The organism is Allobosea minatitlanensis (assembly GCF_964020775.1).
This window is the reverse complement of record NZ_OZ224509.1, coordinates 4619515-4729346: the sequence shown is the minus strand read 5'-3', so window position 1 is coordinate 4729346 and position 109832 is coordinate 4619515. Positions and strand designations below refer to the sequence as shown.

Sequence of the window (109832 nt, the reverse complement as noted above, 5' to 3'; positions counted from 1 at the left end):
CGCTGACGCCGCGCTCCCGCATCGCCGCCAGGCTCTCGGAGGAGCGGCTTTTCGCGAGCTTCCTGCCATCCGCGTCGATCAGCAGCCGATGGAAGTGGTAGAGCGGCGTCGGCAGGCCCAGCAGCCGCTGCAGCACGACATGGATGTCGGTGGCGGCCTCCAGATCCCGGCCGCGGACCACATGGGTCACGCCCTGCAGCGCATCGTCGACGACGACGGCGAGATGGTAGCTCGTCGGCACGTCCTTGCGCGCCAACACGATATCGCCCCAGCGGCCCGGCCGCGCCGCGACGAAGCGGCGGCCGCCCTCCTCGTCGAACAGCTCATAGCCCGCTCCGTCCCCGATCGCGGCCACGGCCTGCGCCATGTCGAGGCGCAGCACATGCGGCTCGCCCGCCGCGATCCGGCGCGCCGCCGCCGCCTCGTCCAGCATCTGGCAGGAGCCGGGATAGAGCGGAGCCCCGTCCGGATCCGCCGGCCAGGCGCCGCCGGCCGCGCTCTCGCGGCCCATCACGGCGGCCCTGATCTCCTGCCGCGAGCAGAAGCAGGGATAGACCAGCCGCCGCGCCCGCAGCGACGCCAGCGCCGAGGCGTAGTCGCCGAAATGCGCGGATTGCCGCCGGACCGGCTGCTCGAAGCGGATGCCGAGCCAGTCGAGATCGGCGAGGATGCCGTCGACGAATTCCGGCCGGCAGCGGCCGCGGTCGATATCCTCGATCCGCAGCAAGAGCCGGCCGCCGAAGCGCCGCGCCAGCGCCTCGTTGGTCAGGGCGGAGAGGGCATGGCCGAGATGCAGCCGCCCGTTCGGGCTCGGCGCGAAGCGGAAGACGGGCTTGCCGGGAGGCTTGCAGAAATCGGGTGGAGGTGCGGGCATCGGTTCGATCTTGAGTTCGATCGCTTCTAGAGTCTGCTTCCTTTTGACGGAACCACGCTGCTGACGCGATCGACCACCGTGCAAGAGCCATCCTGACGCCATGACCGACCGAATCACCTGCGATGCCGATCTGGAAGAAGGAATGGCCGCCCTCGCCGCACGCCATCCCGACTGGCGGGCGCTGATCGCCCGCACCGGCCTGCCCCCGCTCAGGCTGCGCGAAGGCGGCCTCGCCGGGCTCGCCGGCATCATCGTCTCGCAGCAATTATCGGTCGCCAGCGCAAGGGCGGTCTGGAATCGCGTCGCGAGCGTCTTCGTACCGCTGACGCCGGAGCGGCTGCTCGCCGCGACCGACGACGACATGCGCCTGTCCGGCCTGTCGCGGCCGAAGCAGCGCACCCTGCTGGCGCTGGCGGCGGCGCTGGCCGATGGGCGCTTCGCCTTCGAAGCGCTCGAGAGCATGGGCCCGGAGGAGGTCCATGCCGCGATGACCGCGCTTCCGGGGATCGGGCCCTGGACGGCCGATGTCTATCTGCTTTTCTGTCTCGGGCACCGGGACGGTTTCGCCGCCGGCGATCTCGCCATCCAGGAGGCGGCCCGCCATGCCTTCGGCCTGCCGGCGCGGCCGAAGCCCGCCGCTCTCACCGCGATGGCGGAGGCCTGGCGCCCCTGGCGCGGCGTCGCGGCGCGTCTGCTCTGGGCCGACTACGCCGTGCTGAAGCGCCGCGAGGGCATCAACGCCTGAGCCGGCGGCCAGCCGAAGGATGAGCCCTACGGAGATCCGGGACGAGGATGTCGTTCCCCGGAGCGGCTCAGCGCCGCAAGATCAGCGCCCCAGCTCAGCCGCGCACGACCTTGAGCGCCGTCTGCGCCGCCGCGCGCAGCATGCTGCTGTCGCTCATCACCGTCACCATGCGCGCGCCCAGAGCGAGGCCTTCCCGGGCGCGTTCGGCGGTCGCCGCATAGAGCGCGACCGGCTTGTTCACGGCGGAGGCCCGGGCGACGACATGCTTCAGCGCCTCGTCGACCTCGCGGGCGGTCGCATCGACCCTGGCCCCGCCCGACAGCGCGATCGACAGGTCTGAGGGACCGACGAAAAGGGCGTCGATGCCCTCAAGCGCCAGAATGTCGTCGACGATCGCCATCGCCTCGCGCGTCTCGATCATCGCGAAGGTCATCGAGAAACCGTTGGCCGCCTTGAGATAGCTGTTCTGGTCGAGCCCCGAGGCACCCAAGCCACCATAGCTGCCCCAGCTCCGTTCGCCGAGCGGCGGGTATTTGGCATAGGCCGCGAAGGTCCGCGCATCCTCCATCGTGTTGATCATCGGCGCGATCACCCCGGAGGCGCCGGAATCGAACAGCTTCGAGACGTTCTGGAATTCCCCGACGGGGACGCGGGCGATCGCGGGCTTGCCGGCGGCATTGATCAGCGGAATGGCGCGGATCACCTCGCCGAGGGTGATCGGCCCGTGCTGCATGTCGAGGGTGATCGCGTCGAAACCCTCCTGCGCCAGGATGGCGGAGGTCGAGGGGTCGGGCAGGCCGCACCAGGCCGAAACGACGGTCTCGCCCTTCGCGAAGCGATCGGCGAGGGAGGACAGGACGGTGGGCTTGGCCATGGGCGTTGATCCGTTGCAGGCCCGCTCCCGGTGATCGGCGGGCCGGTGCAAATTGGACCGGCCCGGCCCCAAAAAGCAAACGGGCGCCCATGCGCCCGTTTCAACATCGCCTTGCGCGGACCGGGATGCGGTCAGCGGCCCGCCTGGATCTCCTCGGCGGCCTGGATCAGCAATTCCGCCATCACCCGGCGGATCTCCGCCTCGGCGACCGTGACATTGGCCTGGGCGAAGTCGTTCTTGACCTTGCGCAGCACGTCCTCCTCGCCGGCTTCCTCGAAATCCGCCACGACGACCGCCTTGGCGTAGGCCTCGGCATCCGCGCCGCTCTTGCCCAGCTTCTCGGCCGCCCACAGCCCGAGCAGCTTGTTGCGCCGCGCCGTCGCCTTGAAACGCAGCTCCTCGTCATGGGCGAACTTGTTCTCGAAGGCGTCCTTGCGCTGGTCGAAGGTCGTCATGCGGCGTCTGGCTCCTGTACGGGGCGTGAAAGGGCGTCGTCCGCTCCATATAGGCGGTCGCGGCGGCGAGGGCCAGCTTCTCCCATGGCGGGAAGGACGGGTTTCAGGAGCTCTTAAGCTTCCCGGAGGGCCGTGCAGCCGATTTGTTGCGTTTGCGGGCGAGACACTCCATATAGCAGGCGCATGCGCCCTCCGGCGCAATGCGCGAAGCCGGCCAGGCGCTGGTCCGCGGTCCCACGGATCGCCGGGACCGGCCCCGACCGGCAGATCAGGGGCCAAGATCCCGCCGCGACCCCATCGCGTCCAGAGAAGGGCCGACCTTTGGATTTCCTCAAGCCACGGTACATCCCCATGAATCGCCGCCGTCGCATCTACGAAGGCAAGGCGAAGGTCCTCTATGAAGGACCCGAGCCCGGTACGCTGATCCAGCATTTCAAGGACGACGCCACCGCCTTCAACGCGAAGAAGCACGAGGTGATCGACGGCAAGGGCGTGCTCAACAACCGCATCTCCGAGCACATCTTCTCGAACCTGAACGACATCGGCGTGCCGACGCATTTCATCCGCCGGCTGAACATGCGCGAGCAGCTCATCCGCGAGGTCGAGATCATCCCGCTCGAGGTGCGCGTCCGCAACGTCGCCGCCGGTTCGCTGGCGACCCGGCTCGGCCTCGAGGAGGGCACCCAGCTCCCCCGCTCGATCATCGAGTTCTACTACAAGAACGAGGCGCTCAACGACCCGATGGTCTCGGAAGAGCACATCACCGCCTTCGGCTGGGCGACGCCGCAGGAGATCGACGACATCATGGCGCTCGCCATCCGCGTCAACGACTTCCTCTCCGGCCTGTTCCTCGGCGCCGGCATCCGCCTCGTCGACTTCAAGATGGAGACGGGCCGGCTCTGGGAGGGCGAGATGATGCGCATCGTCGTCGCCGACGAGATCAGCCCCGATTCCTGCCGGCTCTGGGACATCCGCTCCAAGGACAAGCTCGACAAGGACCGCTTCCGCCGCGACATGGGCGGCCTGATCGAGGCCTATACCGAGGTCGCCCGCCGCCTCGGCATCCTGGGCGAGAACGAGAATCCCGGCCAGAGCGGCCCGCGCCTCGTGAAGTGAGCGCCTTCGCCCGGCCCCGATCGCGATCGAAGCGGGAGCGCATGCGCTCCCGTTTTCATGTCGCGCCCCTGCTGCTCGCGGCCGGGCTCCTCCTCTGCGCCTGCGCCGAGCGCTATGGCGCGCCGATCGCCGATCTGCCGGCCTCGGCCGGCTGGCAGCCTCTGCCGATCGGCGCCTGGGTGCTGAATGACGGGCTCGAAGCCCGTTCCATGGCGTTCTGCCCGCGCGACGCCTGCGCGCGCCAGGGCTTTGCGGCCGTCGTCGCCTTCGAGGGCGCCGAGGCGCGGCGCATGGAGCAGGCGCTGTCGGAGAAGCCGGCGGAGCTCGCCCGCTCCTTCGCGCGGCTCGATCGGGAAAAGGCGGCGGCCAGGGCCGCGGAGCTGCGCCGCGCCGGCAGGAAGCCGCCGAAGCCGAAGCCCGAAGGCAGCGTCACCGATTACGCCCGCTTCGACTCGCAGGACGCCAGGGGCATTCTCGTCACCATCCGCGCCAAGGACGCGCCCGCCCGGCAGGGCGTCGCGGCCATCCTCTACGGACGCATGGGCGACCGCCTCGTCGTCGCCCTCGCCGTCAGCGACGACACCGAGGCGGCGAAGCGCGACGCCGAAGCCGCCTGGCGCAGCCGCTGATTCACGTGAAACCGCGGGAATCGGTTGAGCCCGCCCCGATTCATCGCTAAGGCACCCCATGACAATCCGCGCCCGGAGATCCCCATGAAAGCCCGCGTCACCGTCACCCTGAAGAACGGCGTGCTCGATCCGCAGGGCAAGGCGATCGAGGGCGCGCTGAAGTCGCTCGGCATCGACGGCGTCGAGGCGGTGCGCCAGGGCAAGGTCTTCGACATCGAGCTCTCGACCGCCGACAAGGCCGCCGCCGAGACCGCGCTCAAGGCGGCTTGCGACAAGCTGCTCGCCAACACCGTGATCGAGAACTACCGCGTCGAGATCGGAGGCTGAGCCGATGAAGGCCGCCGTCATCACCTTCCCCGGCTCCAACCGCGACGGCGACGTCGCCAAGGCGCTGAAGCAGGCCGGCGCCGCGGTCGTCCCTGTCTGGCACGCCGATACCGAGCTGCCGGCCGGGACCGATCTCGTCGTGCTGCCCGGCGGCTTCTCCTATGGCGACTATCTGCGCACCGGCGCCATCGCCGGCCGCGCCCACATCATGGACGCAACCCGGGCGCACGCCGCCCGCGGCGGCTATGTGCTCGGCATCTGCAACGGTTTCCAGATCGCCTGCGAGGCCGGGCTCCTGCCCGGCATCCTCGTCCGCAACGCCCATCTGAAATTCGTCTGCAAGCGCCAGCATCTCACCGTGGAGCGCAACGACACGCCCTTCACCCGCGCCTATGCCAAAGGCCAGGCGATCGACGTCTGCATCGCCCATGGCGAGGGCAACTACATCGCCGATGCGCAGACGCTGGCGCGCCTCGAAGGCGAGGGCCTCGTCGCCTTCCGCTATGCCGATGCCGGCGGCAAGGTCACGGCCGAGGCCAACCCGAACGGCTCGCTCAACAACATCGCCGGCATCTATTCGCCGGGCTTCAACGTGCTCGGCCTGATGCCGCACCCGGAGAACCTGATCGATTCGCTGGTCGGCGGCACCGACGGGCGCGGCCTGTTCGAAAGCCTGGTCGCGGCCAAGGCGGCCTGAACATCCGGTTCTTCCGGAACGCGACCGAGAGCACTCCTTTGGCGATGAAACGCGGGTCATCCCGGGCTTGAGCCGGGATCCATGCCGGAACGTTTCCGATAAAGATTCAGGCATGGATCCCGGATCGGCGCCGCTTCGCGGCTTGTCCGGGATGACCGCGCTTCATGGAAGGCGAAGCGCGCCCTAATTTCCCTTCAGCGCCCGCTGCAGCATTCGCCCGGCCGCCCGCTCGTCGAGCGGGCCGACATGCTTGTCGAGGATGCGCCCGTCCGGCCCGATCAGGAAGGTCTCGGGCACGCCGTAGACGCCCCATTCGATCGCGGCGCGCCCGCCCCTGTCGGCGCCGACGGCGGAGAACGGATTGCCGAGAGCGCCGAGGAAGCGGCGGGCGTTCTCGGCCTCGTCCTTGTAGTTCATCCCGACCAGCGCGACCTTGCCCTGCCGGACCGCGTCGGTCTGCGAGAGCCCGACCAGCACCGGATGCTCCACCCGGCAGGGCGCGCACCAGCTCGCGAAGACGTTGACCAGCGCCGCCCGCCCCCGGGCGAGATCGGCATTGCCGAAGGCCGGCACCGGCTCGCCGTCGCGCATCAGCCCCTCGACCGGAGCCAGCGCGATCGCCGGCGCGGCCTTGCCGATCAGCGCCGATGGCACGCGGCTGGCATCGCCCGAAAACAGGCCGATGCCGAAAACGATGGCGAGCGCCCCGAACAGGATCAGCGGCACCAGGAACAGCAGCGGAGACCGGCGCCGGGGCGCGGCTTCGTCCGTCCCGGGCGGCGTCTGCCGCTCGGCCTCGGCGGCGCTCACGGCGCCTCTCCGCCCGGGCGCCGCCGCCCGGCGCCGCGCTGCTCCAGCGCGGCGAGCGCCCGCTTCTGCGCCCAATGGTCCCGGACGATCGCCAGGGTCAGCCCGGCAAGGATGACCGCGACCGCTGCATAGGAGGCCAGGATGAAGCCGGCATGCGGGCCGAGGCTCTGGATCAGGGCGCTCATGCCGGGGCGCTCCCCGCCCGAGCCGCCAGCCGGTCGAGCCGCTCGGCCTCGAGGATCGTCAGCGTCCGCACGCGCCGGCGCATGATCTCGGCCCGCATCGCCGCCATGTGCAGCGTCAGCGCGAACAGGGTGAAGCCCAGCGCCAGCACCAGCAGCGGCCAGAGCATCGAGCCGTCGATGGTCGAGCCGCCCATGCGGAAGACCGAGGCCGGCTGGTGCAGCGTGTTCCACCAATCGACCGAGAACTTGATGATCGGCACGTTGACGAAGCCGACCAGCGTCAGGATCGCGACCGCCCGCCCGGCCCGCGACGGCTCGTCCAGCACGCGCCAGAGCGCGATGATGCCGAGATAGATCAGGAACAGCACCAGCACCGAGGTCAGCCTGGCGTCCCAGACCCAGTAGGTCCCCCACATCGGCTTGCCCCAGAGCGCCCCGGTGACCAGGCAGACCAGCGCGAAGCAGGCGCCGATCGGCGCCGCCGCCTTCTGTGCGACATCGGCGAGGGGATGGCGCCAGACCAGCGTGCCGAGCGCCGAGACCGCCATCATCGCGTAGAACATCATGGCGAGCCAGGCCGCCGGCACATGCACGAACATGATGCGGATGGTCTCGCCCTGCTGATAGTCGGGGGGCGCCACGAACCAGGCGAGATAAAAGCCGACGGCGAGCAGCAGCGCCGACACCCCCGCGAGCCACGGCAGCAGCGCGGCGGAGAAGCGCATGAAGCGCGTCGGGTTGGCGAGGTCGATCAGGTTGGCCATGTCATCCGCAAACTCGTCCCGCGCCTGCCTCCAGGCCGGATTGCCGCAGCAATAGCAATGCCGGCGCGTTTCAAGCAATGCGCCGTTTCCGGCTGCGACATCACGAAGCTGCTCGCGGCAGCGCCGCCTGCGCCGCGACAAGCTCTTGCAAAGCCTGGCCTTTCAGCCACGCCGGGGGAAAGGCTCCGTTACGTCATCCGAATCGCCGTATCGCATTGAATATATTACAGATTTAGAACTCTCCGCTTGCGGGGCGCAGGCATGATCTCTACGGTTCGCGATCAGATGCGGGGGGAAGCGCCATGGAAGTGCGATTGTCCGATGCGATCCAGCGCAAGGTCGAGCTGGCGATCCGCTCGAAGGCCGGCCTGTCGCTCGTCGTCGACGTCTACGCCACGGCGCAGGAGATCCAGCGCGAGCACGCCGTCGACGACGCCGACCTCGACGCCATCGCCGCGACCGTCGCCCGTCTCGCGGCGCAATGCGGCTGCGCCGTCGAGCTCGGGCATCAGGAGGACCACCCTCACTCCGGCTGACGCAGCGCCGCCGCGGCCGCCAGCGTCCCGACCGCGACCGCAGCCAGCGACAATGCCGTCAGGATCAGGAACGGCGTGCGGAACGGCACCGTTCCGCCCAGCGCGGCGTTGGAAGCCGAAACGCCGAAGATCAGCACCGGAATCGTCAGCGGCGCGACCAGCACCGGCACGATCAGCCCGCCGCGGCGCAGGCTCGCCGCCAGCGCCGCGCCGGCCGCGCCGATGAAGCTCAGCGCCGGCGTGCCGACCAGCAGCGTCGCGGCAAGGGGCAGCATGGCTTCCCCCGGCAGCGCGACCAGCAGGCCGAGCAGCGGCGAGACGAGCGCCAGCGGCAGGCCGGTCGTCAGCCAATGCGCCAGCCCCTTGGCCAGAACCGCCCCCTCGAGCGGCAGCGGCGACATCCGCATCAATTCGAGCGAGCCGTCCTCCTCGTCGTGCTGGAACAGCCGGTCGAGCCCGATCAGGACCGCGAGCAGCGCCCCGAGCCAGAGGATCGCCGGCCCCAGCCGCGATAGCAGGTTGAGATCCGGGCCGAGCGCGAAAGGCACCAGAACGACGAGCGTCAGGAAGAAGACGAGCGCGAGCTCGCCGCCGCCGCCGGCGCGCGCGGCAAGCACGAGGTCGCGCTTCAGGATGGCGAGGAAGGCGCCGGTCACGCACACCCCCCGTCATTCCGGGGCGCCCCACGGGGGCGAGCCCGGAACCCATGCGCACGGGGAAAGCCGGGACAGGCGAGACGAACGTCGCCGCCGGTGATCGCCGGACGGTGTTCGTCGGTGCCGGGCTCGTCGCGGAGCCTATCCGTGGGCCGACCACAGGCCGGGCCCGAGGGCGATGCCCCGCAATGACGGCCGAGGACCGCATGCACCGCCATCATGGCCCGATCCTCAATTCGCGCGCGTCCAGCCCGAGCGGCCCATGCGTCGCGGCGAGGATGGCCCCGCCCGCCCGCAGATGATCGCGCATCAGCCCGGCCAGCATCGCCTGCGAAGCGGCGTCGAGCGCCGACATCGGCTCGTCGAGCAGCCAGTAGGGGCGCCGCGAGACCAGCAGCCGCGCCAACGCCACCCGCCGCCGCTGCCCGGCCGAGAGATAGCCGACCGGCAGGGCGGACGCATGGGCGAGCCCGACGGCGGCGAGCGCCGCCTCGGGCGAGGCCGCCGGACTGCCCAGCAGGTCCTGCGCGAAGGCGAGGTTCTCGCGCGCCGTCAATGCGGTCTTGAGCCCGTCGCGATGGCCGACGAGGTGGCTGAGCTCGCCGAGCTCCGCCTCATCCGCCCCGTCGATGCGGATGCTGCCGCCATCGGGCCGGAGCCGCCCGCAGAGCATGGCGATCAGGCTCGACTTGCCGGCGCCGTTGCGGCCGGTCAGCGCCAGCGCCTCGCCACCGCCCAGCGACAGGCTCACCCCCTCGAAAATCAGCCTGCCGCCGCGGCGGCAGGACAGGTTCTCGACATGGAGCCGCAGATTCGGGACCGGAGTTTGCGTCAAGGCAGCATTGCCGCCGATGCATTCGACCACATTTCGTTCATGTAGCGCGCTTCTTGGAATTGCTCTATAGAACCCGCGGCTACGCCGCACGCCGATCCGGCGCGGGGCTCGGGCACTCCCGGGGCGGCGCGCGCGTCACGCGCATTAGGCCTTCGAACGGCAGCGTCCGCAAGGGAAGAAACCCTTGAGGACATGCCGGTCGCGACCGCAACCCCTTGATCAGGATATCGCCGACATGGCTTCGCTCGATTCATTCAAGGCCCGCAGGACACTCGATGTCGGCGGCAAGAGCTATACCTATTATTCGCTGCCCGACGCCGAGAAGAACGGGCTGCCCGGCATCTCGAAGCTGCCCTTCTCGATGAAGGTGCTGCTCGAGAACCTGCTGCGCTTCGAGGACGGCCGCTCCGTCACCAAGGACGACATCAAGGCCTTCGTCGCCTGGCTCGACGACAAGGGCAAGGCCGGCAAGGAGATCGGCTTCCGCCCGGCCCGCGTGCTGATGCAGGACTTCACCGGCGTCCCCGCCGTGGTCGACCTCGCCGCGATGCGCGACGGCGTCAAGGCGCTCGGCGGCGACGCCCAGAAGATCAACCCGCTCGTCCCGGTCGACCTCGTCATCGACCACTCGGTCATCGTCGATGAGTTCGGCTCGCCGAAGGCCTTCGCCAAGAACGTCGAGCTCGAATACGAGCGCAACGCCGAGCGCTACAAGTTCCTGAAATGGGGCCAGGGCGCCTTCGACAATTTCCGCGTCGTGCCCCCGGGCACCGGCATCTGTCACCAGGTCAATCTCGAATACCTCGCCCAGACCGTCTGGACCCGGCGTGAGACGATCGACGGCGCCGAGGTCGAGGTCGCCTATCCCGACACGCTGGTCGGCACCGATTCGCACACCACCATGGTCAACGGCCTGGCCGTGCTCGGCTGGGGCGTCGGCGGCATCGAGGCCGAGGCCGCCATGCTCGGCCAGCCGCAGTCGATGCTGCTGCCGGAGGTGATCGGCTTCAAGCTCACCGGCGCGCTCAAGGAAGGCATCACCGCCACCGACCTCGTGCTCACCGTCACCCAGATGCTGCGCAAGAAGGGCGTCGTCGGCAAGTTCGTCGAGTTCTTCGGCCCCGGCCTCTACAACCTGACGCTGGCCGACCGCGCCACCATCGCCAATATGGGCCCGGAATACGGCGCGACCTGCGGCTTCTTCCCGGTCGATGCCGAGACGCTGGACTACCTGACCACGACCGGCCGCAAGGCGGAGCGCATCGCGCTGGTCGAGGCTTATACCAAGGCGCAAGGCCTGTTCGCCACCCGCGAGACCGCCGATCCTGTCTTCACCGACACGCTCGAGCTCGACCTCTCGACGGTGCAGCCCTCGATGGCCGGTCCGAAGCGCCCCGAGGGCCGCGTCGATCTCGGTGCCGTCAAGGCCGGCTTCGCCGCCGCCATGGAGACCGACTACAAGAAGGGCGGCGAGCTCTCCCGCCGCGTGCCGGTTGAAGGCGAAGACTTCGACCTCGGGCACGGCGACGTCGTCATCGCGGCGATCACCTCCTGCACCAACACCTCGAACCCCTCCGTGCTGATGGCGGCGGGCCTGCTCGCCCGCAAGGCCGTCGAGAAGGGGCTCAAGGTCAAGCCCTGGGTCAAGACCTCGCTGGCGCCCGGCTCGCAGGTCGTGGCGGAATACCTGGCCAAGTCCGGCCTGCAGACCGATCTCGACAAGCTCGGCTTCAACCTGGTCGGCTTCGGCTGCACCACCTGCATCGGCAATTCCGGACCGCTGCCGGCGCCGATCTCGAAGACGATCAACGAGAAGGGGCTGATCGCCGGCGCCGTCATCTCCGGCAACCGCAACTTCGAAGGCCGCGTCTCGCCCGACGTGCAGGCGAACTACCTCGCCTCGCCGCCGCTGGTCGTCGCCTATGCGCTCGCGGGCTCCGTCCAGATGGACCTGACGACGCAGCCGCTCGGCCGGGGCTCCGACGGCAAGGATGTCTATCTGAAGGACATCTGGCCCTCCAACAAGGAGATCCAGAGCTTCATCCAGCAGAACGTCACCCGTGCGATGTTCGAGGAGAAATACGCCGACGTCTTCAAGGGCGACGCCCATTGGCAGGCGGTCGACGCGCCCAGGAGCGAGACCTATGCCTGGGACGATTCCTCGACCTATGTGCAGAACCCTCCCTATTTCCAGGGCATGCACCGGAATCCGGATCCGATCGGCGACATCAAGGGCGCCCGTATCCTCGGCCTGTTCGGCGACAAGATCACCACCGACCACATCTCCCCGGCCGGCTCGATCAAGGCCGCCTCGCCGGCGGGCCAGTACCTGACCGAGCACGGCGTCGCGGTCGCCGACTTCAACCAGTACGGCACGCGCCGCGGCAACCACGAGGTGATGATGCGGGGCACCTTCGCCAATATCCGCATCCGCAACCACATGCTCGGCCCGAACGGCCGCGAGGGCGGCTACACCATCCACTATCCCTCGAAGGAAGAGCTGCCGATCTACGACGCGGCGATGCGCTACAAGCAGGAGAAGGTGCCGCTGGTGATCTTCGCCGGCGTCGAATACGGCAACGGCTCCTCGCGCGACTGGGCGGCCAAGGGCACCAACCTGCTCGGCGTCAAGGCCGTGATCGCCCAGAGCTTCGAGCGCATCCACCGCTCGAACCTGGTCGGCATGGGCGTCGTGCCCTTCACCCTGCAGGAAGGCACGAGCTGGGCCTCGCTCGATCTCAAGGGCGACGAGATGGTCACCATCCACGGCCTGGCCAACGTCAAGCCGCGCCAGATGATGGAAGCCGAGATCACCTATGCCGACGGCACGGTGAAGAAGGTGCCGATCCTCTGCCGCATCGATACGCTGGATGAGATCGACTACTACAAGAACGCCGGCATCCTGCAATACGTGCTGCGCGGCCTGGCCGCGTAGGCACCCCATCCCGAAGGCCGCCCCGGGGGCGGCCTTCGCCGACCGGCGTTCCAACGGCATGGCCGGTGCAAACCGGCCATGTTCCTATTCAAGCCCGGTCCCGGTTGTCCTCGCGCCCGGCGCGGTGTAAGGGGGCCGACCAGTCATCCTCGGCGGAGACTTGGGGCAGGCGACGGGAACTCATCCCGCGCTCGGATGTCGTCCGCCATCACAGATAATAGACGGGAGTACCCGCATGTCCGCCACCTTCGAGACGGTCGCCGGCATCATTTCAGAAACCTCCGATATTCCGCGTGAGAAGATCACGCCGCAGAGCCATGCCATCGACGATCTCGGAATCGATTCGCTGGCCTTCCTCGACATCGCCTTCGCGATCGACAAGGCCTTCGGCATCAAGCTGCCGCTGGAACAGTGGACGCAGGAGGTCAACGAGGGCAAGGCGCCGGCCGAGCAGTATTTCGTGCTCGAGAACCTCTGCAAGCGCATCGACGACTTGGTCGCCGCCAAGAAGGCGTAAGCATCCCGTCGTCGCCGGCCCTTGAGCCGGCGGGCCGCTCCCGATAGAGCATTGACCCCGCGATGCGGATCAAGCGGTCCGTGTCGCGGCTTCGCGTCGTTCCGGCGCCCATCACAGTCAGGGATCGCATGCGGCTCGAATATTTCGACATGATCGACAAGGTGGTCGCCTTCGATCCGTCGCAGAAGCGCATCGTCACGCGCTCGACGGTCCCGAGCGCGAGCCCGGTCTTCGAAGGCCATTTCCCCGGACATCCGCTCGTCCCGGGCGTGCTGCTGACCGAGACCATGGCCCAGGCCTCGGGCTATCTCCTCCTCGGCCTCAACGGGCTCTCCCAGATGCCTTTCCTGATGACCGTCGACAGGGCGCGCTTCCGCACCTTCGTCGCGCCGGAGACCGAGCTCGAGGCCAGCGCCGAGCTGGTCGTCGAGGGCTCGGGCTACGCCGCCACCAAGGCGAAGCTGACCAGCAACGGCAAGCCGATCTGCGACGCCGAGCTGCGCTTCCGCCTGATGCCCTTCCCCGCCGACATGCGCGCCCTCATGCTGGGCCGCATCGAAGCCATCGGCCTGAAGCCGGAGCCTGCTCCATGAGCGATATGACGCTGAACCGCCGGGACGTGGTCATCACCGGCATCGGCATCGCCTCCAGCCTCGGCGAAGGCGTCGAGACCCATGCCGCGGCGCTCGCGGCCGGCGGCCCGCCGGTCGTCGATACCGAGAGCTTCAAGCCCTATCCGCTGCATCCGCTGGCCGCGCTGGAGCTCGACCGACAGATTCCGAAGAAATCCGACCAGCGCCAGATGGAACCCTGGCAGCGCCTCGGCGTCTACGCCGCCGGGCTCGCGCTCGATTCCGCCGGGATCAAGGACGACGCCGAGGCCAGGAGCACGCTGCAGGTCATCGTCGCCGCTGGCGGCGGCGAGCGCGACCATGCCGTCGATTCCGCCATTCTCACCGGGCTGCGCGACGCGAGCGCGCCCGGCGCCTATCTCAACGAGCGCCTGATGAGCGACCTCAGGCCCACGCTCTTCCTGGCCCAGCTCTCGAACCTGCTCGCCGGCAACATCGCCATCGTGCACGGCATCACCGGCCCCTCGCGCACCTTCATGGGCGAGGAGCAGGCCGGCGTCGACGCGATCCGCACCGCCCATGCCCGGATCGCCTCGGGCCAGTCCGATCTGATGCTGGTCGGCGGCGCCTACAATGCCGAGCGCCGCGACATGCTGCTGCTGCTCGAGCTCGGCGGCTATCTGCGCCGCGGCGGCTTTGCCCCGGTCTTCGCCCGCGAGGACGCGCCGGGCCTGATCACCGGCAGCGCCGGCGCTTTCCTCGTGCTGGAATCGGCCGAGCGCGCCGCCGCGCGCGGTGCGAAGGTCCACGCCAGGCTGAACCGGGTGGGCGCCGCCCGCAGCCGGCGGGCTCCGGGCACGGTCGAAGCGGCGCTGACGGAGCTCGTCGGCGGCTTCGGCTCCCTCGGGCCCGACACGCTCGCCGTCTCGGCGGCGACGGGCTGCGCCCGCATCACCGCCGAGGAAGCGCATGCGCTCGCCAAGGCGGCTCCGGCCGCGAAGCGGGTCGCCACCGGCGATCTCGTCGGCCACGGCGTCGAGGCCGCCTTCCCCGTTTCCGTCGCCCTCGCGGCGATCGCGCTCTCGACCGGGCAGGCGCAGCAGGCCGTCGTCACCGGCGCCGGCCACTGGCGCGGCGAAGGCGCCGCGCATCTGGTTCACGCGTGAGGGGTTGAAGCCATGACCACGCATCGAGACGCCAAGGGCCGCCCGATCGTCGCCGTCACCGGGCTGGGCGTCGTCACCTCGCTCGGCCAGGGCAAGGAGACGAACTGGCAGGCGCTGACGGCAGGCAAATCCGGCATCCACCGCATCGAGCGCTTCCCGACCGAGGGCTTGCGCACCACCATCGGCGGCACGGTCGACTTCCTGTTCGACGAGCCCTTCACCGCTCCGCAGCTCTCCGAGAAGCTGGCAACGCTGGCGGCCGAGGAAGCCGTCGCCCAGAGCGGCCTCGGCGGCTCCGGCGATTTCCCCGGCGAGCTCTTCATGGCGGTTCCGCCGGTCGAGATGGAATGGCCGCAGAAGCAGGAGATCGCCCGGAGCATCGCGGGCGCGGTCGATTATGACGGGCTGCTGCGCGCCGCCGAGACCGGCCGCTACCGGGCGATGCACGAATTGTTCGTCTTCGGCGGCGTCGCCGACCACATCGCCGACCGCTTCGGCACCAAGGGCTCGCCGATCTCGCTCTCGACCGCCTGCTCCTCGGGCGCGACCGCGATCCAGATGGGCGTCGAGGCGATCAGGAGAGGCGACACGCAGGCCGCGCTCTGCATCGGCACCGACGGCTCGATCCATGCCGAGGCGCTGATCCGCTTCTCGCTGCTCTCGGCCCTCTCGACCCAGAACGACCCGCCGGAAGGCGCCGCCAAGCCGTTCTCGAAGAACCGCGACGGCTTCGTCATGGGCGAGGGCGCCGGCGCGCTGGTGCTGGAGGATTACGACCACGCGCTGGCGCGCGGCGCCACCATCCTCGGCGTCGTCGCCGGCTGCGGCGAGCGCGGCGACGGCTTCCACCGCACCCGCTCCAGCCCGGACGGCAAGCCCGCCATCCTCGCCATGCAGGACGCCCTGGCCGATGCCGGGCTGACGCCGGACGATGTCGACTACATCAACGCCCACGGCACCTCGACGCCGGAGAACGACAAGATGGAGGCGATGAGCTGCGCCGCCGTCTTCGGCGAGCGCATGGCGAGCCTGCCGATCTCCTCGAACAAGTCGATGATCGGCCATACGCTGACGGCGGCCGGCGCGGTCGAGGCGGTGATCTCCTTCCTGACCATCGCCAACGGCACGCTCCCCCCGACGATCAATCACCAGAATCCGGACCCGGCCATCGCGCTCGACGTCGTGCCGAACCAGGCCCGCAAGGCCAGGGTCAGGACGGTTCTGTCGAACTCCTTCGGCTTCGGCGGCCAGAATACCTGCCTCGTGCTGACGGCCCCGCCGGAAGCCGCATGATCCGGACCCTGTCATGACCAAGATCCTGGTGACCGGCGGCGCCAAGGGCGTTGGCGCCGCGATCGTGCGCGCGCTCGCCGCAGCGGGGCATGATGTCGATTTCACCTTCCGCACCTCCGCCGACCAGGCGCAGGCGCTGGCCGCGGAGATCGCAGCCGCCCATCCCGGCCGCGCCGTCCGCGCCCTGCCCCTCGACCTCTCCGACAAGGCCGCGCTCGACGCCTTCTGCGAGGCACGCGAGGGCGAGAGCTATTTCGGCCTCGTCCACAATGCCGGCCAGCCCTATGATTCGCTCGCCGCGATGATCGACCAGGACCGGGCCGAAGCCGCGATGCAGGTCAATTTCTGGGCCTTCACCCGCCTCGCCAAGAGCCTAATGCGCGCCATGATCCGCGCCCGCGCCGGCCGGATCGTCGCCATCGGCTCGGTCGCGGCGTTGCGCGGCAATGCCGGCAACGCCGCCTATGCCGCCTCGAAAGGCGCGCTGATCTCCTATGCCAGGACGCTCGCCATTGAGACCGGCAAGCGCGGCGTCACCGTCAACGTGATCGCGCCGGGCTTCGTCGACACCGACATGATGGCGCCCTATGCCGCCTATCGCGACAAGATGCAGGCGCAGATCCCGGCCGGCCGCTTCGCGAAGCCGGAGGAGGTGGCCGGGCTCGCCGCCTTCCTGATGAGCGAGCCCGCCGCCTATGTCAGCGGCACCGTGCTGCCGATCGACGGCGGGTTGACGGCGCAGCTCGGCGTGCATCGCTGAATCGACCGAGAACGCCCTTTGTGGTACGGTTCACTCCGAACCGGAGTGAACCGACATGACGGCAGCCTTCACCATCCGCCTCGACGACGAGATGCTCGCCAAGCTCGACGCGCTCGCCGCCGATACCGACCGCTCGCGGAATTGGATCGCGGCGAAGGCGATCCAGGATTATGTCGAGCTGAACGCCTGGCAGATCCAGCGGATCAGGGAGGGCATCGCCGAAGCGGATCGCGGCGCGTTCGCGACGGACGAGGAGGTCGAGGCGGTATTCAATAAATACAGGGCCTTGACCGAGTGAAGCTGATCTGGACGAAGCGCGCGCTGCGTGAGCTCGATCAGGTATTCGCGTTCGTCGCGAGGGAAAGCCGGCCTGCAGCAGCGGCGCTCGTCGATCTGCTCGAGAAGCGATCCGCCATGCTCACAAGCCACCCGGACATCGGTCGACCGGGCAGGAATGACGGGACCCGCGAGTTCGTCCTGACTGGAACGCCCTACATCCTGCCCTACCGTGTCCGCGACGGCCGCGTCGAAATCCTCGCTGTTTTCCATACCTCCCGGCAATGGCCGGACAAGCTCTGAAAGAATGCGAATCCTCATGCGTTCCCTCCAGCTCCATGGCGACCGTGACCTCCGTCTCGAGGAGATCGAGCCGCCGCCGCCGCCCGCTCCGGGCGAGGTGCAGATCCGTATCAAGGCTGTCGGGCTCAACTATCTCGACCTCTGGGGCTTTCGCGGCATGGCCTTCGCCAAGCGAAAGATGCCGCAGGCGGCGGGCGTCGAGGCCGCGGGCGAGATCGTCTGCGTCGGCGAGGGTGTGACCGGCTTCGCTTCCGGCGACGTCGTCACCGCCTATGGCGCTGACACCTGCGGCCAGTGCAAGGCCTGCCGCGATGGCCGCGACAATCTCTGCGAGAACGTCGCCGGCATCATGGGCTTCCATATCGACGGCTTCGCCCGCGAATTGCTGAACCGCCCGGCCCGCCTGACCATCAAGGCGCCGAAAGGCGTCTCCTTCGAGGACGCCGCCTGCGCGCCGATCGGCTTCGGCACCGTCCAGCACATGCTGTTCGACAATGCGAAGCTGGAGCCCGGCGAATCCGTGCTCGTCCATGCCGGCGGCTCGGGCATCGGCACCGCCGCGATCCTGATGGCCAAGGCGATCGGCTGCACGGTCTACACGACCGTCGGCGACGACGAGAAGGGGGCGAAGGCCAGGGCGCTCGGCGCCGACCACGTCATCAACTATCGCGAGGACCGCTTCGAGGGCGTGGTGCGCAAGCTCACCGGCCGCAAGGGCGTCGATGTCGTGTTCGAGCATGTCGGGGCCGACACCTGGAACGGCTCGCTGCTCTGCCTGAAGCGGGGCGGCCGGCTCGTCACCTGCGGCGCGACCTCCGGCCCCTCGGCCACGATCAACCTGATGCAGCTCTTCCAGCAGCAATACCGCATCACCGGCTCCTTCGGCTGCCGCATCGAAAACATCGCCCAGTCGCTGGAGAAGATGGCCGGCGGCATGAAGCCGGTGATCGATTCGGTCTTCCCGCTCGCCGAATTCGAGAAGGGCCTGGCCCGCATCGAAGGCCGCCAGGTCTTCGGCAAGGTCGTCATCGCCTTCTGAGCAGGCGGTCCCGCGCCGGCGCAAGACTTGACGCGGGCGCATTCCTGCCCCAGATCGCCCGTTTCAGGCCCGGTCTTGCTCTCGGCACGGGCGATTGAGGCTGGACCGACCTTGAGACGATTGAAGGCAATCGCCGCGCGCGCGGGCGCGGCGGCGATGATCAGCGTGATCCGCATGCTGTTCGCGGGCTTGCGCCTGCTGGGTCCCGCGCGTTCCAGCGATCTCGGCGGCTGGCTGCTCAAAACCGCAAGCCCGCTGATCCCGGTCAACCGCGTCGCGCTCGCCAATATCCGCGCCGCCTTTCCCGAGAAGGGCGAGGCCGAAGTCAGGCGCATCGCCCGCGCCGCCTGGGAGAATCTCGGCCGCACCGCCGCCGAATACGCCCATCTCAAGACGCTGTTCGATTACGACTACCATAATCCAGGCGCCGATTCCCGCGTCGAGGTGACGGGCATCGAGCACTTCATCGCGCTCAAGGACGACGGCAGGCCCGGGCTGATCTTCTCGGCCCATCTCGCCAACTGGGAGCTGCCGGCGATCTGCGCCGCCGCCTACGACCTCGAGACCACCGCCGTCTTCCGGGCCCCCAACGACCCGGCGATCGCGGCGGTCGTCCACGAGATCCGCTCCGGCGCCATGGGCGGGCTGGCCGCAGCGAAGCAGGGCGCCGCCTTCGCCATGCAGGGGGTGCTGGAGAAGGGCGGCCATCTCGGCATGCTGATCGACCAGCATTTCACCCGCGGCGTCGTGGTCCCCTTCATGGGCCGCCCGGCCCTGACCAACCCGATCATGGGCAAGTTCGCCCGCCGTTTCGAATGCCCGGTGCACGGCGTGCGCGTCATCCGCCTGCCCGATCATCGCTTCCGGCTGGAGCTGACGCCGCCGCTCGACCTGCCGCGCGATGCGAACGGCGAGATCGACGTCCAGGGCGCCATGGCGATGATGACGGCGGTCGTCGAGGGCTGGGTGCGTGAATATCCCGAGCAATGGCTCTGGATGCACCGGCGCTGGCGGCCGAAGATGATATCGGCGGCCGCGCTGGCGAAATCCGATCACGGCCGCGCGACGGCGCCTGTTTTCAAGGCAACGTGATTTCCAAATGCCGGCAAGGGGGGGTTTGGTAACCTCGCTAAAAGGAGTTCTCCGCAGAGTTCGATGATGGTCCCCGGCAAGCGCCTCCTCGCTGTGACGATCGCGGCCCTGTCGTTCGGGGTCGCCGCCGGTCATGCCCAGACGCCCGGCAAGCAGCCGCGGGCGCTGCTCGAGCTCTTCACCAGCCAGGGCTGCTCGTCCTGCCCGCCGGCCGACGCGCTAGTGGTCGAGCTCGCCAAGGACCCCGACCTGATCGCGCTGACTCTGCCGGTGACCTACTGGGACTATCTCGGCTGGAAGGACACGCTCGGCAAGGATTCCTTCGCCAAGCGCCAGAAATTCTATGCCAAGGCCCGCGGCGACGGGCAGGTCTACACCCCGCAGCTCGTCGTCAACGGCGCCGGTCATCTGGTCGGTTCCGACAAGAGCGAGGTCGAGAAGACGATCCGCCACGTCGCGCCGGGCGGCTTCCCGGTGCGGGTCGGCCTGCGGGAGGAGAACGGCAATCTCGAGATCAGGCTTGCCCCTGCCGGCGAGGCGGCGCAGCACCCCGCCGGCGTCTGGGTGCTGCCGACGACGCATCTCGCCTCCGTGCCGGTCACGCGCGGCGAGAACCAGGGCAAGACCCTGTCCTATGCCAATGTGGTGCGCGGCATGGTCCGCGTCGGCGACTGGGACGGCAAGGAAACCACCATCACGGCCCCGCTCAGCGCCACCCGGGCGCCCGAGGCGGACGGCTATGTGGTCGTCGTCCAGGCCGAGCAGCCCGGGAAATACGGGATGATGCCGGGCCCCATCCTCGGCGCCGCGCGCGGCAGGGCGACGCCCTGAGCGGCGCGGGCGGGTCGCCTCAGAGCAGGATCACCTTGTTCGACAATTCGTCGACGTCGTCCGGCACCGGCGGGACATGCCGCGCCAGCACGGCACCGACCGCGTCGACCGCCGCGATCAGCCCCACCGTCAGCCTGTCCTCCCGCGCCGCCGCCAGCAGCGGCTCGATGATGTCGTTCCAGGTCTTCTGCTCGACCAGCCCGTCGATGCCGGTGTCGACCAGGATCTCCGCATAGCGCTCCTGCAGCGCGACATAGAGCAGCACGCCGGTGCGCCCTCGGGTCCGCGTCAGCCCGCGCGCCGTGAACTCGCGCAGGGCCGCGTCATGGGCCCGGCGCCGCTTGACGAAGCCCGGCACGAAACGGCCGCCGCGCCCGCGCCAGAGCAGGGCCCCGAGCAGGACGACGGCACAGAAGAGCTGGATCATGAAGATGCGCTGGGCGCTCAGCGCGCTGAGCGAGATGAACGGCCAGGGCACCAGCAGGGCCAGCGCCAGCGCCATCACCACCGGCACGTTGCGATAGCTCGATGCCGCCCGGTCGATGACGACGACGATCTCGCCGGCCGTGCCGGTCTCGGCGCGCCGCACCGCTTCGGCGATCGCCTCCCTGTCCGCGGCATCCATCACCAGTCTCCCGAAGCCCCGCCGCCGCCCGACGAGCCGCCGCCCCCCGAAAAGCCGCCGCCGGAAAAGCCGCCCCCGCCGGAGCCCCAGCCGCCTCCCCCCCAGCCGGAGCCGGAACCCCAGCCGGAACTGCTCGGCGGCAGCACGATCCAGCGGCCGTCGCGCGTCCGGTGCCGGCGCACGCCGCTGCCCTGCTGGTTGAGGCCGCGCAGGAAGGCGACGATGAAGAAGAAGATCAGCACCATCGCGATGAAGACCGCGATGTCCTCCGCCGGCGAGCTCTCGTCGGAGCGGACCTTGGCCCGGCGCTGCCATTCCTCGGCGTCGCCCGCCAGGATGGTCAGGATCGCATCGACCCCGGCCTCGATCCCGCCGGCGAAATCGCCCGCCTTGAACTTCGGCGCGATCGCCGTGGTGATGATGACCTTGGAGAGCGCGTCGGTGAGCGCGCCTTCGAGGCCGTAGCCGACCTCGATGCGCACCTTGCGCTCGTTCGGCGCCACCAGCAGCAGGACGCCGTTGTTCTTCGCCTTCTGCCCGATCTGCCAGTGCCGGAACAGGCCGTTGGCGAAATCCTCGACGGTCAGCCCCTGCAGCGAGGGCACCGTCGCGACCACGACCTGGTCCGAGGTCTTGTCCTCATGCGCCTTGAGCTTGTCGGCGATGCGCTGCCGCGCCTCCGGCGCGATGATGTTGGCGTCGTCGACGACGCGCCCGGTCAGGGCGGGAAAGGTCGGGTCGGCGGCGAAGGCCGGCGCGATGCAGAAGAGCAGGCCGAGGAGCAGGACAATGCTCCAGCCCCGCCTGGCGCCGCGCGCGACGGCCCCCTTCCGCACCGCTCCCGCCCGGTCCGTCACAACCTCAGAACTTCACGCTCGGCGCCTTGTCGGCGCCGGCCGTCGCGGTGAAGGTCTCCATCGGCTTGGCGCCCCAGAACAGCTTGGCCCAGATCACGCCCGGGAAGGTGCGGATCTCGGTGTTGTAGTCCTGCACCGCCTGGATATAGTCGCGCCGCGCCACGGCGACCCGGTTCTCCGTGCCCTCGAGCTGGGACTGCAGCGCCAGGAAGTTCTGGTTCGACTTCAGCTCGGGATAGCGCTCCACCGTGACCAGAAGCCGCCCGAGCGCCCCCGTGAGCTGGTTCTGCGCGTCCTGATATTCCTTGAACTTGGCCGGATCGCTGATGGTCGAGGCGTCGACCTTGACCTGCGTCGCCTTGGCGCGGGCCTCGATCACGGCCGTCAGCACGTCCTTCTCCTGCGCCGCATAGCCCTTCACCGTCTCGACGAGGTTGGGGATCAGGTCGGACCGCCGCTGATACTGGTTCTGGACCTCGGACCACGCCGCCTTCGCCTTCTCTTCGAGCGTCGGCACGTTGTTGTAGCCGCAGCCGGCGAGCGCGAGGCCGATGAGGCCGAGCATGAGCCAGGCCAGCGGGCGGCGTAGCTGGGCGGAGAACGTCATGCCGAAAACCCCTTTTGGCACGGTTGCGTGGCTGTTCGATTCGCGACTTTACCTGTCGCGCCGCACTGGACCAAGCTGTCAGGCCACAAGGAATGGCCTATTCTGTGGCGAATATCGTCGCGGAGGCCCTGCATGCGCTTTTTCCCGCTCGCCCTGCTGCCGGCGGCGCTCCTCGCCGCCCAGGCCGCGCTCGCCCAGCCGCTCGCCCCCGCTCCGGAGGCCGCGACCGGCAGGATCGCCAAGACCGAGGCGACGGCGCAGCGTTTCATGGCCGCGACCGCCAACCCGCTCGCCGCGGCGGCGGGCCGCGCGATTCTGCGCGCCGGCGGCAGCGCGACCGATGCCGCCATCGCCATCCAGCTCGTGCTCAATCTCGTCGAGCCGCAGAGCTCCGGCATCGGCGGCGGCGCCTTCCTCGTGCATTGGGACGAGACCGCCGGAAAGGTGACGACGCTCGACGGGCGCGAGACGGCGCCCGCCGCCGCCAGGCCGGACCGCTTCATCAGGGACGGCCGGCCGATGCCCTTCCACGAGGCCGTGATCGGCGGCCGCTCGGTCGGCGTGCCGGGAACGCTGAAGCTGCTCGAGGAGGCCCATCGCCGCTGGGGGAGATTGCCCTGGGCCGATCTGGTGGCGCCCGCGCTCGGCCTGGCCGAGGATGGCTTCGCCGTCTCGCCGCGCCTCAACGGCCTGCTGGCCGGCGACAGGGACCTGCCGAAGAACCCGCGCGCCGCCGCCCTCTTCTACGAGGCGGACGGGCGGGCCAAGGCCGTCGGCACCCTGCTGAAGAATCCGGCTTTCGCCGGGACCTTGCGCGCCATCGCCGCACAGGGCGCCGACGCGCTCTACAAAGGCCCGATCGCCGAGGACATCGTCGCCACCGTGGCGGAGCATCCGGGCAATCCCGGCGACATCACGCTCGACGACCTCGCCGCCTACAGGGTCGAGGAGCGCGCGCCGGTCTGCGGCGGCTACCGCGTCTGGCGGCTCTGCGGCATGGGTCCGCCGAGCTCGGGCGCCGTCGCCGTCCAGCAGATGCTCGGCATGCTCGAATCCGTCGATCTCAGGCGGATGGGGCCGGGGCCGGAAGCCGCCCACTGGTTCAGCGAGGCCGGCCGCCTCGCCTTCGCCGATCGCAACCTCTATCTCGCCGACCCGGCCTTCATCGCCGTGCCGGTGCGCGGCCTGCTCGACCGCGACTATATCCGCTCCCGCGCCGCGCTGATCGACCCCGGGCGCTCGATGGGCAAGGCGCAGGCCGGCGATCCGCCGCATCGGCGGGCCGGGCTGCTCGCCCCTTCGGACAGCGTCGAGCACGGCACCAGCCATATCTCGGTCGTCGACGCGCAAGGCAACGCCGTGGCGATGACGACGACGATCGAAGGCGGCTTCGGCTCGCATCTGATGACCAAGGCCGGCTTCCTGCTCAACAACGAGCTGACCGACTTCGACTTCGCGCCGGAGGCGGACGGCAAGCCGGTCGCCAATCGCGTCGAGCCCGGCAAGCGCCCGCGCTCCTCCATGGCGCCGACGCTCGTCTTCGACGCCTTCGGCCGGCTCCATGCCGTCGTCGGTTCGCCGGGCGGCAGCCAGATCATCGAATTCGTCGCCAAGACGCTGGTCGCCCTGCTCGACTGGCGCATGGACCCGCAGCAGGCCGCGGATTTCGGCAATTTCGGCAGCCGCAACGGCCCGACCGAGCTGGAGGCGGGCACGGAGGCGGAAGCCTGGAAGCCGGCGCTCGAGGCGAAGGGCCACAAGGTCCGGCTGATGGAGATGACCTCAGGCACGCAGGTCATCGTCAAGACCCCGGAAGGTTTCCTCGGCGGCGCCGACGGACGGCGCGAGGGCGTGGCGATCGGGGATTGAGGCCGACGGCCTCCCGACCCGCCCGTGTCAGGCCCGCGGCCGCTCGCCGCCGGCCTCGCGTCCGGCGATCAGCCAGTAGACGAAGCCCGTCGCCGCGCCGACCAGGAACAGCCCCGAGATGATCTGTAGTTCGGCCGGGCTCGGCGCCCGCGCCAGGCGCAGCATGGCCAGCGGCAACAGCGCCGCGAGCAGGCCGGTGAGCCCGCTTTGGACCAAGCCGCTGCGCAGCCGGAACAGCTCCGAGCCGATGGCGACCAGCAGGACCGGCGCCACGACGATGGCGAGGCCGAGCCGCGCGACCAGAGCGAGCGCGGCCTGCGCCGCCGGCGTCGGATCGATGCCGCTCTCGGCGAGGCCGAAGACGATGTCGAAAAGCCGCTCGATGCCGCCGCCGATCAGCAGCGCCACCGCCGGCGAGGCGACGCTCGCCGCGGTCAGGAAGAACAGCCCCGCCCCCATGGCGACGAGGCAGGCGAAGGGGATGAGCAGCAGCCAGCGCAACGCCAAATGGCTCACTCCGCCGCGACGGCCGGCACGGCCGCGGTCTCTTCCTGCTCCAGCATCAGCCGGGCGCGGGCGGAGAGCTTCTCCGTCTCGCTCTTGAGCTGCCCGCAGGCGGCGAGGATGTCGCGCCCGCGCGGCGTGCGCACCGGCGAGGCGTAGCCGGCGCGGAAGACGATCTCCGAGAAGCGCTCGATCCGCTCCCAGTCCGAGCATTCGTATTTCGTGCCGGGCCAGGGATTGAACGGGATCAGGTTGATCTTGGCCGGGATGCCCTTGAGCAGCCGCACCAGCTCGCGCGCCTCGGCGTCGGAATCGTTCACGCCCTTGAGCATGACGTATTCGAAGGTGATGCGCTTCGCGTTCGACAGGCCGGGATAGGTCCGGCAGGCCTCGAGCAGCTCCCCGATCGGGTATTTCTTGTTGAGCGGCACCAGCTCGTTGCGCAGCTCGTCGCGCACCGCGTGCAGCGAGATCGCCAGCATCGTGCCCATCTCCTCGCCGAGCGGGCCGATCTGCGGCACCACGCCCGAGGTCGAGACGGTGATCCGGCGCCGGCCGAGCGAGAGGCCCTGGTCGTCGGAGATCACCGCGATGGCGTCGCGCACCCCGTCGAAATTGTAGAGCGGCTCGCCCATGCCCATGAAGACGATGTTCGAGACGAAGCGGCCGCCGTCATTCGGGACGAAAGCCCCGTCCGGCGCCTTGCGGTTCGGGAAATCGCCGAGGCGGTCGCGCGCGACCATCATCTGCGCGACGATCTCCTCGGTCTTGAGGTTGCGCACCAGGCGCTGCGTGCCGGTGTGGCAGAAGGTGCAGTTGAGCGTGCAGCCGACCTGGCTGGAGACGCAGAGCGTGCCGCGGTCGACCTCGGGGATATAGACGCATTCGATCTCGGCGCCGCGATCATGCGGCCCGGTCGCGGGCATGCGCATCAGCCATTTGCGCGTGCCGTCGGTCGAGACCTGCTCGGCCGTGACCTCGGGCAGGTCGAGCGAGAAGCGCGCGGCGAGCGCGCCGCGCAGCCCCTTGCCGATCGTCGTCATCGCGTCGAAATCGCGCACGCCGTAATGGTAGATCCAGTTCCAGAGCTGGCCGACGCGCATGCGCCGCTCCTTCTCGGGCACGCCGGTCTCGGCCAGCGCCTCGGCCAGGCCGGCGCGGGTGCGCCCGACCAGCGAGGGGCGCCGCAAAGCGGGAGCGGCCGCGGGGACGGCAGTTTCGGAAACGGAGACGGTCATCGGGGCTCTGGCTTCGGCGGGCCGCTCTCGGCCCGGATTTGCCGGCCTCATAGCATGAAAACGCGGATGACGAAATCGCGGCGCGCCCCTCGCCGGAACAGCCTTGGCCGGCGGGGCGTGACGCGGCTCGCGATCCCGGCCCTACTTGCAGGCGTCCTCGGCCCGCTTCACCGCCTGGGTCATGCCCGAGAGCGAATATTTGTCGCTGGTCGGGTTGCCGCGCTTCGAGGTGGCCTTGATCTCCAGCTCGGCGCCGCGGCGCAGCGAATCGAGCATGCGCGGCTCCTCGGCCGGGTTCTTCAGCCACATGTTCTTGCCCTTGGCGACCAGGGCGAAGCGCTCATTGCCGATCACCGCCTGATGCTCGACGCCTTCCTTGACGTCGAAATTCATCACGAAGCTGATCTCGTTGCGGACGCCTTCGCCCGGCCGGTTGGAAACGAAGAGCAGGCCCTCGACATCCTTCAGATTGGCCGGCGAACGGCTCTCGGCCTTGGAGAGGGCATAGCAGACCTTGGAGCGGCCCTGCTGCGACGAGAAGGCCTGCCATTTGCCGGCGGTCTCCAGCAGCATCGCCTGGCCCTGGCCGGCGCCCGCCGCAGCGGCGGCCGCTGCCGGCTTCGGCTTGGCGGGCGCGGCCTGCGCCGACAGCGCCGCCAGGCCCAGGAGTCCGGCCGTCAGGCCGAGCGCGGCAACGCGGCGAAAGGGAGCGACGTCGCGGAAGGAAAGGAAGGAGCTGATCATGGACCGCCATCAGTCACTAAAAATCTTAATACCGCGTTTACCACCTGTTGACGGTCGACCGCGCGGGACGGCGGCATAGAGTGTCACGATCCTGGCGAAAATGCGAATGGGACTGCGGCGCCGCCGCGCCCCGCCGGGCATTCCCGGCGGAGCATGGGATTCCCGTCAGGGAGGCGCCCGCCGCCAGGCGACGGACGCCGGCCCGGGACTTCCGCGAGGGGCATTCCGCGCGCGAACGTCCGCGCGCGATCAGAGGCCGGCCAGCGCCGCCTTGGCGCGCTCGCGATGCTCGGGCTTGATCGAGCCGGCGACGGCTGCGATCGCCGCCGCGATCACCGCCGCATCGTCCGAGAAGCCGATCAGCGGCATGATGTCCGGGATCGCGTCGGTCGGCAGCACGAAATAGCCGAGCGCCGCGAGCAGCGTCAGCCGGACGCGCCGCGGCGTCCCGGGATCGCGCGCGCAGAACCATGCCGCCAGCAGATCCTCGGCAAAGGGGATATGCTTCGCGACGCGCTTGAGGCGGGCCATGAAATCGGCTCCGAACCTGGTCTCGTCGCGCAGGCTCTTGCGGATCGCCTCCATCTCCTCGCGGCTGAAGCGGGCGCTGAACCCCTGGCTCATTCCTGTCTTGCTCCTCTCGCGTCGAACGACGCGCATGATCGCGCGCCTCATCCGGGCGCGCCATGTCGAAAGATGGCCCCGCCGCAATCCTGCACAAGAGGGCAGGCCGAAAACCCGCTTGGAGCGGGGGCGCGCGCCCTCTAAACCGGATCCACGATCCAGACGTCAGGGAAACGCGCCATGAAACTCGATTCCTCCCTCGCAGCCGTGGTCACCGGCGGCGCCTCCGGCCTCGGCGAGGCGACGGCGCGCATGCTCGCGGGCCAGGGCGTCAAGGTCGCGCTGCTCGACCTCAACGCCGAGCGCGGCGAGGCCATCGCGCGGGAGATCGGCGGGGTCTTCTGCCCCTGCGACGTCACCAGCGAGGCCTCGGTCGACGAGGCGCTGGCCAAGGCCCGCGCCGCCCATGGCGTCGCCCGCATCGTCGTCAACTGCGCCGGCATCGCGCCGGGGCGCCGCGTCGTCTCGAAGAAGCGCGATACCGGCGAGCTGATCGCGCATGATCTGGCGACCTTCGAGAAGGCGGTCGCGATCAACCTCACCGGCACCTTCCGCGTCATCGCCAAATCGGCGGTGGCGCTGGCCGGGCTGGAGCCGGTCACCGCCGATGGCGGGCGCGGTGTCATCATCTGCACGGCTTCGGTCGCCGCCGAGGACGGGCAGATCGGCCAGGCCGCCTACTCCGCCTCCAAGGCCGGCGTCGCCGGCATGACGCTGCCGATCGCGCGCGATCTGGCCCAGCTCGGCATCCGCATCGTCACCATCCTGCCCGGCCTGTTCGAGACGCCGATGTTCGCCGGCCTGGCCGAGGAGGCCAAGGCCTCGCTCGCCGTCTCGGTGCCGCATCCCTCGCGCCTCGGCCGGCCGGACGAATATGCCGCGCTCGCCCGCAGCATCATCGAGAACGACATGCTCAACGGCGCCACGATCCGCCTGGACGGGGCGATCCGCCTGGCGCCCAAGTAAGACCGTCATCGCGGGCCCCGGGATCTTGCCTTCGGCAAGCCCGAGGACAGGCTCCAAGAAGCAATCCAGGGGGCCGGGTCGAACCGTCCAGCCCTGGCACCCCTGGATCGCATCGTGTCCGATGCGCCTCGCAACGACGGCTTCAGACGATTCGAAAAACCGCGCAGGCGCTGCGGTCCCGGTAGAGGTCCACCCGCTCGCCGTTCCAGTGGTAGTCGAGATGCCGGCCCTGCATCGGGCGGCTGGCGAGGTCGGGATAGAACAGCCCGGCGCAGTCCCCGCCGGCGCAGCGCACGCTCGGATAGGCCAGGCCCTGCGCGCCGGCGGCGCGAAGGCGCGCGCCGAGCTGCTGGCTGCCGGCATAGTCGACCGGATCGAGGACCTCCGCCGCCTCCTGCCCCAGCCCGCGCAGATCGTGCAGCGCGGCGTCGATATCGAGCAGGATCTCGCGGAACTGCGAGGTCCAGCCCGCCGGCTGGGCCGTCGCCCGCATGAAGCGTCCGTGATGATGCACCGTTTCCAGCAGCGCCACCTCGAAGCGGTCGCCGGCATAGAGCACCCCGAAGCGGCCGTCGCTGAAGCGGCTCGGCCGGTCGGGGCTGACATGGGTGAAGGGCGCCATCAGCCAGCTCGCGCCCGGCCCGGACACGCGCCTTTCGGGCGGGACGAGGTCGAGATTGCCGATCGTCTCCATCAGCCGCGGATTGGTCTTCTGCTCCGCCGCGATCAGCAGCGGCCAGTCGGCCGGATCGGCGATGTCCTCGAACAGGTCAATCGGCGGAAAGACGCTGCGGATGATCCGCACCGCCCCGCGCCATTCGATTTCCGCGACCGGCAGCGCGGTCGGATCGATCACCAGGCGCTCCGCTCGGCGTCGAGCAGGCGGCGCACCCGCATCAGATCGGTGAGTTCGCCGCCGAGCATGACGTCCAGCGCCGACCGGCCGCCGAGATCCGCATTGGGACGCCTGATCCAGTCATAGCCGCGCTGCGGCTCGGTGAAGATCAGCCGGAGCGCCTTGTGAATGCCCATCAGATTGGAGAGCCGGGCCTTGCCGTCGCGCGAGATGCGCCCGATGCCGCCGGCCTTCCAGCGCGCATAGGTCCGGGCCGGCAGGTCGATCAGCACCGCCGCCTCCTCGTCGGTGAGCCGCCAGAGTCGGAACAGGTTGACCGCGGCGCGAAACATCGCGGCCGCCTCGTCGTCGCCGATCGGGTCCGGGACGAAATCGCGCTGGGAAGTCTCGATGCGCAGCAGGGCGGTCATGGCGCTCTCCATTTGGCATAAGATGGAGATAGTCTTGCCAAATGGCAAGAGGAAGCGTCTTGCCGCTATTCTTCGATCTTCGCCGGCTTGATCTCGTGCTTCAGGATCAGGGGCGTCTGCGCCAGGGCGAAGACCATGGTCAGCGGCATCACGCCCCAGACCTTGAAGGCGACCCAGAAATCCTGGGTCTGCGTGCGCCAGACCACCTCGTTCAGCGCCGCCAGCACGAAGAAAAACACGCCCCAGCGGAAGGTGAGCTTGCGCCAGCCCTCCGCGTCGAGCTGCAGCACCGTCTCCAGCACCAGCGAGAGCAGCGAGCGCCCGAACACCAGCCCGCCGAGCAGCACGCAGCCGAACAGCGTGTTCACGATGGTCGGCTTGACCTTGATGAAGAAGGCGTCGTCCAGCGCCAGCGTCAGCCCGCCGAAGACGGTGACGACGATGGCGTTCACGATCGCCATGCGCGGCAGATAGCCCATCAGCGCGCGCGACAGCGCCAGCGCCACCAGCGAGGCGACGATGAAGATGCCGGTCGCGACGAAGATGCGCCGGTCTTCGGCGACATGGAACAGCCGGTCGCCATAGGAATTCGCGAAGAAGAAGATCGCGAGCGGCCCGAATTCCAAGGCGAGCTTGAGCAGCGGGCTGACCGGCCTGCGCTTGGCCGCCTCGGCCGGAATCCGTCGTGTCGTCTCGCTTGCGCCGTCGCTCACGCCGCTTCTCCCGAACCTGCGTCCAGACCGGCCACGGCGCGGGCGAAATCGCGCGCCGAGAACGGCTCCAGATCCTCGACGCCCTCGCCGACGCCGATGAAATGCACCGGCAGGCCGAACTGCGCCGCCAGCGCCACCAGAATGCCGCCGCGCGCCGTGCCGTCGAGCTTGGTCATGACGAGCCCGGTGACGCCCGCCGTCTCGCGGAAGGCCTCGACCTGGCTGATCGCGTTCTGGCCGACGGTGGCGTCGAGCACGAGCAGCGCCGCATGCGGCGCGTCGGCATCCTGCTTGCGGATGACGCGCACGACCTTGGCGAGCTCGTCCATCAGCCCCTGCTTGTTCTGCAGCCGCCCCGCGGTGTCGACCAGCAGCACGTTGGTACGGCTCGCTCTGGCCTTCTGCAGCGCCTCGAAGGCGAGGCCGGCCGCATCCGCCCCCTGCTGGCCGAAGACGACCTCGGCTCCGGTGCGCTCGCCCCAGACCCGCAATTGCTCGATCGCCGCGGCGCGGAAGGTGTCGCCCGCCGCCAGCATCACCGACTTGCCCTCGGCGCGGAATTTCGCGGCGAGCTTGCCGATCGTGGTGGTCTTGCCCGAGCCATTGACGCCGACCATCAGGATGACGAACGGCTTTTTCGTGGCGTCGATGGCGAGCGGATGGGCGACCGGCGTCAGGATCGCCGCGACCTCGCGCGCCAGGATCGCCTTCACCTCCGCGGGGTCGATCTGCTTGTCGTAGCGACCTTCGCCCACCGCCTTGGCGATGCGCGCCGCGGTGGCGAGGCCGAGATCGGCCTGGATCAGGATGTCCTCCAGATCCTCCAGCGTGCCGGCATCGAGCTTGCGCTTGGTGAAGAGGTCGGTGATGCCGGTCGTCAGCGCCGAGGAGGTGCGCGACAGCCCCTCCGTCAACCGCCGCCACCAGCTCCGCTTCGGCTGCGGGGCAGGCACGGTCGCGGCAGGTTGAACAACGACGGGCTCAGGCTGTGGAATCGGAACGGGTACAGGCGCCGGCTCGGGCCCGGCCGGCGGCGGCATGCTTTCGGCCGGGGCCGCAGGCGAGACCGGGGCAGGCGCCTCGACATGCGGCGTTTCCGCTTCGGCGACGTCCGCAGCCGCCGTTTCCGCGGCTTCGGGCTTGGTTTCTGCAAGCGGCGCCGGCGCCGGCTCGACCGCCGGGGCCGGCTCCGGCCTGGCCTGCTCGTCCTCGCGCCCGAACAGCCTCGAGAAGAAGCCGCGCTTTTTCGGTTCGGTCTCGCTCATCACATCCCGTCTTCGGTTCGGCAGGCATCTTCGGAGCCTGCCGGGCCGGTTTCCCCCGGAAGCCCCTCCGCGCAGGCGGCTGGCGCCTCTGCGGGGGAACGGGCCTCCGGCCTCTCATTCGCCTCTGCGCGAATTCTTCCCGTCCGACCGTTCCGGCCCGACGGAAAGCGCGCTATCGCAATGCCATGGCACAGCCGGACCGACCAGAGAATTCGCAAGCATCGGGGCAAATCGACGCCGCTCTGCCGGTGCCGCTGCTCTATCGCGACGCCATGATGCTCGTCATCGACAAGCCGGCCGGGCTGCCCGTCCATCACGGCCCCCCGGCGAGGCGGCGCGAGATGGCGGTGCTGACGGACCATCTCGACGCGCTGCGCTTCGGCCTGCCGCGCCGGCCGGAAGCCGCGCACCGCCTCGACAAGGACACCTCCGGCTGCCTGATCCTCGGCCGGCACCCGCGGGCGATGGCCGAGCTCAACCGGATGTTTCGCGACGGCCGCATCGGCAAGAGCTATTGGGCGATCGTGCAGGGCGGCCCCGCCGGGGATGAAGGGCTGATCGACCTGCCGCTGGCGCGCCGCTCGCCCGAGCGGGGCTGGTGGATGAAGGTCGATCCCGCCGGCCTGCCGTCGCAGACGCGCTACCGCGTGCTGGGGCGCGGCCGGACCGTGCACGGGCCGGTCGCCTGGCTCGCCCTGGAGCCGCTGACCGGGCGCACGCACCAGCTACGGGTGCATTGCCAGGCTTCCGGCTGGCCGATGCTGGGCGACGAGATCTATGGCGAGGCGCCCCGCGACGGCGGGCCCGGCCTCCAGCTCCATGCCCGCGCGGTCACCGTGCCGCTCTACCGCAAGCGCGAGCCGATCCATGTCGAGGCGCCGCCGCCGCCGCATATGCTCGCGGCGCTGAGGGCTTGCGGGTGGAGCGGCTAGGGCATCGGCCCGAAAAGTGGAACGCGGTTTTCGGGAAAAGCCGATGCAAAATCAGAGACCTAGAGCATAGGACCGAATACGATATTCAGCCCGATACTCTAGGTGTTCGATCCCGGATCTGCGCGACGGCGTCGCTTGTCCGGGATGACGGCTTCGTGAATCGGCGTCAGCTCCCCAGCGCGTCGATCGCCCGCGCCAGCTTGACGTCGAGCTCCGTCAATCCCCCGGCATCATGGGTCGCCAGCGTCACATCCACCGTCCGGTAGGCGTTCGACCATTCGGGATGGTGGTTCATCGCCTCGGCCAGCAGCGCCACCCGGCTCATCCAGCCGAAAGCCTCGCTGAAATCGCGGAAGACGAAGCGCTTGCCGATCGCCTCGCGGCCGGGGACGAGCTTCCAGCCGGTCAGGGTCGCCAGCGCTTCCGCCCGGGCCTCCGGGCTGAGCCGTTTCGGTCTCGTCATCGCCGCAGGACCTCCCTCGGCAGGCGATTGGGATAGGAGGGTCCCAGCGGATAGGCGGCCTCCAGCACATAGGGGCCGCCGCCGGTCGAATCGCGCGACGACATCAGCGCGACGCGGCGCGCCGTGAAGGAGATCGGCCGCACGATCGGATGCAAGCTGAGGAAATGGGCGAGCTCGACCGGCGTCGTGTCGCGCAAACGCGCCAGCGTGACATGCGGCACGAATTTGCGCCCTTCCGCCGGCATGCCGAGCCGGCGCATCTGCCGTTCGACATCGGCCTGCAACTCGGTCAGGGCCCGGCTCGGCGCCACCCGTGCGAACAGGGCGCGGGGCTTGTCGCCGCCGAAGGAGCCGAGCGCGTCGAGCGTCACCTCGAAGGGATAGGCGCCGAGATCGGACAGCATATGGTCGACATCGTTCGCCATGCGCCGGTCGACATCGCCGAGGAAGCGCAGCGTGACATGGTAGTCGGAAGGATCGATCCAGCGCGCGCCCGACAGGCCACCGCGGTGCAGCGTCAGCTCGGTCGCGACATCGGCGGGGATTTCCAGAGCGATGAACAGCCTCGGCATGATGCTGATTCCTGCCAAGCGATTGTGACTCTGGCGAGACGGTAGGCGCGAAGCCGGCTCAAGGGAACCGGTTTTGCACCCTTCATCGACCGCGCCGTCATCCCGGGCGAGCGGAGGGCGGCCCGGGATACACGCCGGAACGGCTCGGGCCTGGATCCCGGGTCGGCGCCGCTCACGCGGCTTACCCGGGACGGCCGAGCTGTCCGGCCCGGCTCAGGGGCAGGGATTGCCGACGAGCTGGTGGATCGCGTCGATCTGCGCCTCGATCTCCGGCGTCAGCCTGACGTCGATCGAGGCGATGTCGGTGCGAAGCTGCTCCATCGAGGTCGCGCCGATGATGTTGGCGGTAACGAAGGGGCGCGAATTGACGAAGGCGAGCGCCATCTGCGCCGGGTCGAGCCCGGCCTCGCGGGCGAGCGCGACATAGCGCCGGATCGCATCCTCGGCGCCGGCGCCTTCATAGCGCTGGCCGCGGTTGAACAGCGTCGTGCGCGCCCCGGCCGGCCGGGCCCCGTCGAGATATTTGCCGGTGAGATAGCCCTGCGCCAGCGGCGAATAGGCGAGCAGGCCGACATCCTCGCGGAGCGCGACCTCGGCCAGCGCCGTCTCGAAGGTGCGGTTCAGCAGGTTGTAGGCGTTCTGGATCGACTGCACCCGCGGCGTGCCGCGCGCTTCCGAATCGGTCACGAAACGCATCGTGCCCCAGGCGCTCTCGTTGGAGAGGCCGAGATGGCGGATCTTGCCGGCCTTCACCAGCGCGGCGAAGGCGTCGAGCTGCTCGGGAATCGCGGTCTCGTCGGCGGGCTTCTCATAGGCCGCATGGGAGAAGCGGGTCGGGTTTGAGCCCCAGGGCATCGGCCGCTCGGGGAAATGGATCTGGTAGAGGTCGATATAGTCGGTCTCGAGGCGCTGCAGGCTCTTGTCGACGGCCTCGAAGATCTGCTTGCGGGTCAGGCGCGTCGGGCTCTTGTCGTCGCGGAACCAGGTGTTGCCGCCGCGGCCGCAGACCTTGGAGGCGAGGATGATCCTGTCGCGGTTCTTCCGCGCCTTGAGCCAGGAACCGATGATCCGCTCGGTCGAGCCCTGCGTCTCCGGCCTCGGCGGGATCGAATAGAGCTCGGCGGTGTCGAAGAAATTGACGCCCTGCTCGACGGCGTAGTCCATCTGGGCATGGCCCTCGGCCTCGGTGTTCTGCTCGCCCCAGGTCATGGTTCCGAGGCAGATCACCGAGACCTTGAGATCGGTGCGGCCGAGGCGGCGATAGTCCATGGCGAAGCGACTCCGGAAACATGCCGGCGGGCGGCACGGGAAAGGGGGGAGGATTCGTCCCGCGGGAAGCCGGGGACGGATCAGGATCTGGCGGGCAGCGTCGCGATGAAGCGCTCGACCGTCGGCAGGATGGTGTGGACGATGACGTGGACGCCCTCGGCCGTGGGGTGGAGCCCATCCGCCTGGTTCAAGGCGCGGTCGCCCACGATTCCTTCCAGGAAGAAGGGGTAAAGCACCAGCCCGTATGTCTGCGCAAGCTCCGGATAGATCGCGTCGAAGCGCTTACCGTAATCCTCGCCGAGATTGCGCGGCGCCAGCATGCCGACGAGCATCACCGGGATCTTGCGCTCCTTCAGCCGGGCGATGATCGCGTCCAGCGCTTGGCGCGTCTGCGCCGGGTCGATCCCGCGCAGGGCGTCGTTGGCGCCCAACTCGAGGATGACGCCGTCGGTCCCGTCCGGCACCGACCAGTCGAGCCGCTCCAGCCCGCCTTGCGTGGTGTCGCCGGAGACGCCGGCATTCACGATTTCGACAGACAGGCCCTTTTTCCGCAGCGCCTGCTCCAGCACGGCCGGAAAGGCGGCGCTGCCCGGCAAATTATAGCCGGCGGAGAGCGAATCGCCGAGCGCGACGAGCTTCAGCGTCTTTCCGCCCGGAGCGGGCGCGGTCGCGCTCTGGGCCAGCACTGTCGGCGCGGCGGCCGTCAGGCAAAGCGCGATCAGCGCGAAAAACGCCCCGAGCGATTGGACAAGCGCCGAAGCGCGCCCATATCGGCGCAGGGGCCGCTGCGGGGTCCCGGCCGGGACGGTGATGGCGTGCGAAGTCAGGATCATGGCGTGATGAGCGAGAAGGCCGGCCCGGCGATCGAATTGCGGGATGTACATCTGAGTTTGGGGCGCGGGCCCGCCCGCGTCCATATCCTGAAGGGCGTCTCGGTGTCGCTGGCCGATGGCGAGGCCTCGGGCCTGGTCGGCCCCTCCGGCTCCGGCAAGTCGACCCTGCTGATGACCATGGCCGGTCTGGAGCGCCCCGATTCCGGCATCGTCAAGGTCGCGGGACAGGATCTCGGCCAGCTCGACGAGGACGGGCTCGCCGTCTTCCGCGGCCGGCATATCGGCATCGTCTTCCAGTCCTTCCATCTCGTCCCGACGATGACGGCGCGCGAGAACGTGGCGCTGCCGCTGGAGCTCGCCGGCAGTCCCGGCGCCTTCGACCGCGCCGAAGCGGAATTGCGCAATGTCGGGCTCGGCCACCGCATGGACCACTATCCGGCGCAGCTCTCCGGCGGCGAGCAGCAGCGGGTCGCCATCGCGCGCGCCGTCGCGCCCGATCCGGCGATCCTCGTCGCCGACGAGCCGACCGGCAATCTCGACGAGGCGACCGGCCGCTCGATCGTCGATCTGATCTTCGCGCTGAAGCGAGAACGCGGCGCCACCCTCGTCCTCGTCACCCACGATCTCGCGCTGGCAGCGCTCTGCGACCGCACCGTCCGGCTGCGCTCCGGGGTGATCGAGACGGAAGACGCGATGGCGGCGATCTGACGATGCACGCTCCCGTCAAGCCGCTGGACGGCCCGCCCGCCCGCTCCTCCCGCGGCTTCGGCCTCGCGCTCCGGCTGGCCCTGCGCGACCTGCGCGCCGGCCTGCGCGGCTTCGGCGTCTTCATCGCCTGCCTGGCGCTGGGCGTCATGACCATCGCCGCCGTCGCCTCGGCCTCGCGCGGCCTCACCGAGGGGCTGGCGCGCGAGGGCCGGCGCATCCTCGGCGGCGACGCCGCCTTCAGCCTGATCCAGCGCGAGGCGACGCCGCAGGAGCTTTCCTTCCTGACCGCGCGCGGCACGGTCTCGACCATCGCCACGATGCGCGCCATGGCCAGCGCCGGCGAGAAGGGCGCGGCGCTGGTCGAGATCAAGGCCGTCGATGCCGGCTATCCCGGCATCGGCGCGCTCGTGACCGATCCGCAGCAGCCGCTCGCCGGCCTGCTCGAACAGCGCGACGGCACCTACGGCGCCGTCGCCGATCCGATCCTGTTCGGCCGCCTCGACCTCAAGCCCGGCGACACGGTCACCGTCGGCAGCGCAAAAATCCAACTCCGCGCCACCCTCGTTTCCGAGCCCGACAAGATCGCCGCCGGCGTCGGCTTCGGCCCGCGCCTGCTGATCTCGCAGGAGGCGTTGCGCGCGACCGGCCTGATCCAGCCCGGCAGCCTGATCCGCTGGACCTACCGCCTCCAGCTTCCCCAAACCGCATCCAGCGATGCCGATCTCGACAGGCTGATCGCCGATGCCGGCACGCAGCAGCGCGACGCCGGCTGGGAGATCCGCTCCCGCGCCAATGCGGCGCCGAGCTTCCAGCGCAATCTCGAGCGCTTCACCCAGTTCCTGACCTTGGTCGGCCTCACCGCCTTGCTGGTCGGCGGCGTCGGCGTCGCCAATGCGGTCCGCCGCTTCGTCGAGGCCAAGAAGCTCGACTTCGCCACGCTGAAGGCCGTCGGCGCCACCGGCGGCCGCGTCGTCGCCATCCACCTGACCGAGGTCATGCTGGTCGCCGCCTTCGGCACCGCGATCGGCCTCGTGCTCGGCGCAGCCGCGCCCTTCGCGCTGGGCGCCGTGCTGCAGAGCGTCCTGCCCGTGCCTTTCGAGCCGACCCTGGCGCCGGGCGAGCTCGCCATCGCCGCGCTCTACGGCCTGCTGACGGCGCTGGTCTTCGCCATCGTCCCGCTCGGCCGCGCCCATGACGTGCCGGTCTCGGCGCTGTTCCGCGACCAGGTCGAGCCGGACCCGCGCCGCCCCCGCGCGATCTATCTCGCGCTCTGCCTGCTGGCGCTCGCCGGCCTCGTCGGCGTGGCGCTCGGCTTCGCCTATGACCGGCGCATCGCGCTGATCTATATCGGCGTGATGTTCGGCGTGTTCCTGCTGCTGCGCGCAGTCTCGTTCGGATTGATGGCGCTGGCCCGCCGGCTGCCGCGCCCGCGCAGCCCCGCGCTCAGGATGGCGCTCGCCAACAGCCACCGCCCCGGCGCGCTGACGCCCGCCCTGGTGCTCTCCCTCGGGCTCGGCGTCGCGCTGCTCACGGCGCTCTCCTTCATCGACGTCAGCCTGACGCGCCAGCTCACCGGGGCCTTGCCCGCCAAGGCGCCGAGCTTCTTCTTCCTCGACATCCCCAGCCGCGATGCCGCCCGCTTCGACGCCTTTCTCGCGCAGGAGCGCCCCGGCGCCAGCGTCGAGCGCGTCGCGATGATGCGCGGACGCATCCTCAAGCTGAACGACACCCGCGCCGAGGACATCAAGGCGAGCGAGCAATCCGCCTGGGTGCTCGACGGCGACCGCGGCATCACCTACGCCGCCACCGTTCCCGAAGGCTCGAAGGTCGCCGCGGGCGAATGGTGGCCGGCCGACTATCGCGGCGAGCCGCTCGTCTCCTTCGACGCCCGGAACGCCGCCGGCATCGGCCTCAAGATCGGCGACCGGCTCACCGTCAACGTGCTCGGCCGCAATATCACCGCCCGGGTGGCCAATCTGCGCACCATCGACTGGCGCTCCTTCGGTATCAATTTCGTCATGGTGTTCTCGCCCAACACCTTCGCCGGCGCGCCGCATACCGACCTCGCCACCATCACCGCCGGCCCGGACGGCGAGGGCGCCAGCGACCCCGCCCTGATGCGGCGGCTCGCGGCGGAGTTCCCGGCGGTCACCGCCGTACGGGTCAAGGATGCGCTGGAGGCGGTCAACACCATCGTCTCGCAGCTCGCCCTGGCGGTCCGCGGCGCCTCCGGCCTCGCCATCGCCGCGAGCCTGCTGGTCCTGGGCGGCGCGCTGGCGGCCGGGCAGAGGGCGCGGCTCTATGACGCGATGATCCTCAAGACCCTCGGCGCCACCCGCCGCTTCATACTTTCGTCGTACGTCCTTGAATACGCCGCCATCGGGTTCGTCGCCGCCCTCTTCGGGGTTGTCGCGGGTACAGCGGCCGGCTGGGGCGTCGTCACGCAAGTGATGCGCATCGATTTCGTCAGTGATCCGACCGGGGCATTATTGGCTGCGACTGCCGCCGTGGCGGTGACCGTTCTGTTCGGTCTGGCCGGTACGATAGCGATACTGTCGAAAGCGCCCGCTTCTCATCTCAGGAGTTTATGAGAACTATCTGATCCGCGGCCGGGATAGACATTGGAATCCCGCAGGTCTGCATGCCGCCGCGGCCGAACTTCTATCGTTCGACCGCTCTTAACCCTGTTCCGCCCTTGTAAGGAGCCGGAAAGCGCCTCATATTCCTCTCATCGCGCCGATCATGCGCGAGGATGGCTGGCGCCTGGCGCCTTCCTTCGTCCGAAACAACGTCAGGGGACATTCTCTTAATGAGCAACTTCGACCGCAATGCTCCAGTCTGGGGTGCCGGCCGCGCACAGCAGACCAGCGCCGTCGAGATGGATCAGGGCCTGCGCTCGTTCATGCTCGGCGTCTACAACAACATGGTGATCGGTCTGGCGATCTCGGCGCTGTTCGCGCTGGGCGTCAACAAGCTGGCCGTCACCGACCAGGCCAATGCCGTCGCGCGCATCGGCAACACCTATCTCACCTCCTTCGGCCAGCTCATGTACGGCACGCCGCTGATGTGGGTGTTCGCGCTGGCGCCGCTGGCCTTCATCTTCTTCTTCTCGTTCCGCATCGAGAAGATGTCGGCTTCGACCGCGCGCTCCATGTTCTTCGCCTTCGCGGCGGTCATGGGCGTCTCGATGTCGACGCTGCTGATCCGCTATACCGGCGCCTCGGTGGTGCAGGTGTTCCTGATCACGGCGGCGGCCTTCGGCGGCCTGAGCCTCTACGGCTACACCACGACGAAGTCGCTCTCGGCGATGGGCTCGTTCCTGATCATGGGCCTGATCGGTCTGATCCTGGCCTCGGTCGTGAACATCTTCCTGGCCTCGAGCGGGCTCGGCTTCGTGATCTCGCTGTTCGGCGTGCTGATCTTCGCCGGCCTGACCGCCTGGGACACCCAGAACCTGAAGCAGATGTACCTCTACTCGGACCTCAACCCCGAGGAGGCCGCGAAGCTCTCGGTCAACGGCGCGCTGTCGCTGTACCTGAACTTCGTCAACATGTTCCAGTTCCTGCTCTCGCTGCTCGGCAACCGCGAGTAAGACGAACCCGCTCCTTCGAGGGAGCCGTCATGCCCCGGCCGCAAGGCCGGGGCATTTGTTTTGGCACGGCCATTGCTCACTCTATGGGCATGACCACGCCCTCGATCCGCCCGGCCGAGCCCGCCGACATCGCCGCCATCGCCGCGATCTACGCCCATGCCGTGACGAACGGCACCGCCTCCTGGGAGCTCGAGCCGCCGGACGAGGCCGAGATGCGGCGCCGCTTCGAGGCGATCCTGGCCGGCGGCTATCCCTATCTCGCCGCCGCGCGGGAGGGCGTCCTGCTCGGCTACGCCTATGCCGGCCCCTACCGGCCGCGCCCGGCCTACCGCGCCACCGTCGAGAACTCGATCTATCTCGCGCCGGCGGCGCAGGGTCTCGGCCTCGGCGGCCTGCTGCTCGCCGCGCTGATCGCCGAATGCACGCAGCGCGGCTTCCGCCAGATGATCGCCGTCATCGGCGACGGCACCGGCGCCTCGGTCGCCTCGCGGCGCCTGCACGAGAAGGCCGGGTTCCGGCTGATCGGCATCGCCGAGAAGGTCGGCTTCAAGCACGGCCGCTGGCTCGACCAGATGCTGATGCAGAAGGAGCTGGGCGAAGGCGACCGCTCGCCGCCGGCGCTATGACCGCCCCCATCCCCGCCATGGCAAGCCCGCGGCAGGCCCCCCGCGCGATGACGGCGGGCGGGGCACCGGAGCATCGGACCGAAGATCGTCTTCAGCCGATGCGCCGGCTCTCCGATCCTGCATCGGCTTTTCCCGAAACCCTGCGCCGCTGTTCGGGCCGATGCCCTAACCGACCACGCTGAGCTTCTTGTCGAGCACCCGGAGCACGCGGGAGAGTTCCGAGCCGCGCTTCAGGATCAGCCCCGTCGCCGCCACCACCGAATAGGCTCCCTGCCGGCGCGCCAGCGCCGGGTCCTTGACGATGCGGTAGAGCGGCATTTCGGAGGAGCGGCGGAAGACCGAGAACTGCGCCTTGTCCTTCAGGAAGTCGATGGCGTAGTCGCGCCACTCGCCGGCGGCGACCATGCGTCCATAGAGGTTGAGCAGTTCCGACAATTCGCGGCGGTCGAAGGTGACGGTTGCGGGGCGGGCCGGCGCCGGGAAGGCCAGGACGGCGCCGGCGGCCTTCGATTGCGGCGTTTCGCTTTCGCTCATGGCGCCTCCCCGCTTCGGTCGGTGAAACCTGGATACGACATCGGGGGATGATGCGCCCGGGATGCTGCGCTGGCAAGGGACCGGGCCGGGAACGCTCTTCGCGGTTTCGTGGGAAATGCCGCAATTTCGCCGTCAACAGGTCAAGGACCCGCCAAGTTGCGCCGTTCAACTGCCTGCGTTGCCTCGATGGCCCGGTCCTTTCGGATCCCGGCTTGTCAGCCCCCCAGCCCCCCGGAATTCGGCGGGACCGGGCCATTCGGTCGAGGCCAACTAGCGGCTGGCGTCTCGCCGGCCGTTTTTTCTTTGCGCGGCCGGTCAGCGCGCCTGCCGATGATATTCGGCGTTCGGGCGCATATCGACCGCCGAGGCCATCCGGTTCGACATGTTGTAGAAGGCGGCGACGGCGCCGATGTCCCAGATGTCGCGCGCGCCGAAGCCGGCTTCCCGCAGCGCCGCCCGGTCCTCCTCGCCGATCAGATGCGGCGTCTCGGTCAGCTTCACCGAAAAATCCAGCATGGCGCGGTGCCGCCGCGACAGCTCCGCCGCCCGGTAGTTCATCACGAGCAATTCGCCCAGGACGGGATCGCCCGAGAGCTGCCGCACCGCCGCGCCATGCGCCGCGAGGCAGTAATAGCAGCGGTTCACGCTCGACACCGCGACCGCGATCATCTCGCGCTCCAGCTTCGAGAGCCCCGAGGGGGCCAGCATCAGGTCGTTGTAGAAAGCGGCGAAGGCGGTGAGCTTGGCGTCGTCATGGGCATAGGCGGCGAGCACGTTCGGGACGAAGCCGAGCTTCTCGTCGCATTTCGCGAAATAGGCCTGATTCTCCGGCGAAAGCGCCGCCGGCTTCAGGTCCAGCGCCATCACGGCGGGAGGGGCATCCTGCCGCGCCGGCTCTTCCCCCACCTTCGGTTTGTCATGCTTCGTCGCCATGGTGCGTCCCGTCCTGATTCTGCAACGGCAATTTTGCCGCTTTGTTGAGCAAGGCAAAGTTGAAAGGCCGGGCAGCCTATGTCATCGCTGCGGCAAAACAACGGGGGTCAGCATGGGCAAGCGGGTCACGAATGCCACAGCCGCGGCGGTCGCCGCCATCGAAACGGCCGCCGCCGGGCTGAAGACCGCGATGCCTGCCGCATTCCCCCGGCTGCTCTATGGCCGCTCCGTCGCCGAGGATCTCGAGGCCCTGCCGGCGGAGCTGCTCGCCCGCGCCGCCGCCGCCGCCTATGAGCACCTCGCCGCGCCGCGCCGGCCCGAGACGATCAACCTGCGCTTCCGCGACGACGAGGTCGAGACGGAAGGCCGCCGGCAGCAGGTCACGATCCTCGAGGTCGTCAACGACAACAAGCCGTTCCTGCTCGATTCGACCCTGGCCGAATTGCAGGACCAGGGCTACGAGCCGCGCCTCGTCGCCCATCCGATCCTGGCCGTCGCCCGCGACGCCGAGGGCCGCTTCGTCTCGCTCGCCGGGGAGGCCGCCGGCCGCGCGCCCGAGGGCACCCGCCGCGAGAGCCTGATCCACATCCATCTCGACCGGATCGATTCGGCCGAGGCGCGCGAGCGGCTGAAGCTCGCGCTGGAGCGCGTCTATGCCGATGTCGGCCTCGCCGTCGACGACTGGGCCGCGATGCGCGGGCGCATCACCGAGGTCATCCAGGCCTATCGCGCCAACCCGCCGCCGCTGCCGGAGGACGAGATCGCCGAGGCGCTGCAGTTCCTCGAATGGATCGCCGGCGACAATTTCACCCTGCTCGGCGTCCGGGCCTACCGCTTCCCGGGCGGCGACGTCGCGGCCGATCCGATCGAGGGCTCCGGCCTCGGCATCCTGCGCGACCCTGCGGTGAAGGTGCTGCGCCGCGGCCGCGAGCTGGTGACGACGACGCCCGAGGTGCGCGCCTTCCTGGCGCGGCCGCAGGCGCTCATCATCACCAAGGCCAACGTCAAGAGCCGCGTCCACCGCCGGGTCCATCTCGACTATGTCGGCGTCAAGCTGTTCACCCCGGACGGGCGCCTCGACGGCGAATTGCGCATTCTTGGCCTGCTGACCTCCAACGCCTATACCGGCTCGGCCCGCGCCATTCCTTACCTGCGCCTCAAGGTCGCGCGCGTCGCCAAGAATATCGGCTTCGACCCGGCGAGCTATTCCGGCCGGGCGCTGCTCAACGTGCTCGACGCCTATCCCCGCGACGAGCTCTTCCAGATCGACGTGCCGACGCTGGAGCAGTTCGCGCTCGATATCCTGCAGCTCACCGAGCGGCCGCGCATCCGGGCGCTGGCCCGCGTCGACGAGTTCGACCGCTTCGTCTCGATCCTCGTCTTCATCCCGAAGGATCGCTACGACACCAACGTCCGCCTGCGCGTCGCCGAGTTCCTGGCGCGGGTCTATAACGGCCGGATCTCGGCCGCCTATCCGGCCTATCCGGAAGGGCCGCTCTCGCGCACCCACTACATCATCGGCCGCGACGAGGGGAAAACGCCCCGGATCGACCGCGCCACGCTCGAAGCCGGCATCGGCGCGATCGTCCGGACCTGGAGCGACGGCCTCAAGGACGCGCTCGACCGCGAGAAGCCGGGCCCCGCCGCCCGCGCGCTGGCCGAACGCTACGCCGCCGCCTTCGGCGCGGCCTATCGCGAGCGCTTCTCGGCCGCCGACGCGCTGGTCGACATCGAGCTGCTCCAGCAGCTCTCGGCCGAACGGCCGCGCGCGGTCAATCTCTACCGGCGCGAGGGCGATCCTGCGACGCGCGCCAATCTCAAGGTGTTCTCGCGCGGTGGCGCGATCTCGCTGTCGGCGCGGGTGCCGCTGCTGGAGAATATGGGCTTCCGCGTCGTCAACGAGCGGACCTACAACGTCATGCCGCAGGGCCAGGGCGGCGAGGGCGAGAACGTCCGCGTCTGGCTGCACGACATGACGCTGGAGCGGGCCGACGACGGCGCGATCGACATCGCCCATCTCGAGCCGGCCATCGAGGCGGCGCTGATGGCGCAGTTCCGCGGGCTCGCCGAATCCGACCGCTTCGACCAGCTCGTCCTCGCCGCAGGCCTCGGCTGGCGCGAGGCCGCCCTGCTGCGCGCCTTCGGGCGCTATCTGCGGCAGGTCGGCGCCCCCTATGCGCAGGGCTACATCGCCGATGCGCTGACCCGTCATTCCGGCATCGCCTCCGATCTCGTCGGCTATTTCAACGCCAAGTTCGATCCGCGCATCGATGCGGCCGAGCGCGAGCAGCGCATGGCGCAGAAGCGCGCCGCGATCGAGCAGGCGCTCGACGCCGTCACCAGCCTGGACGAGGACCGCATCCTGCGCCGCCTCGTCAATCTGGTCGACGCAGGCGTGCGCACCAACTTCTTCCAGACCGGCCCGGACGGGGGGCCGCGCGAAACCATCACCTTCAAATTCGACTGCGCCCGGGTCGACGGCCTGCCGCTGCCGCGCCCGCTCTACGAGATCTTCGTCTATTCGCCGCGCGTCGAGGGCGTCCATATGCGTTTCGGCAAGGTCGCGCGCGGCGGCCTGCGCTGGTCCGACCGGCCGCAGGACTTCCGCACCGAGGTGCTCGGCCTGGTCAAGGCGCAGCAGGTCAAGAACGCCGTGATCGTGCCGGTCGGCGCCAAGGGCGGCTTCGTGCCGAAGCAGCTTCCGCCGGCCACGGACCGCGCCGCCTGGCTGGCCGAGGGCACCGAGAGCTACCGCATCTTCATCCGCAACCTGCTGGAGCTCACCGACAATCTCGACGGCGAAACCGTCGTTCCGCCGCCGGACACGGTGCGCCATGACGGCGACGATCCCTATCTCGTCGTCGCCGCCGACAAGGGCACCGCGACCTTCTCCGACACCGCCAACGCGATCTCGCTGGAGAAGCATCACTGGCTCGGCGACGCCTTCGCCTCGGGCGGCTCGCAGGGCTACGACCACAAGGGCATGGGCATCACCGCGCGCGGCGCCTGGGAGGCGGTGAAGCGCCATTTCCGCGAGATCGACATCGACATCCAGACGACGCCCTTCACCGTCGCCGGCGTCGGCGACATGTCGGGCGACGTCTTCGGCAACGGCATGATGCTGTCGCCGGCGATCAAGCTGGTCGCCGCCTTCGACCATCGCGACATCTTCCTCGATCCCGATCCGGACCCGACCAAGTCGCTGGCCGAGCGCCGGCGCCTCTTCGCCCTGCCGCGCTCCTCCTGGGCCGATTACGACAGGAGCCTGATCTCACAGGGCGGCGGCGTGTTCTCGCGCCAGGCCAAGAGCATCCCGCTCTCGCCGGAGGTCCGCGCCCTGCTCGATCTCGACGGCAAGGAGGTCTCGCCACCCGAATTGATCACGGCGATCCTGAAGGCGCGCGTCGACCTGCTCTGGTTCGGCGGCATCGGCACCTATATCCGCGCCTCCGACGAGAGCGACGCGCAGGTCGGCGACCGCGCCAACGACCCGATCCGCATCGCCGGCAGCGACGTCCGGGCCCGGATCGTCGGCGAGGGCGCCAATCTCGGCGTCACCCAGCGCGGCCGCATCGAGGCGGCGCGCAAGGGCGTCAGGCTCAACACCGACGCCATCGACAACTCGGCCGGCGTCAACACCTCCGACGTCGAGGTCAACATCAAGATCGCGCTCGCCGGCCTGGTCAAGGACGGCCGCCTCGCGGAGGACAAGCGCAACGAACTGCTGGCGGCGATGACCGACGAGGTCGGGCTGCTCGTCCTGCGCAACAACTATCTGCAGACCCTGGCGCTCTCGCTCACCGAGGCCAAGGGCACCGCCGCCACGCCGGGCCTGCGCTTCCTGATGCAGACGCTGGAGCAGGAGGGCCGGCTCGACCGCGGCGTCGAGTTCCTGCCGAGCGACGCCCTGCTCGTCGAGCGCGAGAAGCGCGGCGAGGGCCTGACCCGGCCGGAGCTCGCCGTGCTGCTCGCCTATGCCAAGCTGGCGCTGCACGACGCGCTGCTCGAATCGACCGTGCCGGACGATCCCTATCTCGCGACGGAGCTCGCCCGCTATTTCCCGAAAGCGCTGCGCGACGCCTATCCCGAGGCGATCGCTGGCCACCGGCTGCGCCGCGAGATCGTGGCGACCCAGCTCGCCAACGCCATCGTCAACCGCGGCGGGCCGGCCCTGGTGCCGGTGCTGGCCTCGCTCACCCGCTCGGAGGTGCCCGCCATCGCCGCCGCCTATGCGGTGGCGCGCGATTCCTTCGACCTCATCGCCCTCAACGGCGAGATCGACGGACTCGATGCGAAGATCCCCGGCAGGACCCAGCTCGGTCTCTACGCCGCCGCCCAGGAGCTGGTCGTCGACCGCATGGGCTGGTTCCTGCGGCGCGGCGTGGCGAAGCCCGGCACGATCGAGCAGACCGTCGCGCATTACGCCGAGGGCGTCGCCAGCCTCTCGGCCGAGCTCGACACGCTGCTGCCCGAAGCGGCCGCCCAGGCGCGGCTCGCGCGCATCGCGGTGCTGACCTCCGAAGGCGTGCCGGAGACGCTGGCCAGCCGCATCGCCAGCCTGCCCTCGCTCGCCCAGGCGACCGACATCGTCGACATCGCCGAGCGCAGCAAGCGCCGCATCGGCGAGGTGGCCCGCATCCATTTCGGCGTCGACGCCTTCTTCGGCCTCGCCGGGCTCAAGGCGGCGGCCGCCGCCGTGCCGGCGACCGACGATTACGAGCGCCTGGCCCGCGAAAGGGCGCTGGAGACGCTGGACGACGCGCATGCCCAGATCACGCAGGAGATCGCAGCCTCGGCCTCCGGCGAGGGCTCGCTCGAAAGCTGGCTGGCCGAGCGCGGCAGCGACGCCGAGCGCATCCGCAGCACGGTCAACGCCATCGCCGCCTCGGGGCTGACCTTGCCGAAGCTGATGGTGGCGGCCGGCATGCTGGCCGACCTGCCCCGCAAGAACTGAGGGATCCGCATGACCGACGAAGCCTCCCCCGCCACCCCCGCCACCCGCGTCGACCCCAAGCTGCTCGAGATCCTGGTCTGTCCGCTGACCAAGAGCACGCTGGAATACGACGCCGCGAAGCAGGAGCTGATCAGCCGGGCCGCGAAGCTCGCCTATCCGATCCGCGACGGCATCCCGATCATGCTGCCGGAAGAGGCGAGGCCGCTGGAGGAGTGAGGCCGGCTGGTCCCGCCCCTCTCTTGTGTTAACATGTACACATGCCAACACGGGAGTCGGGCTGATGGCTGAGACGGAAACGATGACGATTCGGGTTTCTGCCGAGACGAAGCGCAAGCTCGAGCGCATCGCGGCGGATACCCGGCGCAGCAAATCCTTTCTCGCGGGGGAGGCGATTTCGGCCTATGTCGACCGCGAGCTCGACATCATCGAGGGGATCAAGCGCGGCATGGCCGATGTCGAGGCCGGCCGCGTTGTTGCCCATGACGAAGCCGTGGCCGAAATCTATGCGGTGATCGACGCGGTCGAAGCCAAGCGCGGGGGCAAAGCTTGAAGCGACCCGTTTTGTGGTCGCGCGAGGCACTGGACGATCTTAAAGAGCAGGCCGCTTTCATCGCGCAGAACAACCCGGCTGCCGCGCGGCGGGTCGCGGATCGTATCCGAGACACTGGCAAGTCTCTTGGAGAGATGGCGACGGGACGACCGGGCCGCGTGGCAGGCAGTTACGAAAGACCCGTCACGCGCCTGCCCTACATCATTGCCTATGCGCTCGTGTTCCAAGGCGGCCGCGAGGTCATCGCGATCCTGCGCGTCATTCACGCCGCGCGTGACTGGCCTGAAGAGGACTGGCCCGCGTGAACGGCGTGGTGCCTACAATACCTCGCCCCTGAGCAGCCGCGGCGGCGTGCCGGTCATGCCGGCCGCCTCGCGGATGAAGAAGCGCTTCAGCCCCGGCAGCCGGTCGACCAGCCCGAGCCCGAAATCGCGCGCCAGCCTGAGCGGCGTCACATCGTTCGAGAACAGCCGGTTGAGCCCGTCGGTCATGGCGCCCATCGCGACCGTGTCGAAGCGGCGAGCCTTCTCGTAATCCGCCAGCACGTCGCGCGTGCCGGGGTCGAGCCCGAGCCGGGCCGCGTCGACGATCGTCTCCGCCAGCGCGGCGACGTCCTTCAACCCGAGATTGAGGCCCTGTCCCGCGATCGGGTGGATCAGATGGGCCGCATCCCCGAGCAGGGCGAGCCGCTCGTCGACGAAGCGCCGCGCCACGCCGAAGCCGAGCGGATGGGCGCTCACCGGGCTTTCCAGCGAAATCTCGCCGAGCTCGAGCCCGAAGCGCGTCTCGATCTCGGCGAGGATATCGTCCGAGTCGAGCGAGAGCAGCGGCGCGACGTTTTCGCTCCGTTCCGTCCAGACGATCGAGGAGCGATGGCCGAGCCGGCCGCCATCCGCGAGCGGCAGGATCGCGAAGGGCCCCGAGGGCAGGAAATGCTCGACCGCCCGGCCGTGATGCGGCCGCTCATGGCCGATCGTCGCCACGATCCCGGACTGCCCGTATTCCCAGCCGACCCAGCCGATCCCGGCCTGCTCGCGCAGCCTGGAGCGGGCCCCGTCCGCCGCGACCAGCAGCGCCGCCGGCGCGCGCGCGCCATCGGCGAAGACGATCTCGACCGCCTCCTCCCCGGTCTCGAAGCGGCGGACGCCGACCGGACGCAGTTCCACCTCGGCGCGCTGGCAGGCCGCCTTCAGCGCGGCCACCAGCGCGGCGTTCTCGACCATATGGGCGAAGGGCCGGCCGGGTTCGACCTCGCCTTCGAAGGTGAGGAAGACGGGGCGCACCGCATCGCTGGTCCGGCTGTCGGAGATCATCATCTCCGTCATCGCCTGCGCCTTGCCGGCCACCGCCTCCCAGATGCCGAGCGTCTCCAGCATCGCGCGGGCGCCGGCCGCGACCGCATAGGCGCGGTTGTCGGCCTTCGGCGCCGCCTCGACCGCCGGATCCGCCAGCGTCACGGAAAATGCTTCCCCCAGGGCCTGCTTCAGCGCGAGGGCGAGGCTCAGGCCGGCGATGCCGCCGCCGGCGATGACGATGCGGGTGCTTCCATCCGGCGCGGCGGCCATGCTGCTTCTCCCTCGCTCGCCGCGCGCCCCGGCGGGGGCGGGACCGGCGATCTCTGTCTCTGGCACCGCACGCGGCGCGCTGCGAAAAGCGGACCTGCTTTTTCGGCCCGGCGCGCGGCCGGGCCGCTTGACGGCGCGGAGCGCCTCGGTGCTGATGCGGTCTGGTCTCGGCTGTTCCTCTGCGAGCCGCCGATCCCGACGTCAACCCGACCGCGATAGGGCCTCATGTCACAGCAGATCAGCGCTTCTCTGACGGCGATCCTCGACCTCGAGCGGCTCGAAAGCAATCTGTTCCGCGGTCGCAGCCCGAAATCGTCCTGGCCGCGCGTCTTCGGCGGCCAGGTGATCGCCCAGTCGCTCTATGCCGCCTGCAAGACGGTGGAAGGCCGCCAGCCCCATTCGCTGCACGCCTATTTCCTCCTGCCCGGCGATCCGGAGATGCCGATCATCTACGAGGTCGACCGCCTGCGCGACGGCCGCTCCTTCACCACGCGGCGCGTGCTCGCCATCCAGAAGGGCGAGGCGATCTTCGCCATGTCCGCCTCCTTCCAGGTCGACGAGCCGGGTTACGACCACCAGATGCCGATGCCGAAGGTGCCGATGCCCGAGGAATTGCCGGACCGGGAGGAGATGGCGCGCAGCATCCTGCCGCATATGCCGGACGCGGTGCAGGCCTATTACCAGCGCAAGCGGCCGATCGAGATCCGCCCGGTCGAGATCGAGCGCTACCGCACCGGCGGCAAGATGGAGCCGAAGTTCAACGTCTGGATCCGGGCGCTGGAACGGCTGCCGGACGAGCCGGCCCTGCACCAGAGCGTGCTCGCCTATGCCTCCGACCTGATGCTGCTCGATTCGAGCCTCATCGCCCACGGCACCACCGTCTTCGACCAGAAGATCCAGGGCGCGAGCCTCGACCATGCGCTTTGGTTCCACCGCCCCTTCCGCGCCGATGACTGGCTGCTCTACGCCCAGGACAGCCCCTCGACCTCCGGCGCGCGCGGCTTTTCGCGCGGGCTGATCTTCGATCGGCAGGGGAAGCTCGTCGCCTCCGTGGCGCAGGAAGGGCTCATTCGCCCGCGGCCGGGCCGCGCCTGATCAGGCCTTGAGCATCTGCGCGCCACGCAGGCATCTGCCCATAATTTAATCTGAGCCTCTGGCGATTCGCCGGAATCATCCCCCAATTCGCCTCCGCGCGGCGCTGTGCGGCCGGCGGAGCGCTTTGGCACGCCCCTTGAATTGCATGTCGCGGCCCCCTGCAAACCGCAGGGTGCACGAGGTGCAACGCGTTCGCCGGGGCTGACGGCCGGCGCCGAGAAGGGGACTCCCTGCCCATGAAAATCGTGATGGCGATCATCAAGCCGTTCAAGCTGGAGGAGGTGCGCGACGCGCTCACCGCCATCGGCGTGCACGGCCTCACCGTGACGGAAGTGAAGGGCTACGGCCGGCAGAAGGGCCATACCGAGATCTATCGCGGCGCCGAATACGCCGTGAGCTTCCTGCCCAAGATCAAGATCGAGGTGGCGGTCGGCAACGATCTCGTCGAGCGCGTGGTCGAGGCGATCACCGCCACTGCCCGCACCGGCCAGATCGGCGACGGCAAGATCTTCGTCTTCGCGATCGAGAAGGCCGTGCGCATCCGCACCGGCGAGACCGACGCGGACGCCCTCTGACCATCCGACCCCTCCAGGAGTTTCAAGCCATGACTTTCAGGACTGTCCTGCGGGCCGGATCGACCGGCCTCGCGCTCGCCGCGCTCTGCGCCGGCGCCGCCCTCGCCCAGACGGCGGCGCCCGAGGCGCCGGCCGCCGCCGCTGCCGCCCTGCCCAACAAGGGCGACACCGCCTGGATGCTGGTGTCCTCGCTGCTCGTCCTCTTCATGACGCTGCCGGGGCTGGCGCTGTTCTATGGCGGCCTCGCCCGCTCGAAGAACATGCTCTCGGTGATGAGCCAGATCACCGCCACGGCGATCGTGATGTGCCTGATCTGGGTGGTCTACGGCTATAGCCTGGCCTTCACCTCGGGCGGCTCGCTGACCAGCTTCGTCGGCTCCTTCTCGAAGGCCTTCCTCGCCGGCGTGAGCACCGATTCGACCTCCGACACCTTCACCAAGGGCGTCGTCATTCCCGAATATGTCTTCATCTGCTTCCAGATGACCTTCGCCATGATCACGCCCGCCCTGATCGTCGGCGGCCTGGTCGAGCGCATGAAGTTCTCGGCGCTGGTCCTGTTCGTCGTGCTCTGGGGCAGCTTCGTCTATTTCCCGATCGCCCATATGGTCTGGTTCTCGGAAGGCTATCTCTTCACCCTCGGCGCGCTCGACTTCGCCGGCGGCACCGTCGTCCATATCAACGCCGGCATCGCCGCCCTGGTCGGCGCCCTCGTGCTCGGCAAGCGCATCGGCTACGGCAAGGAGCTGATGACGCCCCACTCCCTGACCATGACCTTCATCGGCACCGCCGTGCTGTGGGTCGGCTGGTTCGGCTTCAACGCCGGCTCGAACCTCGAAGCGACAGCGGGCGCGGCGCTCGCCATGATCAACACCTTCGTCGCCACCGCCGGCGCCGGCGCCGGCTGGCTCGTCATCGAATGGGTGGTCAAGGGCAAGCCCTCGCTGCTCGGCATGCTCTCAGGGATCGTCGCCGGCCTTGTCGCCGTCACCCCCGCCGCCGGGCTCGTCGGGCCGATGGGGGCGATCGTGCTCGGCATCGTCGCCGGCATCGTCTGCTTCTTCTTCTGCACCACGGTGAAGAACGCGCTCGGCTACGATGATTCGCTCGACGTCTTCGGCGTCCACGGCATCGGCGGCATCATCGGCTCGATCGGCACCGGCATCTTCGTCGCGCCGGCGCTCGGCGGTGTCGGCGTCGCCGACTACGCCATGGGCGCGCAGGTCTGGAAGCAGTTCGTCGCCGTTGTCGTCGCCGTGCTCTGGAGCGGCGTCGGCTCCTTCATCCTCTACAAGATCGTCGATGTCGTCATCGGCCTGCGCGTCACCTCCGACCAGGAGCGCGAGGGTCTCGACATCGCCGAGCATGGCGAGCGCGCCTACAATATCTGAATCTGACCGGCGCGGACGGCGTTCCGGCGCTTCACGCGAAACGCAGGCCCCGGCGGGAAGCCGCCGGGGCCTGTCATTTTTCCGCGCGCCGCAGGATCGACGCGGTTCAAGGTTAAGCGGACCTTAACCACGGCTTCCTAACCTGATGGAGATATGGCCGGCATGAGGCGGCCCAAAGCCCGGAATACGACCCGAAGCCGCATGCGCACCATCCGTCGCTCCCGATCGCTCATGGACCGCCTGCCCGATCCGGTGCGGGAGTTCCTGTCGCGCCGCGCCTCCGAACTGACCGGGCTGGGGCTGCTCGCGCTGATGGTCGTCGTCGCCCTCGCTTTGGCGAGCTGGTCGGTCGACGATCCCAGCCTCAACAACGCCACCAACGGCGCCGTGCGCAACTGGCTCGGCCAGCCCGGCGCGATGATCGCCGACCTCTTGATGCAGCTCGTCGGCCTCGGCGTCATCGCCCTGCTCTTCCCGCCGATGATCTGGGCGCTGCGGCTGATCCGCTTCCATCTCTTCGACCGCGGCGCGCTCAAGCTCGGCCTCTGGGTCATCGGCATCGCCGCCGCCGCCGCCGTCGCCAGCGCCCTCCCGGCGACGCCGCGCTGGCCCTTGCCGACCGGCATGGGCGGCGTCATCGGCGACGGGCTGCTCTTCGGCACGCGCAACATCGCCGGCATCGCCGGCGGCGCGGTCGCGAGCCTCGTCGGCTTCCTCTATGCCGGCATCGCCATTCTGGCCGTGACCGCCGCCGCCGGCTTCGGCTTCGTCCATGACGAGGACCCGATCCTCGACGACGAGGCCGAGGACAGCCTGTCCGACGGCGAGGAGCGCGGCGACGAGGAGCCCGGCATCGCCGTGATCCTGATCGGCTGGCTCGCCCATGGCGCGATGGCGCTGCGCGCCGCGATCCTGCGCCGTCTGCCGCACCCGCCCGAGCCGGCCGTCGACACCGGCATGGCCCCGCAGGCGAATCCCGGCCGCGTCCGCCGCGAGCCGCAATTCGGCGCCGGCCCCGCGCCGCGCCAGCCCCTGCCGAATTTCGAGCCGGAGCCGCTGCCGGGCGCCCGCGCCGCGGCGGCCCGCGATTTCGACGACGATCCGCCCTTCGACGTCGACGAGGCGCAGGATCTGCGCGATCTCAACGCCCCGCGCGTCACGGCGCCCGCGCCGGCGCCCAGACCGGGCAAGCGCATGCAGCGCGAGGCGCAGCCCTCCTTCCTCGACCGCGATTCCTTCGAATTGCCGCCGCTGACCTATCTGGCCGAGCCGAAGAAATCCCCCGCCACCACCGTCTCGACCGACGCGCTGGAGCAGAACGCGACGCTGCTGGAAGGCGTATTGGAAGATTTCGGCGTGCGCGGCGAGATCACGCAGGTCCGGCCAGGCCCGGTCGTAACGCTCTACGAGCTGGAACCCGCGCCTGGGACGAAGTCGTCGCGTGTGATCTCGCTTGCGGACGACATTGCGCGTTCGATGAGCGCTGTGTCGGCGCGTGTGGCGGTGGTTCAGGGCAAGAACGCCATCGGCATCGAACTGCCCAACACCCGCCGCGAGACCGTCTTCCTGCGCGAGCTTCTGGCCAGCCAGGATTTCGAGGCGACCAAGCACAAGCTGGCGCTGTGCCTCGGCAAGACCATCGGCGGCGAGCCGGTCATCGCCGATCTCGCCCGCATGCCTCACCTCCTCGTCGCCGGCACCACCGGCTCGGGCAAATCGGTCGCGATCAACACGATGATCCTGTCGATCCTCTACCGGCTCAAGCCCGAGGAGTGCCGGCTGATCATGGTCGATCCCAAGATGCTCGAGCTTTCCGTCTATGACGGCATCCCGCATCTGCTCACCCCCGTCGTCACCGATCCCAAGAAGGCGGTCGTCGCGCTGAAATGGGCGGTGCGCGAGATGGAGGAGCGCTACAAGAAGATGTCGAAGCTCTCGGTGCGCAACATCGACGGCTTCAACGCCCGGGTCCAGGAGGCCAAGGCGGCGGGAGAGGTCATCACCCGCACGGTGCAGACCGGCTTCGACAAGCATTCCGGCGAGGCGATCTACGAGGAGGAGGTCATGGACCTCGAGCCTCTGCCCTATATCGTCGTCATCGTCGACGAGATGGCCGACCTGATGATGGTCGCCGGCAAGGAGATCGAGGGCACGATCCAGCGCCTCGCCCAGATGGCGCGCGCCGCCGGCATCCATGTGGTTCTCGCGACGCAGCGCCCCTCGGTCGACGTCATCACCGGCACGATCAAGGCGAACTTCCCGACCCGGATCTCCTTCCAGGTCACCTCGAAGATCGATAGCCGCACGATCCTGGGCGAGATGGGGGCCGAGCAGCTCCTGGGCCAGGGCGACATGCTCTACATGGCCGGCGGCGGGCGCATCACCCGCGTCCACGGCCCCTTCGTCTCGGACAACGAGGTCGAGAAGGTGGTGGCGCATCTGAAGACGCAAGGCCGGCCGCACTATCTCGACGCCGTCACCTCCGAGGAGGAGGAGGCCGAGGGCGGCGAGGACGGCGCCGTCTTCGACAAGACCGGCATGGGCGCGGTCGAGAGCGACGACCCCTACGAGCAGGCGGTCGCCGTCGTGCTGCGCGACAAGAAGGCCTCGACCTCCTACATCCAGCGCCGCCTCCAGATCGGCTACAACCGCGCCGCCTCCATCATGGAGCGCATGGAGAACGAGGGCATCGTCGGTCCCGCCAACCACGCCGGAAAGCGCGAAATCCTCGTCGAGACGCAAGGGCACGGCGACGACGAATAGCCGCATGGCTTCGCCCGAGGGCTTGCGCGGACGAGGAGCGGTCCTCAAATTGCCATTACGGTGCTGCAACCTCGGCAGCCTGAAGCATGCCGGAGCCGCGAAAGACCGGCGCTTCCGCAGCGCCGGGGCCGCGACGCGTCAAGTCGGGACGCGCCAAGTCCGGCGAGCGCGCGCCGCGGTACAGGGAGTGGAGCAGATTTGCTCATGACAATGACCCCGATCCTTCGGGCTGCGGTTCTGACGGCCGTCCTGGGCTTCGCGGCCGCGCCGCTGCAGGCGCAGCCGCTGCAATTGCAGCCGCCGCAGCCCGCCAGGCCGGTAGCGGCCAAGCCCGCCGCCCCGCGCCGCATCCCGCTGCCGCCGATGCGCCCCGCCGATCTCGGCCAGCCGCGGACGGCGTCGAACGAGGCGCCGGCAGTCAGCCCCGCCGCGAATCCGGCGCCGGCGACCGAAACGGCGAAGCCGGAGACAGTCCGGCAGAGCCCCGCTCCCGCGCCCGCCAAGACCAGGCTTCCTCCGCCCGCGACGCAGGAAGAGGCGATCGAGCGCCTCAACGCCTATCTCAACAGCTTCACGACGCTGCAGGGCAACTTCATCCAGTTCGCCAATAACGGGAAGCGGCTGGAAGGGCGGGTCTATATCCAGCGCCCCGGCAAGATGCGCTTCGAATACGAGCCGCCCGCGACGACCGAGGTCATCGCCGACGGGACCTCCGTCGCCGTGCGCGACAAGCGGCTGGGCACGCAGGACGTCTATTCGATCGGCCAGACGCCGCTGAAGTTCCTGGTGCGGGAGAAGATGGATCTGAGCCGCGAGGGAACCATCACCGGGGCCAGCGTCGACGGCGACATCCTCTCCGTCCGGCTCGAGGACCGCTCGACCCTGGGCGGGACCTCGAAGATCACGCTGAAGTTCGACCTCGTCGCCAATGAATTGCGGCAATGGGTGGTGATCGACCCGCAAGGCTACGAAACCGCCGTCTCGCTCTACAATCTCAGCCTTCAGCGCCGGGCCGACCCCAAGAATTTCGTGATCGACCACCAGCGCACGCTCTGACGCCTTCCGTCATCGCGAGGAGCGTCGGCAACGAAGCTTCGCTCGCCGTGACGGGAAGCGGTCTTCCGGCAAAGCGCTTGCCTTTTGCCGTGCGACGACCCAGTTTCCGGCCTCCTTCTTTGCCGGGATCTTCGCGTGCAACTCACCGTCACGAGCTGGAACATCAACTCCGTCCGCCTGCGCATCGGCATGGTCGGCGACTTCCTCACCCGCCACGCGCCCGACATCCTCTGCCTGCAGGAGACCAAGACGCCGGACGAGCAGTTCCCGGCCAAGGACTTCCACCGGCTCGGCTATGTCCACCAGGCCTTCATCGGCCAGAAGGGCTATAACGGCGTCGCCATCGTCTCGAAGCTACCCTTCAGCGAGAAGGAGGCGATGGCGATGTGCGGCCGCAACGACGCCCGGCACATGACCGTGACGCTCGACAGGGCGGCGGGCGCCGCCGCCGGCATCGCCATCCATAATTTCTACATCCCGGCCGGCGGCGACATTCCCGACCCGGAGAAGAACGACAAATTCGCCCATAAGCTCGCCTTCCTCGACGAGATCGGCGCCTGGGGCGTGACGAAGAAGCCGACCGACCGCCCCGCGATCCTGCTCGGCGACCTCAATATCGCCCCGCTGGAGCACGACGTCTGGAGCCACAAGCAGCTCCTCAACGTGGTCAGCCACACGCCGATCGAAACCACGACTCTGGAGCGGCTGCGCAGCGAACTCGGCTGGACCGACGCTGCCCGCGCGCTGCGCCCCGAGCCGGAGAAGCTCTATTCCTGGTGGAGCTACCGCGCCCAGGACTGGGAAGCCTCCAACCGCGGCCGCCGGCTCGATCACATCTGGCTCTCCGACGGGCTGAAGCCGGCCTTGCGCGACCTGACCTTCCTGCGCGAGGCGCGCGGCTGGGAACGCCCCTCCGACCACGTCCCGGTCACGGTCACGCTGGAGCTCTGACGCCGCCGCGGCAGCGGCCCCCTTCACCATGCCCCGCCGGCGCCCCAGCCATGCTGCGCCGCAGCGTCCCGTCCGCCGGCCGCCATGGTATAGGGCGCAGCGCCTGGCCGACGGCCGGGCCTTCCAAGGCCGGATCGTTGCAGCGCCCTCTCTCCTCTTCGCTGTCCCTGCGCGACGCGCTGCTCACCTTCGCCGTGATGGTGGTCTGGGGCACGAATTTCGTCGTCATCCATATCGGCGTCGCGCATTTCCCGCCGCTGCTCTTCGCCTGCCTGCGCTTCGGCTTCGCCCTCCTGCCGATGGTCTTCTTCCTGAAGCGCCCGGCCGTGCCGTGGCGCAAGCTCGCCGCCTACGGCATCCTGATCGGCGCCGGCCAGTTCGGCCTGCTCTTCATCGCGATCAAGAGCTTCATCACGCCGGGGCTGGCCTCGCTGGTCGTGCAGTCGCAATCCTTCTTCACGATCCTGCTCGCCGCGGCGCTCACCCGCGAACGGGTCCAGCCTTTCCAGATCGGCGGCCTCCTGCTCGCCTCGGCCGGCATCGTCGTGATTCTCTGGCACACCGACGGCGCGACGACCCCGCTCGGCGTCGCCCTGATCCTCCTCGCCGCATTCTGCTGGGCCAGCGGCAACATCGTCTCGCGCAGCACGCCGCAGGTCGACATGCTGGCGTATGTCGTCTGGACCAGCCTCTTCGCCGTGCCGCCGCTCTTCGTCCTGTCCTGGTGCATCGAGGGCTGGCCCGCGATCCGCGACGGATTGGCCGGCGCGCCGCTCGCCGCCTGGGCGGCGGCGCTGTGGCAGGGCGTCGGCAACGTCATGTTCGGCTATGCGGTGTGGGGCTGGCTGCTCTCGCGTTATACCGCGGCCACGGTGGCGCCGACCTCGCTGCTGGTCCCGGTCTTCGGCATGGGCGCCGCGGCGATCTGGCTGGGAGAGCCGCTGCCGTGGTGGAAGTTCCTCGCCGGCGGCCTCGTCCTGGCCGGGCTTTGCGTCAACATCCTGTGGCCGAAATTCGCCGCGATCCGCGCCGCCCGGCATCCGCCGGCCGCCTGAGCCGGCCCCGGCCGCTATTTTCGGTCGATCGCGCCGAGCGCGGCCCGGACCGAGGCGAGCTCGCCGACGAACCCGCGCAGCCTGTCCCCGATCGCCTGCGCGATCGCCTCGGCCGAATCCGGCGATTCGCCCAGCACGCGCCGCATCACGCTGCGCGGCAGCCGCATGATCTGCGTCGGCTCGCGGGCGATCGCGGTGACCTGCCTCGGCACCGAGGTGAACAGGGCGAGCTCGCCGATCATCGCCCCCGGCCCGGCGATCTCGCTCGCCGGCCGTCCATCCTCCTGCGCCGTCAGCGCGACCGCGCCCGACACCACCAGCACCGCGCCGTCCGAAGGCTCGCCGGCGCGGAACAGCACGTCCCCCGCCCGCAGGATGCGGCTTTCCGCCGCGAAGGCCAGCAGGCGCAGCGCATCCCGTTCCATCAGGCTCAGCAGCGGCTGCCGGGCCAGCAGGGCCATGTCGTCGTCGAGCGCCATCCGTCAGGGATTCAGCCGGTAGCCGCCGGCGTCGGTCACGAGGAGCCGGGCATTGCCGGGATCGGGCTCGATCTTCTGGCGCAGCCGGTAGATATGGGTTTCGAGCGTATGGGTGGTGACCTGGCTGTTATAGCCCCAGACCTCCTGGAGCAGCACCTCGCGCGCGATCGGCTTGCGGCCGGCGCGGTAGAGGAAGCGCAGGATCGCCGTCTCCTTCTCGGTCAGCTTGGTCTTCGAGCCCTTCTCGCTGACGAGCAGCTTGGAGCCGGGGTGGAAGGTGTACGGCCCGACTTGAAAAATGGCGTCCTCGCTCGCCTCGTACTGGCGTAAGTGCGCCCGGATGCGCGCCAGCAGCACCGCGAACTTGAACGGCTTCACCACATAGTCGTTGGCCCCGGCCTCGAGCCCGAGCACCGTGTCCGCGTCGGAGCTCTGCGCCGTCAGCATCACCACCGGGCTCTTGAAGCCGTTCTTGCGCATCAGCTTGACCGCCTCGCGCCCGTCCATGTCCGGCAGCCCGACATCCATCACCACGAGGTCGATCCGCTCGCCCTGGACGGCCTTGACCGCCTCCGCCGCATTGCCTGCCGTCGACAGCCGGAACTCGTCATAGAGCGCCAACTGCTCGGAAAGGGCATCGCGAAGGGTCTGGTCGTCATCGACCAGAAGAATATGATGGACGACGGACATGGGCTGTTCGCTCGCACGCAAAGAGTAGGGCAACATGAGCCGGCCGAGTCGTCACCGCAAGTCACGCATTCTGGAATCCTCTTGAGAAACCGTGAAATGAGCGCCGGCCGCCCCGGCTCGCGCCGGCAGAACCTCTCCTCGCTGCGGGTCTTCGCCTCGGTCCGCGACCGCCGCAAGGGCTTCCTCGTCGCCGGCAACGCGGTCTTTCCCTGCGCGCTCGGCCGCTCCGGCATCGTCACCGGCAAGCGCGAGGGCGACGGCGGCACGCCGCGAACCGACCTGCCGCTGCGCGGCGTCTTCTACCGCGCCGACCGCCTCGCACGGCCGCGCACGCTGCTGCCGCTGAGGCGGATCCGCGCGCGCGACGCCTGGTGCGACGATCTGAACGACCGCCGCTACAACCGCCTGATCGACCGGCCGCCCGGCGAGGCCGAGGAGCGGCTCCGGCGCGAGGACCATCTCTACGACATCGTCGTCGCGCTCGGCTGGAACGACCGCCCGGTGATTCGCGGGCGCGGCAGCGCGATCTTCTGGCACCTCGCCCGCCCGGGCTTCACCCCGACCGCCGGCTGCGTCGCGGTCGAGGGGCATGTCTTCGCCAAGGTGCTGCCGCGGCTGGCCCGCCATTGCCGGATCGTGGTCCGGTGAGCTAGGGTCGGCACCGAGCACCGTCTCGATCATTGTCTCCGGACCGACCGGCGCCTGTGAGGCACCGTCCTGCATCGCCGCGCCGTTCCCAGCCCGAGAATTACGATGACTGATTCGGTTTCTGCCGGCCTCCGCTTCGGGCGGATCGCCGCCATGCTGCCCGTCGCCGACATGGCCCGCGCCTGCGATTTCTATGTCGGCGCGCTCGGCTTCCGAAAGACCTTCGAGAACGGCGATCCCGTCGGCTTCATGATCCTGAAGCGGGATGCGGCCGAATTGCACCTGACGCTGCAGCCCGGCCACAAGGCTGCGCCCTTCAATGTCGCGCATATGATGGTCGCGGATATCGAGGCGGTGCATGGCGTGATCCGCGAACGCGGCCTGCGCATCGTCAAGGGCCTGCGCGACAAGGATTACGGGCTGCGCGCCTTCGTCTTCGAGGACCCCGACGGCAACCGCATCGATGTCGGCGAGCCGCTGCTGCGCTGAGCAGTTCTACCCCCGCTCGCCGAAGATCGCGCTGCCGACCCGCACATGCGTCGCGCCGAGCTGGATCGCCGCCTCGTAATCGGCGCTCATGCCCATCGACAGGCCCTCGAGCCCGTTGCGGGCGGCGATCTTGGCGAGCAATCCGAAATGCGGCGAGGGCGGCTCCTCCGCCGGCGGGATGCACATCAGCCCCTCGATCGCGAGGCCGTGAACCGCGCGGCAGCGCGTCAGGAAGGCATCCGCGTCGCCCGGCAGGACCCCGCCCTTCTGCGGCTCCTCGCCGGTATTGACCTGGACGAAGAGCCGCGGCGCCTTGCCGGCCCGGGCGATCTCGCGGGCCAGCTCCTTGGCCAGGCTCTCGCGGTCGAGCGACTGGATCACGTCGAACAGCGCCACCGCCTCGCGCGCCTTGTTCGACTGCAGCGGCCCGACCATGTGCAGCTCGGCCTCGGGGAAGCGCTCCTTCAGCGCCGGCCATTTCGTCTTGGCTTCCTGGACGTAGTTTTCGCCGAAGACGCGCTGGCCCGCTTCCAGCGTCTCGAGGATCTGCCCGGCCGGCTTCGTCTTCGACACGGCCACGAGCGTGACGCTCTCCGGCTTGCGCCCGAAATCGCGCGCCGCTCGCGCGACCGAGGCCCGGATCGCCTCCAGACGCGTCACCGTATCGCTCATATCGCTGCCCCTCATGCCGTGAAACGTTACCGCATCGGAGAATTCCGGAAAGCGGGTTCCAGTTTTCGGTCCGATGCCGGCGCGCGCCGTTGACCCCGTGCGCGCAATGGTGTCCTAGAACAGGATGTGGAAAACCTCATCCGGTTTTTCGCAACGGACCCCTGCGCCGGCGGCGTCCCGCTCCGGCACCTCCCGCAAGAATGCCCGCAGAGTGATTGCTCGCTGATATGGCCGTCGAACGCTACAACCCGAAGGAATCCGAGCCGAAATGGCGCGCCGTCTGGGAGGAGCGCAAGCTCTTCGAGACGAGGAACGACGATACGCGCCCGAGCTACTACGTCCTCGAGATGTTCCCCTATCCGTCGGGGCGCATCCATATGGGCCATGTCCGCAACTATGCGATGGGCGACGTGGTGGCCCGCTACAAGCGCGCCAAGGGTTTCTCGGTGCTGCATCCGATGGGCTGGGACGCCTTCGGCCTGCCAGCCGAGAACGCCGCCAAGCAGAAGAAGGTCCATCCGCGCGAATGGACCTATGAGAACATCGCGACCATGCGCAAGCAGCTCAAGTCGATGGGCCTGTCGCTCGACTGGAGCCGCGAGCTCGCCACCTGCGACCCGAGCTATTATCGCCACCAGCAGAAGATGTTCCTGGACTTCCTCAAGGCCGGGCTGGTCGACCGCAAGACCGCCAAGGTCAACTGGGACCCGGTCGACGAGACGGTGCTGGCGAACGAGCAGGTCATCGACGGCCGCGGCTGGCGCTCCGGCGCGCCGGTCGAGATCCGCGAGCTGACCCAGTGGTTCTTCAGGATCACCGCCTTCGGCCAGGAGCTGAACGACGCGCTCGACGGGTTGACGCGCTGGCCCGAGAAGGTCCGGCTGATGCAGAAGAACTGGATCGGCCGCTCGGAAGGGCTTCTGGTTCGTTTCGCCCTCGAATCGGATGCCGCCGGCACCGACGAGGTCGAGGTCTACACGACCCGGCCCGACACGCTGTTCGGCGCGAAATTCGTCGCCGTCGCCGCCGATCACCCGATCGCCAAGGCCCTCGCCGCGAAGAGCCCGCAGCTCCAGGCCTTCATCGCGGACTGCAAGCACACCGGCACGGCCCAGGAGGCCATCGACAAGGCGGAGAAGCTCGGCTTCGACACCGGCCTGCGGGCCGTCCACCCCTTCGACCCGAACTGGACCCTGCCGGTCTATGTCGCGAACTTCGTCCTGATGGAATACGGCACCGGCGCCATCTTCGGCTGCCCGGCGCATGACCAGCGCGACCTCGACTTCGTCAACAAATACGGCCTCGGCAACACCCCCGTCGTCGCCCCCGAGGGCACGGATCCGGCGGCTTTCGTCGTCACCGACACCGCCTATGACGGCGACGGCCGCATGATCAATTCGCGCTTCCTCGACGGCAAGACCATCGCGGAAGCCAAGGAGGAGGTCGCCCGCCGCCTCGAGAGCGAGATCCGCGGCAACCGCCCGGTCGGCCAGCGCAAGGTCAATTTCCGCCTGCGCGACTGGGGCGTCTCGCGCCAGCGCTACTGGGGCTGCCCGATCCCAATCATCCATTGTTCCGCCTGCGGAACGGTGCCCGTCCCGGACGCCGACCTGCCGGTGACGCTGCCGGACGACGTCTCCTTCGACAAGCCGGGCAATCCGCTCGACCATCACCCGACATGGAAGCACGTCGCCTGCCCGCAATGCGGCGCGCCGGCGCGCCGCGAGACGGACACGATGGACACCTTCGTCGATTCGTCCTGGTATTTCGCCCGCTTCACCGATCCGTGGCGCACCGAGAGCCCGACCGACCGCAAGGCGGTCGATCGCTTCCTGCCGGTCGACCAATATATCGGCGGCGTCGAGCATGCGATCCTGCACCTGCTCTATTCGCGCTTCTTCACCCGCGCCATGAAGAAGACCGGCCATGCCGGGCTCGACGAGCCCTTCGCCGGCCTCTTCACCCAGGGCATGGTGGTGCACGAGACCTACCGCGCCGCGAATGGCGACTGGGTCGAGCCCGGCAATGTCCGCATCGAGACCGCCGGCAGCGACCGCAAGGGCTTCGACGTCGAGACCGGCGCGCCGATCACGATCGGCCCGATCGAGAAGATGTCGAAGTCCAAGAAGAACGTCGTGGACCCGGACGACATTATCGCCTCCTATGGCGCCGACACCGCCCGCTGGTTCATGCTTTCCGACTCGCCGCCGGATCGCGACGTGATCTGGACTGACGAGGGCGTTCAGGGTGCCGCCCGCTTCGTCCAGCGCCTGTGGCGCCTGATCGGCGAGATCGTCGAGCGGACCGGCGGCAAGGCCGCGCAGCCGGCGCAGAGCGGCGCGGCGGCGCTGGCGCTGCGCAAGGCCGCCCACCGCGCCCTCGACGCGGTCGGCGCCGATATCGAGCGGCTGGCTTTCAACCGCTGCGTCGCCCATGTCTACACGCTGACCAACGCCATCGGCAAAGCGCTCGACGCCGCGGCCGAGAAGCCGCAGCTCGACGCCGACGTCGCTTTCGCGCTGCACGAGGCCGCCGCCATCGTGACCCAGCTCGTCGCGCCGATGATGCCCCATCTGGCGGAGGAATGCTGGCATGCTCTCGGTCAGCCCGGCCTGGTCGGCGAGGCCGCCTGGCCCGTGGCCGACCCCGCCCTGCTGAAGGATGACGCGATCACGCTTCCCGTGCAGCTCAACGGCAAGAAGCGCGCGGAGGTGACTGTGCCGGCGGATGCCGATACGGTGGCCGTCGAAGCGGTGGTGCGCGCCGACGAGGCGGTGCAGCGAGCCCTTGAGGGGCGCGCCATCCGCAAGATCATCGTGGTTCCCGGGAGAATCGTGAATGTCGTCGTCTGACACCGCGGCGCAGATCATCCGGCCGAGCAGCCTGGCGCTGGCCGTGGCGCTGGGCCTGGCGGCGCTGGCGGGCGGCTGTTTCCGCCCGCTCTACGCCGAATCGACCGCCAGCACGGTCGGCGGCAGCGTCAGAAGCGCGCTGCGCAGCATCGAGTTCCCCGAGATCAAGGGGCTGATCGGCCATTATCTGCGCAACGAGCTGGTCTTCGAATTCGACGGCGGCAACGAGCCCGACGCCGCCAAAACCCTGAAATTCGACGCCAGCATCGCCGAATCGATCGAGGTCGTGACCGTCGACTACGCCAATGGCCGCGCCGATTCGGCGGTGCTCGTCGCCACCGCCACCTGGAAGGTCACCCGCAACGGCACGGGCGAGGTGGTGTCCTCCGGCACCAACTCCGTCCGCGAGCCTTACGAGCGCTCCTCGCAGCGCTTCGCGACGGTGCGCGCTGCCCGCGACGCCCAGGTCCGCGCCGCGAAGAACCTGGCGAGTTTGATTCGCGGGCAGATCGCGGCCGACCTCACCTCCTGATTCGCCATGGTCGCGATCAAGGCGCATGAAGCCGACCGCACGCTCGCGCGCCTCGACCCGGCCTGGCGCCTGGTGCTGTTCTACGGCCCCGATACCGGCCTCGTCTCGGAGCGGGCCGGCCATCTCGCCCGCAAGAGCGTCGACGATCCCGACGACGCCTTCCAGCTCATCCGCATGGATGGGGACGCGGTCGCCGCCGACCCGTTGAAGCTGGTCGACGAGGCCAATACCATCGGCCTTTTCGGCGGCCGGCGCGCGATCCGCGTTTCCGCGACGACGAAGCCCCTGCTGGCCGCCGTCGAGCCTCTCCTGGCGACGCCCTCCCAGGACGCCCTCGTCATCGTCGAAGCCGGCGACCTGCAGCGCAGCAACCCGCTGCGGACCGCCTGCGAAAGGGCCAAAAGCGCGCTGGTGGTGCCCTGCTATGGCGACGCCGCCCGGGATCTCGGCGCGATCATCGACGAGATGGTCCGCGCCGCCGGCAAAAGCATCGACCGCAATGCGCGGGACCACCTCGCCGGGCTCCTCGGCGGCGACCGCCAGACCTCCCGGCGCGAGATCGAGAAGCTGCTGCTCTATCTCGGCGAGGAGCGCATGGTCACCGAAGACCATATCGACGCCGTCGTCGGCGATACCGCCCAGCGCGAGCAGGCGATGCTGGTCGACGCGGTCTTCGCCGGAAAGCTATCCGTCCTGGACCTCGCCCAGGCGAAGCTCGCCAGCGAAGGGCTCGACCCCGGCGTGATGCTCGGCGCGGTGCTGCGGCAGGCCCTGGCCCTGCTCAAGGCCCGGCAGAGCGTCGATGCGGGGCGCGGCGTCAGGGACGTCGTCGGCACGATGCGCCTGCCCTATCCGCGGATCGCCACCACCGAGGCGGCGCTCAACGCCTGGAGCAGCGCGCGCTTGACGGAAGCCGTCGCGGTGCTGGGCAGCGCCGTGCTGGCGACCCGCCAGAACAGCGAAACGGGCCGCGCGACCGCGACCCGTGCCTTGTGGACCCTGGCGCGGCTCAGCCGCAGCAACCGGGGCGATTGATCACGCCTTCAGGCGGCGGCAGAGCGTATCGAGCTGTTCCAGTGTCTTGTAGGCGATCCTGACCTCGCCCGCGCCGCTCGCGCGGTGGGAAATCGTGACCGAGAGGCCGAGCGCCTCTTCCAGCGCCCTCTCCAGAGCGCGCGTATCCGCATCCTTCTCCGGGCGGGGTTTCGCGGCCACGGCGCTCTTGGTCTCGCCCCGCGCCTCTTCCTGGACCACCCGCTCGATATCGCGAACGCTCATGCCTTCCGCGACGATCTTCTTCGCCATCAGTTCCGGATCCGAAACGGACAGCAGCGCCCGCGCATGGCCCGCCGAAACGGCGCCCTCGCTGACCATCTTCCGCACCTGCTCCGGCAGCTTGGACAGGCGCAGCGTGTTGGCGACATGGCTGCGGCTCTTGCCGATGACGCGGGCCAGGTCGTTCTGGGTGTAGTTGAATTCGGCGATCAGGCGTTCATAGCCCGCCGCCTCTTCCATCGGATTGAGGTCGGAGCGCTGGACGTTCTCGACGATGGCGATCTCGAGCGCCTCGCGGTCGTCGGCCTCGACCAGGATGACCGGCACGTCGTGCAGCTCGGCGCGCTGCGCCGCCCGCCAGCGCCGCTCTCCGGCGATGATCTCATAGGCGTCGATCATCCCCGGCAGGGACCGCACGATGATCGGCTGCAGGATGCCGCGTTCACGGATCGAGGCCGTCAGGTCGTCGAGATCGCCCTCCGCGAAGTTGCGGCGCGGGTTGCGCGCGCTCGGACGCAGGAACTCGACCGGGACCCGGCGCTGTCCGCGCGCCCGCTCGATCGCGCCGATCTCATCTCCGACATCGCCGATCAGCGCCGCCAACCCGCGGCCAAGGCGGGAACGCCCCTGTTCTTCGGCCATCGCCATCCCTCGTCAACCTCTGCTTGTTCGTCGAATCACGCGGCCGCCCGCAGGGCGCGCTCGCGCTTGATCACTTCCGAGGCCAGCCGCAGATAGGCCTGCGAGCCGGAGCAGCGCAGGTCGTAGAGCAAGGCCGGCTTGCCATAGGAAGGCGCCTCCGAAATCCGCACATTGCGCGGAATCACCGTCTCGTAGACCTTGTCGCCGAGGAAGCTCTTCACATCGGCCATGACCTGGCCGGAAAGATTGTTGCGCGGGTCGAACATGGTCAGCACCACGCCCTGGATGATCAGGCGCGGATTGAGTCCGGCCCGGACCTGCTCGACGGTCTTCAAGAGCTGGCTCAGGCCCTCGAGCGCGAAGAACTCGCACTGCAAGGGCACCAGCACCGCATCCGCCGCGGTCATGGCGTTGATGGTGATCAGGCTGAGCGAGGGCGGGCAATCGATCAGCACATAGGTCAGGTCCTGGCAGCGCTGGTCGTAGACCAGCTCGTCGATCGCGTTCTTGAGGCGGTGGGCCCGGTCCTTGGCCGAAGCGATCTCCAGCTCGACGCCGAGCAGGTCCAGCGTCGAGGGCGCCAGCGACAGCCCTGGTACGGCGGTGGGCTGCAGGGCCTGGCCGAGGCCGACATCGCCGCACAGGACGTCATAGGTCGAGGATTTGCGGCTGCGCCGATCGACGCCGAGCCCGGTCGAGGCATTGCCCTGCGGGTCGAGGTCGACGATCAGCACCTTCTCGCCGATCGCCGCCAGCGCCGTGCCGAGATTGATCGCCGTCGTGGTCTTGCCGACGCCGCCCTTCTGGTTCGCAAGCGCGATCACGCGCGGGCGGCGCGGCGTGGACACGGATCTGACGTCTGTCATGGATCGGCTCGTCTCTCGGCCGAGCGAACCAGCAGGATGCGCGCGGCGTCGTCAGTCACGGAAGAAACGGTTGTTGCCTGAATCTTCCAATATCTGGCCGAGTCGGTCAATTCCGTATCTAGATGTTGTCCCTTGGGAAAGAGGCCGAGCGCCCCCGTTCTCAACAGCTCTTCGCACCAGTCGAGCAATTGGCTCAGCGGAGCGAGGGCGCGGGCCGTCACCACCTCGACGTTTCCGGCAAAACTGCCGACCACCTGCTCGATCCGGGCCGGATGGACCTTGACCCGCGCGCCGGTCACGCGCGCCGCGTGGCGCAGAAAAGCGCATTTGCGGGCGTTGCTTTCGACCAGATCGATCTGCCCGGCGCCGCGTTCCGCCAGGCAGATGCCGATCACCAGCCCGGGAAAGCCGCCGCCCGAACCGAGATCGAGCCAGCGCTCCCGCTCCGCCGCGAGATTGAAGAGCTGGAGCGAGTCGGCGATATGGCGCGTCCAGACATCGGCGAGCGTGGCGGACGAGACCAGATTTTTCGCCGCCTGCCAGCGTTCGAGCTCCGCCACAAGAAGCGCGAGGCGCTCCTCTGTTTCACGTGAAACAGGCGTCAAGCGTAAAGCATGCTGGCGATCGCTTTTATCAACAGTCACGGCGCGCCTGTGGACAAGCTGGCCGAACGGCTCTTGCGGGCATGGGCCGCCAGCAGGGTCAGCGCCGCCGGCGTCATGCCCTCGATCTTGCCGGCCTGCGCCAGATCGGCCGGCCGGATCGCTTCGAGCTTCGCCTTGATCTCGTTGGAAAGGCCGGAGATCGCGGCGAAATCGAGATCCCCGGGCATCTTCAGCGCCTGATCGCGGCGATAGGCTTCGATCTCCGCCGCCTGCCGGTCGAGATAGACCGCGTAGACGGCGTCGGCGCTCACGCGATCGACCACCGCGGCGGAATAGGCCTTCAGCTCCGGCCAGACAGCGGCGAGCTGCGCGAAGGCGATGTCCGGATGGGACAGGATCTGATAGGCGCTGCGCCGCAGCCCGTCGCGATTGAGCTGCAGCCCTGCGGCTTCGGCCTGCTGCGGCGTCAGGTGCAGAGCCCGGAGCGTCGCGCGCAGGCGTTCGATCTCGCTATGGCGCGCCTGGAAGGCCGCTAGCCGCGCCGAGCCGACGATTCCCAGCGCCCGGCCGGACATCGTCAGGCGTTCATCGGCGTTGTCGACGCGCAGCGACAGGCGGAACTCGGCGCGCGAGGTGAACATCCGATACGGTTCCGTAACGCCATGCGTCACCAGATCGTCGACCAGCACGCCGATATAGGACTGAGCCCGGTCAAACACCGTCGGCGTGGCGCCGCCCGCCAGCCGCGCGGCGTTCAGGCCCGCGAGCAGCCCCTGCGCCCCGGCCTCCTCATAGCCGGTCGTCCCGTTGATCTGCCCCGCCAGGAACAGGCCGGCGACGGCGCGCGTCTCGAGGGTATTGCGAAGCGCGCGCGGGTCAACGAAATCATATTCGATCGCATAGCCCGGCCGCAGCATCGCCGCTCGTTCCAGGCCCGGAATGGTCTTGAGCAGATCGCGCTGCACGTCCTCCGGCAGCGACGTCGAGATTCCGTTGGGATAGACCGTGTCGTCGTCGAGTCCTTCCGGCTCCAGAAAGATCTGGTGGCCGTCCCGGTCGCCGAAGCGGCCGACCTTGTCCTCGATCGATGGGCAATAGCGCGGCCCCCTGCCCTCGATCTGGCCCGAGAACATCGGAGCCCGATGCAGATTGGCGCGGATCAGCGCGTGACTTGCCAGCGTGGTCCGGGTGATCCCGCAACAGATCTGCGGATTGACGATTGTCTCGGTCAGCGCCGAGAAGGGCTCGGGCGGGCTGTCGCCCGGCTGCATCTCGAGCCCGGCCCAGTCGATCGTGCGGCCGTCGAGCCGGGCGGGCGTGCCGGTCTTGAGGCGGCCCAGAGGGAAGCCGTGACGTTCCAGCGTCGCCGACAATCCCAGCGAAGGCGCCTCGCCGACGCGGCCGGCGGGAATCCTGGTTTCGCCGATATGCATCAGCCCGCGCAGGAAGGTTCCGGTCGTCAGCACGACCGTTCCGGTCCCGAATCGACGTCCATCCGCCAGCATGACCGCAACGACGCGGCCGGCCTCGATCTCCACATCGAAGACCTCGCCGGCCACGATATCGAGATTCGGCTGCTCCGCGAGCAGCGCCTGGACCGCTTGCCTGTAGAGCTTGCGGTCGGCCTGCGCGCGCGGGCCGCGCACCGCCGGCCCCTTGCGCCGGTTGAGCATGCGGAACTGGATGCCGCCCAGATCGGCGGCGCGCGCCATCAAGCCGTCGAGCGCGTCGATCTCCCGCACCAGATGCCCCTTGCCGAGCCCGCCGATCGCCGGATTGCAGGACATCACGCCGACCGTGGCCGGCTGATGCGTTACCAGGGCGGTGCGGGCTCCGTAACGGGCGGCGGCGGCCGCGGCCTCGGCTCCGGCATGGCCTCCGCCGACGACCACGACATCGTAGGATCGCGCGAGAACTGACATGCCGATTTCGCTAGCGAAGCCGGGCGGGGCGGTCAATCGTCCTGTGGCCGGCGCGCGGCGCCGCGCTTCTCATTTGCCGATGCAGAACCCGGCGAACAGCGTGTCGAGCACGTCCTCGACCCCGATCCGCCCGACGAGCCGCTCCAGCGCCGAAACCGCCAGGCGCAGATCCTCGGCCGACAGCTCGCTCGGCCCGCCTCTGGATCGGGTCGCCCGCTCCAGCGCCGCGATCGCCGCGGCCACCGCGACGCGGTGCCGTTCGCGCGTCAGCAGGGCCGGTTCGTTCTGGCCCAGGCCGCGCAGATGCGCGACGATCGCCGACAGCAGTTCCGGCAGTCCTTCGCCGCTCCTGACCGAAATCGCCCGTTCGCCGGGCAAGGCCGTCCCGCCGAGGTCGGCCTTGGTCGCCACAGCGATCCGGGACTGGCTCTGCTCGATTCGATACGGCTCCGAATCGATGGCGCGCAATCCCAGAACCAGATCGGCCCGCTCCATCAGGGCCCGCGCCCGCCTGACCCCCTCCGCCTCGATCGGGTCGGTGCTCTCGCGCAGCCCCGCCGTGTCCATCAGCAGCACCGGCAGGCCTTCGAGGTCCAGCCGAACCTCCAGCGCATCCCGCGTCGTGCCCGCAACCGGGGAGACGATCGCGACGTCGCGCCGGGCCAGCGCGTTGAGCAGGCTCGACTTGCCGGCATTGGGCGGGCCGGCCAGGACCACGACGAAACCCTCGCGCACCCGCTCGCCCATCGCGAAGCTGCCGAGCGCCTGGCGCAAGGAGAGCAGCACCGCCTCGGCGATATCCAGCGCCTCGTCCTGCAACGGACCCGCGACGTCGCCCTCATCGGAAAAGTCGATCTCCGCCGCCAGCAGGGTCATCGCCTGCAGCAACTGCGCGCGCCATTGCTCCGCCAGCGTGCCGAGCGCGCCGTCCATCTGCCGCAACGCCTGTCGCCGCTGCCATTCCGTCTCCGAATCGATCAGATCGGCGAGACCTTCCACCGCGGCGAGGTCGAGCTTGCCCGCCTCGAAGGCGCGGCGGGTGAATTCCCCGGCTTCGGCCAGCCTGACCTGCGGTAGTGCCGTCAGATGCGTCAGTAGTGCCGCCAGCACCGCGCGCGAGCCATGCACATGAAATTCAACGACATCCTCCCCGGTGAAGCTGGTAGGACCGGGGAAGAACAGAACGAGTCCCTTGTCGATGACCCGGCCTTGCCGGTCGCGCAGCGCGCGCAGGGTCGCCTGCCGCGGCGGGGGCACGAGTCCGGCCGTCGTTTCGATGACGAATCGAACCCGCGCGCCCGAGACGCGCAGGACCGCGACGCCGGCGCGGCCGGGTGCCGAGGAGAGCGCGACGATGGTAGGCTGGGCCGTCCGATCGATCATGGTGCCGCCCCGGCGCTGGGAAGGAACGCCCGATGAACCGCCTCGCCGGAGCCGCCAGCCCCTATCTGCTTCAGCATCGCGACAACCCCGTCGACTGGTGGGAATGGGGACCGGAAGCCTTCGCCGAGGCGAAGCGCAGCAACCGGCCCGTGCTGCTTTCGATCGGCTACGCCGCCTGCCATTGGTGCCATGTCATGGCCCATGAGAGCTTCGAGAACCCGGCGACGGCCGCCGTCATGAACGAGCTCTTCGTGAACATCAAGGTCGACCGCGAGGAGCGTCCCGACATCGACCATGTCTATATGAGCGCGCTGCACAGCCTGGGCGAGCAGGGCGGCTGGCCCCTGACCATGTTCCTGACCCCGGAGGGCGACGCCTTCTGGGGCGGCACCTATTTCCCGCCCGAGCCGCGCCATGGCCACCCGTCCTTCACGGGCGTGCTGCGGCAGATCTCCGCGATCTTCCAGCGCGAGCCGGGCCGGATCGCCGGGAACGCCGCCGCCATCCGCGATGCCCTTCGGCGGGCCGATGCTGCGAACCTCGCCGCTGTCGTGGAACCGGATCTCGACCATCTCGCCGGGCAGATCGCGGATGCCTTCGATCCGCGCGATGGCGGGCTGAACGGCGCCCCGAAATTCCCCAATCCCGGACTGCTCGAACTGCTCTGGCGGGCGGGATCCCGTCGCGCCGGCATCAGCCCGGCGCTGGCGGCCGCAACCCTGACCCTGGATCGCATGGCCCGCGGCGGCATTCACGACCATCTCGGCGGCGGCTTCGCGCGCTATGCCGTCGATGCACGCTGGCTCGTGCCGCATTTCGAGAAGATGCTCTACGACAACGCCCAGCTCCTGGCGCTCTATGCGCTCGAGGCGAAGCGCAGCGGAAACCTGCTCGCGCGCGAGGCCGCAACGGGCATCGTCACCTGGCTCGAACACGACATGCTCCTGCCGGAAGGGGCGTTCGCCGCCAGCCTCGATGCCGATTCCGAGGGCGTCGAGGGCAAGTTCTATATCTGGTCGCTGGCCGAGGTCACCGCCATCCTCGGCGCCGAGGATGGCGCGCTGTTCGCCCGCTTCTACGACGTCACCGGCCCGGGCAACTGGGAGGAGACGAATATCCTCAACCGGCTCGACCAGCCGGATCCGGATGCCGAAACCGCCTCGCGGCTCGCCGGCCTGAAGCAGCGGCTGCTTGCCGAGCGGGCGAGCCGGGTGCCGCCGGCGCGCGACGACAAGATCCTGGCCGACTGGAACGGGCTGGCCATCGCCGGCCTCGCCCGCGCCTCGGGATTGCTGGACCGGCCAGACTGGCTGGCACGCGCCCAGGGCGCTTACCGTTTCGTTGCCGAATCGATGGCCGATGGCGAAGGCCTCGCCCATTCCTACCGCCTCGGGCGCCGGATCAAGCCGGGATTCGCCCTGGACCACGCCGCCATGATCGACGCCGCGCTGGCATTGCATGATGCCACGCTGGAACAGCACTATCTCGACGATGCCATGCGCTGGTCGGACCATCTCGATCGGCACTACCGCGACCCGGAAACCGGGCTGATCGGGATGACCCGGCTGGAATCCGGCGAACTGCCGGTCCTACCCAGGCCGACCCACGATGACGCCGTGCCCAATGCCCTCGGCATTCACGCCGCAAACCTGGCGAGGCTGGCTGCGAAGACCGCCGATCCCGACCTCCGAGCACGGGCCGAATCATTGATGGCGGCGGCCCTGAAGGCGGCGGCGCGCGCGCCGATGGCGCATGGCGCGATCCTCAACGCCTATGATCTCGTCCGCAACGGTGTCGAGATCGTCCTCGCCGGTCCGGAACGGGCGGCGTTCCACCGGGCCGCGCGGCACCTGCCCTATACCGGCACGATCCTGATCGACTGCGCCGATGCGACGGCGCTGCCGGTCGACCACCCGGCCGCGGCCATGCTTCGGCTGGCCGGCGCCGGCGCGGCCTTCATCTGCTTCGACGGCCGCTGCCTGCCACCCGTCACGGACCCGAATCGATTGCTCGAAGCCATCGCCGCAGCGCGATGAGACCCGCTCGGGGCCGCTCGCCGATCCTGGAACTTGCGGCATTCCGTTGAACCCCCAATCGCCATTGGGAAGGTCACGAAGCTCCAGAAATGCAAACGCCGCCGCTCATCATGAGCGGCGGCGCCGGAATCTGGCCTGATCGCGGAAGGATCAGGTGTTCATCGAATCGAAGAATTCCGAGTTCTGCTTGGTCTGGCGCAGCTTGTCGATCAGGAACTCGATCGCATCCTGCGGGCCCATCGGATTGAGGATCCGGCGCAGCACATAGGTCTTCTGCAGGTCGGCGCGCGGGGTGATAAGCTCTTCCTTGCGGGTGCCCGACTTGAGGATGTCGATCGCCGGGAAGATGCGCTTGTCGGCCACCTTGCGGTCGAGCACGATCTCGGAATTGCCGGTGCCCTTGAACTCCTCGAAGATCACCTCGTCCATGCGCGAGCCGGTGTCGATCAGCGCAGTCGCCACGATGGTCAGCGAACCGCCTTCCTCGATGTTGCGCGCCGCGCCGAAGAAGCGCTTCGGGCGCTGCAGGGCGTTGGCGTCGACGCCGCCGGTCAGCACCTTGCCGGAAGAGGGCACCACGGTGTTGTAGGCGCGGCCGAGGCGCGTGATCGAATCGAGCAGAATGACCACGTCGCGGCCATGCTCGACCAGGCGCTTGGCCTTCTCGATCACCATCTCCGCGACCTGGACGTGGCGCGAGGCCGGCTCGTCGAAGGTCGAGGACACGACCTCGCCCTTCACCGAGCGCTGCATGTCGGTGACTTCCTCGGGCCGCTCGTCGATGAGCAGGACGATGAGATAGCACTCGGGATGATTCGTGGTGATCGACTGCGCGATGTTCTGGAGCAGCACGGTCTTGCCGGTGCGCGGCGGGGCCACGATCAGCGCGCGCTGGCCCTTGCCGATCGGCGCCACAATGTCGATGACCCGCGGCGAGAAATCCTTCTTGGTCGGATCCTGCACCTCGAGCTTCAGGCGCTCGTCCGGATAGAGCGGCGTCAGATTGTCGAAATGGATCTTGTGCTTGATCTTCTCGGGGTCCTCGAAATTGACCGAGTTGACCTTGAGCAGGGCGAAATAGCGCTCGCCGTCCTTGGGGCCGCGGATCGGGCCCTCGACCGTGTCGCCGGTGCGCAGGCCGAATTTCCGGATCTGGGATGGCGAGACATAGATGTCGTCAGGCCCCGGCAGGTAGTTGGAATCCGGCGAGCGCAGGAAGCCGAATCCGTCCTGCAGCACCTCGACGACGCCTTCGCCGAGGATTTCCGTCTCGCGCGCGGCGAGCTGCTTCAGGATGGCGAACATCAGCTCCTGCTTGCGCATGGTGCTGGCGTTCTCGACCTCGACCTCTTCGGCGAAGGACAGCAATTCGGTCGGCGACTTGCTCTTGAGCTCTTGGAGCTTGATTTCCCGCATGGGGCACCCGGATCGTAATCGCCCCGCGACGGCGGGGTAGGGATGATACTGAAGTGATCGAGCTGGACCCGGACCGGGCCTGCGCGGGGGGAAGGCGCGCCATGAGCTGCTGCTGGCAGCGGGCTCACGAACAGTCGACTACAGGGAGGGCGCTGGAGAAGCGCGGCCATCTGATAACGGGAATCGCGATCCGGCTCAAGCGGAAACGACAGCTTCCGTCAGAACGGTTTCACGATCACCAGAATGACGATACCCGCCATCAGCAGCGCCGGCACCTCGTTGAGAATGCGGTAGAAGCGCGCAGGCTTGTCGTTGCGGTCCTCGGCGAAGGCCCTGACCCGCCCGACGAGATAGCCATGGATGGCGGAGAGGATCAGCACCAGCAGGATCTTGGCATGCAGCCAGCCGCCCTTGAAGGCGAAGGCGTACCAGGCGAGGTAGAGCCCCAGCGCCCAGGTCGCGATCATCGCCGGGTTGATGATGCCCTTGAGCAGCCGCCGCTCCATGACCTTGAAGGTCTCCGACTGGATCGAGCCCGTCTGCGCCTCCGCATGATAGACCATCAGCCGCGGCAGATAGAGCATCCCGGCCATCCATGCGATGACGGCCATGACGTGGAAGGCCTTGATCCATTCATACACGGCGAGAGCTCCCTAGCCCCTGACTGCCTTGAGCAGACGCTCGACATGGGCGATCGGCGTATCCGGCAGGATGCCGTGGCCGAGATTGAAAATGAAGGGCGCCCCGGCGAAGGCGGCGAGGATGGCCTCGACCCCCCGCTCCAGCTCCGGCCCGCCGGCCCGCAGAAGCTGCGGATCGAGATGGCCCTGCACAGGCACCAGCGATTGGATCTCCGAGCGCACGAAATCCCGGTCGATCTCGGTTTCGAGGCTGACGGCGTCGACGCCGGTGCCCCGCACATAATCCGGGATCAGGGCTCCGGCGCCGCGCGGAAAGCCGATGATCCGCACCTGCGGATGCGCGGCGCGCACGCCCTCGACGATCCGCCGCGTCGGCGCGATGCACCAGCGCCGGAAATCGTCCGGGGTCAGCACGCCGGCCCAGCTATCGAAGATCTGTACGGCATCGACGCCCGCCGCGATCTGGGCGTTGAGATAGGCGATGGAGCTCGCGACGATGCGGTCGACGATGGCCTGGAAGAGATCGGGGTCGCTGGCGAAGAGTGCCCGCGCCGGCCCCTGATCGGGCGTGCCGCGCCCCGCAACCATATAGGTGGCGACCGTCCAGGGCGCGCCGCAGAAGCCGATGAAGCCGGTCGATCGCGGCAGCGCCGCACGCACCCGGCGGACCGTCTCGATGATCGGAGCGAGCTTGCCCTCGTCGGCCAGCGCGTCGATCTGCGCCAGCCGGTCGGCATCGGCGACTGGTTCAAGCCGCGGCCCTTCGCCCTCGACGAACCAGAGCTTCTGACCGAGCGCCTGCGGCACGACGAGAATATCCGAGAACAGGATCGCCGCATCGAAGCCGAAACGGCGGATCGGCTGGAGCGTCACCTCCGCCGCCAGCACGGGATCGTAGCAGAGCGACAGGAAGCTGCCGGCTTTCGCCCTCGTCTCGCGATATTCGGGGAGATAGCGGCCGGCCTGGCGCATCAGCCAGATGGGCGGGACGGGAAGCGTCTCTCCCGAAAGGGCTCGCAGAAAGGCGGGGCCTTCCCCGGAGGCCGATCTCGCGTTCGTCGTCGAGCCCGTCGGGCGATCCATCTCACGTCCTCTTAAAAAAGAGAATCCTAGAAAGACTCTTCTTTCTTTGACTCTTTGGCAGGGGGAGATAGCCCGCCACAATTTCGTCCACAACCGTTCCACAGGCGGTGGGACAGCAGGTCGCGGGTCGCCGGATACGGAAAGGGCCGGTTAAGGCTTTCTTAACGAATTGGAATCGGCGGGCCGGGCTCGGCCGACCCGAATGATTCACGTGAAACACTTTCTTTACCATGCACAGCGCCGGGCCTGTTGATGGGGAAGCGCGGTTGTCCAGAGGCTCCGCGCCGGCCCGCCGGTTGCGAGTCTTATCCACACTGCTCCTCGGGGGCTTGGATAACCCGCCGGGAGGATGTCGCGTCGCTGCGATTTGCCAAAGCCGCATCAGGCGTTAGAGGAGGAGCAGGCTTCAGCGCGAGGGCTGCCGTGGTCCGCAACTATTTTCACCTTCATCTGGTTTCGGACGCGACGGGCGAGACGCTGATCGCGGTCAGCCGTGCCGCGGCGGCCCAATACGAAACCGTCTCGGCGATCGAGCATGTCTATCCGCTGGTGCGCTCGGAAGCGCAGCTCGCCCGCGTCCTCGCCGAGATCGAATCCTCGCCGGGGGTGGTGCTCTACACTCTGGTCGAGCCGGAATGGCAGGAGAAGCTGGAGAGCTTCTGCCGGGAGCTCGGCTGCCCCTGCCTCTCGGTGCTGCAGCCGGTTCTGTCCCTGTTCCAGTCCTATCTCGGCCAGGTCTCGGCGACGAAGCCGGGCGCGCAGCACGTTCTCAACACCGAATATTTCCGCCGCATCGATGCGATGAATTACACGCTGCTGCACGATGACGGGCAATTGGGCGGCGACCTCGACAATGCCGACGTCATCCTCGTTGGCATCAGCCGGACCTCGAAGACGCCGACGAGCATCTATCTCGCCAATCGCGGCATCAAGACCGCCAACATCCCGCTCGTGCCGAACGTGCCGCTGCCGCCGGAGCTTGACGCCGCCAGGAAGCCGCTGATCGTCGGACTCGTCGCCAGTCCCGACCGCATCGTCCAGATCCGGCAGAACCGCCTGCTCTCCCTGCGGGCCGATGACGAGACGCCCTATGTCGATCCGGCCGCGGTCGCCGACGAGGTCGCCCAGTCGCGCCGGCTCTGCGCCCGCAAGGGCTGGCCGGTGATCGACGTCACGCGCCGCTCCATCGAGGAGACGGCGGCGTCGATTCTCGACCTCCTGCGCGACCACCGCATGAAGTTCATCGCGACATGACGCGGCTGTGGCTCTCGCCGGCGCCGCTGATTCTCGCCTCGGGCAGCCTCACCCGGCGCGACATGCTGGCTGCGGCCGGGCTTCCGGTGGAAACGGCGAAGCCGGAGATCGACGAGCGCGCGGTCGAGCGGCCGCTGGCCGAGCAGGGTGTCGCGGCGGACGGCATCGCCTCGGCGCTGGCGGAGGCGAAGGCGCTTGCCGTGTCGAAGCTCCGTTCCGGCCGGCTCGTCCTGGCCGCCGACCAGACCCTGACCTGCGAGGGACGATCCTTCCACAAGCCGGGGGACGCTGCGGCGGCGGCCGTGCAGATCGCGGCGCTGGCGGGCCGCACCCACGCGCTGCATTCCGCCTTCGCTCTGGCGCGGGACGGAGAGGTGCTTGCCCAGGGTCGGGCGACGGCGCGCCTGACGATGCGCCCGCTCGATGCCGCTTTCATCGAGCGTTATGTCGAGGCCGCCGGCCCGGCCATCCTCGCCAGCGTCGGCGGCTACCAGCTCGAAGGGCTCGGCGCGCAGCTCTTCGCGCGGATCGACGGCGATCATTTCACCATTCTCGGCCTGCCGCTGCTGCCTGTCCTCCAGGCCCTGCGCGATCTCGGCCATCTCGCCCGCTAACCGGATTTCACCATGCCCCCCCATTGCTTCGTCATCGGCCATCCCATCGCGCATTCGCGTTCGCCGCTGATCCATGGCGAATGGCTGCGGCATTACGGGCTGGCCGGCAGCTACGAGGCCATCGACGTCGCCCCGGCCGATCTGCCGGCCTTCATCGCCAGGCTGCGCGCCGGCGCATTCGCCGGCGGTAACGTCACTGTGCCGCACAAGGAGGCGGTGATGGCGCTGGTCGACGAGGTCAGCGAAGCGGGCCGGGCGGTGGGCGCGGTCAACACGCTGTGGCGCGACGGCGAGCGGATCTTCGCCGACAACAGCGATGTCTCCGGCTTCCTCGCCCATCTCGACGCCACCGTCCCCGGCTGGGATGACCAGGTGGGCACGGCCCTCGTCCTGGGAGCGGGCGGGGCCGCGCGCGGCATCGCCTTCGGCCTCAAGGCGCGCGGCATCGGCCGCATCCTGGTGGCCAACCGCAGCCGCGGGCGCGCCGAGGAGCTGGCGTCGTCGTTCGGCGCGCCGTTGACGGCGGTCGACTGGGAGCGGCGCGGCGAAGCGGTCGGCGCGGCCGATCTCGTCGTCAACACCACGGCGCTCGGCATGCAGGGCAAGCCGCCGCTGGAGCTCGATCTTTCGCGCCTGCGCCCCGGCACCATCGTCGACGATATCGTCTATGCGCCGCTGAGAACGGCGCTGCTCGCCGCGGCGCAACGGCGCGGCGGCATCGTCGTCGACGGGCTCGGTATGCTGCTGCACCAGGCCGTGCCGGGCTTCGGCCGCTGGTTCGGCGTCACGCCGCAGGTGACGCCGGCGCTGCGCGATCTGATCGAAGCCGATATCCTCAAGGCGTGATTCGCAAGGAACGCGCATGACCTTCGTGCTGGGCCTCACGGGCTCGATCGGAATGGGCAAATCGACGACGGCCGCTCTTTTCGAGAAGCGGGGCGTGCCGCTGCACGATGCCGATGCGGCGGTGCATCGCCTGCATCGCGGCCGGGCGGCGGCGCCGATCGCGGCGGCCTTTCCCGGAACGGTCGTCGACGGCGTGGTCGACCGCGCCAGGCTCGGCGCCGCGGTGCTCGGCAGCCCCGATGCGCTCAGCCGGCTCGAGGCGATCATCCATCCGCTGGTGCGGGAGGAGGAGGAGGCTTTCCTCGCCCGCTGCCGGACGCAGGCGGCCGGGCTCGCCGTCATCGACGTGCCGCTCCTGCTGGAAACCGGGGGCGAGGGGCGGTGCGACGCGGTGCTCGTCGTCACGGCCCCGGCCGCGGTCCAGCGCGAGCGCGTGCTGGCGCGTCCGGGCATGAATGCGGAGAAGCTGCAAGCGATCCTGTCGCGCCAGATGCCGGATGCCGAGAAGCGCCGCCGGGCGCATTTCCTTGTGGACACCTCGCGCGGTCTCGTGGCCGCGGAGCGGCAGGTCGGCTCTATCCTCGCAGCACTGGCCGGCCGGCCCGGAGGCGGAGCGGCGGCGACCTACAGGGCGAGGTCCTGACCCGATGCGCGAGATCGTTCTCGATACCGAAACCACCGGCGTCGAAGCCCATAACGGCGATCGCATCGTCGAGATCGGTTGCGTCGAGCTGGTCAACCACTGTCCGAGCGGCCGCACCTTCCACGTCTATATCAACCCCGAGCGCTCGATGCCCGTGGAGGCCTACAACGTTCACGGGCTTTCCGAGGAGTTCCTGTCGGACAAGCCCGTCTTCGCCGCGGTCGCGCAGGATTTCGCCGAATTCATCGCCGGCGCCAAGCTGGTGATCCACAACGCCGCCTTCGACATCGGCTTCATCAACATGGAGTTCAAGCGCCTCGGCATGGCGCCGGTCGAGCCGGCTTTCGTGGTCGACACGCTGTCCATGGCGCGCCGCAAGCATCCCGGCGCCTCCAACAGCCTCGACGCCCTCTGCTCGCGCTACGGCATCGACAACAGCCGGCGCACCAAGCACGGCGCGCTGCTCGATTCCGAGATCCTGGCCGAGGTCTATATCGAGCTGATCGGCGGCAAGCAGGCTTCGCTCGGTCTCGGCGTCGAGGCGGCGGCCGGGCGCCCGGGCCTCGCCGCGCCCATGCTGGAGCGGCCGCAGCGCCAGCGCCCGCTCGCGCCCCGGCTGGACCAGGCCGCCCTCGCGGCGCATGAGGCCTTCATCCTCAAATCCCTGAAGGCCCCGCTCTGGAAGGGCTATCTCGGCATCGCCGACGAGGCGGCGCAGTAGATCTGAAGCGCTACGAAGCCTTCCGCCGCGACAGCATGTTGAGCGCCTCGACCAGGGCCGAGAAGGCCATCGCCGCGTAGATATAGCCCTTCGGCACATGCACGCCGAAGCCCTCGGCGATCAGCGTGCCGCCGATCATCAGCAGGAAGCCGAGCGCCAGCATCACGATCGTCGGATTGTTCTCGATGAAGCGTGCCAGCGGGTCGGCGGCGAGCAGCATGGTCAGCACCGCGACGATCACGGCGATGACCATCACCGGAAGATGCTCGGTCATGCCGACGGCGGTGATGATCGAATCGACCGAGAAGACGAGGTCGAGCAGCAGGATCTGGACGATGACGCTGCCGAAATTGGCGGCGGCGCGGCCGCCGTCGAACAGGTCCGGGCCCGGATCCGGGTCGACCTTGTGATGGATTTCCTTCGTCGCCTTCCAGACCAGGAACAGGCCGCCGGCGATCAGGATGAGGTCGCGCCAGGAGAAGGCATGGCCGAGGACCGAGAAGACCGGCGCGGTGAGCTTGACGATGACCGCGACCGTGCCGAGCAGCGCCAGGCGCAGGACGAGCGCCAGCCCGATGCCGATCCTGCGGCCCCGGGAGCGCTGATGCTCGGGCAGCTTGTTGGTCAGGATCGAGATGAAGATCAGGTTGTCGATGCCGAGCACGACCTCCATGGCGATCAATGCCCCGAGCGCGGCCCACACGGCCGGGTCGGAGGCGAGCGTCACAAGGGCGTCCATCGGGTCTCCATCGGATAGGGTCTGGCGGGAGCCGCCACAGCCGGTCCGAGATGGCGAGGCGCCGATGGCTGCGCAAGAGCAATAATCAGGCGCAACAAACGAAAAAGGGCCCGCGAGGGGCCCTTTCCGATGTCGGGGGAGCGGTGCTCAGGCGTTGACGGCGCCCGGCTGACCCATCTCCTGCATGCGCTGCTGGTAGAGCGCGGCGAAATCGATCGGCGGCACGTAGAAGGGCGGGAAGCCGCCGTTCTGCACCGCCTCGGCGATGATCTGGCGCGCGAAGGGGAAGAGCAGGCGGGCGCAGTCGATCACCAGCACCGGATGCATGTGCTCTTCCGGGATGTTCTGCAGGCGGAAGACGCCGGCATAGCTCAGGTCGAAGGCGAACAGCGTCTCGTTGTTGAGCTCGGCCTTGCCCTCGAGCTTCAGCACGGTCTCGTAGTCGGTGCCGCCGAGGCTGGTCGTGCCGACATTGACCTGCAGCGACATCTGCGGGCCCTGCTGGGCGTCCTGCTGGGCGAGGGCGCGCGGCGCCTTGGGGTTCTCGAACGAGAAATCCTTGGTGTACTGGATCAGGGCGTTGAGGCTCGGAGCCGTATCCGCGGCGCCGGCGCCGTTGCCGTTGGGAAGTTCGTTGGCCATCGGTCCCATCTTGTTCTGGCAGGCTGTGTCGGGAAATCCCGCGCCGGTTTCGGGCATGCGGGACTGCGCTCCGCCTCCGGGGCGACGCGCGCGTCGGCTATCATGGACGGCAGGGACGCACAAGAACTCGCCTTCACAAGGCCGGGGGTGGATGTTACGAGCCTGTCTCACCATATGACGGTGGTGACGGCCTGCCGCCGGTGTTCTGGCAGAGGCCCGGACCATGACGAGACGGGAGCCGCGGGTCAGCCTTCGATGCAAAATTCCTTCGACATAACGACTCTGGTCTTCTTGGCTCTGGCCGTTTTCGTCGCCTGGAAGCTGCGCTCCGTCCTTGGCCAGAAGACCGGCCACGAGCAGCCGCCAAAGGACCCCTTCGTCCGGCGCGAGACGCCGCCGCTGCGGCCGGACCAGGCCCAGGACAAGCGCGACAACGTCATCCGCCTGCCGGGCGCGGCCAATGATCCCGCCGCCGCCGCTCCGTCGGCGGCCGAGCGCTGGAAGGATATCGCGCCGCCGGATTCGCCGGTCAGCAACGGCATCGAGGCGATCGTCCGGCAGGAGCCGGCCTTCGATCCCCAGGCCTTCATCGGCGGCGCCAAGGCCGCCTACGAGACCATCGTCACCGCCTTCGCCCGTGGCGACCGCAAGGCGCTGAAGAACCTGCTCGCCAAGGATGTCTATGACGGCTTCGAGCAGGCGATCACCGAACGCGAGAAGCGCGGCGAGAAGGCCGAATTGAACTTTGTCTCGATCGACAAGGCCGAGTTGACCGGCGTCGAGGTCAAGGGCAAGGCGGCGCAGGTCACCATCGCCTTCGTCTCGCAGCTCATCAGCGTCACGCGCGATGCGCAGGGCAACGTCGTCGACGGCAGCGCCGATCAGGTGTCGGAGGTCAACGACATCTGGACCTTCTCGCGCCAGCTCGGCAGCAGGGACCCCAACTGGCTTCTCGTCGCCACCGAAGCCGGGGCGTGAACCGTGGCGCCGCGGCCGCGCTCGCGCTGCTCGCGGCCCTTGCACCGGTTCCGATGACGGCCATGGCCAACCCTCCCTTCCCCCTGCCGGACGGCGCCCGCGCCGAACCGGCGACGCCCGGCGGGATCGCCGGCTGGCGGCAGGACGACCAGGGCGAGGCCTTCGCCGTCTTCGCGCGGGGCTGCATGGCGGAGCCGCCGCTGCGGCAGGCGGTGGCTTTGCCGGACGTGCTCGCCGCCGCCTGCGAGAAGGCGAAGGCTCTGGCGGCGGCCGGTTCGGTCAGCGCCGATGAGGCGCGCGGCTTCTTCGAGCAGAATTTCAGCTTCTGGCACATCCGTCCGGCAAACGCCGAAACCGGCTTCATGACCGGCTATTTCGAGCCCGAATTCGAGGGCTCCCTCACCCGCTCCGAGGCCTTTCCGACGCCGCTCTATGCCCGCCCGAAGGATCTGGTGACGCGGTTTCCCGAGGATGACTGGCCCGGCCTCGACAAGGCGCTCTCCGCCGCGCGCCGCACCGGCAAGGGACTCGAGCCCTTCCCGGACCGTGCCGCCATCGAGACCGGCGCGCTCGACGGGCAGGGGCTGGAGATCCTCTGGCTGCGCGACCCCGTCGACCGCTTCGTCCTGCAGGTGCAGGGCTCCGGCCGCGTACGCCTGCCCGACGGCAGGGTGACGCGGCTGGTCTATTCCGGGCGCAACGGCCTGCCCTATACCTCGCTCGGCCGCGTGCTGAGCCAGCGCGAGAACATCCCGCCCGAGCAGATGACGATGGACCGCCTCGTCGCGCGGCTGAAGGCCGATCCCGCCTTCGCGCGCGATCTCATCCGGCTCAACCGCTCCTTCGTCTTCTTCGCCCGCCGCGACGACCTGCCGGCCGAGGCCGGGCCGATCGGCGGCGCCGGGCTGCCGCTGACGCCGCTGCGCAGTATCGCCATCGACCGCAATCTCTGGCCCTACGGCCTGCCGGTCTGGATCGACGCGGCCCTTCCCGACGGAGCGGGCGGCACGGCGCCGCTGGCCAGGCTGACCGTCGCGCAGGATACCGGTTCCGCCATTCTCGGCCCGGCGCGGCTGGACCTCTTCGTCGGCTCCGGCGAAGCGGCCGGGCATCGCGCCGGGCTGATCCGGCATCCCGTCTCCTTCACCGTGCTCTGGCCGCGTTGAGATGCGCTCGCGCCGGGGCAAGACGCTGAGCGAGGCCGATATCGCGCTCTGGCGGCAGGTGGCGCGCTCGGTCAGGCCGCTGCCCGGCCGCGCGCCGCCCGAGCCGGAGCCGGAGCCGCCCGCGGCGCCAGTCCCGACCGAAACCTCGGTTCTCCTCGTCGCCGGCATGGCCTTGGCCAAGGCCGCACCGCCAGCCGCACCGCCTCTGGCGCCGCTCGAGCGCCGCCTGCGCACGCAGCTCCGCCGCGGCCGGCAGGAGGTCGAGGCCTCGATCGACCTGCACGGCATGCGGCAGGACGAGGCGCATCTGGCGCTGCGCGGCTTTCTGCGCCGCGAGCAGGCGCGCGGCACTCGCATCTGCCTCGTCGTCACCGGCAAGGGCGGTCCGGCGCCGGCGCTGTTCGGCGCCGAGCGCGGCATCCTGCGCCGGATGGTGCCGCTCTGGCTGGGCCTGCCGGAACTGCGCCCGCTGATCCTGGGCTTCGAGGAGGCGGAGCAGCGTCATGGCGGCTCGGGCGCGCTCTATGTGCGCCTGCGCCGGCTCAGGGAGCAGGGCGCATGACCCCTTTCGGCCGGCGGGTGCGCGAGCTTCGCGAAAAGCGCGGGATCACGCTCGCCCGGATGGCCGCGGGTCTCGGCGTCACGCCGGCCTATCTCTCGGCGCTGGAGCACGGCAAGCGCGGCCGGCCGACCTTCAGCCTGATCCAGGGCGTGATCCACCAGCTCGGCGTGATCTGGGACGAGGCCGACGAGCTGGTGCGCCTCGCCGACCTCTCCCATCCGCGCGTGACCGTCGACACGGCCGGTCTGGAGGCGGAAGCGACGCTCTTCGCCAACCGCCTGGCCCGCGAGATCGCCGCGCTCGACCTTGCGGATCTGCGCCGCCTCGGCGCCGTCCTCGACGAGGCCGCGGCGCGCCGCGACCGGCCGGCTTGACCCGGAACCGGTCGGATGCGACACGGCGGCCACCTCTCCTTCCGGCCATCGAGCGCCGCCCCACCCCGGATCCGCCATGACCAGCACCCGCACGGACGTCCTCGCCCTCGGCAACGCCATCGTCGATGTCCTCGCCTCCGCCGAGGAGGATTTCCTCATCGCGCAGAAGCTCACCAAGGGCGCGATGATGCTGATCGACGAGGCGCGGGCGGAATCGCTCTTCGCTGCGATGGGGCCGGCGCGCATCGTTTCCGGCGGCTCGGCCGCCAACACCATCGCCGGCCTCGCCTCCTTCGGCGGCAAGGGCGCCTTCATCGGCAAGGTCCGGGCCGACGAGCTCGGCAAGCTCTACCGGCACGACCTGACCTCGCTCGGCGTCGCTTTCGGCACCGCAGACGCGACGGAAGGTCCGGCGACGGCGCGCTCCTTCATCATCGTCACGCCGGATGGCGAGCGCACGATGAACACCTATCTCGGCGCCTGCCAGGGCCTCTCTCTCGCCGATGTCGACGAGAAGGCCGTCGAGAGCGCCGATATCGTCTATCTCGAAGGCTATCTCTGGGACCCGCCGGCGGCGAAGGAAGCCTTCCGCAAGGCGTCCGAGATCGCCCACAGGGCCGGCGGCCGCGTCGCCATCACCCTGTCGGATTCCTTCTGCGTCGATCGCTACCGCGACGAGTTCATCGGCCTGATCCGCAACCGCACCGTCGACCTCGTCTTCGCCAACGAGCATGAATTGAAGAGCCTCTACCAGACCGCCGATTTCGACACGGCCCTGTCCTGGCTGCGCTCGGAGAACATCCTCGCCGTGGTCACGCGCTCGGAGAAGGGAGCGCTGGCGGTGACGCCCGACGGCATCGTCGAGGAGCCGGTCTTCCCGGTGGAGCGCGTGGTCGACGCCACCGGCGCCGGCGACCTCTTCGCGGCGGGATTCCTCTACGGCCTGACCTCGGGCCGCGAGACCCGCGATTCGCTGCGCCTCGGCGCGCTGGCGGCGGCCGAGATCATCTCGCATGTCGGCGCGCGCCCGGATGTCAGCCTGAAGACGCTGGCAGGCAACGAAGGGCTGCTGTGAGCGCCACGGCTGAGGGCACACCACGATTGTCATTCCGGGGCGGCCCTCTGGGCCGAGCCCGGAACCCACGACCGGGTACGTCCGAATTACAATTTCCGCTGCATCGCTGAACGCTCGGCCTCACTCCATCGTGGAGGCCTTCGCTGCGCGATGCGCCGGAATGACAAAACGGGCTTCCCCTCAGTACAGCGTCGCCTTGACCCGCTCCGGCAGCGCCTCGTCATAGGCCTTGCCGTCGAAGGTTTCGACCGCCGCGTTGCGCGCGGTGATGTCGCGCAGGATCGTGCCGGGCGACGGCAGGGACCGCTTGTCGACATGCCGCTCCGGATTCCAGAGCTCGGCCCGCACCACGGCGCGCGAGCACTGGAAGTAGACCGACTCGACATGGACGATCATCACGCTCGCCGGCAGCTTCCCGGCCATCGCGAACTGCGAACACAACCCTGAATCGCAGGAAATCTCCGCGCGTCCGTTCACGCGCAGCGTCTCGCCGCAACCGGGGATCAGGAAGAGCATTCCGATTCGATCGTCGAACAGGATATTCTTCAACGAATCCAGCCGGTTATTCCCTTTTCGGTCCGGAATGAGGAGCGTTTTCGCGTCCCGGACCGTGACGAAGCCCGGCAAATCCCCGCGCGGCGAACAATCCAGCCCCTCCGGACCGACCGTCGCGAGCACGAAAAACGGCGAGGCGGCGATCAGCGCTGCATAATTCTCGTCGACATGATCGATCTCCTTGAAGACCGAAGCCGGTGCGGCCGGGCTGGGATAGGCGCGGGCGAGATCGTCGAGCGAGGCGATGCGGTGGTCTGACATGCCGGTCTCCATGGAGCGGCATATGTCTAGACTATTGCCGAAGCTGCGTCACCTGGCGCCGCGCGCCGCGGTCCCTCCGGTCATCCCCGCCCGGCAATGGCCTCGGCCAGCCCGCCCGGATTCTCCCAGGCCATGGAATGGCCGGCCTTCGGCACGATGCGGAGATCGACCCCGATCCCGGAAAGGCTCTCCGCCTCGGCATAGGGAAGGGAGTTCTCGTCGATGATCATCGTCCGGGGCAAGGTCGGGCAGCATCCGCCGTCCGCGCAATGCGGGCGCCGCCGCCACGGCCGGCTAGTCGCATGAGGAGGCGCAGCCGAGTCCGTGGACGAAGAGCAGGCGGTCCTTCGCCGGCAAGATCGTGATAGCGCAGACGGCTTTCGGTTCCGGGCTCATGGCTTCGCCATGCCCCGGAATGACGGTGGCGGTTCCGTACGGAATCGGAATGACGGTTGCCGGGCCGCGTACGGTATTCAGTCCGGTGCTCCAGGCCCTTGCACCGCTCCGGGCTGTCAGCATCGTTGCGGCGGGCGCGGAATGCGAAACGCCCCGCATCCGGGGATGCGGGGCGCGCTTCGTTTCACGTGAATCCGCTTGGAGCGATTACTCGCCGGCGGCCTGCTTCTCGCGGGACTTCTCGGCCTCGCGCTCGGCCTTCAGCTTCTCGGTGATGTCCTCGCCGGTCTCCTGGTCGACGACCTTCATCGAGAGGCGGATCTTGCCGCGCTCGTCCATGCCGAGGAACTTCACCTTGACCTTGTCGCCTTCCTTGACGACGTCCTGGACCTTCTGGACGCGCTTGGGGGCGAGCTCGGAGATGTGGACGAGGCCGTCCTTGGCGCCGAAGAAGTTCACGAAGGCGCCGAACTCCATGATCTTGACGACGGTGCCGTCATAGATCGTGCCGGTCTCCGGCTCGGAGACGATCGACTTGATCCACTTGATCGCGGCTTCGATCGACTTGCCGTCGGCCGAGGCGATCTTGATGGTGCCGTCGTCCTCGATGTTGACCTTGGCGCCGGTCTTCTCGACGATCTCGCGGATGACCTTGCCGCCGGAGCCGATGACTTCGCGGATCTTGTCGACCGGGATCTTCATCGTCTCGATGCGCGGCGCGAACTCGCCGAGCTGGCCGCGCGAGGCGGAGAGCGCCTTGGCCATCTCGCCGAGGATGTGTTCGCGCCCGCCCTTGGCCTGGTCGAGGGCGACCTTCATGATCTCCTCGGTGATGCCGGCGATCTTGATGTCCATCTGAAGCGAAGTAATGCCTTCTGCAGTACCCGCGACCTTGAAGTCCATGTCGCCGAGATGGTCCTCGTCGCCGAGGATGTCGGAGAGCACCGCGAAGCGCTCGCCTTCCAGGATCAGGCCCATCGCGATGCCGGCAACCGGCGCGCGCAGCGGCACGCCGGCATCCATCAGCGCCAGCGAGGTGCCGCAGACGGTGGCCATCGAGGAGGAGCCGTTCGACTCGGTGATCTCCGAGACGACGCGCAGCGTGTAGGGGAACTCGCCCTTCGGCGGCAGCATCGGGTGGATGGCGCGCCAGGCGAGCTTGCCATGGCCGATCTCGCGGCGGCCGGGCGAGCCCATGCGGCCGGTCTCGCCGACCGAATAGGGCGGGAAGTTGTAGTGCAGCAGGAAGGTCTCCTTGTAGGTGCCTTCCAGCGAGTCGATGAACTGCTCGTCGTCGCCGGTGCCGAGCGTGGTCACGACCAGCGCCTGCGTCTCGCCGCGGGTGAACAGCGCCGAGCCGTGGGTGCGCGGCAGGATGCCGGCCTGGGCCACGATCGGGCGCACGGTCTTGCCGTCGCGGCCGTCGATGCGGATGCCGTCGTCGAGGATGTTCCAGCGCACGATCTTGGCCTGCGCTTCCTTGAACTGGGCGCCGACCTTGTCCTTGGCGAAGGTGGTCACGCCGTCCGGCGTCTCGGAAACCAGCGCGGCGACGACCTTGGCCTTGACGGTGTCGACGGCCTTGTAGCGCTCGGCCTTGGCGGTGATCTTGTAGGCGGCGCGCAGATCGGCCTCGCCCAGCTTCATGATCGCGTCGAGGATGGCGGAATCGTCCGGCGGGTTGAAGTCGCGCGGCTCCTTGGCGGCCTTCTCGGCCAGGCGGATGATCGCCTCGATCACCGGCTGGAAATGCTTGTGGCCGAACATCACGGCGCCGAGCATGATCTCCTCGGAGAGCTCCTTCGCCTCCGACTCGACCATCATCACGGCGTCCTGGGTGCCGGCGACGACGAGGTCGAGGGCCGATTCCTTCATCTCCTCGATCGTCGGATTCAGCTTGTAGGCGCCGTCGATATAGCCGACGCGGGCGCCGCCGATCGGACCCATGAAGGGCACGCCGGAGAGGGTCAGCGCCGCCGAGGTCGCGACCATGGCGAGGATGTCGGGATCGTTCTCCAGATCATGCTGGAGGACGGTGACGACGACCTGCGTGTCGTTCTTGTAGCCTTCGACGAAGAGCGGGCGGATCGGGCGGTCGATGAGGCGGGAGACCAGCGTCTCCTTCTCGCTCGGGCGGCCTTCGCGCTTGAAATAGCCGCCCGGGATGCGGCCGGCGGCGAAGGTCTTCTCCTGGTAGTTCACGGTCAGCGGGAAGAAGTCGAAGCCGGGCTTCGGCTCCTTGGCCGAGACGACGGTGGCGAGCAGGACGGTCTCGCCATAGGTGGCCATCACGGCGCCGTCGGCCTGGCGGGCGACCTTGCCGGTTTCGAGGACGAGCTTGCGGCCGCCCCAGATCAGTTCTTCGGTTTGGATGTCGAACATGTGTTTCGTCTTTCGGTCGGGTTCGACCCGTCCGGTGCCTTCAGGCCCATGGGCAAGACGGCGGAGCGCTCGGGCTGTGAGAGGTTGGCGCCCGAGCGCTCGGCGATCCTGCCATGGACGTCTTTCGGCGCCCGGCGGGTCACGCGGGAGGGCCGCCCCATGCGGCCGCCGCGGCAGTTAGGCGCGCCGCCCCTACAACATCGGATGTATCCGATGTTGTAACGACATGGTAGATCATCGTTATCGCGTCCGGAAGGACGCGCGATGATCCAGCGGCATCGCCCGAAAAGGTGCCGCCCGGAGCGGAAGGCACCGGGCGGAAACGGCTTTCGGCCTTCGATCAGCGGCGGATGCCGAGCCTCTCGATCAGCGTCTTGTAGCGGGCCTCTTCCTTGCCCTTGAGGTAGTCGAGCAGCGAGCGGCGCTGCGAGACCAGCTTGAGCAGGCCGCGGCGGGAGTGGTTGTCCTTCGCATGCGACTTGAAGTGGCCGGTGAGGTTGTTGATGCGCTCCGTCAGGATCGCGATCTGGACCTCCGGCGAGCCGGTATCGTTCGGCTTGGTGGCGTATTCCTTGAGCAGCGCGGTCTTGCGCTCGGCCGTGATCGACATCGGGGAATCCTCTGTTGGGGTTGATCTGGCGGGCCTGGCCGGGATGTCGTCCAGCGAGGTCCGGAGTCCGCGAGCCGCCTCATCGCGGAGGGGTCGCGCAGCCGGCTTTTTCGGTCCGGATGCGCGGCATATACACGAAATCGGCGGAAACGCCAGCGCTTCGCGGAACAGGACTGCCGGATGCCGGTTTGACTCGCTATCCTCATCCGAGAAAGCGAGGGGTCGTCCATGCCCGTTTGCATCCGAACCGCGACGCGCCCTGCGCGGGAGCGCCTGTGATGGCGCCGCGCCCGGCCTGGAAAGGCTATCTCAAGCTCTCGCTGGTCTCCTGCGCCGTCGAGCTCACCGGCGCGACCAGCCAGAGCGAGCGCGTCTCCTTCCGCATCATCAACCGCAAGACCGGCAACACGGTGCGGCGGCAATATGTCGACAGCGTCACCGGCAAGCCTGTTTCTGACGACGACGAGGTCAAGGGCTACGAGATCGGCGACGACGAATATCTGCTGGTCGAGGAGGACGAGATCGAGGCCGTCCAGATCGAATCCTCGCATACGCTGTCGATCGAGAGCTTCGTCGACCGGGCCGACATCCCGCAGATCTATTTTGACACGCCCTATTACGTCACGCCCGCGGACGAGGTCTCGGAGGAGGCCTTCGCCGTGATCCGGGAGGCGATGGCGAAGCAGCGGAAGGCCGGGATCGCCCGCATCGTGCTCTATCGCCGCGAGCGGCCGGTGATGATCGAACCCTTCGACAGCGGCCTGCTCTTGACGACGCTGCGCTACGACAAGACCGTCAGGAAGCCGGAAGAGGTCTTCGACGGGCTCGGCAAGCAGAAGAGCGACCCCGAACTGGTCGCGCTCGCGACCCATATCATCGAGAAGAAGGAAGCGGCCTTCGACCCGTCCGGCTTCGACGACCGGTATGAGGACGCGCTGCTCGAATTGATCCGCGCCAAGCAGAAGGGCCGCAAGCCGCCCGTGGTGCAGGCGGCCGAGCGCCCCGCCAACGTCGTCAACCTGTTCGATGCCTTGAAGAGGAGCCTCGCCGGCGAAGGTGGCGGCAAGGCTGCGGCGCCCTCCGGTTCCAAGGCGGCTAAGCCTGCCAAATCGGCAAAGCGCTCGACCGGCAAGACCCGCAAGAGTGCCTGAGCACGACCAGGGGAAGGACATGGAAAACCGGGTCGTGCCGCGGTCATCCCGGGCGATCCCCCGGTCCCGTCTTCGATCGGACCAAGGACGGGCTCCGGGAGAGTCGGGATCCGTCACTGAGCGTTTCCGGAGAAGGTTCAGGCCTGGATTCCGGATCCGGGCCGTGATCGGTCCGGGGTGAGGCGCGCTTTTTTTGAGGTGCAGGGCGACGCCGGTGAAGTTCCGGCCGGCTCAAGGGGAGGACCGATGTCCACGCTCGATCTCTACCGCTCCAAGCGCGATTTCAGCCGCACCCGCGAGCCGAAAGGCGTTGGCAAGTCCGGCAAGGCGTCCGGCCCGCAAGGCGGCGCCTTCGTCGTGCAGAAGCATGCGGCCCGGCGCCTGCATTACGATTTCCGGCTCGAACAGGGCGGCGTGCTCTGGTCCTGGGCGGTGACGCGGGGCCCCAGCCTCGACCCGGCCGAGAAGCGGTTGGCCGTCCATGTCGAGGACCATCCGCTCGAATATGCCGGCTTCGAAGGCACGATTCCCGCCGGGCAATATGGCGGCGGCTCGGTCATCGTCTGGGATGAGGGGCGCTGGATACCCGAGGGCGATCCGGCGGCAGGCCTGAAGAAGGGCCATCTCGCCTTCGCGCTGGAGGGCCACAAGCTGCACGGCCGCTGGCATCTCGTCCGGCTGAAACCCCGGCGCGGCGAGAAGCGCGACAACTGGCTGCTGATCAAATCGGAGGACGCATTCGCCCGCACCGACGAGGACATCCTCGAAACCGCGCCGAACTCGGTGAAGTCCGGCCTTTCGGTCGAGCAGATCGGGGCCGATGCCGACAAGGGGGCCGTCTGGGACACGACCCGGCCGGCAAAGCAGGCGGCCGCCGCGGCGAAACCGGCCCGCAAGGCGAGGCGGCGCGGCGATGACGAGGCGCTGCCGGCCTTCGTCGAGCCCTGCCTGGCGACCTTGCAGGAGAAGCCTCCCGCCGGCGAGAGCTGGCTGCACGAGGTCAAGTTCGACGGCTACCGGCTGGAGGCCCGCATCGACCATGGCGAGGCCAGGCTCCTGACCCGTTCGGGCCTCGACTGGACCGCCCGTTTCGGCAAGGGGCTGATCGCGGCGCTCGCCGGCCTGCCCTGCGGGAGCGCCCTGATCGACGGCGAGCTGGTCGCGCTCGGCGAGGACGGCATCTCCTCCTTCTCCGCCCTGCAGCAGGCGCTCTCGGACGGAAAAACCGCCGGCCTCGTCTATTTCGCCTTCGACCTGATGCATCTCGACGGCGAGGATCTGCGCGGCGAGCCGCTGCTCGCCCGCAAGGAAAGGCTGCAGCATCTGCTGGAGGGCGCGCCCGCCGACGGCCCGCTGCGCTACAGCGAGCATTTCGTCGAGCCGGGCCAGGTCATGCTGGCCCATGCCTGCCGCCTCGGGCTGGAGGGGGTGGTCTCGAAACGCGCCGACGCGCCCTATCGCAGCGGGCGCGGCCGCGACTGGATCAAGTCGAAATGCTCCCAGCGCCAGGAATTCGTCATCGCCGGCTACGTCCCCTCGCAGGCCTCTCCGCGCAAGCTCGGCTCCATCGTCGCCGGCTATTACGAGGATGGCGAGCTGAAGCCGGCCGGCCGGGTCGGCACCGGCTTCACCGCGGCTTCCGCCGCCGCCCTGAAGGCGAAGCTCGACGCGATCGCGGCCGATGCCTCGCCCTTCAAGGGCCGTGCCGGGCGCGAGCGGGGCGTCGTCTGGGTGAAACCCGAGCTGGTGGCGGAGGTCGCGTTCCGGGCCTGGACCGCCTCGAAGACCTTGCGCCACGCCTCCTTCCTGGGCCTGCGCGAGGACAAGCCGGCCGGCGAGGTCGCCGCCGAGGCGCCGGTCGCGCCCGATGCCGCGCCGGCTCCCGGCCGGGAGAGGATGGCGGCGCGCAAAGCGCCCGGGAAGGCCGAGGCGGTGGAGACGCGCGTGACGCTGAGCAGTCCCGACAAGCAGCTCTGGCCCGATGCCGGCTTCACCAAGCGCGATCTGCTCGCCTATTACGCCCGGGTCTGGCCGCTGATGCGGCGCTTCGTCACCGGGCGGCCGCTCAGCCTGGTCCGCGCGCCGGACGGCATCGAGGGCACCCGCTTCTTCCAGAAGCATGCCGGTGCCGGGATGCACCCGGCCGTGCGCCGCCGGAAGGACAGCGACGGCGAGGAGCTGATCTCGATCGAGGATTTCGACGGGCTCGCCGCCCTGGTGCAGCTCGGCACGGTCGAGATCCATGTCTGGGGCGCGACTTTGGATGCGATCGAGACGCCGGACCAGATCATCTTCGACCTCGATCCCGATGCCGGGGTGCCGATCGAGCGCGTGCGCGAGGCGGCGCTGACCGTGCGCCGCCATCTCGACGAGCTCGGCTTCGACAGCCTCCTCAAGGTTTCCGGCGGCAAGGGCTTCCATGTCGTGGTGCCGCTGAAGCCCAGGGCGGACTGGCCGCGCGTGCGCGGCTTCGCCCGCGATTTCGCCAAGGCGATGGAGCAGGCCGAGCCGAAGCTCTACACCGCGACCCTGTCGAAGAAGGCGCGGCGCGGCCGGATCTTCATCGACTATCTGCGCAATGGCCGCGGCGCCACCGCGATCGCCCCCTATTCGACCCGCGCCCGGCCCGGCGTGACCCTGGCGATGCCGGTGGAGTGGACGGACATCGACAGCCTGAAGCCCGACGCCTTCAAGGCGCGCGACATCCTCGACGGCGCCTTGCCGCCCGATCTCTGGAGCGATTTCTTCACCCGGGGCAAGCCTCTCACCGGAGGCTGAGCGGGGCCGGGCTGCGGCCGTCCGGCGGCGCGAGGCCCTGGTCGTAGCGCCGCTGCGCCGCCTCGACCTCGCCGATATGGGCCTCGGCCCAGAGCGTGAGCTGGTGCACCGTCTGCGACAATGTCCGGCCCAGCCCGGTCAGGGAATATTCGACCGTGACCGGCACGGTCGCAAACACCTCGCGCCGGACCAGCCCGTCGCGCTCCAGGCTCTTCAGCGTCTGCGACAGCATCTTCTGCGAGATGTTCTCGATCCGGCGCCGCAGCGCGTTGAAGCGCAGCGTGCCGTCCTCGAGCGCGACCAGGATCAGCACGGCCCAGCTATCGCCGATGCGGTCGAGCACGCGCCGCGTCGGGCACAGGGCCTGGAAAGGGTCGGGACGTTTCAGCATGGCGGTTTCCGGGAGGTGACCATGTCGCGCGAAAGTGCCTTCTTTACGGGGCGCCGCAGCGGCATCAGATAGGTTCCATTGGAGCGCAGGTATCGAACAGTTACCTGAGAAAGGAGCCCTTGTCATGAAAGTCGCATTGATCGGCGCCAGCGGATTCATCGGGTCGCGCCTGCTCGCCGAATTGTCGGCGCGCGGCCACGCCGTCACCGCGATCGTCCGCAATCCGGAGAAGGTGGCCTCCCTGCCCGGCGTCACCGCGGTCAAGGGCGATGTCTTCGACAGGGACGGTCTGGCGCGGCTGCTGGCCGGCCATGACGCGGCGATCAGCGCCGTCCACTTCACCGCCAGCGACCCGCAGATCCTGCTCGCCGCGGTGAAGCAGTCGGGCGTGAAGCGCTATCTCGTCGTCGGCGGCGCCGGCAGCCTCGAGGTCGCGCCGGGCGTGAAGCTGGTCGACACCCCCGATTTCCCCGCCGCCTATCGCGACGAGGCGCAGAAGGGCGGGGTCTTCCTCGACCTGCTGAAGCAGGAGCCGGCGCTGGACTGGACCTTCCTCTCGCCTTCGGCGCTGATCCAGCCGGGCGAGCGCACCGGGAAATTCAGGCTCGGCACCGATCAGCTCCTGGTCGACGCCAAGGGCGACAGCGCGATCTCGGCCGAGGATTACGCCGTGGCGCTGGTCGACGAGCTGGAAAAGCCGGCGCATCGCCGCCGCCGCTTCACGGTCGGCTACTGAGGTTTCCCGGTAGCCTCGGGGCCAAAGGAAAAGGCCGCGCCCTCTCGCGGGGGCGCGGCCTTTTTTGAGGATCGGGCCTGCGGCGTCAGGCCTTGCGGAACTGCTTCTCGCCGATGCTGAGCCTGCCGCGCTTCAGCTTGCCGAGGGCGACCCAGCCCGATTCGCCCTCGAAATAGAGCTTCGAGCGGTCGACGGCGTAGCGCCCGCGATGCTGGGCGCCGGCGGAGGGCTTGCATTTGTGGAACTGGCCGTCCGGCCTGAGGTCGATGAGGATGGCGCCGTCCTCGGTCTTCCAGGTGCCGATGGCGGCCTGCTCGAAGGGCGAGGGGGCGTTGGCTTCGTCGAGATCGATCTCGAGCGGGCGGATGGCCCGGCCGCGCGGCGCGATGCCGTTGGCGAACTGGCCGAGAGCCTGAAGAACCTGGCTGAACTGCATCGGTTCGGTCTCCCTGAAGGAATGAAAGCCCGCTCCGCGGCGACAGCGGAACGGGAATGCGAGAACGACAGCGCGCCGGCGGGACCGGCGATGTCGAAGTCGTCGCGATGATGTCGGTCGATGGTGGCGCCTGCTGGGCATGAATGCGGCGGCGCTGGTCCGAAATGGGGAGCGGCGGGCGCCGTTGCAAGGGGCGGGGCGGCGCCTGCTCGCGGGGAATGGGCGCAAGCCCTTGGCGAATCGCGAGAACGGCGCCTTTCGGCGCCGTTAGGGAGTGTGGCGGGGGGAGAGGTGCCGGGGCGCCTTTCGCCTCAGAACTCCTCCCATCCGGTGTCGATGGCGCGCCCGTTGGCGACCTTGCGCGGGGCGGGGGCGGCCCTGGATTGGACGAAGGCCGCCTCGGCGAGCTGGCGCAGCCGCTCGGGCTCGGAGCCGTCCGCGGCCTCGGCCGGCGCGGGCGCCGGAACCGCGGGGGCGGCGATGCGCGCCGTCCGGGCCGGGCGCGTCGCCGGGAGCGGCTGCGGAGGCTGCGCCGCCGGCGCCTCGCGGCCGGTGCGGAAGGCGGCGACGAGCGCGTTGAGCTGGCCGATGCGGCCCGACAGCGCATGCGCCGAGGCCGCGCTCTGCTCGGCCAGCGCCGCGTTCTGCTGGGTCATCTCGTCGAGATGCGCCACCGCCTGGCTCATCTCGTCGATGCCGTTGGCCTGCTCGCCCGAGGCCGCCGAGATGTCGGCGATGGTGGCGGCGACCTTCTGCGAGGCCTCCAGGATATGCGCGAGCTGGTCGCCGGCCTGGCGCACCAGCCGGACCCCGGCCCCGACCTCGGCATTGGAGGAGGAGATCAGCCCGGAGATGTCCTTGGCCGCCTCGCCCGAGCGCTGGGCGAGCGTGCGCACCTCGGAGGCGACGACGGCGAAGCCCTTCCCGGCCTCGCCGGCGCGCGCCGCCTCGACCGCGGCGTTGAGGGCGAGCAGGTTGGTCTGGAAGGCGATGTCGTCGATGACCCGGATGATGTCGGAGATCTTCTGCGAGGCGGCCTCGATGCGGGCCATGGCCTCGACGGCCTGGCCGGCGATGGCGCCCCCGCTCTGCGCCGCCTCCATCGCCTGGGTGGCGATCCGGGCGGCCTCCTTCGAGGCCTGCGCCGAGGCCTTGACGGACGCCGCCAGCTCCTCGGTGGTCGCCGCCGTCTCCTCCAGCGAGGAGGCCTGCTCCTCCGTTCGCTTCGACAGGTCGTCCGCCCCGGTGTTGATCTCACGCGCCGCCACCCCGACATCCGACGACGTCGCCTGGATCGTCGCCACCGTCGAAGAGAGACGGTCAACCGTCTCGTTGATCGCGTTCTTCAGATCGGCGAAGCGGCCGTGATAGGAGGTCTCGATCCGGCTGGTCAGGTCGCCGGCGGCGATCGCCTGCAGCGTGCCGGCGAACTCCGTCGTGGCGGAATCGACCACCGCGTTGATCTGGTTCAGCCCGGCGGCCAGCCGCTGCATCTGCTCGTCGGCGTCGTCGATCCGCAGGCGCGCCGAGAAATCGCCGGCCGCGGCCGCCGCCACCACCTCGCCGACATCCGAGACCACCGCCTCCATCGACTGCGCCCGCGCCAGCCGCGCGGCCGCGGCGGCGCGCTCCTGCTCCTGCAGCCGCGCCACCTGCTCGCTGCTCTGGCGCAGGACCGAGACGGCCCGGGCCATCGCGCCGATCTCGTCGGAGCGCCCGGAATGGGGCACCTCGACCCGGATGTCGCCGGCGGTGAGCTTTTCCATGACCGCGCTGAGATCGAGGATCGGCCGAGTGATCGAGCGCTGGGCGAAGACCAGCGCCACGCCGGCCGAAAAGGCCAGGGTCGCCAGCAGGACGAGCGGCAGGATCCACTGCACCTGCTGGGTGAAGGCGGAAGCCTCGTCGCTGACCTGGATGCCCTCCTTCTCGGTGGCCTGGCTGAAGCCGACCAGCAGGTCGTTCAGGGCCTTCCGGTTGGCGCGGTTCTGCTCGTTGTTGCCCTGCGCGTTGGCGGCTTCCGGCGAGACGCTCCGTCCCAGCCGGACCGTCTCGCTCCGGAAGGCGATGAAATCCTCGACCGCCTGGGCGATCCGCTCGACCGTCTGGCGCTGTTCCGCCGGCGCGATCTTGCGCAGATCGGCGACGAGCTGGCGCAGGGTCGGAAAGCGCTGCTCGACGCCCTTGGCGAAAGGCTCGGCGTCGCGGGGATTCTTCGCCATGTAGATGCCGCGCGAATCCATCACCACGCCGGTGACGGCGCCGTCGATGCGCTGGGTTAGCAGGGCCACCTTGGCCTGAATCTCGGAGCGCGTGTTCAGGTCGTCGGCCCTGATCAGCCCGTAGAGGCTGATCATCGCGCATAGGACGGCTCCGCCCGCGACGATGGCGAGCATGGCGAGAATCTTCAGGCGGATCGATTTCATCAGCGGCCCCCGAGGCGGCCTCCTGTTCCGGAGGCCGTGCAATGGCGACGACCATTTGCCAGCGATGATAAAAATCCGCTTAAGGAGGCGGCTCGGCGCCGCGCAATGGCCGGTCCGGCCGCCATTCGCCGACATGGCATCCCCCCGCATGGCGCGGCGGAGCCGGTCCGCCCGCCGCGGATTCCGCCCGCGCCGCGGCGCTTGCATCGCGGGCGGGTTGCGCGCATGGCCACGGCTCGCCCCTTGATCGCGCGGCTGCGCCTGAACATCTTGGGTCTTCCGCAATCCCGAGTCCGGTTCCCCTTCCTCATGTCCGAAACCAGCAACGCTCCCGTCATGCACGCCACCACCATCCTGATGGTGCGCAAGGGAGGCCGCGTCGTCATCGGCGGCGACGGCCAGGTCTCGCTCGGCCAGACGATCATGAAGGGCAACGCCCGCAAGGTGCGCCGGCTCGCCAAGGGCCAGGTGATCGCCGGCTTCGCCGGGGCCACCGCCGACGCCTTCACCCTGTTCGAGCGGCTCGAAAGCAAGCTGGAGCAATATCCGACGCAGCTCCTGCGCGCCTGCGTCGAGCTCGCCAAGGACTGGCGCACCGACCGCTATCTGCGCCGGCTGGAGGCGATGCTGCTCGTCGCCGACAAGGAGGTCTCGCTGCTGATCTCGGGCACCGGCGACGTGCTGGAGCCGGAGGCGGGCGAGCACGGCGCGGTGATGGCGATCGGCTCCGGCGGCAATTACGCGCTCTCGGCCGCGCGCGCCCTGATCGATATCGAGCCCGATGCCGAGACGATCGTGCGCAAGGCGATGAAGATCGCCGGCGACATCTGCGTCTATACCAACCACAGTCTCGTCATCGAGACGCTCGAGGCGGCGTGATCGTCCTCGCCGCCGCTCAATCTACCTGGATGCACCCTCTGCGATGACCAGCTTTTCCCCCCGCGAGATCGTCTCCGAGCTCGACCGTTTCATCGTCGGCCAGAAGGAGGCCAAGCGCGCCGTCGCCATCGCGCTGCGCAACCGCTGGCGCCGCCAGCAGCTCGAAGGGCCGCTGCGCGAGGAGGTCTCGCCCAAGAACATCCTGATGATCGGCCCGACCGGCTGCGGCAAGACCGAGATCGCGCGGCGCCTCGCCAAGCTGGCGAACGCGCCCTTCCTCAAGGTCGAGGCGACCAAGTTCACCGAGGTCGGCTATGTCGGCCGCGACGTCGAGTCGATCGTGCGCGACCTCCTCGAGATCGCGATCGCGCTGGTGCGCGAGAGCCGGCGCAAGGATGTCGCGGCCAAGGCGCAGCTCGCCGCCGAGGAGCGCGTGCTCGACGCCCTCGTCGGGGCGACGGCGAGCCAGGCGACGCGCGATTCCTTCCGCCGCAAGCTGCGCAACAACGAGCTCGACGACAAGGAGATCGAGGTCGAGGTGGCGGCCGGCGCCGGGGCGGCCGCGCCGATGTTCGAGGTGCCGGGCATGCCGGGCGCCTCGATCGGCGCGATCAACCTCTCCGACATGTTCGGCAAGGCCTTCGGCCAGAAGGGCAAGCCCAGGCGCATGCTGGTCAAGGACGCGCACGCGCCGCTTCTGGCCGAGGAGAGCGACAAGCTGATCGACCAGGAGGCGATCGTCCAGGCGGCGATCCGCGAGGTCGAGGAGAACGGCATCGTCTTCCTCGACGAGATCGACAAGATCTGCGCCCGCGAGGGCAAGGGCGGCGCCGATGTCTCGCGCGAAGGCGTGCAGCGCGACCTGCTGCCGCTGATCGAGGGCACCACCGTCGCGACCAAGCACGGCGCGGTGAAGAGCGACCACATCCTGTTCATCGCCTCGGGCGCCTTCCATGTCTCGCGCCCCTCCGACCTCTTGCCGGAATTGCAGGGCCGCCTGCCGATCCGCGTCGAGCTGAACCCGCTCGACATCGAGGACTTCAAGCGCATCCTGACCGAGACGGAGGCCAGCCTGATCAAGCAGTCCGTGGCGCTGATGGCGACCGAGAACGTCGCGATCGCGTTCGCGCCCGACGCGATCGACGCCATCGCCCGCATCGCGGTCGAGGTGAATTCCACGGTCGAGAACATTGGCGCCCGCCGGCTCCAGACCGTGATCGAGCGCATCCTCGACGAGATCTCCTTCACCGCGCCGGACCGCTCCGGCGAGACGGTGACGATCGACGGGCCTTACGTCGAGGCGCGCATCGGCGATCTGGCCAAGAACGCCGATCTGAGCCGGTTCATCCTCTGATGGCCGGGCCGGGGGCGCAGGTGTCGGAGCCGCCCTCCTGCCTCGCCCGCGATTCGGCCGTCGTCGGCGCCGCGACCGTCGCCTCGCGCCTGCTCGGCTTCGCGCGCGACGTGCTGATCGCGCGCCTGCTCGGCGGCGGGCCGGTTGCGGATGCCTATCTGGCGGCCTTGCGCCTGCCTAATCTCGTCCGCCGCGTGCTGGGCGAGGGCGGGCTCAACGCGCCCTTCGTGCCGCTCTATCTCGGCATCGCGCGCGAGCGCGGACTGGGCGAGGCGCGTCGCTTCGCCGCCGAGGCGACCGGCAATCTCGCCTTTCTGCTCCTGCTTCTGGTCGCGGTCGGCGAGCTGGTCGCGCCCTGGCTGGTGCTCGGCCTCGCCGGCGGCTTCGCCGGGGAGCCGGCGACATTGGCCTTCGCGGCCCATTACACGCGGCTGATGCTGCCCTTCCTGCTGCTCACCACCCTGGCCGCCCTCCTCGCGGCGCTGCTCAATGCGGAGCGGCGCTTCGCGGTCGCGGCGCTGGCGCCGGCGCTGATGAACGCGATCCTGCTCGGATTGCTGCTGGCGCTGCATCTCTCCGGCGCAGCGCCGGAAAGCGCGGCGCGATGGCTCGCCATCGGCGTCAGCCTGACCGGCCTCGCGCATCTCGCCCTGATCCTGCTGGCGCTGCGCGGGCTCGGCCTGGCGCGTCCGGCCCTGCGCTGGTCGCCCGACATGACGCGCCTCCTGCGCACCGGCGGCGCGACCCTGCTCGCCGCCTCGGCGGCCCAGCTCGTCCTGCTGGTCGCGACGCAGATCGCCTCGACCGAGCCCGGCGCCGTTTCGGCGCTGTATTATGCCGACCGCGTCTTCCAGCTCCCGCTCGGTTTCGTCGGCGTGGCGATGGGCACCGTGGTGCTTTCCGACATGGCGGGCGCCGCCGGTCGCGACGGGCCCGACGCGATGCTGGGCCATTCGCTGGCGCTGGGGCTCGCCCTGGCCCTGCCGGCCGGCGCGGCCCTCGTCGCGCTGGCCGATCCGATCGTCTCGGTGCTGTTCGAGCACGGCCGCTTCGAGGCCGGCGACCGCATCCGCACGGCCGCGGCGCTGGCCGCCTTCGGCTGCGGCCTGCCCTTCGCCATCGCGGCGAAGATCTTCGGCCAGGTTTATTTCGCCCGGCGCCTGCCGCGCCTGCCGCTATTGTCCGGCGGCCTCGCCGTTCTGGTCGCGGCTTTCGCCGGCTTCGGGCTGGCGGCCGGGGGCGACGCCGCGCGGATGGCCGCCTTCGCCGCGACGCTCGCCTTCGCCGTGCAGGCCGTGCTGCTCGGCGCGATGCTGGTCCGGGACGGCATCTGGCGCCCGAGCCCCGGAAATCTGCGGCCGATCGCCGCCAGCCTCGCGGCGAGCGCGGTCATGCTCGGCGCGCTGCCGCTTCTGCTGGGGGCGCTGGCCGGGCCGCTCGCCCCGGGCCAACCGCTTCTGCACCGGGCCGCGGCGCTGGGGCTGCTCTGCCTGGGCGGAGCGGTCGTCTATGGCGCGGTGGGCGCGCTGCTCGGCGCCTTTGGCGCTCTCCCCTTGCGCAAGCGCCGGGCTTGAGCCAGAAGCGCCCCTTCCTTCCTCCATCGTGACGACGGAGTCCCCCATGTCGGGTTTTCACCAGCGCGTATTTTCAGGCATGCAGCCCACCTCGACGCTGCATCTGGGCAACTATCTCGGCGCGCTGACCAATTGGGTGGCGATGCAGGAGACCCATGAATGCGTGTTCTGCGTGGTCGACATGCACGCGCTCACGCTATGGCAGGACCCCGCCGACCTGAAGCGCGCCATCCGCGAGGTCACTGCCGCCTATATCGCGGCCGGCATCGATCCGCAGAAGAGCATCATCTTCAACCAGAGCCAGGTCTCGGCCCATGCCGAGCTCGCCTGGATCTGCAACTGCGTCGCGCGGCTGGGCTGGATGAACCGCATGACCCAGTTCAAGGAGAAGGCCGGCAAGGACCGCGAGAACGCCTCGCTCGGTCTCTACGCCTATCCGAGCCTGATGGCGGCCGACATCCTGCTCTACAAGGCGACGCATGTGCCGGTCGGCGAGGACCAGAAGCAGCATCTCGAGCTGACCCGCGACATCGCGCAGAAGTTCAACAACGACTTCGCGCCGCAGATCGCCGAGCTCGGCCTCGGCACCGGCGAGCTCGGCTTCTTCCCGCTGCCCGAGCCGATGATCATGGGCCCGGCCCAGCGCGTGATGAGCTTGCGCGACGGCACCAAGAAGATGTCGAAATCGGACACCTCCGACTATTCGCGCATCAACCTGACCGACGACGCCGACGCCATCGCGCAGAAGATCCGCAAGGCCAAGACCGATCCCGAGGCGCTTCCCTCCGAGGAGAAGGGGCTGGAGGGCCGGCCGGAGGCCGAGAATCTGGTCGGCATCTATGCCGGCCTCTCCGGCGTGGCGAAGAGCGCGGTGCTGCAGCAGTTCGGCGGCGGCCAGTTCTCCGGCTTCAAGGCGGCGCTGGTCGATCTCGCGGTCGAGAAGCTCGCCCCCATCGCCGGCGAGATGCGCCGCCTGCTCGCCGAGCCCCGGCATATCGACGCCATCCTCGGCGCGGGCGCGGAACGCGCCGGCGCCATCGCGACGCCGATCATGAACGAGGTCAAGGACATCGTCGGCTTCGTCCGCGGCTGAGCCGGGACGCAAGCCGGAGGCCCGGTCGCGGGCGCGGGGCTTGCGCCGGGCGGCCGGCGCAGGTCACCATGCCCGCTCCTGAAGCGGCGGCAGGCTCTATCCATGGTCAAACGACGGCGGTCCTACGAGACGGGCCATCGCCCGAAATTCCTCGCTGTGGTCGACGACAGCGAGGAATGCGCCAAGGCGCTGCGCTTCGCCGCGCGCCGCTGCGCCCGCGTCGGCGCGGCCATCGTGCTGCTCGGCGTGGCGACGCCGCCGGAGCATGAAAACTGGCTCGGCGTCGGCGAGGTGATGCGGGCGGAAGCGGAGGAGCAGGCCGAGAAGCGCCTCGACGCCGCCGCGAGCATCGTCCGCGCCCTCGCCGGCCTGGAGCCCGAGAAGGTGGTGCGCACCGGCGACAAGGCCGATGAGCTGGTCAAGCTGATCGAGGAGGACGAGGACATCTCGCTGCTCGTCCTCGCCGCCGGCACCGGCCGCGAGGGCCCCGGCCCGCTGGTCAGCGCGCTCGCCGGCAAGGCCTCGGCGAACTTCCCGATTCCCGTGGCCATCGTCCCCGGCCATCTCGAGGACGAGGAGATCGACGCGCTGGCGTGACGCGCGACGGCGCTCGCTTCGCTGCGCCCGCAATCACGGCCCGGCTGGAATGATTCCATCCGCCGGCTTATATCGGAGCCAGGAACGGCGACCTTGAACCGCCGGAATCCGGAGGTATCCATGTTCATCCAGACCGAAGCGACGCCGAATCCGGCGACCCTGAAGTTCCTGCCCGGGCGCATCGTCATGGGCAGCGGCACGCTCGACATGCGCGAGCCGGCCGAGGCCGAGCGCTCGCCGCTGGCGCAGCGCCTGTTCGGCGTCTCGGGCGTCTCGGGCGTCTTCCTCGGCTCCGATTTCATCACCGTCACCAAATCCGACGGCGAATGGCCGCATCTCAAGCCCGCGATCCTCGGCGCGATCATGGAGCATTTCATGTCGGGCGCGCCGGTGCTGTCGGAAGGCTCGGCGGCGGACGAGACGGATGAGGGCGAGTTCTTCGCGCCGGAGGACAGCGAGACCGTCGAGACGATCAAGGACCTGCTGGAAACCCGCATCCGCCCGGCCGTGGCCGGCGATGGCGGCGACATCACCTTCCGCGGCTACCGCGACGGCACGGTCTACCTGGTGATGAAGGGCGCCTGCTCCGGCTGCCCCTCCTCGACGGCGACGCTGAAGCACGGCATCCAGAACCTGCTGCACCACTTCCTGCCGGAAGTGCGCGGGGTCGAGGCGGTTTGAGCGCAATATTGCTTTCACGCAGTCATCCCGGACAAGCGGCGAAGCCCCGCCGATCCGGGATCACTGCGATTGTTCCGGCAATCTCATGAGAAGTCGAGCCCAACGCTGATGCGCATTCTCGCGATCGACACCGCGCTCGGCGCCTGCTCGGCCTGCGTGCTCGAGGCCGGCCAGGCCGAGCCGCTCGCCCGGGAGCAGATCGCCATGGATCGCGGCCATGCCGAGGCGCTGATGCCGCTGGTCGAGCGGGTGATGGACGCCGTCGAGGGCGGCTTCTCCTCGCTGGGCCGCGTCGCCGTCACCGTCGGCCCGGGCAGCTATACCGGCCTGCGGGTCGGCGTCAGCGCGGCGCGCGCCATCGCCTTCGCCGCCGGCATCCCGGCGGTCGGGGTCACCACGGTCGCGGCCTGTGCCGCGCCGCTGATCGGCCGCGAATCCGGCCGCGTCGTCGCCGCGGCGCTTGACGCCCGGCACGGCCAGGTCTGGTTCCAGGCGCTGAGCGCCGAGGGCAAGCCGCTCGTCTCGCTGCGCCAGGTCAGCTATCGCGACGCGGCGCGCGCCATCGGCGCCGGGCCGGTCAGCCTCGTCGGCTCCGCGGCGCTCGCGGTGGCGAACGAGGCCTGGGCGATCGGTCTCGACGCGGTCGTGATCGACAGCGCCCGGGCGCCGGACATCGCCTGGGTGGCGCGGCTCGGCCTGATCGCCGATCCGGAGACGGCGCCGCCGCGCCCGCTCTACCTCAAGGCGCCGGAGACGACGCCGCAGGACAAGGCGCGCCTGCCGCGCCGATGAGGGCTCCCGACGGCGCTTGGTTCCCGGACCGTGGCATGCGAACGAGCGGAATGGACTGGCTGCGCAAGCTCCTTCACCCCGATTCGGCGCCGGCGCGGACGGAACGCCTCGGCGTGGCCCATGCGCGGCAGGTCGCGGCGCTGCATCATCGCGGCGGCTTCGCCCGCGGCTGGGAGCCGGCGGAATGCGCCGCGCTGATCGCCGATGCCGGTGTGGTGACCGACGGCGTGTTCAGCGGTGGCGGCAGCCCCGCCGGGTTCGCGATGTCGCGCAAGGCGGCGGACGAGGCCGAGATCCTCAGCATCGTGGTCTTGCCGGCCCGCCGCGGCGCCGGTCTCGGCCGGGCCCTGCTCGCGGCCCATCTCGCGCGCCTCGCCGGCGAGGGGGTCGTCCAGGTCTTCCTCGAGGTCGAGGAGGGCAACGAGCCGGCCGAGCGGCTCTATCGCCATTTCGGTTTCCGCGAGGTCGGCCGCCGCAAGGGCTATTATCCCAAGCCGGACGGCACGCGCGCGACCGCGATCGCGATGCGGCTCGATCTCGCGTGACAAGGCGCCGCAATCGGGCGATGACAGCGCGCCTGGACCCTCGGCCGGGTCAGGAAACGGGTTTCCGACGCCGCCGGCCGCAGGACGATCACGAGGACCGCCCGCCGCCGATGACCGGACCCGCTCGCGCATGAACGGATTATCCGCCGGCGCCCTGTGCCGCCTGCTCTGCCTGGGCGCCGGCACGCTGGCCATGCTGCTGCCTCAGCTCGTCGTCAGGCGCGTCCTGCCGGCGCGGGCCGGTGTGCTGCCCCGGCGCTTCCATCGCCTCGCCTGCCTCTGCCTCGGCGTGCGCCGGCGGGTCAGGGGCACGCCGCCGCCGCGCGGCTCCGGCGCGCTGGTCGTCGCCAATCACGTCTCCTGGCTCGACATCTGCGTCATCGGCGCCGAGCGCGAGATCTCCTTCGTCGCCAAGAGCGAAGTCGCGGGCTGGCCGGTCATCGGCTTCCTCGCCGACCTGCAGCGCACCGTCTATATCGACCGCCAGCGCCCGCGCGCCACGGCCGGGGTCGCCGCGGCGATGGGCGAGCGCATCGCGGCGGGGGAGGAGATCGTCCTCTTCGCCGAGGGCACGACCGGCGACGGCACGCGCATCCTGCCCTTCCGCTCCTCGCTGCTCGGCGCGGCGCATCGGGCGATCGGCGACAGCGAGGCCGACGTCACCGTCTATCCGCTGACCATCACCTATACCGGCCGGCGCGGCCTGCCCGGCGGGCGCATCGAGCGCAGCGCGCTGGCCTGGTACGGCGACACCGAGCTCGCGCCGCATCTCAAATATGTGCTGGCCTGCGGCGCCGTCGATGTCGAGCTGGTCTGGGGCGCGCCGATCACGATGGGCCGCGCGACCTCGCGCAAGGAGGCGACGCGGCTGGTCGAGGGCGTGGTGCGCATGGCCCGCCGCGAGGCGGTGACCGGCCGCCCGGCCGAATGAGGCCGGGGTTGGCGCGGGCCTTGCTTTGCGTCCCTTGCGGCAGCCCGGCCGTTTTCAAGCCGCGCGAACCGGAGTAAGGAGACGGTTTGGAGATCCCAAACGCGACGATGAAGAAAGTCCACATCAAGTCCTTCGGCTGCCAGATGAACGTCTATGACGGGCAGCGGATGGCCGATATCCTCGGCGAGCAGGGCTATGAGGAGACGGCGACGCCGGAAGGCGCGGACCTCATCCTGCTCAACACCTGCCATATCCGCGACCGGGCCGTGCAGAAGGTCTATACCGAGCTCGGCAAGCTGCGCGACATCAAGAAGGCGCAGGGCGCGCAGGGGCAAGAGACGAAGATCGTCGTCGCCGGCTGCGTCGCGCAGGCCGAGGGCGGCGAGATCCAGCGCCGCCAGCCCGCCGTCGATCTCGTCGTCGGTCCGCAGGCCTATCACCGCCTGCCGGAATTGCTGGCCGAGGCGGCGGGCAGGCGCGTCGTCGACACCGACCTTCCCATCGAGGACAAGTTCGGCTTCCTGCCGGCGACGAAGCCGCAGGTCATCCGCGCCCGCGGCGTCTCGGCCTTCGTCACGGTGCAGGAGGGCTGCGACAAGTTCTGCGCCTTCTGCGTGGTGCCCTATACGCGCGGCGCCGAGTTCTCGCGCCCGGTCGCGCAGATCCTGTCGGAGGTCGAGCGCCTGGCCGAGGCCGGCGTGCGCGACGTCACCCTGATCGGCCAGAACGTCAACGCCTATCACGGCGAGGGGCCGGACGGCGCCGTCTGGAGCCTGGCGCGGCTGATGCACCGCGTCGCCGAGGTGCCGGGCATCGCCCGCATCCGCTACACCACCAGCCATCCGCGCGATATGGACGACGATCTGATCGCCGCCCATCGCGATCTGCCGCAGGCGATGCCGTTCCTGCATCTGCCGGTGCAGGCGGGCTCGGACCGCATCCTCGCCGCGATGAACCGCAAGCATACCGGCGACGAGTACCGCCGCCTAATCGGGCGCATCCGCGAGGCCCGGCCCGACATCGCCCTGTCCTCGGACTTCATCGTCGGCTTCCCCGGCGAGACCGACGCCGATTTCGAGGACACCATCCGCCTCGTCGACGAGATCGGCTTCGCCTCGAGCTATTCGTTCAAATACTCGCCGCGCCCCGGCACGCCGGCCGCCGATCTCGACGCCCAGATCCCGCGCGAGGTCATGGACGAGCGGCTCTACCGGCTGCAGGGGCGCATCGAGCATCATCGCCAGGCCTTCAACGCCGCGATGGTCGGGCGGACGGTCGACGTGCTGCTCGAGCGCGCCGGGCGCCATCCGGGACAGATGGCCGGCAAGTCGCCCTATCTCCAGGCCGTGCAGATCGACAGCGACAGCGACCGGATCGGCGAGATCGTGCGGGTGGTGATCGAGCGGACGAGCACCAATTCGCTCTTCGGCCGCAAATGCGGGGCGCAGGACGATCCGCGCAAGGAAATGGCCGCTTGAGCGCGCCCCGGCCCGTCCCCATCTGCATGTCGAGGACGCCCTGTCATCAGGTTGAAACCGTTGCGTTGGGTTATGCTGCGAGACGCCCCGGCCGGTTGTTCCTGCCGGGCCGGAATCACCGCCAGGGAGACGACTCATTTGGCACAGGCTGATTCGATGACGCCGAAACCCGACCGGAACCCGCGGCGCGAGATCGCGCCGGCGCAGACCCTGGCCCGCGAGGGCTTGCCGGCCACCGAGGTGACGCTGACATTCGAAGACAACCGCCTCGCCAGCCTCGTCTTCGGCCAGTACGACCAGAACCTCGCCCATCTCGAGCGGCGGCTCGGCGTCGTCGTCAATCCCAACGGCAACCACGCCACGGTGAAGGGCCCGCGCGAGACGGCGGAGCAGGCCGTGCGCGTGCTGAAGACGCTCTATGCCCGGGCCAAGGCCGGCGCGGCGGTGACGCTCGGCGATGTCGACGGCGCCATCGAGGAGAGCAACGTCCAGCGCTCGCTCTTCCCGACGCCCGATCCGGGCAAGACCGCCTTCGACGCGATCGTTACAAGGAAGCGCGGGCCGGTCAGGGCCCGCAACGCGGCGCAGGACGCCTATCTGCGCCAGCTCAAGCGCCATGAGCTCGTGCTCGCCGAAGGCCCGGCCGGCACCGGCAAGACCTGGCTCGCGGTCGGGCACGCCGTCTCGCTGATCGAGCAGGGCGTGGTCGAGCGCATGATCCTGTCGCGTCCGGCGGTCGAGGCGGGCGAGCGGCTCGGCTTCCTGCCCGGCGACATGCGCGAGAAGGTCGATCCCTATCTGCGCCCGATCTACGACGCGCTGAACGATTTCATGGAGGCGCGCCATGTCGAGCGCGGCCTGCAGACCGGCATGATCGAGATCGCGCCGCTCGCCTTCATGCGCGGCCGCACGCTCTCCAACGCGGTGGTGCTGCTCGACGAGGCGCAGAACGCCACCTCGATGCAGATGAAGATGTTCCTCACCCGCCTGGGCGAGGGCTCGCGCATGATCATCACCGGCGACCCCTCGCAGATCGACCTGCCGCCCGGCCAGCGCTCCGGCCTCGTCGAGGCGGTGAGGCTGCTCAAGGATGTCGAGGGCATCGGCTATGCCCGCTTCGAGGAGGGCGACGTCGTCCGCCACGATCTGGTGCGCCGCATCGTTCTGGCCTATGAGACCGCGGCACGCCGCGAGCGCGAGGAGCGCGAGGAGGCGATGCGCAATCCCGGCGCGGCGCCCGAGGCGTATCGCGAGGGCGAGGGCGAAGGGTTGAAGCGGATGTTGGCGCGGGAGCGGCCGCGATGAAGGATCGACCTCGCGCGCGGCGTTCGGCGCCGCCCGCGAAGACCACCCCGACCCTGGCTCTCGACATTCGCGCCCAGTCGCGCCGCTGGCGCGAGCTCGGCGATCTCGCGGCCCTGCGCGCCCTCGCCGGCGAGGCGCTGAGCGCCGGGCTTTCCGTCGCGCCGCGCCGGCCTCTCGACGGCGCCGAGCTCAGCCTGCTGCTGACCGACGACCGGCGCATCCGCATCGTCAACCGCGACTGGCGCGGCTTCGACAAGGCGACCAACGTGCTCTCCTTCCCGGCCGCGCCGCCCGAGCGCATCGCGGCGAGCCCGCTGCTCGGCGACATCGTCGTCGCCTACGAGACGCTCGCGCGCGAGGCTGAGGCCGAGGGCAAGAGCGTCCCCGATCATTTCCGCCATCTCGTCGTCCACGGGCTGCTGCATCTGCTCGGCGAGGACCATGAGACCGAGGCCGAGGCGCGCCGGATGGAAGCGCTCGAGGTCGAGGCGCTCGCCCGCCTCGGCATCGCCGATCCCTATGCCGATGCCGAGCTCGTCTCCGAGGCGGCACCCGCTTCCCCAGAACCTTCACGATCATGAGCGACGACGGGCGACAATCCCAGAACGACACCAACGGCCGCGGGCTCGGCCACTGGCTCGGCCAGTTCCTCGACCG

The 109832-nt window shown here is 69.2% G+C and carries 113 protein-coding genes (2 of these 113 only partly in view); 67 read left to right on the top strand and 46 right to left on the bottom strand.

The window, feature by feature from the left end:
• Positions 1 to 874: the 5' portion of a tRNA glutamyl-Q(34) synthetase GluQRS gene (gene gluQRS / locus ACWH43_RS23185; protein WP_158445021.1), read on the bottom strand. 44 nt of this gene lie to the left of the window's left edge; only the first 874 of its 918 coding nucleotides appear in the window; it begins with the start codon at positions 872 to 874; its stop codon lies off the left edge, out of view.
• A gap of 142 nt (positions 875 to 1016) precedes the next feature.
• Between gluQRS and ACWH43_RS23180 the strand changes: the two genes are divergently transcribed.
• Entirely contained in the window at positions 1017 to 1619 is a 603-nt protein-coding gene (locus tag ACWH43_RS23180; protein WP_260349585.1) for a DNA-3-methyladenine glycosylase family protein, read from the top strand.
• Positions 1620 to 1713: 94 nt separating this feature from the next.
• Here ACWH43_RS23180 and ACWH43_RS23175 read toward each other — a convergent pair whose 3' ends face one another.
• Positions 1714 to 2493 carry an HpcH/HpaI aldolase family protein gene (locus ACWH43_RS23175; protein WP_158445019.1) on the bottom strand — a complete coding sequence of 260 codons (780 nt, stop codon included), beginning with the start codon at positions 2491 to 2493 and terminating at the stop codon, positions 1714 to 1716.
• Positions 2494 to 2624: 131 nt separating this feature from the next.
• A complete protein-coding gene (locus tag ACWH43_RS23170) occupies positions 2625 to 2948 on the bottom strand; it encodes a DUF1476 domain-containing protein (RefSeq protein ID WP_158445018.1) in 324 nt (107 codons plus the stop codon).
• Between the two features lie 321 nt (positions 2949 to 3269).
• Here ACWH43_RS23170 and purC point away from each other — a divergent pair, with 321 nt between their 5' ends.
• The 4 genes from purC (at position 3270) to purQ (ending at position 5717) form a co-directional block, all read left to right on the top strand.
• Positions 3270 to 4064 carry a phosphoribosylaminoimidazolesuccinocarboxamide synthase gene (gene purC, locus ACWH43_RS23165; RefSeq protein WP_158445017.1) on the top strand — a complete coding sequence of 265 codons (795 nt, stop codon included), beginning with the start codon at positions 3270 to 3272 and terminating at the stop codon, positions 4062 to 4064.
• Between the two features lie 41 nt (positions 4065 to 4105).
• Positions 4106 to 4693 (top strand): hypothetical protein, encoded by a 588-nt coding sequence (locus ACWH43_RS23160; RefSeq protein WP_158445016.1) that lies wholly within the window; start codon positions 4106 to 4108, stop codon positions 4691 to 4693.
• Positions 4694 to 4777: 84 nt separating this feature from the next.
• Positions 4778 to 5020 carry a phosphoribosylformylglycinamidine synthase subunit PurS gene (purS, locus tag ACWH43_RS23155; RefSeq protein WP_158445015.1) on the top strand — a complete coding sequence of 81 codons (243 nt, stop codon included), beginning with the start codon at positions 4778 to 4780 and terminating at the stop codon, positions 5018 to 5020.
• A gap of 4 nt (positions 5021 to 5024) precedes the next feature.
• Entirely contained in the window at positions 5025 to 5717 is a 693-nt protein-coding gene (purQ, locus tag ACWH43_RS23150; protein WP_158445014.1) for a phosphoribosylformylglycinamidine synthase subunit PurQ, read from the top strand.
• Positions 5718 to 5900: 183 nt separating this feature from the next.
• Here purQ and ACWH43_RS23145 read toward each other — a convergent pair whose 3' ends face one another.
• Genes ACWH43_RS23145 through ACWH43_RS23135 form a run of 3 tightly spaced genes read right to left on the bottom strand, consistent with a single transcriptional unit; the run spans position 5901 to position 7476 of the window.
• Positions 5901 to 6527 carry a DsbE family thiol:disulfide interchange protein gene (locus ACWH43_RS23145; protein WP_158445013.1) on the bottom strand — a complete coding sequence of 209 codons (627 nt, stop codon included), beginning with the start codon at positions 6525 to 6527 and terminating at the stop codon, positions 5901 to 5903.
• Positions 6524 to 6712, bottom strand: a complete 189-nt coding sequence (gene ccmD / locus ACWH43_RS23140) for a heme exporter protein CcmD (RefSeq protein ID WP_158445012.1) — start codon at positions 6710 to 6712, stop codon at positions 6524 to 6526. Before ccmD ends, ACWH43_RS23145 begins: the two co-directional genes overlap by 4 nt.
• Positions 6709 to 7476: a heme ABC transporter permease gene (locus tag ACWH43_RS23135; RefSeq protein WP_260349587.1), complete on the bottom strand. Its 768-nt coding sequence runs from the start codon at positions 7474 to 7476 to the stop codon at positions 6709 to 6711. Before ACWH43_RS23135 ends, ccmD begins: the two co-directional genes overlap by 4 nt.
• A 314-nt stretch (positions 7477 to 7790) precedes the next feature.
• Here ACWH43_RS23135 and ACWH43_RS23130 point away from each other — a divergent pair, with 314 nt between their 5' ends.
• Positions 7791 to 8012, top strand: coding sequence for a hypothetical protein (locus tag ACWH43_RS23130; RefSeq protein WP_158445011.1), 222 nt, complete (start codon positions 7791 to 7793; stop codon positions 8010 to 8012).
• Here the strand turns inward: ACWH43_RS23130 and ccmB are convergent.
• The gene (ccmB, locus tag ACWH43_RS23125; protein WP_158445010.1) at positions 8000 to 8668 is read right to left on the bottom strand and encodes a heme exporter protein CcmB; all 669 of its coding nucleotides are present in this window, start codon (positions 8666 to 8668) and stop codon (positions 8000 to 8002) included. The two genes, ACWH43_RS23130 and ccmB, sit on opposite strands and share 13 nt — an antisense overlap.
• Positions 8669 to 8885: 217 nt before the next feature.
• Positions 8886 to 9479: a heme ABC exporter ATP-binding protein CcmA gene (ccmA, locus tag ACWH43_RS23120; protein ID WP_158445025.1), complete on the bottom strand. Its 594-nt coding sequence runs from the start codon at positions 9477 to 9479 to the stop codon at positions 8886 to 8888.
• A 259-nt stretch (positions 9480 to 9738) separates the two neighbouring features.
• On the opposite strand from ccmA, the gene acnA reads away from it, so the two are divergent.
• The 11 genes from acnA (at position 9739) to ACWH43_RS23065 (ending at position 20287) form a co-directional block, all read left to right on the top strand.
• On the top strand, positions 9739 to 12438 hold the full coding sequence (gene acnA, locus ACWH43_RS23115) for an aconitate hydratase AcnA (RefSeq protein WP_158445009.1): 2700 nt from the start codon (positions 9739 to 9741) through the stop codon (positions 12436 to 12438).
• Positions 12439 to 12673: 235 nt separating this feature from the next.
• Complete coding sequence (locus ACWH43_RS23110; protein WP_158445008.1) at positions 12674 to 12955, top strand: acyl carrier protein; 282 nt, start codon at positions 12674 to 12676, stop codon at positions 12953 to 12955.
• A gap of 128 nt (positions 12956 to 13083) precedes the next feature.
• Complete coding sequence (locus ACWH43_RS23105) at positions 13084 to 13548, top strand: 3-hydroxyacyl-ACP dehydratase FabZ family protein (protein ID WP_158445007.1); 465 nt, start codon at positions 13084 to 13086, stop codon at positions 13546 to 13548.
• Positions 13545 to 14693, top strand: coding sequence for a beta-ketoacyl-ACP synthase (locus ACWH43_RS23100; RefSeq protein WP_260349588.1), 1149 nt, complete (start codon positions 13545 to 13547; stop codon positions 14691 to 14693). Before ACWH43_RS23105 ends, ACWH43_RS23100 begins: the two co-directional genes overlap by 4 nt.
• Positions 14694 to 14705: 12 nt before the next feature.
• Positions 14706 to 15986, top strand: a complete 1281-nt coding sequence (locus ACWH43_RS23095; protein ID WP_158445006.1) for a beta-ketoacyl-ACP synthase — start codon at positions 14706 to 14708, stop codon at positions 15984 to 15986.
• A 13-nt stretch (positions 15987 to 15999) separates the two neighbouring features.
• Positions 16000 to 16746 (top strand): SDR family NAD(P)-dependent oxidoreductase, encoded by a 747-nt coding sequence (locus ACWH43_RS23090; protein WP_158445005.1) that lies wholly within the window; start codon positions 16000 to 16002, stop codon positions 16744 to 16746.
• A 55-nt stretch (positions 16747 to 16801) separates the two neighbouring features.
• Positions 16802 to 17044, top strand: a complete 243-nt coding sequence (locus ACWH43_RS23085) for a CopG family ribbon-helix-helix protein (RefSeq protein WP_158445004.1) — start codon at positions 16802 to 16804, stop codon at positions 17042 to 17044.
• Positions 17041 to 17325, top strand: a complete 285-nt coding sequence (locus tag ACWH43_RS23080; protein ID WP_158445003.1) for a type II toxin-antitoxin system RelE/ParE family toxin — start codon at positions 17041 to 17043, stop codon at positions 17323 to 17325. Before ACWH43_RS23085 ends, ACWH43_RS23080 begins: the two co-directional genes overlap by 4 nt.
• Positions 17326 to 17341: 16 nt before the next feature.
• Positions 17342 to 18364, top strand: a complete 1023-nt coding sequence (locus ACWH43_RS23075) for a zinc-binding dehydrogenase (protein ID WP_158445002.1) — start codon at positions 17342 to 17344, stop codon at positions 18362 to 18364.
• 156 nt (positions 18365 to 18520) lie between these two features.
• On the top strand, positions 18521 to 19456 hold the full coding sequence (locus ACWH43_RS23070; RefSeq protein ID WP_158445001.1) for a lipid A biosynthesis lauroyl acyltransferase: 936 nt from the start codon (positions 18521 to 18523) through the stop codon (positions 19454 to 19456).
• Positions 19457 to 19522: 66 nt separating this feature from the next.
• Positions 19523 to 20287, top strand: coding sequence for a DUF1223 domain-containing protein (locus ACWH43_RS23065; RefSeq protein ID WP_260349591.1), 765 nt, complete (start codon positions 19523 to 19525; stop codon positions 20285 to 20287).
• A 19-nt stretch (positions 20288 to 20306) separates the two neighbouring features.
• Here the strand turns inward: ACWH43_RS23065 and ACWH43_RS23060 are convergent, their stop codons facing one another.
• From ACWH43_RS23060 to ACWH43_RS23050, 3 genes are read right to left on the bottom strand one after another with little or no spacing between them, the layout of a single operon-like run.
• Positions 20307 to 20912, bottom strand: a complete 606-nt coding sequence (locus tag ACWH43_RS23060) for a TPM domain-containing protein (protein WP_158448399.1) — start codon at positions 20910 to 20912, stop codon at positions 20307 to 20309.
• A complete protein-coding gene (locus tag ACWH43_RS23055) occupies positions 20912 to 21748 on the bottom strand; it encodes a TPM domain-containing protein (protein WP_448153651.1) in 837 nt (278 codons plus the stop codon). Before ACWH43_RS23055 ends, ACWH43_RS23060 begins: the two co-directional genes overlap by 1 nt.
• A gap of 25 nt (positions 21749 to 21773) precedes the next feature.
• The gene (locus ACWH43_RS23050; RefSeq protein WP_260349609.1) at positions 21774 to 22334 is read right to left on the bottom strand and encodes a LemA family protein; all 561 of its coding nucleotides are present in this window, start codon (positions 22332 to 22334) and stop codon (positions 21774 to 21776) included.
• 174 nt (positions 22335 to 22508) lie between these two features.
• Here ACWH43_RS23050 and ggt point away from each other — a divergent pair, with 174 nt between their 5' ends.
• Positions 22509 to 24245, top strand: a complete 1737-nt coding sequence (gene ggt / locus ACWH43_RS23045) for a gamma-glutamyltransferase (RefSeq protein ID WP_158445148.1) — start codon at positions 22509 to 22511, stop codon at positions 24243 to 24245.
• Between the two features lie 27 nt (positions 24246 to 24272).
• On the opposite strand, the gene ACWH43_RS23040 is transcribed toward ggt, so the two are convergent.
• From ACWH43_RS23040 to ACWH43_RS23025, 4 genes are all read right to left on the bottom strand, one after another.
• The gene (locus ACWH43_RS23040; RefSeq protein ID WP_158445149.1) at positions 24273 to 24752 is read right to left on the bottom strand and encodes a hypothetical protein; all 480 of its coding nucleotides are present in this window, start codon (positions 24750 to 24752) and stop codon (positions 24273 to 24275) included.
• Between the two features lie 5 nt (positions 24753 to 24757).
• On the bottom strand, positions 24758 to 26038 hold the full coding sequence (rlmN, locus tag ACWH43_RS23035; protein WP_158445150.1) for a 23S rRNA (adenine(2503)-C(2))-methyltransferase RlmN: 1281 nt from the start codon (positions 26036 to 26038) through the stop codon (positions 24758 to 24760).
• Positions 26039 to 26128: 90 nt separating this feature from the next.
• Complete coding sequence (locus ACWH43_RS23030; RefSeq protein WP_260349595.1) at positions 26129 to 26731, bottom strand: hypothetical protein; 603 nt, start codon at positions 26729 to 26731, stop codon at positions 26129 to 26131.
• A 249-nt stretch (positions 26732 to 26980) separates the two neighbouring features.
• A complete protein-coding gene (locus ACWH43_RS23025) occupies positions 26981 to 27355 on the bottom strand; it encodes a YkvA family protein (RefSeq protein ID WP_158445151.1) in 375 nt (124 codons plus the stop codon).
• Between the two features lie 180 nt (positions 27356 to 27535).
• Between ACWH43_RS23025 and ACWH43_RS23020 the strand changes: the two genes are divergently transcribed.
• Positions 27536 to 28321, top strand: coding sequence for an SDR family NAD(P)-dependent oxidoreductase (locus tag ACWH43_RS23020; RefSeq protein WP_158448362.1), 786 nt, complete (start codon positions 27536 to 27538; stop codon positions 28319 to 28321).
• Positions 28322 to 28463: 142 nt separating this feature from the next.
• Here the strand turns inward: ACWH43_RS23020 and ACWH43_RS23015 are convergent, their stop codons facing one another.
• From ACWH43_RS23015 to ftsY, 4 genes are all read right to left on the bottom strand, one after another.
• A complete protein-coding gene (locus ACWH43_RS23015) occupies positions 28464 to 29177 on the bottom strand; it encodes an RES family NAD+ phosphorylase (protein ID WP_158445153.1) in 714 nt (237 codons plus the stop codon).
• Entirely contained in the window at positions 29174 to 29587 is a 414-nt protein-coding gene (locus ACWH43_RS23010; RefSeq protein ID WP_158445154.1) for an MbcA/ParS/Xre antitoxin family protein, read from the bottom strand. Before ACWH43_RS23010 ends, ACWH43_RS23015 begins: the two co-directional genes overlap by 4 nt.
• Before the next feature lie 65 nt (positions 29588 to 29652).
• Positions 29653 to 30300 (bottom strand): septation protein A, encoded by a 648-nt coding sequence (locus tag ACWH43_RS23005; protein ID WP_260349598.1) that lies wholly within the window; start codon positions 30298 to 30300, stop codon positions 29653 to 29655.
• Positions 30297 to 31565, bottom strand: coding sequence for a signal recognition particle-docking protein FtsY (gene ftsY, locus ACWH43_RS23000; RefSeq protein WP_448153650.1), 1269 nt, complete (start codon positions 31563 to 31565; stop codon positions 30297 to 30299). The genes ACWH43_RS23005 and ftsY overlap by 4 nt, the downstream gene beginning before the upstream one ends.
• Before the next feature lie 272 nt (positions 31566 to 31837).
• On the opposite strand from ftsY, the gene ACWH43_RS22995 reads away from it, so the two are divergent.
• Entirely contained in the window at positions 31838 to 32497 is a 660-nt protein-coding gene (locus ACWH43_RS22995) for an RluA family pseudouridine synthase (RefSeq protein WP_260349611.1), read from the top strand.
• Between the two features lie 166 nt (positions 32498 to 32663).
• Here ACWH43_RS22995 and ACWH43_RS22990 read toward each other — a convergent pair whose 3' ends face one another.
• The 4 genes from ACWH43_RS22990 to ACWH43_RS22975 all read right to left on the bottom strand — a co-directional run bounded on the left by ACWH43_RS22990 (position 32664) and on the right by ACWH43_RS22975 (position 35634).
• Complete coding sequence (locus ACWH43_RS22990; protein WP_158445157.1) at positions 32664 to 32960, bottom strand: 4a-hydroxytetrahydrobiopterin dehydratase; 297 nt, start codon at positions 32958 to 32960, stop codon at positions 32664 to 32666.
• Positions 32957 to 33532 carry an RNA 2',3'-cyclic phosphodiesterase gene (gene thpR / locus ACWH43_RS22985; RefSeq protein ID WP_158445158.1) on the bottom strand — a complete coding sequence of 192 codons (576 nt, stop codon included), beginning with the start codon at positions 33530 to 33532 and terminating at the stop codon, positions 32957 to 32959. Before thpR ends, ACWH43_RS22990 begins: the two co-directional genes overlap by 4 nt.
• A 213-nt stretch (positions 33533 to 33745) precedes the next feature.
• Positions 33746 to 34801, bottom strand: a complete 1056-nt coding sequence (locus tag ACWH43_RS22980) for an aldo/keto reductase (RefSeq protein WP_158445159.1) — start codon at positions 34799 to 34801, stop codon at positions 33746 to 33748.
• Positions 34802 to 34881: 80 nt separating this feature from the next.
• Positions 34882 to 35634 carry an arylesterase gene (locus ACWH43_RS22975; RefSeq protein WP_158445160.1) on the bottom strand — a complete coding sequence of 251 codons (753 nt, stop codon included), beginning with the start codon at positions 35632 to 35634 and terminating at the stop codon, positions 34882 to 34884.
• Between the two features lie 6 nt (positions 35635 to 35640).
• On the opposite strand from ACWH43_RS22975, the gene ACWH43_RS22970 reads away from it, so the two are divergent.
• The 4 genes from ACWH43_RS22970 (at position 35641) to ACWH43_RS22955 (ending at position 40560) form a co-directional block, all read left to right on the top strand.
• Positions 35641 to 36342, top strand: coding sequence for an ABC transporter ATP-binding protein (locus ACWH43_RS22970; protein ID WP_158445161.1), 702 nt, complete (start codon positions 35641 to 35643; stop codon positions 36340 to 36342).
• Between the two features lie 2 nt (positions 36343 to 36344).
• Positions 36345 to 38933: an ABC transporter permease gene (locus ACWH43_RS22965; RefSeq protein ID WP_158445162.1), complete on the top strand. Its 2589-nt coding sequence runs from the start codon at positions 36345 to 36347 to the stop codon at positions 38931 to 38933.
• Positions 38934 to 39151: 218 nt separating this feature from the next.
• A complete protein-coding gene (locus ACWH43_RS22960; RefSeq protein WP_158445163.1) occupies positions 39152 to 39934 on the top strand; it encodes a Bax inhibitor-1/YccA family protein in 783 nt (260 codons plus the stop codon).
• An 89-nt stretch (positions 39935 to 40023) separates the two neighbouring features.
• Positions 40024 to 40560 (top strand): GNAT family N-acetyltransferase, encoded by a 537-nt coding sequence (locus tag ACWH43_RS22955; RefSeq protein ID WP_158445164.1) that lies wholly within the window; start codon positions 40024 to 40026, stop codon positions 40558 to 40560.
• Positions 40561 to 40725: 165 nt separating this feature from the next.
• Here the strand turns inward: ACWH43_RS22955 and ACWH43_RS22950 are convergent, their stop codons facing one another.
• Positions 40726 to 41094 carry a DUF2794 domain-containing protein gene (locus ACWH43_RS22950; RefSeq protein ID WP_158445165.1) on the bottom strand — a complete coding sequence of 123 codons (369 nt, stop codon included), beginning with the start codon at positions 41092 to 41094 and terminating at the stop codon, positions 40726 to 40728.
• 315 nt (positions 41095 to 41409) lie between these two features.
• The gene (locus ACWH43_RS22945) at positions 41410 to 41958 is read right to left on the bottom strand and encodes a peroxidase-related enzyme (RefSeq protein WP_158445168.1); all 549 of its coding nucleotides are present in this window, start codon (positions 41956 to 41958) and stop codon (positions 41410 to 41412) included.
• 181 nt (positions 41959 to 42139) lie between these two features.
• Here ACWH43_RS22945 and ACWH43_RS22940 point away from each other — a divergent pair, with 181 nt between their 5' ends.
• The 4 genes from ACWH43_RS22940 to ACWH43_RS22925 all read left to right on the top strand — a co-directional run bounded on the left by ACWH43_RS22940 (position 42140) and on the right by ACWH43_RS22925 (position 47836).
• On the top strand, positions 42140 to 46981 hold the full coding sequence (locus ACWH43_RS22940) for an NAD-glutamate dehydrogenase (RefSeq protein ID WP_158448360.1): 4842 nt from the start codon (positions 42140 to 42142) through the stop codon (positions 46979 to 46981).
• Between the two features lie 9 nt (positions 46982 to 46990).
• Positions 46991 to 47197 carry a Trm112 family protein gene (locus ACWH43_RS22935; protein ID WP_158448359.1) on the top strand — a complete coding sequence of 69 codons (207 nt, stop codon included), beginning with the start codon at positions 46991 to 46993 and terminating at the stop codon, positions 47195 to 47197.
• Between the two features lie 64 nt (positions 47198 to 47261).
• On the top strand, positions 47262 to 47531 hold the full coding sequence (locus ACWH43_RS22930) for a CopG family ribbon-helix-helix protein (RefSeq protein WP_158443246.1): 270 nt from the start codon (positions 47262 to 47264) through the stop codon (positions 47529 to 47531).
• Entirely contained in the window at positions 47528 to 47836 is a 309-nt protein-coding gene (locus tag ACWH43_RS22925; protein ID WP_158443245.1) for a type II toxin-antitoxin system RelE/ParE family toxin, read from the top strand. The genes ACWH43_RS22930 and ACWH43_RS22925 overlap by 4 nt, the downstream gene beginning before the upstream one ends.
• A gap of 12 nt (positions 47837 to 47848) precedes the next feature.
• Here the strand turns inward: ACWH43_RS22925 and ACWH43_RS22920 are convergent, their stop codons facing one another.
• Complete coding sequence (locus ACWH43_RS22920) at positions 47849 to 49096, bottom strand: ubiquinone biosynthesis hydroxylase (RefSeq protein WP_158443244.1); 1248 nt, start codon at positions 49094 to 49096, stop codon at positions 47849 to 47851.
• A gap of 225 nt (positions 49097 to 49321) precedes the next feature.
• Between ACWH43_RS22920 and tesB the strand changes: the two genes are divergently transcribed.
• The 7 genes from tesB (at position 49322) to ACWH43_RS22885 (ending at position 57979) form a co-directional block, all read left to right on the top strand.
• Entirely contained in the window at positions 49322 to 50191 is an 870-nt protein-coding gene (gene tesB, locus ACWH43_RS22915; protein WP_158443243.1) for an acyl-CoA thioesterase II, read from the top strand.
• A 236-nt stretch (positions 50192 to 50427) separates the two neighbouring features.
• Positions 50428 to 50766 (top strand): P-II family nitrogen regulator, encoded by a 339-nt coding sequence (locus ACWH43_RS22910; protein ID WP_158443242.1) that lies wholly within the window; start codon positions 50428 to 50430, stop codon positions 50764 to 50766.
• Between the two features lie 29 nt (positions 50767 to 50795).
• Positions 50796 to 52154: an ammonium transporter gene (locus tag ACWH43_RS22905; RefSeq protein WP_158443241.1), complete on the top strand. Its 1359-nt coding sequence runs from the start codon at positions 50796 to 50798 to the stop codon at positions 52152 to 52154.
• A 201-nt stretch (positions 52155 to 52355) separates the two neighbouring features.
• Positions 52356 to 54917: a DNA translocase FtsK gene (locus ACWH43_RS22900; protein WP_448153648.1), complete on the top strand. Its 2562-nt coding sequence runs from the start codon at positions 52356 to 52358 to the stop codon at positions 54915 to 54917.
• A gap of 204 nt (positions 54918 to 55121) precedes the next feature.
• The gene (locus ACWH43_RS22895) at positions 55122 to 55973 is read left to right on the top strand and encodes a LolA family protein (RefSeq protein ID WP_260349640.1); all 852 of its coding nucleotides are present in this window, start codon (positions 55122 to 55124) and stop codon (positions 55971 to 55973) included.
• Between the two features lie 135 nt (positions 55974 to 56108).
• On the top strand, positions 56109 to 56924 hold the full coding sequence (xth, locus tag ACWH43_RS22890; RefSeq protein ID WP_158445747.1) for an exodeoxyribonuclease III: 816 nt from the start codon (positions 56109 to 56111) through the stop codon (positions 56922 to 56924).
• A 137-nt stretch (positions 56925 to 57061) separates the two neighbouring features.
• Positions 57062 to 57979, top strand: a complete 918-nt coding sequence (locus tag ACWH43_RS22885; RefSeq protein WP_260349639.1) for an EamA family transporter — start codon at positions 57062 to 57064, stop codon at positions 57977 to 57979.
• A 14-nt stretch (positions 57980 to 57993) separates the two neighbouring features.
• Here ACWH43_RS22885 and ACWH43_RS22880 read toward each other — a convergent pair whose 3' ends face one another.
• Positions 57994 to 58458 carry a cyclic nucleotide-binding domain-containing protein gene (locus ACWH43_RS22880; protein ID WP_158445745.1) on the bottom strand — a complete coding sequence of 155 codons (465 nt, stop codon included), beginning with the start codon at positions 58456 to 58458 and terminating at the stop codon, positions 57994 to 57996.
• A 3-nt stretch (positions 58459 to 58461) separates the two neighbouring features.
• Positions 58462 to 59148 carry a response regulator transcription factor gene (locus ACWH43_RS22875; protein ID WP_158445744.1) on the bottom strand — a complete coding sequence of 229 codons (687 nt, stop codon included), beginning with the start codon at positions 59146 to 59148 and terminating at the stop codon, positions 58462 to 58464.
• Between the two features lie 96 nt (positions 59149 to 59244).
• On the opposite strand from ACWH43_RS22875, the gene ACWH43_RS22870 reads away from it, so the two are divergent.
• Together ACWH43_RS22870 and ACWH43_RS22865 are read left to right on the top strand one after the other, a co-directional pair.
• On the top strand, positions 59245 to 59796 hold the full coding sequence (locus ACWH43_RS22870; RefSeq protein ID WP_158445743.1) for a L,D-transpeptidase family protein: 552 nt from the start codon (positions 59245 to 59247) through the stop codon (positions 59794 to 59796).
• A gap of 105 nt (positions 59797 to 59901) precedes the next feature.
• On the top strand, positions 59902 to 60285 hold the full coding sequence (locus ACWH43_RS22865; protein WP_158445742.1) for a glyoxalase superfamily protein: 384 nt from the start codon (positions 59902 to 59904) through the stop codon (positions 60283 to 60285).
• A gap of 6 nt (positions 60286 to 60291) precedes the next feature.
• Here ACWH43_RS22865 and ACWH43_RS22860 read toward each other — a convergent pair whose 3' ends face one another.
• Positions 60292 to 60957 carry a YggS family pyridoxal phosphate-dependent enzyme gene (locus ACWH43_RS22860; protein ID WP_158445752.1) on the bottom strand — a complete coding sequence of 222 codons (666 nt, stop codon included), beginning with the start codon at positions 60955 to 60957 and terminating at the stop codon, positions 60292 to 60294.
• 227 nt (positions 60958 to 61184) lie between these two features.
• Between ACWH43_RS22860 and leuS the strand changes: the two genes are divergently transcribed.
• Genes leuS through holA form a run of 3 tightly spaced genes read left to right on the top strand, consistent with a single transcriptional unit; the run spans position 61185 to position 65376 of the window.
• Entirely contained in the window at positions 61185 to 63809 is a 2625-nt protein-coding gene (gene leuS, locus ACWH43_RS22855; protein WP_158445741.1) for a leucine--tRNA ligase, read from the top strand.
• Positions 63796 to 64341, top strand: a complete 546-nt coding sequence (lptE, locus tag ACWH43_RS22850; RefSeq protein ID WP_158445740.1) for an LPS assembly lipoprotein LptE — start codon at positions 63796 to 63798, stop codon at positions 64339 to 64341. The genes leuS and lptE overlap by 14 nt, the downstream gene beginning before the upstream one ends.
• A gap of 6 nt (positions 64342 to 64347) precedes the next feature.
• Positions 64348 to 65376: a DNA polymerase III subunit delta gene (gene holA / locus ACWH43_RS22845; protein WP_158445739.1), complete on the top strand. Its 1029-nt coding sequence runs from the start codon at positions 64348 to 64350 to the stop codon at positions 65374 to 65376.
• Here holA and ACWH43_RS22840 read toward each other — a convergent pair whose 3' ends face one another.
• From ACWH43_RS22840 to mnmE, 5 genes are all read right to left on the bottom strand, one after another.
• On the bottom strand, positions 65377 to 66258 hold the full coding sequence (locus tag ACWH43_RS22840) for a ParB/RepB/Spo0J family partition protein (RefSeq protein WP_260349634.1): 882 nt from the start codon (positions 66256 to 66258) through the stop codon (positions 65377 to 65379).
• A 35-nt stretch (positions 66259 to 66293) separates the two neighbouring features.
• Positions 66294 to 67124, bottom strand: coding sequence for a ParA family protein (locus tag ACWH43_RS22835; RefSeq protein WP_158445737.1), 831 nt, complete (start codon positions 67122 to 67124; stop codon positions 66294 to 66296).
• Entirely contained in the window at positions 67121 to 67729 is a 609-nt protein-coding gene (gene rsmG / locus ACWH43_RS22830; protein ID WP_260349632.1) for a 16S rRNA (guanine(527)-N(7))-methyltransferase RsmG, read from the bottom strand. The genes ACWH43_RS22835 and rsmG overlap by 4 nt, the downstream gene beginning before the upstream one ends.
• Positions 67730 to 67764: 35 nt before the next feature.
• Positions 67765 to 69651 carry a tRNA uridine-5-carboxymethylaminomethyl(34) synthesis enzyme MnmG gene (gene mnmG / locus ACWH43_RS22825; protein ID WP_158448131.1) on the bottom strand — a complete coding sequence of 629 codons (1887 nt, stop codon included), beginning with the start codon at positions 69649 to 69651 and terminating at the stop codon, positions 67765 to 67767.
• A gap of 69 nt (positions 69652 to 69720) precedes the next feature.
• Positions 69721 to 71034 (bottom strand): tRNA uridine-5-carboxymethylaminomethyl(34) synthesis GTPase MnmE, encoded by a 1314-nt coding sequence (mnmE, locus tag ACWH43_RS22820; RefSeq protein ID WP_158448130.1) that lies wholly within the window; start codon positions 71032 to 71034, stop codon positions 69721 to 69723.
• A gap of 32 nt (positions 71035 to 71066) precedes the next feature.
• Here mnmE and ACWH43_RS22815 point away from each other — a divergent pair, with 32 nt between their 5' ends.
• Positions 71067 to 73070, top strand: coding sequence for a thioredoxin domain-containing protein (locus tag ACWH43_RS22815; protein WP_158445735.1), 2004 nt, complete (start codon positions 71067 to 71069; stop codon positions 73068 to 73070).
• A 150-nt stretch (positions 73071 to 73220) separates the two neighbouring features.
• Here the strand turns inward: ACWH43_RS22815 and rho are convergent, their stop codons facing one another.
• The 3 genes from rho to hemE all read right to left on the bottom strand — a co-directional run bounded on the left by rho (position 73221) and on the right by hemE (position 76210).
• On the bottom strand, positions 73221 to 74486 hold the full coding sequence (gene rho / locus ACWH43_RS22810) for a transcription termination factor Rho (RefSeq protein WP_158445734.1): 1266 nt from the start codon (positions 74484 to 74486) through the stop codon (positions 73221 to 73223).
• 218 nt (positions 74487 to 74704) lie between these two features.
• Positions 74705 to 75127 carry a protoporphyrinogen oxidase HemJ gene (gene hemJ, locus ACWH43_RS22805; protein WP_375797050.1) on the bottom strand — a complete coding sequence of 141 codons (423 nt, stop codon included), beginning with the start codon at positions 75125 to 75127 and terminating at the stop codon, positions 74705 to 74707.
• A 12-nt stretch (positions 75128 to 75139) separates the two neighbouring features.
• On the bottom strand, positions 75140 to 76210 hold the full coding sequence (gene hemE / locus ACWH43_RS22800; RefSeq protein ID WP_158445733.1) for a uroporphyrinogen decarboxylase: 1071 nt from the start codon (positions 76208 to 76210) through the stop codon (positions 75140 to 75142).
• Between the two features lie 423 nt (positions 76211 to 76633).
• Here hemE and ACWH43_RS22795 point away from each other — a divergent pair, with 423 nt between their 5' ends.
• From ACWH43_RS22795 to dnaQ, 5 genes are read left to right on the top strand one after another with little or no spacing between them, the layout of a single operon-like run.
• Positions 76634 to 77464 carry a pyruvate, water dikinase regulatory protein gene (locus tag ACWH43_RS22795; RefSeq protein ID WP_158445732.1) on the top strand — a complete coding sequence of 277 codons (831 nt, stop codon included), beginning with the start codon at positions 76634 to 76636 and terminating at the stop codon, positions 77462 to 77464.
• Positions 77461 to 78078 carry a Maf family protein gene (locus ACWH43_RS22790; RefSeq protein WP_158445731.1) on the top strand — a complete coding sequence of 206 codons (618 nt, stop codon included), beginning with the start codon at positions 77461 to 77463 and terminating at the stop codon, positions 78076 to 78078. The genes ACWH43_RS22795 and ACWH43_RS22790 overlap by 4 nt, the downstream gene beginning before the upstream one ends.
• A 12-nt stretch (positions 78079 to 78090) precedes the next feature.
• Positions 78091 to 78924: a shikimate dehydrogenase gene (locus ACWH43_RS22785; protein ID WP_158445730.1), complete on the top strand. Its 834-nt coding sequence runs from the start codon at positions 78091 to 78093 to the stop codon at positions 78922 to 78924.
• A 16-nt stretch (positions 78925 to 78940) separates the two neighbouring features.
• Positions 78941 to 79567, top strand: coding sequence for a dephospho-CoA kinase (coaE, locus tag ACWH43_RS22780; protein ID WP_158445729.1), 627 nt, complete (start codon positions 78941 to 78943; stop codon positions 79565 to 79567).
• 4 nt (positions 79568 to 79571) lie between these two features.
• A complete protein-coding gene (gene dnaQ, locus ACWH43_RS22775; RefSeq protein ID WP_158445728.1) occupies positions 79572 to 80288 on the top strand; it encodes a DNA polymerase III subunit epsilon in 717 nt (238 codons plus the stop codon).
• 10 nt (positions 80289 to 80298) lie between these two features.
• Here the strand turns inward: dnaQ and ACWH43_RS22770 are convergent, their stop codons facing one another.
• Positions 80299 to 81027: a TerC family protein gene (locus ACWH43_RS22770; protein WP_158445727.1), complete on the bottom strand. Its 729-nt coding sequence runs from the start codon at positions 81025 to 81027 to the stop codon at positions 80299 to 80301.
• 147 nt (positions 81028 to 81174) lie between these two features.
• Complete coding sequence (secB, locus tag ACWH43_RS22765; protein WP_158445726.1) at positions 81175 to 81669, bottom strand: protein-export chaperone SecB; 495 nt, start codon at positions 81667 to 81669, stop codon at positions 81175 to 81177.
• Between the two features lie 255 nt (positions 81670 to 81924).
• Here secB and ACWH43_RS22760 point away from each other — a divergent pair, with 255 nt between their 5' ends.
• From ACWH43_RS22760 to ACWH43_RS22740, 5 genes are all read left to right on the top strand, one after another.
• Complete coding sequence (locus ACWH43_RS22760; protein WP_448153645.1) at positions 81925 to 82647, top strand: Tim44/TimA family putative adaptor protein; 723 nt, start codon at positions 81925 to 81927, stop codon at positions 82645 to 82647.
• Positions 82644 to 83813 carry a murein transglycosylase A gene (gene mltA, locus ACWH43_RS22755; RefSeq protein ID WP_158445724.1) on the top strand — a complete coding sequence of 390 codons (1170 nt, stop codon included), beginning with the start codon at positions 82644 to 82646 and terminating at the stop codon, positions 83811 to 83813. The genes ACWH43_RS22760 and mltA overlap by 4 nt, the downstream gene beginning before the upstream one ends.
• 1 nt (position 83814) lies before the next feature.
• Positions 83815 to 84375, top strand: a complete 561-nt coding sequence (locus tag ACWH43_RS22750) for a Smr/MutS family protein (protein ID WP_158445723.1) — start codon at positions 83815 to 83817, stop codon at positions 84373 to 84375.
• A complete protein-coding gene (locus ACWH43_RS22745) occupies positions 84372 to 84749 on the top strand; it encodes a helix-turn-helix domain-containing protein (protein WP_158445722.1) in 378 nt (125 codons plus the stop codon). Before ACWH43_RS22750 ends, ACWH43_RS22745 begins: the two co-directional genes overlap by 4 nt.
• Before the next feature lie 76 nt (positions 84750 to 84825).
• Positions 84826 to 85824: an adenosine kinase gene (locus tag ACWH43_RS22740; RefSeq protein ID WP_158445721.1), complete on the top strand. Its 999-nt coding sequence runs from the start codon at positions 84826 to 84828 to the stop codon at positions 85822 to 85824.
• A 180-nt stretch (positions 85825 to 86004) separates the two neighbouring features.
• Here ACWH43_RS22740 and ACWH43_RS22735 read toward each other — a convergent pair whose 3' ends face one another.
• The 4 genes from ACWH43_RS22735 to rpsO form a co-directional block, all read right to left on the bottom strand.
• The gene (locus ACWH43_RS22735) at positions 86005 to 86652 is read right to left on the bottom strand and encodes a pyridoxamine 5'-phosphate oxidase family protein (protein WP_375797049.1); all 648 of its coding nucleotides are present in this window, start codon (positions 86650 to 86652) and stop codon (positions 86005 to 86007) included.
• A gap of 68 nt (positions 86653 to 86720) precedes the next feature.
• Positions 86721 to 86882, bottom strand: a complete 162-nt coding sequence (locus tag ACWH43_RS22730; protein ID WP_260349631.1) for a hypothetical protein — start codon at positions 86880 to 86882, stop codon at positions 86721 to 86723.
• Between the two features lie 361 nt (positions 86883 to 87243).
• A complete protein-coding gene (gene pnp / locus ACWH43_RS22725) occupies positions 87244 to 89418 on the bottom strand; it encodes a polyribonucleotide nucleotidyltransferase (RefSeq protein WP_158445720.1) in 2175 nt (724 codons plus the stop codon).
• A 340-nt stretch (positions 89419 to 89758) separates the two neighbouring features.
• Positions 89759 to 90028: a 30S ribosomal protein S15 gene (gene rpsO / locus ACWH43_RS22720; protein WP_158445719.1), complete on the bottom strand. Its 270-nt coding sequence runs from the start codon at positions 90026 to 90028 to the stop codon at positions 89759 to 89761.
• 278 nt (positions 90029 to 90306) lie between these two features.
• Between rpsO and ku the strand changes: the two genes are divergently transcribed.
• A complete protein-coding gene (ku, locus tag ACWH43_RS22715; RefSeq protein ID WP_158445718.1) occupies positions 90307 to 91179 on the top strand; it encodes a non-homologous end joining protein Ku in 873 nt (290 codons plus the stop codon).
• Positions 91180 to 91425: 246 nt separating this feature from the next.
• Positions 91426 to 93957, top strand: coding sequence for a DNA ligase D (ligD, locus tag ACWH43_RS22710; protein WP_158445717.1), 2532 nt, complete (start codon positions 91426 to 91428; stop codon positions 93955 to 93957).
• Here the strand turns inward: ligD and ACWH43_RS22705 are convergent.
• Positions 93944 to 94348: a winged helix-turn-helix transcriptional regulator gene (locus ACWH43_RS22705; protein WP_375797048.1), complete on the bottom strand. Its 405-nt coding sequence runs from the start codon at positions 94346 to 94348 to the stop codon at positions 93944 to 93946. The genes ligD and ACWH43_RS22705 overlap by 14 nt on opposite strands.
• A 124-nt stretch (positions 94349 to 94472) precedes the next feature.
• Between ACWH43_RS22705 and ACWH43_RS22700 the strand changes: the two genes are divergently transcribed.
• Entirely contained in the window at positions 94473 to 95084 is a 612-nt protein-coding gene (locus ACWH43_RS22700; protein WP_158445716.1) for an NAD(P)-dependent oxidoreductase, read from the top strand.
• Between the two features lie 85 nt (positions 95085 to 95169).
• Here ACWH43_RS22700 and ACWH43_RS22695 read toward each other — a convergent pair whose 3' ends face one another.
• A complete protein-coding gene (locus tag ACWH43_RS22695; protein ID WP_260349629.1) occupies positions 95170 to 95520 on the bottom strand; it encodes an Atu4866 domain-containing protein in 351 nt (116 codons plus the stop codon).
• 311 nt (positions 95521 to 95831) lie between these two features.
• Positions 95832 to 97946 (bottom strand): methyl-accepting chemotaxis protein, encoded by a 2115-nt coding sequence (locus tag ACWH43_RS22690; protein WP_448153644.1) that lies wholly within the window; start codon positions 97944 to 97946, stop codon positions 95832 to 95834.
• A gap of 309 nt (positions 97947 to 98255) precedes the next feature.
• On the opposite strand from ACWH43_RS22690, the gene hslV reads away from it, so the two are divergent.
• From hslV to ACWH43_RS22625, 13 genes are all read left to right on the top strand, one after another.
• A complete protein-coding gene (gene hslV / locus ACWH43_RS22685) occupies positions 98256 to 98825 on the top strand; it encodes an ATP-dependent protease subunit HslV (RefSeq protein ID WP_260349218.1) in 570 nt (189 codons plus the stop codon).
• A 43-nt stretch (positions 98826 to 98868) separates the two neighbouring features.
• On the top strand, positions 98869 to 100179 hold the full coding sequence (gene hslU / locus ACWH43_RS22680) for an ATP-dependent protease ATPase subunit HslU (protein ID WP_158445247.1): 1311 nt from the start codon (positions 98869 to 98871) through the stop codon (positions 100177 to 100179).
• Positions 100180 to 100199: 20 nt separating this feature from the next.
• Positions 100200 to 101753 carry a murein biosynthesis integral membrane protein MurJ gene (gene murJ / locus ACWH43_RS22675; protein ID WP_260349219.1) on the top strand — a complete coding sequence of 518 codons (1554 nt, stop codon included), beginning with the start codon at positions 100200 to 100202 and terminating at the stop codon, positions 101751 to 101753.
• Positions 101754 to 101799: 46 nt separating this feature from the next.
• Positions 101800 to 102846: a tryptophan--tRNA ligase gene (gene trpS, locus ACWH43_RS22670; protein ID WP_158445245.1), complete on the top strand. Its 1047-nt coding sequence runs from the start codon at positions 101800 to 101802 to the stop codon at positions 102844 to 102846.
• Positions 102847 to 102948: 102 nt separating this feature from the next.
• The gene (locus ACWH43_RS22665; protein WP_158445244.1) at positions 102949 to 103443 is read left to right on the top strand and encodes a universal stress protein; all 495 of its coding nucleotides are present in this window, start codon (positions 102949 to 102951) and stop codon (positions 103441 to 103443) included.
• A 120-nt stretch (positions 103444 to 103563) separates the two neighbouring features.
• Entirely contained in the window at positions 103564 to 104124 is a 561-nt protein-coding gene (locus ACWH43_RS22660) for a NifU family protein (RefSeq protein WP_158445243.1), read from the top strand.
• Between the two features lie 108 nt (positions 104125 to 104232).
• A complete protein-coding gene (gene tsaB / locus ACWH43_RS22655) occupies positions 104233 to 104916 on the top strand; it encodes a tRNA (adenosine(37)-N6)-threonylcarbamoyltransferase complex dimerization subunit type 1 TsaB (RefSeq protein WP_158445242.1) in 684 nt (227 codons plus the stop codon).
• Between the two features lie 35 nt (positions 104917 to 104951).
• Positions 104952 to 105461, top strand: a complete 510-nt coding sequence (locus tag ACWH43_RS22650; protein WP_158445241.1) for a GNAT family N-acetyltransferase — start codon at positions 104952 to 104954, stop codon at positions 105459 to 105461.
• A 130-nt stretch (positions 105462 to 105591) separates the two neighbouring features.
• Positions 105592 to 106392 carry a lysophospholipid acyltransferase family protein gene (locus tag ACWH43_RS22645; RefSeq protein WP_260349221.1) on the top strand — a complete coding sequence of 267 codons (801 nt, stop codon included), beginning with the start codon at positions 105592 to 105594 and terminating at the stop codon, positions 106390 to 106392.
• Between the two features lie 107 nt (positions 106393 to 106499).
• Positions 106500 to 107870 carry a tRNA (N6-isopentenyl adenosine(37)-C2)-methylthiotransferase MiaB gene (gene miaB / locus ACWH43_RS22640; RefSeq protein WP_158445240.1) on the top strand — a complete coding sequence of 457 codons (1371 nt, stop codon included), beginning with the start codon at positions 106500 to 106502 and terminating at the stop codon, positions 107868 to 107870.
• Between the two features lie 156 nt (positions 107871 to 108026).
• Positions 108027 to 109175 (top strand): PhoH family protein, encoded by a 1149-nt coding sequence (locus ACWH43_RS22635; protein ID WP_158445239.1) that lies wholly within the window; start codon positions 108027 to 108029, stop codon positions 109173 to 109175.
• Positions 109172 to 109756, top strand: a complete 585-nt coding sequence (gene ybeY / locus ACWH43_RS22630) for an rRNA maturation RNase YbeY (RefSeq protein WP_158445238.1) — start codon at positions 109172 to 109174, stop codon at positions 109754 to 109756. Before ACWH43_RS22635 ends, ybeY begins: the two co-directional genes overlap by 4 nt.
• On the top strand, positions 109753 to 109832 hold the 5' portion of the coding sequence (locus ACWH43_RS22625) for a hemolysin family protein (protein WP_448153642.1). It continues 916 nt past the right edge of the window; only the first 80 of its 996 coding nucleotides appear in the window; its start codon is at positions 109753 to 109755; its stop codon lies beyond the right edge, outside the window. The genes ybeY and ACWH43_RS22625 overlap by 4 nt, the downstream gene beginning before the upstream one ends.

Coding starts and splice junctions, on each gene's coding strand:
- ACWH43_RS22990 (WP_158445157.1), bottom strand. CDS start 32,960: ATGACGAGACCGAAACGGCTCAGCCCGGAGGCCCGGGCGGAAGCGCTG.
- rlmN (WP_158445150.1), bottom strand. CDS start 26,038: ATGAGGCCGGCAAATCCGGGCCGAGAGCGGCCCGCCGAAGCCAGAGCC.
- ACWH43_RS23175 (WP_158445019.1), bottom strand. CDS start 2,493: ATGGCCAAGCCCACCGTCCTGTCCTCCCTCGCCGATCGCTTCGCGAAG.
- ACWH43_RS22745 (WP_158445722.1), top strand. CDS start 84,372: ATGACCCCTTTCGGCCGGCGGGTGCGCGAGCTTCGCGAAAAGCGCGGG.
- hslU (WP_158445247.1), top strand. CDS start 98,869: ATGACCAGCTTTTCCCCCCGCGAGATCGTCTCCGAGCTCGACCGTTTC.
- ACWH43_RS23160 (WP_158445016.1), top strand. CDS start 4,106: ATGCGCTCCCGTTTTCATGTCGCGCCCCTGCTGCTCGCGGCCGGGCTC.
- tesB (WP_158443243.1), top strand. CDS start 49,322: ATGTCACAGCAGATCAGCGCTTCTCTGACGGCGATCCTCGACCTCGAG.
- ACWH43_RS23030 (WP_260349595.1), bottom strand. CDS start 26,731: ATGATCAGCTCCTTCCTTTCCTTCCGCGACGTCGCTCCCTTTCGCCGC.
- ACWH43_RS23060 (WP_158448399.1), bottom strand. CDS start 20,912: ATGGATGCCGCGGACAGGGAGGCGATCGCCGAAGCGGTGCGGCGCGCC.
- pnp (WP_158445720.1), bottom strand. CDS start 89,418: ATGTTCGACATCCAAACCGAAGAACTGATCTGGGGCGGCCGCAAGCTC.
- ACWH43_RS22900 (WP_448153648.1), top strand. CDS start 52,356: ATGCGCACCATCCGTCGCTCCCGATCGCTCATGGACCGCCTGCCCGAT.
- ACWH43_RS22880 (WP_158445745.1), bottom strand. CDS start 58,458: ATGGCGCTCGACGACGACATGGCCCTGCTGGCCCGGCAGCCGCTGCTG.
- ACWH43_RS22935 (WP_158448359.1), top strand. CDS start 46,991: ATGACCGACGAAGCCTCCCCCGCCACCCCCGCCACCCGCGTCGACCCC.
- ACWH43_RS22785 (WP_158445730.1), top strand. CDS start 78,091: ATGCCCCCCCATTGCTTCGTCATCGGCCATCCCATCGCGCATTCGCGT.
- ACWH43_RS22750 (WP_158445723.1), top strand. CDS start 83,815: ATGCGCTCGCGCCGGGGCAAGACGCTGAGCGAGGCCGATATCGCGCTC.
- ACWH43_RS22875 (WP_158445744.1), bottom strand. CDS start 59,148: ATGTCCGTCGTCCATCATATTCTTCTGGTCGATGACGACCAGACCCTT.
- mnmG (WP_158448131.1), bottom strand. CDS start 69,651: ATGTCAGTTCTCGCGCGATCCTACGATGTCGTGGTCGTCGGCGGAGGC.
- ACWH43_RS23135 (WP_260349587.1), bottom strand. CDS start 7,476: ATGGCCAACCTGATCGACCTCGCCAACCCGACGCGCTTCATGCGCTTC.
- dnaQ (WP_158445728.1), top strand. CDS start 79,572: ATGCGCGAGATCGTTCTCGATACCGAAACCACCGGCGTCGAAGCCCAT.
- ACWH43_RS22965 (WP_158445162.1), top strand. CDS start 36,345: ATGCACGCTCCCGTCAAGCCGCTGGACGGCCCGCCCGCCCGCTCCTCC.
- ACWH43_RS23110 (WP_158445008.1), top strand. CDS start 12,674: ATGTCCGCCACCTTCGAGACGGTCGCCGGCATCATTTCAGAAACCTCC.
- ACWH43_RS22975 (WP_158445160.1), bottom strand. CDS start 35,634: ATGATCCTGACTTCGCACGCCATCACCGTCCCGGCCGGGACCCCGCAG.
- ACWH43_RS22945 (WP_158445168.1), bottom strand. CDS start 41,958: ATGGCGCTGGACCTGAAGCCGGCGGCGCTTTCGCCGGAGAATCAGGCC.
- ACWH43_RS22905 (WP_158443241.1), top strand. CDS start 50,796: ATGACTTTCAGGACTGTCCTGCGGGCCGGATCGACCGGCCTCGCGCTC.
- ACWH43_RS22815 (WP_158445735.1), top strand. CDS start 71,067: ATGAACCGCCTCGCCGGAGCCGCCAGCCCCTATCTGCTTCAGCATCGC.
- ACWH43_RS22920 (WP_158443244.1), bottom strand. CDS start 49,096: ATGGCCGCCGCGCCGGATGGAAGCACCCGCATCGTCATCGCCGGCGGC.
- hemE (WP_158445733.1), bottom strand. CDS start 76,210: ATGGATCGCCCGACGGGCTCGACGACGAACGCGAGATCGGCCTCCGGG.
- ACWH43_RS23050 (WP_260349609.1), bottom strand. CDS start 22,334: ATGCTCGGCCTCATCGGCCTCGCGCTCGCCGGCTGCGGCTACAACAAC.
- lptE (WP_158445740.1), top strand. CDS start 63,796: ATGTCGTCGTCTGACACCGCGGCGCAGATCATCCGGCCGAGCAGCCTG.
- ccmD (WP_158445012.1), bottom strand. CDS start 6,712: ATGAGCGCCCTGATCCAGAGCCTCGGCCCGCATGCCGGCTTCATCCTG.
- ACWH43_RS22635 (WP_158445239.1), top strand. CDS start 108,027: ATGACGCCGAAACCCGACCGGAACCCGCGGCGCGAGATCGCGCCGGCG.
- ACWH43_RS22870 (WP_158445743.1), top strand. CDS start 59,245: ATGAGCGCCGGCCGCCCCGGCTCGCGCCGGCAGAACCTCTCCTCGCTG.
- ligD (WP_158445717.1), top strand. CDS start 91,426: ATGTCCACGCTCGATCTCTACCGCTCCAAGCGCGATTTCAGCCGCACC.
- ACWH43_RS22960 (WP_158445163.1), top strand. CDS start 39,152: ATGAGCAACTTCGACCGCAATGCTCCAGTCTGGGGTGCCGGCCGCGCA.
- ACWH43_RS23025 (WP_158445151.1), bottom strand. CDS start 27,355: ATGAGCCAGGGGTTCAGCGCCCGCTTCAGCCGCGAGGAGATGGAGGCG.
- ACWH43_RS23170 (WP_158445018.1), bottom strand. CDS start 2,948: ATGACGACCTTCGACCAGCGCAAGGACGCCTTCGAGAACAAGTTCGCC.
- holA (WP_158445739.1), top strand. CDS start 64,348: ATGGTCGCGATCAAGGCGCATGAAGCCGACCGCACGCTCGCGCGCCTC.
- ybeY (WP_158445238.1), top strand. CDS start 109,172: ATGAAGGATCGACCTCGCGCGCGGCGTTCGGCGCCGCCCGCGAAGACC.
- rho (WP_158445734.1), bottom strand. CDS start 74,486: ATGCGGGAAATCAAGCTCCAAGAGCTCAAGAGCAAGTCGCCGACCGAA.
- ACWH43_RS22860 (WP_158445752.1), bottom strand. CDS start 60,957: ATGAGCGATACGGTGACGCGTCTGGAGGCGATCCGGGCCTCGGTCGCG.
- ACWH43_RS23065 (WP_260349591.1), top strand. CDS start 19,523: ATGGTCCCCGGCAAGCGCCTCCTCGCTGTGACGATCGCGGCCCTGTCG.
- ACWH43_RS22840 (WP_260349634.1), bottom strand. CDS start 66,258: ATGGCCGAAGAACAGGGGCGTTCCCGCCTTGGCCGCGGGTTGGCGGCG.
- purS (WP_158445015.1), top strand. CDS start 4,778: ATGAAAGCCCGCGTCACCGTCACCCTGAAGAACGGCGTGCTCGATCCG.
- rpsO (WP_158445719.1), bottom strand. CDS start 90,028: ATGTCGATCACGGCCGAGCGCAAGACCGCGCTGCTCAAGGAATACGCC.
- ACWH43_RS22980 (WP_158445159.1), bottom strand. CDS start 34,801: ATGGACTATCGCCGCCTCGGCCGCACCGATCTCAAGGTCTCGGTGATC.
- ACWH43_RS22690 (WP_448153644.1), bottom strand. CDS start 97,946: ATGAAATCGATCCGCCTGAAGATTCTCGCCATGCTCGCCATCGTCGCG.
- ACWH43_RS23095 (WP_158445006.1), top strand. CDS start 14,706: ATGACCACGCATCGAGACGCCAAGGGCCGCCCGATCGTCGCCGTCACC.
- ACWH43_RS22835 (WP_158445737.1), bottom strand. CDS start 67,124: ATGACAGACGTCAGATCCGTGTCCACGCCGCGCCGCCCGCGCGTGATC.
- miaB (WP_158445240.1), top strand. CDS start 106,500: ATGAAGAAAGTCCACATCAAGTCCTTCGGCTGCCAGATGAACGTCTAT.
- ACWH43_RS23020 (WP_158448362.1), top strand. CDS start 27,536: ATGAAACTCGATTCCTCCCTCGCAGCCGTGGTCACCGGCGGCGCCTCC.
- ACWH43_RS23075 (WP_158445002.1), top strand. CDS start 17,342: ATGCGTTCCCTCCAGCTCCATGGCGACCGTGACCTCCGTCTCGAGGAG.
- ACWH43_RS22770 (WP_158445727.1), bottom strand. CDS start 81,027: ATGGACGCCCTTGTGACGCTCGCCTCCGACCCGGCCGTGTGGGCCGCG.
- coaE (WP_158445729.1), top strand. CDS start 78,941: ATGACCTTCGTGCTGGGCCTCACGGGCTCGATCGGAATGGGCAAATCG.
- ku (WP_158445718.1), top strand. CDS start 90,307: ATGGCGCCGCGCCCGGCCTGGAAAGGCTATCTCAAGCTCTCGCTGGTC.
- ACWH43_RS22700 (WP_158445716.1), top strand. CDS start 94,473: ATGAAAGTCGCATTGATCGGCGCCAGCGGATTCATCGGGTCGCGCCTG.
- tsaB (WP_158445242.1), top strand. CDS start 104,233: ATGCGCATTCTCGCGATCGACACCGCGCTCGGCGCCTGCTCGGCCTGC.
- ftsY (WP_448153650.1), bottom strand. CDS start 31,565: ATGAGCGAGACCGAACCGAAAAAGCGCGGCTTCTTCTCGAGGCTGTTC.
- leuS (WP_158445741.1), top strand. CDS start 61,185: ATGGCCGTCGAACGCTACAACCCGAAGGAATCCGAGCCGAAATGGCGC.
- ACWH43_RS22910 (WP_158443242.1), top strand. CDS start 50,428: ATGAAAATCGTGATGGCGATCATCAAGCCGTTCAAGCTGGAGGAGGTG.
- ACWH43_RS23105 (WP_158445007.1), top strand. CDS start 13,084: ATGCGGCTCGAATATTTCGACATGATCGACAAGGTGGTCGCCTTCGAT.
- ACWH43_RS23070 (WP_158445001.1), top strand. CDS start 18,521: ATGATCAGCGTGATCCGCATGCTGTTCGCGGGCTTGCGCCTGCTGGGT.
- ACWH43_RS22645 (WP_260349221.1), top strand. CDS start 105,592: ATGAACGGATTATCCGCCGGCGCCCTGTGCCGCCTGCTCTGCCTGGGC.
- ggt (WP_158445148.1), top strand. CDS start 22,509: ATGCGCTTTTTCCCGCTCGCCCTGCTGCCGGCGGCGCTCCTCGCCGCC.
- secB (WP_158445726.1), bottom strand. CDS start 81,669: ATGGCCAACGAACTTCCCAACGGCAACGGCGCCGGCGCCGCGGATACG.
- ACWH43_RS22790 (WP_158445731.1), top strand. CDS start 77,461: ATGACGCGGCTGTGGCTCTCGCCGGCGCCGCTGATTCTCGCCTCGGGC.
- ACWH43_RS22865 (WP_158445742.1), top strand. CDS start 59,902: ATGACTGATTCGGTTTCTGCCGGCCTCCGCTTCGGGCGGATCGCCGCC.
- ACWH43_RS22950 (WP_158445165.1), bottom strand. CDS start 41,094: ATGAGCGAAAGCGAAACGCCGCAATCGAAGGCCGCCGGCGCCGTCCTG.
- ACWH43_RS22930 (WP_158443246.1), top strand. CDS start 47,262: ATGGCTGAGACGGAAACGATGACGATTCGGGTTTCTGCCGAGACGAAG.
- ACWH43_RS22695 (WP_260349629.1), bottom strand. CDS start 95,520: ATGCAGTTCAGCCAGGTTCTTCAGGCTCTCGGCCAGTTCGCCAACGGC.
- ACWH43_RS23085 (WP_158445004.1), top strand. CDS start 16,802: ATGACGGCAGCCTTCACCATCCGCCTCGACGACGAGATGCTCGCCAAG.
- thpR (WP_158445158.1), bottom strand. CDS start 33,532: ATGCCGAGGCTGTTCATCGCTCTGGAAATCCCCGCCGATGTCGCGACC.
- ACWH43_RS22660 (WP_158445243.1), top strand. CDS start 103,564: ATGTTCATCCAGACCGAAGCGACGCCGAATCCGGCGACCCTGAAGTTC.
- ACWH43_RS22955 (WP_158445164.1), top strand. CDS start 40,024: ATGACCACGCCCTCGATCCGCCCGGCCGAGCCCGCCGACATCGCCGCC.
- ACWH43_RS22740 (WP_158445721.1), top strand. CDS start 84,826: ATGACCAGCACCCGCACGGACGTCCTCGCCCTCGGCAACGCCATCGTC.
- ACWH43_RS22650 (WP_158445241.1), top strand. CDS start 104,952: ATGCGAACGAGCGGAATGGACTGGCTGCGCAAGCTCCTTCACCCCGAT.
- purQ (WP_158445014.1), top strand. CDS start 5,025: ATGAAGGCCGCCGTCATCACCTTCCCCGGCTCCAACCGCGACGGCGAC.
- ACWH43_RS22970 (WP_158445161.1), top strand. CDS start 35,641: ATGAGCGAGAAGGCCGGCCCGGCGATCGAATTGCGGGATGTACATCTG.
- ACWH43_RS22940 (WP_158448360.1), top strand. CDS start 42,140: ATGGGCAAGCGGGTCACGAATGCCACAGCCGCGGCGGTCGCCGCCATC.
- ACWH43_RS23180 (WP_260349585.1), top strand. CDS start 1,017: ATGGCCGCCCTCGCCGCACGCCATCCCGACTGGCGGGCGCTGATCGCC.
- hslV (WP_260349218.1), top strand. CDS start 98,256: ATGTCCGAAACCAGCAACGCTCCCGTCATGCACGCCACCACCATCCTG.
- ACWH43_RS22760 (WP_448153645.1), top strand. CDS start 81,925: ATGCAAAATTCCTTCGACATAACGACTCTGGTCTTCTTGGCTCTGGCC.
- ACWH43_RS23090 (WP_158445005.1), top strand. CDS start 16,000: ATGACCAAGATCCTGGTGACCGGCGGCGCCAAGGGCGTTGGCGCCGCG.
- ACWH43_RS22665 (WP_158445244.1), top strand. CDS start 102,949: ATGGTCAAACGACGGCGGTCCTACGAGACGGGCCATCGCCCGAAATTC.
- ACWH43_RS22995 (WP_260349611.1), top strand. CDS start 31,838: ATGATGCTCGTCATCGACAAGCCGGCCGGGCTGCCCGTCCATCACGGC.
- ACWH43_RS22705 (WP_375797048.1), bottom strand. CDS start 94,348: ATGCTGAAACGTCCCGACCCTTTCCAGGCCCTGTGCCCGACGCGGCGC.
- ACWH43_RS23010 (WP_158445154.1), bottom strand. CDS start 29,587: ATGACCGCCCTGCTGCGCATCGAGACTTCCCAGCGCGATTTCGTCCCG.
- acnA (WP_158445009.1), top strand. CDS start 9,739: ATGGCTTCGCTCGATTCATTCAAGGCCCGCAGGACACTCGATGTCGGC.
- trpS (WP_158445245.1), top strand. CDS start 101,800: ATGTCGGGTTTTCACCAGCGCGTATTTTCAGGCATGCAGCCCACCTCG.
- mnmE (WP_158448130.1), bottom strand. CDS start 71,034: ATGATCGATCGGACGGCCCAGCCTACCATCGTCGCGCTCTCCTCGGCA.
- ACWH43_RS22895 (WP_260349640.1), top strand. CDS start 55,122: ATGACAATGACCCCGATCCTTCGGGCTGCGGTTCTGACGGCCGTCCTG.
- ACWH43_RS22735 (WP_375797049.1), bottom strand. CDS start 86,652: ATGGAGACCGGCATGTCAGACCACCGCATCGCCTCGCTCGACGATCTC.
- ACWH43_RS23100 (WP_260349588.1), top strand. CDS start 13,545: ATGAGCGATATGACGCTGAACCGCCGGGACGTGGTCATCACCGGCATC.